Origin of the sequence: Arthrobacter russicus, assembly GCF_031454135.1 — a bacterium.
Taxonomy (GTDB): Bacteria; Actinomycetota; Actinomycetes; order Actinomycetales; family Micrococcaceae; genus Renibacterium; species Renibacterium russicum.
The window spans coordinates 1936572-2049634 of the sequence record NZ_JAVDQF010000001.1; the positions used below are offsets into that span (position 1 = coordinate 1936572).

At 65.0% G+C, this 113063-nt stretch carries 108 protein-coding genes, 1 tRNA gene and 1 pseudogene (2 of these 110 cut by a window edge); 45 read left to right on the forward strand and 65 right to left on the reverse strand.

Annotation, left to right across the window (positions count from 1 at the left end; all coding sequences use genetic code 11):
- Positions 1–23: the final stretch of a hypothetical protein gene (locus JOE69_RS09035; protein WP_309797975.1), read on the forward strand. It extends 472 nt beyond the left edge of the window; the window shows 23 of its 495 coding nt (coding positions 473–495); the start codon falls outside the window, past its left edge; its stop codon occupies positions 21–23.
- A 59-nt stretch (positions 24–82) separates the two neighbouring features.
- Here JOE69_RS09035 and JOE69_RS09040 read toward each other — a convergent pair whose 3' ends face one another.
- On the reverse strand, positions 83–1927 hold the full coding sequence (locus tag JOE69_RS09040; RefSeq protein ID WP_309797977.1) for a BCCT family transporter: 1845 nt from the start codon (positions 1925–1927) through the stop codon (positions 83–85).
- Between the two features lie 276 nt (positions 1928–2203).
- On the opposite strand from JOE69_RS09040, the gene JOE69_RS09045 reads away from it, so the two are divergent.
- The 4 genes from JOE69_RS09045 (at position 2204) to JOE69_RS09060 (ending at position 6198) form a co-directional block, all read left to right on the forward strand.
- Positions 2204–3133, forward strand: a complete 930-nt coding sequence (locus JOE69_RS09045) for a DUF8686 domain-containing protein (RefSeq protein ID WP_309797980.1) — start codon at positions 2204–2206, stop codon at positions 3131–3133.
- Positions 3130–3639 carry a methylated-DNA--[protein]-cysteine S-methyltransferase gene (locus JOE69_RS09050; protein ID WP_309797982.1) on the forward strand — a complete coding sequence of 170 codons (510 nt, stop codon included), beginning with the start codon at positions 3130–3132 and terminating at the stop codon, positions 3637–3639. The genes JOE69_RS09045 and JOE69_RS09050 overlap by 4 nt, the downstream gene beginning before the upstream one ends.
- A 131-nt stretch (positions 3640–3770) precedes the next feature.
- Complete coding sequence (locus tag JOE69_RS09055; RefSeq protein ID WP_296362778.1) at positions 3771–4676, forward strand: AurF N-oxygenase family protein; 906 nt, start codon at positions 3771–3773, stop codon at positions 4674–4676.
- 10 nt (positions 4677–4686) lie between these two features.
- Positions 4687–6198 (forward strand): FAD-dependent oxidoreductase, encoded by a 1512-nt coding sequence (locus tag JOE69_RS09060; protein ID WP_309797986.1) that lies wholly within the window; start codon positions 4687–4689, stop codon positions 6196–6198.
- Between the two features lie 80 nt (positions 6199–6278).
- On the opposite strand, the gene JOE69_RS09065 is transcribed toward JOE69_RS09060, so the two are convergent.
- The 3 genes from JOE69_RS09065 to JOE69_RS09075 are packed head-to-tail and all read right to left on the reverse strand — an operon-like array spanning position 6279 to position 9160.
- Positions 6279–7091 carry an ATP-binding cassette domain-containing protein gene (locus JOE69_RS09065; RefSeq protein WP_309797988.1) on the reverse strand — a complete coding sequence of 271 codons (813 nt, stop codon included), beginning with the start codon at positions 7089–7091 and terminating at the stop codon, positions 6279–6281.
- 12 nt (positions 7092–7103) lie between these two features.
- Positions 7104–8138, reverse strand: coding sequence for an ABC transporter permease (locus tag JOE69_RS09070; RefSeq protein WP_309797990.1), 1035 nt, complete (start codon positions 8136–8138; stop codon positions 7104–7106).
- The gene (locus JOE69_RS09075; RefSeq protein ID WP_374709691.1) at positions 8135–9160 is read right to left on the reverse strand and encodes a substrate-binding domain-containing protein; all 1026 of its coding nucleotides are present in this window, start codon (positions 9158–9160) and stop codon (positions 8135–8137) included. Before JOE69_RS09075 ends, JOE69_RS09070 begins: the two co-directional genes overlap by 4 nt.
- A 177-nt stretch (positions 9161–9337) precedes the next feature.
- Between JOE69_RS09075 and JOE69_RS09080 the strand changes: the two genes are divergently transcribed.
- Positions 9338–10324, forward strand: coding sequence for a Gfo/Idh/MocA family protein (locus JOE69_RS09080; RefSeq protein ID WP_309797992.1), 987 nt, complete (start codon positions 9338–9340; stop codon positions 10322–10324).
- A gap of 85 nt (positions 10325–10409) precedes the next feature.
- Here the strand turns inward: JOE69_RS09080 and JOE69_RS09085 are convergent, their stop codons facing one another.
- From JOE69_RS09085 to JOE69_RS09095, 3 genes are all read right to left on the reverse strand, one after another.
- Positions 10410–12224, reverse strand: a complete 1815-nt coding sequence (locus tag JOE69_RS09085; RefSeq protein WP_309797993.1) for a S53 family peptidase — start codon at positions 12222–12224, stop codon at positions 10410–10412.
- A 233-nt stretch (positions 12225–12457) separates the two neighbouring features.
- Complete coding sequence (locus tag JOE69_RS09090) at positions 12458–13981, reverse strand: M4 family metallopeptidase (RefSeq protein ID WP_309797994.1); 1524 nt, start codon at positions 13979–13981, stop codon at positions 12458–12460.
- A 517-nt stretch (positions 13982–14498) separates the two neighbouring features.
- Positions 14499–14574, reverse strand: a tRNA-Lys gene (locus JOE69_RS09095).
- A gap of 175 nt (positions 14575–14749) precedes the next feature.
- On the opposite strand from JOE69_RS09095, the gene JOE69_RS09100 reads away from it, so the two are divergent.
- From JOE69_RS09100 to JOE69_RS09110, 3 genes are all read left to right on the forward strand, one after another.
- Entirely contained in the window at positions 14750–15385 is a 636-nt protein-coding gene (locus JOE69_RS09100; RefSeq protein ID WP_309797996.1) for a hypothetical protein, read from the forward strand.
- Between the two features lie 307 nt (positions 15386–15692).
- On the forward strand, positions 15693–16310 hold the full coding sequence (locus JOE69_RS09105; RefSeq protein ID WP_309797998.1) for a DUF47 domain-containing protein: 618 nt from the start codon (positions 15693–15695) through the stop codon (positions 16308–16310).
- A gap of 11 nt (positions 16311–16321) precedes the next feature.
- Positions 16322–17332, forward strand: a complete 1011-nt coding sequence (locus tag JOE69_RS09110; RefSeq protein WP_374709744.1) for an inorganic phosphate transporter — start codon at positions 16322–16324, stop codon at positions 17330–17332.
- Positions 17333–17379: 47 nt separating this feature from the next.
- On the opposite strand, the gene pstB is transcribed toward JOE69_RS09110, so the two are convergent.
- From pstB to pstS, 4 genes are all read right to left on the reverse strand, one after another.
- Positions 17380–18159, reverse strand: coding sequence for a phosphate ABC transporter ATP-binding protein PstB (gene pstB / locus JOE69_RS09115; RefSeq protein WP_296362764.1), 780 nt, complete (start codon positions 18157–18159; stop codon positions 17380–17382).
- Between the two features lie 15 nt (positions 18160–18174).
- A complete protein-coding gene (gene pstA, locus JOE69_RS09120) occupies positions 18175–19272 on the reverse strand; it encodes a phosphate ABC transporter permease PstA (RefSeq protein WP_309798000.1) in 1098 nt (365 codons plus the stop codon).
- Positions 19269–20390, reverse strand: coding sequence for a phosphate ABC transporter permease subunit PstC (pstC, locus tag JOE69_RS09125; protein ID WP_296362760.1), 1122 nt, complete (start codon positions 20388–20390; stop codon positions 19269–19271). The genes pstA and pstC overlap by 4 nt, the downstream gene beginning before the upstream one ends.
- A gap of 106 nt (positions 20391–20496) precedes the next feature.
- Entirely contained in the window at positions 20497–21615 is a 1119-nt protein-coding gene (pstS, locus tag JOE69_RS09130; protein WP_296362758.1) for a phosphate ABC transporter substrate-binding protein PstS, read from the reverse strand.
- A 269-nt stretch (positions 21616–21884) separates the two neighbouring features.
- Here pstS and JOE69_RS09135 point away from each other — a divergent pair, with 269 nt between their 5' ends.
- The 4 genes from JOE69_RS09135 (at position 21885) to disA (ending at position 26266) form a co-directional block, all read left to right on the forward strand.
- The gene (locus tag JOE69_RS09135; RefSeq protein ID WP_309798002.1) at positions 21885–23027 is read left to right on the forward strand and encodes an FUSC family protein; all 1143 of its coding nucleotides are present in this window, start codon (positions 21885–21887) and stop codon (positions 23025–23027) included.
- A 118-nt stretch (positions 23028–23145) separates the two neighbouring features.
- On the forward strand, positions 23146–23499 hold the full coding sequence (locus JOE69_RS09140; protein WP_309798004.1) for an HIT family protein: 354 nt from the start codon (positions 23146–23148) through the stop codon (positions 23497–23499).
- Positions 23500–23638: 139 nt separating this feature from the next.
- Positions 23639–25021 carry a DNA repair protein RadA gene (gene radA, locus JOE69_RS09145; RefSeq protein ID WP_309798007.1) on the forward strand — a complete coding sequence of 461 codons (1383 nt, stop codon included), beginning with the start codon at positions 23639–23641 and terminating at the stop codon, positions 25019–25021.
- A 168-nt stretch (positions 25022–25189) separates the two neighbouring features.
- On the forward strand, positions 25190–26266 hold the full coding sequence (gene disA, locus JOE69_RS09150) for a DNA integrity scanning diadenylate cyclase DisA (protein ID WP_296362750.1): 1077 nt from the start codon (positions 25190–25192) through the stop codon (positions 26264–26266).
- 103 nt (positions 26267–26369) lie between these two features.
- Here the strand turns inward: disA and JOE69_RS09155 are convergent, their stop codons facing one another.
- Positions 26370–26987: a hypothetical protein gene (locus JOE69_RS09155; protein WP_296362749.1), complete on the reverse strand. Its 618-nt coding sequence runs from the start codon at positions 26985–26987 to the stop codon at positions 26370–26372.
- A 104-nt stretch (positions 26988–27091) separates the two neighbouring features.
- On the opposite strand from JOE69_RS09155, the gene JOE69_RS09160 reads away from it, so the two are divergent.
- On the forward strand, positions 27092–28036 hold the full coding sequence (locus JOE69_RS09160; protein ID WP_309798009.1) for an iron-sulfur binding domain-containing protein: 945 nt from the start codon (positions 27092–27094) through the stop codon (positions 28034–28036).
- A gap of 15 nt (positions 28037–28051) precedes the next feature.
- Here the strand turns inward: JOE69_RS09160 and dhaM are convergent, their stop codons facing one another.
- The 5 genes from dhaM to JOE69_RS09185 form a co-directional block, all read right to left on the reverse strand.
- Positions 28052–28741, reverse strand: a complete 690-nt coding sequence (gene dhaM, locus JOE69_RS09165) for a dihydroxyacetone kinase phosphoryl donor subunit DhaM (protein ID WP_309798012.1) — start codon at positions 28739–28741, stop codon at positions 28052–28054.
- Positions 28738–29370 (reverse strand): dihydroxyacetone kinase subunit DhaL, encoded by a 633-nt coding sequence (dhaL, locus tag JOE69_RS09170; RefSeq protein WP_309798015.1) that lies wholly within the window; start codon positions 29368–29370, stop codon positions 28738–28740. Before dhaL ends, dhaM begins: the two co-directional genes overlap by 4 nt.
- The gene (gene dhaK, locus JOE69_RS09175) at positions 29371–30372 is read right to left on the reverse strand and encodes a dihydroxyacetone kinase subunit DhaK (protein ID WP_309798017.1); all 1002 of its coding nucleotides are present in this window, start codon (positions 30370–30372) and stop codon (positions 29371–29373) included.
- Positions 30373–30438: 66 nt separating this feature from the next.
- Positions 30439–31224, reverse strand: a complete 786-nt coding sequence (locus JOE69_RS09180; RefSeq protein WP_309798019.1) for a TetR/AcrR family transcriptional regulator — start codon at positions 31222–31224, stop codon at positions 30439–30441.
- Positions 31225–31274: 50 nt separating this feature from the next.
- Entirely contained in the window at positions 31275–31784 is a 510-nt protein-coding gene (locus JOE69_RS09185; protein WP_309798022.1) for a TetR/AcrR family transcriptional regulator, read from the reverse strand.
- On the opposite strand from JOE69_RS09185, the gene JOE69_RS09190 reads away from it, so the two are divergent.
- Positions 31762–32157 carry a flavin-dependent monooxygenase gene (locus tag JOE69_RS09190; RefSeq protein WP_309798025.1) on the forward strand — a complete coding sequence of 132 codons (396 nt, stop codon included), beginning with the start codon at positions 31762–31764 and terminating at the stop codon, positions 32155–32157. The two genes, JOE69_RS09185 and JOE69_RS09190, sit on opposite strands and share 23 nt — an antisense overlap.
- 15 nt (positions 32158–32172) lie before the next feature.
- Here the strand turns inward: JOE69_RS09190 and JOE69_RS09195 are convergent, their stop codons facing one another.
- The 8 genes from JOE69_RS09195 to lysS all read right to left on the reverse strand — a co-directional run bounded on the left by JOE69_RS09195 (position 32173) and on the right by lysS (position 41780).
- A complete protein-coding gene (locus tag JOE69_RS09195) occupies positions 32173–32691 on the reverse strand; it encodes an amino-acid N-acetyltransferase (RefSeq protein ID WP_309798027.1) in 519 nt (172 codons plus the stop codon).
- Between the two features lie 61 nt (positions 32692–32752).
- On the reverse strand, positions 32753–34885 hold the full coding sequence (locus tag JOE69_RS09200) for a S9 family peptidase (protein WP_309798028.1): 2133 nt from the start codon (positions 34883–34885) through the stop codon (positions 32753–32755).
- A gap of 32 nt (positions 34886–34917) precedes the next feature.
- A complete protein-coding gene (locus JOE69_RS09205; protein ID WP_309798030.1) occupies positions 34918–35652 on the reverse strand; it encodes a TMEM175 family protein in 735 nt (244 codons plus the stop codon).
- A 44-nt stretch (positions 35653–35696) separates the two neighbouring features.
- Entirely contained in the window at positions 35697–37001 is a 1305-nt protein-coding gene (locus JOE69_RS09210; protein ID WP_309798032.1) for an alpha/beta hydrolase, read from the reverse strand.
- Between the two features lie 116 nt (positions 37002–37117).
- Complete coding sequence (locus JOE69_RS09215; protein WP_309798034.1) at positions 37118–39610, reverse strand: ATP-dependent Clp protease ATP-binding subunit; 2493 nt, start codon at positions 39608–39610, stop codon at positions 37118–37120.
- 83 nt (positions 39611–39693) lie between these two features.
- Positions 39694–40023, reverse strand: a complete 330-nt coding sequence (locus JOE69_RS09220) for a histone-like nucleoid-structuring protein Lsr2 (protein ID WP_296362726.1) — start codon at positions 40021–40023, stop codon at positions 39694–39696.
- 137 nt (positions 40024–40160) lie between these two features.
- Positions 40161–40313: a hypothetical protein gene (locus tag JOE69_RS09225; RefSeq protein WP_296362724.1), complete on the reverse strand. Its 153-nt coding sequence runs from the start codon at positions 40311–40313 to the stop codon at positions 40161–40163.
- Positions 40314–40319: 6 nt separating this feature from the next.
- Positions 40320–41780 (reverse strand): lysine--tRNA ligase, encoded by a 1461-nt coding sequence (gene lysS, locus JOE69_RS09230; RefSeq protein ID WP_309801239.1) that lies wholly within the window; start codon positions 41778–41780, stop codon positions 40320–40322.
- A gap of 123 nt (positions 41781–41903) precedes the next feature.
- Here lysS and JOE69_RS09235 point away from each other — a divergent pair, with 123 nt between their 5' ends.
- A complete protein-coding gene (locus JOE69_RS09235) occupies positions 41904–42758 on the forward strand; it encodes an alpha/beta hydrolase (protein WP_309798038.1) in 855 nt (284 codons plus the stop codon).
- Here the strand turns inward: JOE69_RS09235 and JOE69_RS09240 are convergent.
- Complete coding sequence (locus tag JOE69_RS09240; RefSeq protein ID WP_309798040.1) at positions 42748–43806, reverse strand: LacI family DNA-binding transcriptional regulator; 1059 nt, start codon at positions 43804–43806, stop codon at positions 42748–42750. The two genes, JOE69_RS09235 and JOE69_RS09240, sit on opposite strands and share 11 nt — an antisense overlap.
- Before the next feature lie 137 nt (positions 43807–43943).
- Here JOE69_RS09240 and uriH point away from each other — a divergent pair, with 137 nt between their 5' ends.
- Genes uriH through JOE69_RS09255 form a run of 3 tightly spaced genes read left to right on the forward strand, consistent with a single transcriptional unit; the run spans position 43944 to position 47232 of the window.
- A complete protein-coding gene (gene uriH / locus JOE69_RS09245) occupies positions 43944–44909 on the forward strand; it encodes a uridine-preferring nucleoside hydrolase UriH (RefSeq protein ID WP_309798042.1) in 966 nt (321 codons plus the stop codon).
- A complete protein-coding gene (uriT, locus tag JOE69_RS09250; protein WP_309798045.1) occupies positions 44906–46321 on the forward strand; it encodes a uridine transporter UriT in 1416 nt (471 codons plus the stop codon). Before uriH ends, uriT begins: the two co-directional genes overlap by 4 nt.
- Positions 46318–47232, forward strand: coding sequence for a ribokinase (locus JOE69_RS09255; protein ID WP_309798048.1), 915 nt, complete (start codon positions 46318–46320; stop codon positions 47230–47232). Before uriT ends, JOE69_RS09255 begins: the two co-directional genes overlap by 4 nt.
- A gap of 90 nt (positions 47233–47322) precedes the next feature.
- Here JOE69_RS09255 and panC read toward each other — a convergent pair whose 3' ends face one another.
- From panC to ftsH, 10 genes are all read right to left on the reverse strand, one after another.
- Positions 47323–48216, reverse strand: coding sequence for a pantoate--beta-alanine ligase (gene panC / locus JOE69_RS09260; protein WP_309798050.1), 894 nt, complete (start codon positions 48214–48216; stop codon positions 47323–47325).
- A complete protein-coding gene (locus JOE69_RS09265; protein ID WP_296362712.1) occupies positions 48217–49128 on the reverse strand; it encodes a Rossmann-like and DUF2520 domain-containing protein in 912 nt (303 codons plus the stop codon).
- A gap of 6 nt (positions 49129–49134) precedes the next feature.
- Complete coding sequence (locus JOE69_RS09270; RefSeq protein WP_309798054.1) at positions 49135–50610, reverse strand: PH domain-containing protein; 1476 nt, start codon at positions 50608–50610, stop codon at positions 49135–49137.
- On the reverse strand, positions 50607–51116 hold the full coding sequence (locus JOE69_RS09275; RefSeq protein ID WP_309798057.1) for a PH domain-containing protein: 510 nt from the start codon (positions 51114–51116) through the stop codon (positions 50607–50609). The genes JOE69_RS09270 and JOE69_RS09275 overlap by 4 nt, the downstream gene beginning before the upstream one ends.
- Positions 51117–51222: 106 nt before the next feature.
- The gene (locus tag JOE69_RS09280; protein WP_309798060.1) at positions 51223–51744 is read right to left on the reverse strand and encodes a DUF3180 domain-containing protein; all 522 of its coding nucleotides are present in this window, start codon (positions 51742–51744) and stop codon (positions 51223–51225) included.
- 81 nt (positions 51745–51825) lie between these two features.
- Positions 51826–52332, reverse strand: coding sequence for a 2-amino-4-hydroxy-6-hydroxymethyldihydropteridine diphosphokinase (gene folK / locus JOE69_RS09285; protein WP_296362704.1), 507 nt, complete (start codon positions 52330–52332; stop codon positions 51826–51828).
- Entirely contained in the window at positions 52329–52745 is a 417-nt protein-coding gene (gene folB / locus JOE69_RS09290) for a dihydroneopterin aldolase (RefSeq protein WP_309798062.1), read from the reverse strand. The genes folK and folB overlap by 4 nt, the downstream gene beginning before the upstream one ends.
- Positions 52745–53692, reverse strand: coding sequence for a dihydropteroate synthase (gene folP / locus JOE69_RS09295; RefSeq protein WP_309798065.1), 948 nt, complete (start codon positions 53690–53692; stop codon positions 52745–52747). Before folP ends, folB begins: the two co-directional genes overlap by 1 nt.
- Positions 53693–53714: 22 nt before the next feature.
- Entirely contained in the window at positions 53715–54320 is a 606-nt protein-coding gene (folE, locus tag JOE69_RS09300) for a GTP cyclohydrolase I FolE (RefSeq protein WP_309798067.1), read from the reverse strand.
- A gap of 94 nt (positions 54321–54414) precedes the next feature.
- Positions 54415–56574: an ATP-dependent zinc metalloprotease FtsH gene (ftsH, locus tag JOE69_RS09305; protein WP_309798070.1), complete on the reverse strand. Its 2160-nt coding sequence runs from the start codon at positions 56572–56574 to the stop codon at positions 54415–54417.
- 346 nt (positions 56575–56920) lie between these two features.
- Between ftsH and JOE69_RS09310 the strand changes: the two genes are divergently transcribed.
- Positions 56921–57898 (forward strand): hypothetical protein, encoded by a 978-nt coding sequence (locus JOE69_RS09310; RefSeq protein WP_309798072.1) that lies wholly within the window; start codon positions 56921–56923, stop codon positions 57896–57898.
- A gap of 122 nt (positions 57899–58020) precedes the next feature.
- Positions 58021–59280, forward strand: coding sequence for a zinc metallochaperone AztD (gene aztD / locus JOE69_RS09315; RefSeq protein WP_309798075.1), 1260 nt, complete (start codon positions 58021–58023; stop codon positions 59278–59280).
- Between the two features lie 6 nt (positions 59281–59286).
- Here aztD and hpt read toward each other — a convergent pair whose 3' ends face one another.
- From hpt to dacB, 4 genes are all read right to left on the reverse strand, one after another.
- Entirely contained in the window at positions 59287–59838 is a 552-nt protein-coding gene (hpt, locus tag JOE69_RS09320) for a hypoxanthine phosphoribosyltransferase (RefSeq protein WP_296362691.1), read from the reverse strand.
- Positions 59839–59856: 18 nt separating this feature from the next.
- Positions 59857–60945: a tRNA lysidine(34) synthetase TilS gene (gene tilS / locus JOE69_RS09325; protein ID WP_309798077.1), complete on the reverse strand. Its 1089-nt coding sequence runs from the start codon at positions 60943–60945 to the stop codon at positions 59857–59859.
- A 4-nt stretch (positions 60946–60949) separates the two neighbouring features.
- The gene (locus tag JOE69_RS09330) at positions 60950–62059 is read right to left on the reverse strand and encodes an Rv3626c family coenzyme F420 biosynthesis-associated protein (RefSeq protein WP_309798079.1); all 1110 of its coding nucleotides are present in this window, start codon (positions 62057–62059) and stop codon (positions 60950–60952) included.
- Positions 62060–62156: 97 nt separating this feature from the next.
- Positions 62157–63563 (reverse strand): D-alanyl-D-alanine carboxypeptidase/D-alanyl-D-alanine endopeptidase, encoded by a 1407-nt coding sequence (gene dacB, locus JOE69_RS09335; protein WP_309798081.1) that lies wholly within the window; start codon positions 63561–63563, stop codon positions 62157–62159.
- Between the two features lie 149 nt (positions 63564–63712).
- Between dacB and JOE69_RS09340 the strand changes: the two genes are divergently transcribed.
- Positions 63713–64198 (forward strand): inorganic diphosphatase, encoded by a 486-nt coding sequence (locus JOE69_RS09340; RefSeq protein WP_296362684.1) that lies wholly within the window; start codon positions 63713–63715, stop codon positions 64196–64198.
- A gap of 111 nt (positions 64199–64309) precedes the next feature.
- On the opposite strand, the gene JOE69_RS09345 is transcribed toward JOE69_RS09340, so the two are convergent.
- A complete protein-coding gene (locus JOE69_RS09345) occupies positions 64310–65155 on the reverse strand; it encodes an HAD family hydrolase (protein WP_309798084.1) in 846 nt (281 codons plus the stop codon).
- A gap of 229 nt (positions 65156–65384) precedes the next feature.
- Positions 65385–66665 (reverse strand): serine--tRNA ligase, encoded by a 1281-nt coding sequence (gene serS / locus JOE69_RS09350; RefSeq protein WP_309798086.1) that lies wholly within the window; start codon positions 66663–66665, stop codon positions 65385–65387.
- A gap of 200 nt (positions 66666–66865) precedes the next feature.
- Between serS and JOE69_RS09355 the strand changes: the two genes are divergently transcribed.
- Positions 66866–67963: a diacylglycerol/lipid kinase family protein gene (locus JOE69_RS09355; protein ID WP_309798088.1), complete on the forward strand. Its 1098-nt coding sequence runs from the start codon at positions 66866–66868 to the stop codon at positions 67961–67963.
- Positions 67964–67999: 36 nt separating this feature from the next.
- On the opposite strand, the gene JOE69_RS09360 is transcribed toward JOE69_RS09355, so the two are convergent.
- The 3 genes from JOE69_RS09360 to JOE69_RS09370 form a co-directional block, all read right to left on the reverse strand.
- Positions 68000–68179, reverse strand: coding sequence for a hypothetical protein (locus tag JOE69_RS09360; protein WP_309798090.1), 180 nt, complete (start codon positions 68177–68179; stop codon positions 68000–68002).
- Between the two features lie 69 nt (positions 68180–68248).
- On the reverse strand, positions 68249–69169 hold the full coding sequence (gene pheA / locus JOE69_RS09365; RefSeq protein ID WP_309798092.1) for a prephenate dehydratase: 921 nt from the start codon (positions 69167–69169) through the stop codon (positions 68249–68251).
- Positions 69170–69195: 26 nt separating this feature from the next.
- The gene (locus tag JOE69_RS09370; protein WP_309798094.1) at positions 69196–69522 is read right to left on the reverse strand and encodes a rhodanese-like domain-containing protein; all 327 of its coding nucleotides are present in this window, start codon (positions 69520–69522) and stop codon (positions 69196–69198) included.
- Between the two features lie 108 nt (positions 69523–69630).
- Here JOE69_RS09370 and JOE69_RS09375 point away from each other — a divergent pair, with 108 nt between their 5' ends.
- From JOE69_RS09375 to pgm, 3 genes are all read left to right on the forward strand, one after another.
- Complete coding sequence (locus JOE69_RS09375; protein ID WP_309798096.1) at positions 69631–70359, forward strand: Type 1 glutamine amidotransferase-like domain-containing protein; 729 nt, start codon at positions 69631–69633, stop codon at positions 70357–70359.
- Between the two features lie 73 nt (positions 70360–70432).
- Positions 70433–71902 (forward strand): peptide MFS transporter, encoded by a 1470-nt coding sequence (locus tag JOE69_RS09380; RefSeq protein ID WP_309798099.1) that lies wholly within the window; start codon positions 70433–70435, stop codon positions 71900–71902.
- Positions 71903–71957: 55 nt separating this feature from the next.
- Positions 71958–73592, forward strand: a complete 1635-nt coding sequence (gene pgm / locus JOE69_RS09385) for a phosphoglucomutase (alpha-D-glucose-1,6-bisphosphate-dependent) (RefSeq protein ID WP_309798101.1) — start codon at positions 71958–71960, stop codon at positions 73590–73592.
- Here the strand turns inward: pgm and JOE69_RS09390 are convergent.
- Together JOE69_RS09390 and JOE69_RS09395 are read right to left on the reverse strand one after the other, a co-directional pair.
- Positions 73589–74545, reverse strand: coding sequence for a cation diffusion facilitator family transporter (locus JOE69_RS09390; RefSeq protein WP_309798104.1), 957 nt, complete (start codon positions 74543–74545; stop codon positions 73589–73591). The two genes, pgm and JOE69_RS09390, sit on opposite strands and share 4 nt — an antisense overlap.
- 55 nt (positions 74546–74600) lie before the next feature.
- Complete coding sequence (locus tag JOE69_RS09395) at positions 74601–75512, reverse strand: NAD-dependent epimerase/dehydratase family protein (protein WP_309798106.1); 912 nt, start codon at positions 75510–75512, stop codon at positions 74601–74603.
- 74 nt (positions 75513–75586) lie between these two features.
- Here JOE69_RS09395 and JOE69_RS09400 point away from each other — a divergent pair, with 74 nt between their 5' ends.
- Positions 75587–76243, forward strand: a complete 657-nt coding sequence (locus tag JOE69_RS09400) for a ScbR family autoregulator-binding transcription factor (protein ID WP_309798108.1) — start codon at positions 75587–75589, stop codon at positions 76241–76243.
- Here JOE69_RS09400 and JOE69_RS09405 read toward each other — a convergent pair.
- Together JOE69_RS09405 and JOE69_RS09410 are read right to left on the reverse strand one after the other, a co-directional pair.
- A complete protein-coding gene (locus tag JOE69_RS09405; RefSeq protein WP_309798110.1) occupies positions 76221–77195 on the reverse strand; it encodes a ScbA/BarX family gamma-butyrolactone biosynthesis protein in 975 nt (324 codons plus the stop codon). The two genes, JOE69_RS09400 and JOE69_RS09405, sit on opposite strands and share 23 nt — an antisense overlap.
- A gap of 59 nt (positions 77196–77254) precedes the next feature.
- On the reverse strand, positions 77255–77839 hold the full coding sequence (locus JOE69_RS09410) for a helix-turn-helix domain-containing protein (protein ID WP_309798112.1): 585 nt from the start codon (positions 77837–77839) through the stop codon (positions 77255–77257).
- 66 nt (positions 77840–77905) lie between these two features.
- Here JOE69_RS09410 and JOE69_RS09415 point away from each other — a divergent pair, with 66 nt between their 5' ends.
- Complete coding sequence (locus tag JOE69_RS09415; RefSeq protein ID WP_309798114.1) at positions 77906–78862, forward strand: NAD(P)/FAD-dependent oxidoreductase; 957 nt, start codon at positions 77906–77908, stop codon at positions 78860–78862.
- Between the two features lie 81 nt (positions 78863–78943).
- On the opposite strand, the gene JOE69_RS09420 is transcribed toward JOE69_RS09415, so the two are convergent.
- Both JOE69_RS09420 and JOE69_RS09430 read right to left on the reverse strand, forming a co-directional pair.
- Positions 78944–79180, reverse strand: a complete 237-nt coding sequence (locus tag JOE69_RS09420) for an Lrp/AsnC ligand binding domain-containing protein (RefSeq protein WP_343876516.1) — start codon at positions 79178–79180, stop codon at positions 78944–78946.
- A 115-nt stretch (positions 79181–79295) separates the two neighbouring features.
- A pseudogene (locus JOE69_RS09430) lies at positions 79296–79502 on the reverse strand (AsnC family transcriptional regulator); the annotation flags it as partial.
- On the opposite strand from JOE69_RS09430, the gene JOE69_RS09435 reads away from it, so the two are divergent.
- The 3 genes from JOE69_RS09435 (at position 79501) to JOE69_RS09445 (ending at position 82113) form a co-directional block, all read left to right on the forward strand.
- On the forward strand, positions 79501–79920 hold the full coding sequence (locus JOE69_RS09435) for a rhodanese-like domain-containing protein (RefSeq protein ID WP_309798116.1): 420 nt from the start codon (positions 79501–79503) through the stop codon (positions 79918–79920). The pseudogene JOE69_RS09430 and the gene JOE69_RS09435 overlap by 2 nt on opposite strands.
- Positions 79921–80109: 189 nt before the next feature.
- Positions 80110–80727 (forward strand): GntR family transcriptional regulator, encoded by a 618-nt coding sequence (locus tag JOE69_RS09440; protein ID WP_309798118.1) that lies wholly within the window; start codon positions 80110–80112, stop codon positions 80725–80727.
- A 102-nt stretch (positions 80728–80829) separates the two neighbouring features.
- Positions 80830–82113 carry a uracil-xanthine permease family protein gene (locus JOE69_RS09445; protein WP_309798120.1) on the forward strand — a complete coding sequence of 428 codons (1284 nt, stop codon included), beginning with the start codon at positions 80830–80832 and terminating at the stop codon, positions 82111–82113.
- Between the two features lie 37 nt (positions 82114–82150).
- Here JOE69_RS09445 and JOE69_RS09450 read toward each other — a convergent pair whose 3' ends face one another.
- The 7 genes from JOE69_RS09450 to JOE69_RS09480 all read right to left on the reverse strand — a co-directional run bounded on the left by JOE69_RS09450 (position 82151) and on the right by JOE69_RS09480 (position 89451).
- A complete protein-coding gene (locus tag JOE69_RS09450; protein WP_309798123.1) occupies positions 82151–83515 on the reverse strand; it encodes an amino acid permease in 1365 nt (454 codons plus the stop codon).
- Between the two features lie 151 nt (positions 83516–83666).
- Entirely contained in the window at positions 83667–84791 is a 1125-nt protein-coding gene (locus JOE69_RS09455) for a glycerate kinase (RefSeq protein ID WP_309798125.1), read from the reverse strand.
- Between the two features lie 42 nt (positions 84792–84833).
- Positions 84834–85619, reverse strand: coding sequence for a glycerophosphodiester phosphodiesterase family protein (locus JOE69_RS09460; RefSeq protein WP_309798127.1), 786 nt, complete (start codon positions 85617–85619; stop codon positions 84834–84836).
- Positions 85620–85737: 118 nt separating this feature from the next.
- Complete coding sequence (locus JOE69_RS09465; protein WP_309798129.1) at positions 85738–86541, reverse strand: HAD family hydrolase; 804 nt, start codon at positions 86539–86541, stop codon at positions 85738–85740.
- 86 nt (positions 86542–86627) lie between these two features.
- Positions 86628–87158: a YbhB/YbcL family Raf kinase inhibitor-like protein gene (locus tag JOE69_RS09470; protein ID WP_309798131.1), complete on the reverse strand. Its 531-nt coding sequence runs from the start codon at positions 87156–87158 to the stop codon at positions 86628–86630.
- Positions 87159–87161: 3 nt separating this feature from the next.
- Positions 87162–88100 (reverse strand): carbohydrate kinase family protein, encoded by a 939-nt coding sequence (locus JOE69_RS09475; RefSeq protein ID WP_309798133.1) that lies wholly within the window; start codon positions 88098–88100, stop codon positions 87162–87164.
- Positions 88101–88230: 130 nt separating this feature from the next.
- A complete protein-coding gene (locus JOE69_RS09480; protein ID WP_309798135.1) occupies positions 88231–89451 on the reverse strand; it encodes a VanZ family protein in 1221 nt (406 codons plus the stop codon).
- 143 nt (positions 89452–89594) lie between these two features.
- On the opposite strand from JOE69_RS09480, the gene JOE69_RS09485 reads away from it, so the two are divergent.
- Positions 89595–90089: a hypothetical protein gene (locus JOE69_RS09485; RefSeq protein ID WP_309798137.1), complete on the forward strand. Its 495-nt coding sequence runs from the start codon at positions 89595–89597 to the stop codon at positions 90087–90089.
- Between the two features lie 14 nt (positions 90090–90103).
- Here JOE69_RS09485 and pip read toward each other — a convergent pair whose 3' ends face one another.
- On the reverse strand, positions 90104–91060 hold the full coding sequence (gene pip / locus JOE69_RS09490; RefSeq protein ID WP_309798139.1) for a prolyl aminopeptidase: 957 nt from the start codon (positions 91058–91060) through the stop codon (positions 90104–90106).
- A gap of 42 nt (positions 91061–91102) precedes the next feature.
- On the opposite strand from pip, the gene JOE69_RS09495 reads away from it, so the two are divergent.
- Positions 91103–91576, forward strand: coding sequence for a MarR family winged helix-turn-helix transcriptional regulator (locus tag JOE69_RS09495; protein ID WP_309798141.1), 474 nt, complete (start codon positions 91103–91105; stop codon positions 91574–91576).
- A 92-nt stretch (positions 91577–91668) separates the two neighbouring features.
- Here JOE69_RS09495 and JOE69_RS09500 read toward each other — a convergent pair whose 3' ends face one another.
- Positions 91669–92505, reverse strand: a complete 837-nt coding sequence (locus JOE69_RS09500; protein WP_374709692.1) for an alpha/beta hydrolase — start codon at positions 92503–92505, stop codon at positions 91669–91671.
- 56 nt (positions 92506–92561) lie between these two features.
- Between JOE69_RS09500 and JOE69_RS09505 the strand changes: the two genes are divergently transcribed.
- Together JOE69_RS09505 and JOE69_RS09510 are read left to right on the forward strand one after the other, a co-directional pair.
- Complete coding sequence (locus JOE69_RS09505; RefSeq protein ID WP_309798143.1) at positions 92562–92849, forward strand: hypothetical protein; 288 nt, start codon at positions 92562–92564, stop codon at positions 92847–92849.
- A 55-nt stretch (positions 92850–92904) separates the two neighbouring features.
- The gene (locus JOE69_RS09510; RefSeq protein ID WP_309798145.1) at positions 92905–93993 is read left to right on the forward strand and encodes a GTP pyrophosphokinase; all 1089 of its coding nucleotides are present in this window, start codon (positions 92905–92907) and stop codon (positions 93991–93993) included.
- A 67-nt stretch (positions 93994–94060) separates the two neighbouring features.
- On the opposite strand, the gene JOE69_RS09515 is transcribed toward JOE69_RS09510, so the two are convergent.
- Complete coding sequence (locus JOE69_RS09515; RefSeq protein ID WP_309798147.1) at positions 94061–95944, reverse strand: S8 family peptidase; 1884 nt, start codon at positions 95942–95944, stop codon at positions 94061–94063.
- A gap of 354 nt (positions 95945–96298) precedes the next feature.
- Between JOE69_RS09515 and JOE69_RS09520 the strand changes: the two genes are divergently transcribed.
- From JOE69_RS09520 to JOE69_RS09535, 4 genes are all read left to right on the forward strand, one after another.
- Complete coding sequence (locus JOE69_RS09520; RefSeq protein ID WP_309798149.1) at positions 96299–96994, forward strand: SOS response-associated peptidase; 696 nt, start codon at positions 96299–96301, stop codon at positions 96992–96994.
- A gap of 50 nt (positions 96995–97044) precedes the next feature.
- The gene (locus tag JOE69_RS09525) at positions 97045–98013 is read left to right on the forward strand and encodes a bile acid:sodium symporter family protein (protein WP_309798151.1); all 969 of its coding nucleotides are present in this window, start codon (positions 97045–97047) and stop codon (positions 98011–98013) included.
- A gap of 198 nt (positions 98014–98211) precedes the next feature.
- Positions 98212–98970 carry a S1 family peptidase gene (locus JOE69_RS09530; RefSeq protein ID WP_296362634.1) on the forward strand — a complete coding sequence of 253 codons (759 nt, stop codon included), beginning with the start codon at positions 98212–98214 and terminating at the stop codon, positions 98968–98970.
- 124 nt (positions 98971–99094) lie between these two features.
- Positions 99095–99544, forward strand: a complete 450-nt coding sequence (locus JOE69_RS09535) for a Dps family protein (RefSeq protein ID WP_309798156.1) — start codon at positions 99095–99097, stop codon at positions 99542–99544.
- Here JOE69_RS09535 and JOE69_RS09540 read toward each other — a convergent pair.
- Together JOE69_RS09540 and JOE69_RS09545 are read right to left on the reverse strand one after the other, a co-directional pair.
- Positions 99541–100215 (reverse strand): LysR substrate-binding domain-containing protein, encoded by a 675-nt coding sequence (locus JOE69_RS09540; protein WP_309798159.1) that lies wholly within the window; start codon positions 100213–100215, stop codon positions 99541–99543. The genes JOE69_RS09535 and JOE69_RS09540 overlap by 4 nt on opposite strands.
- Before the next feature lie 55 nt (positions 100216–100270).
- A complete protein-coding gene (locus JOE69_RS09545; protein WP_309798161.1) occupies positions 100271–100663 on the reverse strand; it encodes a VOC family protein in 393 nt (130 codons plus the stop codon).
- Between the two features lie 126 nt (positions 100664–100789).
- On the opposite strand from JOE69_RS09545, the gene imuA' reads away from it, so the two are divergent.
- The 4 genes from imuA' to JOE69_RS09565 all read left to right on the forward strand — a co-directional run bounded on the left by imuA' (position 100790) and on the right by JOE69_RS09565 (position 108144).
- The gene (imuA', locus tag JOE69_RS09550; RefSeq protein WP_309798163.1) at positions 100790–101524 is read left to right on the forward strand and encodes a DnaE2-dependent mutagenesis accessory factor ImuA'; all 735 of its coding nucleotides are present in this window, start codon (positions 100790–100792) and stop codon (positions 101522–101524) included.
- Positions 101521–103113, forward strand: coding sequence for a DNA polymerase Y family protein (locus JOE69_RS09555; RefSeq protein ID WP_309798165.1), 1593 nt, complete (start codon positions 101521–101523; stop codon positions 103111–103113). Before imuA' ends, JOE69_RS09555 begins: the two co-directional genes overlap by 4 nt.
- Before the next feature lie 38 nt (positions 103114–103151).
- A complete protein-coding gene (locus tag JOE69_RS09560; RefSeq protein WP_309798167.1) occupies positions 103152–106583 on the forward strand; it encodes an error-prone DNA polymerase in 3432 nt (1143 codons plus the stop codon).
- Between the two features lie 88 nt (positions 106584–106671).
- Positions 106672–108144 carry a mannitol dehydrogenase family protein gene (locus JOE69_RS09565; RefSeq protein WP_309798169.1) on the forward strand — a complete coding sequence of 491 codons (1473 nt, stop codon included), beginning with the start codon at positions 106672–106674 and terminating at the stop codon, positions 108142–108144.
- A 37-nt stretch (positions 108145–108181) separates the two neighbouring features.
- Here JOE69_RS09565 and xylB read toward each other — a convergent pair whose 3' ends face one another.
- Together xylB and JOE69_RS09575 are read right to left on the reverse strand one after the other, a co-directional pair.
- The gene (gene xylB / locus JOE69_RS09570) at positions 108182–109585 is read right to left on the reverse strand and encodes a xylulokinase (RefSeq protein ID WP_309798170.1); all 1404 of its coding nucleotides are present in this window, start codon (positions 109583–109585) and stop codon (positions 108182–108184) included.
- Positions 109586–109587: 2 nt separating this feature from the next.
- Positions 109588–110583, reverse strand: coding sequence for a sugar-binding transcriptional regulator (locus JOE69_RS09575; RefSeq protein WP_309798172.1), 996 nt, complete (start codon positions 110581–110583; stop codon positions 109588–109590).
- A gap of 175 nt (positions 110584–110758) precedes the next feature.
- On the opposite strand from JOE69_RS09575, the gene JOE69_RS09580 reads away from it, so the two are divergent.
- Complete coding sequence (locus JOE69_RS09580) at positions 110759–112144, forward strand: ABC transporter substrate-binding protein (protein WP_309798175.1); 1386 nt, start codon at positions 110759–110761, stop codon at positions 112142–112144.
- Positions 112141–113063 carry the 5' portion of a carbohydrate ABC transporter permease gene (locus JOE69_RS09585; RefSeq protein WP_296362616.1) on the forward strand. It continues 37 nt past the right edge of the window, so 923 of the gene's 960 nt are visible here — the first part of the coding sequence; its start codon is at positions 112141–112143; its stop codon lies off the right edge, out of view. The genes JOE69_RS09580 and JOE69_RS09585 overlap by 4 nt, the downstream gene beginning before the upstream one ends.

Here is a 113063-nt window from a genome sequence, read left to right on the forward strand (position 1 = left end):
TCCAGAAGGAACAGAAGAAGTAGTGCCGCAGCCCGGTCGGCTGAATCGACGGAGTGCCGTCGATTCAGCCGACCGGCCCCAATCAGTCCGGCTTTTTGGCCCCGGAACCATCGGGGTCAGCGACCGGTAGCACCGGCAGCTCCGAAGTGGCGAACCGTTCCGTGAACTGTGCTTCCACCGCTTCTGCGACTTGGTCGTGCAATTGGTCGGCCAAATGCTCCTCGTAATGTTCCTGCACCGAATCCTGCAATTGATCGTTCACCTGCTCGGAAACCTGCTCCGTGACGTGCGCCGTCATCTGCTCCCGCGCCAGCCGCCGCTGCGCCCTGAGCACCGCGGTGTGTTCCAGGTGGAAGGCCTTCGCGGTCGCGACGCACATCAGGATGATCACCACGCTGAACGGCAATGCGGTGAGGATCGCCGCGGTTTGGATCGCTTGCAATCCGTTCGCCATCAGGAGCGCGATCGCCACCGCCGCCGCGGAGAGCGCCCAGAAAACCCGCAACCAATTCCGCGGCTCGGTATCCCCGCCAGTGGAAATCATGCCCATCACCAAGGCCCCGGAATCTGCTGAGGTGATGAAGAAGATCGCAATCAGCATCACTGCGCCGATCACCAGCACGGTGCCCCCGGGCAAACCGCCGAGCAGGTTGAACAGCGCCCCTTCGGTATCCACCGAACCGTCCTCGCCGACCAGTCCGCCCTGGCCGAAGATCTGCCGGTAGAGCGCCGATCCGCCCATCACGGAGAACCAGAGGAAGCCCATCGCGGTGGGCACCAGGAGGACGCCTGCGACGAACTCCCGCACACTCCGGCCTTTGGAAATCCGGGCGATGAAGATCCCGACGAAGGGCGCCCAGGAGATCCACCACCCCCAGTAGAACGTGGTCCAGGCCGCTTGCCAGGCTTCGCCTTCGGCGCCGGAAAAGGCCAAGGTGTTGAAGGTCAGCCCGATCACGTTCTGCAAATAGTTGCCGATCGACTGCACGAATTCGCGCAGCAGGAACAGCGTCGGACCGGTGAACAGGACGAAGAGCATCAGCACCCCGGCGAGCACCAGATTGGTGTTGGAAAGCCACTTCATGCCTTTGCCCACGCCGGAGACCACCGAAACGATGGTGAGCGTGATGATGCACAAGATCAGGCCGATCTGGGTCATCTGGGTGGCTTGCAGGATGTTCGCCTTGTCCAGACCGGCGGAGATCTGCAAGACGCCCAGCCCCAATGAGGTGGCTACCCCGAAGAGCGTGCCGACCAGCGCGACCACATCGATCAGGTTCCCCCAACCGCCGGCGACGCGTTTGCTGCCGAGCAGCGGCTCCAGCGTCCAGCGGATCGAAATCGGCCGCCGTTTGCGGTGCACCGCATAGGCGATCGAAACGCCGACGACGACGTAAATCGCCCAGGCGTGCAGCCCCCAGTGCAAGTACGTCTGGGTCATTGCCTGCTGCGCCAACTGGATCGGGTTCCCCTCGACCCCGGGCCGCGGCGAGGCGAAGTGGTTGAGCGGCTCGGCGACCCCGAAGAACACCAGGCCGATGCCCATCCCCGCGGCGAAGAGCAGCGCGAACCAGGACATCAGCGAGAATTCCGGCTTGTCCTCGTCTTTGCCCAGCTTGATGTCGCCGTAACGGCTGAGCCCGATCCAGAGCGCGAAAACCACGAACATCGCGATCGCCGCGACGTAGTACCAACCGAACCACTTGATCACATTGCTTTGGATCAGGCTGAATACTTCGGTGGCGCTGGCCGGGAAAATGGTGGCGTAGAGCACGAAGGCCACGATGAGCGCGGCGGCCGGCCAGAATACCCAACGGGCAATCGGCAGATGACGGTGTTTTTTGCTCGGCCCGCCTTTCCCGGAGGCGGGCTTCGTCGGGTCTAACTTCGGCTGGCTGATTGTTGGTTTGCCTTCGACGGCAGACATGGCGTTCAGTCGCTCCTCATGCGCGTTTTCGCGCTCAGACGATTGCGGTCATTCCGGCCGGCCCGCGCCTGTGGAGGCAGCGCCAGCACAGAATTGTGTTCTTGAAATTCCCTCCCGCTCGCCGTTCCAACAGCGCTTGAAGGTTATTCCATTTTACATAGCTAACTTCCAGGGAAGGATTCGCGGTATTTCCGGGACCGCCGACGGAGCGCTTTCCGGCCGTGGTTTCGACCAATTCGATGCCGTGCCCGGCGGCTGCGGATATGATCTGTAACCATGGCCCAAGACACCGCCGATGCAGATTCCCCGAGCGCTGGAGCCGGGCCGAAAGCCCGGTCGAGATTGCATCCGACCGCGTTGCTCATCGCCCTCGCCATCGCGGCCCTCTATGTGCTCAGCTTGGTGTTGCAGGCCAATAGCGGCATCACCAGGAATGCCACCGAATACGTAGACCCCGGTGAAGGAAACGCATTGGTGTACCTGCAATTCACCGGAATCGACACCGAACGGCGGGTCGCTACTTTCAATGTGTCCGCGATCCAGAATCCCGATGTTGATGCGGCCAGACAGGTCGATCGGGCACTGACCCTCCAAATCGATCCAGTTCAGGGATCCGGCCGCTTCACGATTCCCGCTGGACAGACCATGGCGAACGAACAATTGCGGGTGGAGCTGGACGGAGATGCGAAGCTCTGGCCCCTCGACCGCTACAGCCAAACGATTGCCATTTCGGCGACCAGCAGCACCGGAAACGTGAATACACCACTGAAGGTACAACTTCAGGTCCTGGGCTATAGCCCGGGGTGGAAACTGGCCAATGATGCTGCAGACTTCAAGGAACTGGACCGGCTCGACCAGGTTTTCTTGGGCCAGGTGGACTCCAACACATCGGTGAGCACCATCGCCTTGGCCCGCTCCGGGAGCATTCTGCTGCTGAGCATCCTGTTGGTCCTGGTGATGGTCTCACTGCCGGTGATGGCCCTCTTCGTAGCGCTCCGGGTCCGGTCCGGGAGGCAGAAATTCCAGCCGCCGTTCACCGCCTGGTTCAGCGCCATGCTCTTCGCGATCATCCCGATCCGTTCCTTCCTGCCCGGGAATCCGCCGACCGGAGCCTGGGTGGACACCGCAGTGACCGTCTGGGCGGTGATCGGGCTGATCGTGGCATTGCTCATCTACATCCGGGCCTGGATGCTCACCGAACGATGAGCATCCGGCACGCGCTCATCGATACCGTCCTGGGCGAGATCACGCTGGTCGCTGCAGCGGACGCCTTGACCGGACTGTACTTCGAGGGCCACTGGACGCTGCCGGCCGAGCCGGCATTCGGATCCCGGATGGACGCCGCCCAGGATCCGGTCTTGGGCCCAGCCCAGCACCAACTCGACGAGTATCTGGCCGGGCAGCGGACCAGCTTCGATCTGCCCTTGGCCACCCAGGGCACCGAATTGGAAACGAAAGTCTGGGCGCTGCTCCGCGAATTGCCTTTCGGCAGCACCACGAATTACGGGCAATTGGCCGAGCAACTCGGCAACAAGCAGCTCGCCCAGGCAGTGGGCCGGGCCGTCGGCCACAACCCGATTTCGATCTTCATCGGCTGCCACCGGGTGATCGGCAGCGACGGCAGCCTCACCGGATACGCCGGCGGTCTGGCCCGGAAACAAGCGCTCCTGGAATTGGAAAATCCCGAAATCGCGGCCGGCCGGCTGTTCTGAAGCTTCTCCGGCCAGCTCTTGCGCCCGGAAAACCCCGGCTATAGGATGAAACAACTTTAGATGGTCTGTATCATCTACTGACCGGTAATACACCGACACGGACGAAGACGTCACGTCGTTAGGAGTACCTCATGGCTAGCAGCAGCACCGGAACTGAATCAAACGTTCGCGAGGACATCGCCCGGAAGCTCTTGGAGTCCTCGGCGACGCTCTCTTACGATCCGGCGCAGGAAGTCGATTGGGAGACCCCGCTGGATACCGATTTCCACGGCACCAGCCCGGAATGGAGCACCCTGTACCGCACGTCCTACTGGGACGAGATGACTCCGGAGCAGCAGCGCGCGCTCACCCGGCAGGAGGCCGCCTCGGTCGCGAGCACCGGAATCTGGTTCGAAATGATCCTGCAACAGATGATCCTCCGGGATTTCTACGCGAAAGACCCGACGGATGCCGCCTTCCAATGGGCGCTCACCGAGATCGCCGATGAATGCCGGCATTCGATCATGTTCGCCCGCGGCGCCGAAAAGCTGAAGGCTCCGGCCTACCACCCCCGGCGCGTCGTCGTCGAACTCGGCCGGGTTTTCAAGACCGTCGCGTTCGGCGAAGCCGCCTATGCGGCGATCCTGGTGGCCGAAGAAGTCCTCGATGTGATGCAACGCGACTGGATGCGCGACGACCGGGTGGTGCCATTCGTCCGGACGATCAACAACATCCACGTCGTCGAAGAGTCGCGGCACATGAAGTTCGCCCGGGAAGAAACCCTGGAGCGGCTGGAGGGCTCCAGCTGGCTCCGCCGGCAGATCAACGCGCTGGTGATTTCGATCGCCTCATACGCCATCGTCACCAGCATGGTCAGCCACAAGGTCTACGCCAATGCCGGCCTGGACACCAAACGCGCGGTGCGGGAAGCGAAGGCCAACGAGCATTACAAGTCGATGATGCGTTCGAGCTGCTCCGGACTGATGGAATTCCTCAGCTCGGCCGGTTTGCTGACCAAGGCCTCGACCTTCGTCTACAAACGCGCGAACCTGATCTGAGCCCCGGACGATGGCTTTCGCGATCACCCAGAATTGCTGCAACGACGCGTCCTGCATTGCGGCTTGCCCGGTGAACTGCATCCACCCGACTCCCGACGAGCCGGATTTCGGCAAGACCGACATGCTCTACATCGATCCGAAGAGCTGCATCGACTGCGGAGCCTGCGTCGACGCCTGCCCGGTCGACGCGATATTCCCGGTGGAGAGCTTGCTGAGCGGACCGAAAAAGCCGTATCCGGAGATCAATGCCGGCTATTTCGAAGCCAAGCCGCCCGCCGAAGCAAGCGATCCGGCACCGAATTTCCACACCTGGAATCCGCCGGTCTTCAAGCGGAGCATCCCGAGCGATTTCCCGATGCTGGACGTCGCAGTGGTGGGCACCGGCCCAGCGGGAATGTATGCGGTGGAAGATCTGCTGCTGCATACCAGTGCGCGGGTCACCTTGATCGACCGACTGCCGCTCGCCGGCGGGTTGATCCGCTACGGAGTGGCCCCGGACCATCCGGATACGAAAAAGATCGGCGAGACCTTTTCCCGTTTCTACAGCCATCCGAGGCTCCGGATGCGCTTGGGCGTCCAGATCGGCCGCGATCTCAGCGCCGCCGAACTGGCCGCGCAGCACGATGCGGTGATCTACGCGGTCGGTGCCTCCTCGGCCAAAGAGCTGGGCGTCCCCGGCGAGGACCTGCCGGGGAGCATCGCGGCGACCGACGTCGTCGCTTGGTACAACGGCCATCCCGAGGCATCGGCGACAGCCATCGACTTGTCCGGCGAGCGCATCGTCATGGTCGGCAACGGCAATGTCGCGTTGGATGTTGCCCGCGTGCTGAGCACTGATCCGGGCCGGCTGGAAAGCACCTCGATTTCGAGGTCCGCCCTGACCGGGCTGCGTTCGAGCACAGTCCGTGAAGTGCTGATTCTGGGCCGTCGCGGACCGGCCGAAGCCGCCTACACGTCGACCGAGTTGATCGCGCTCACCGAGCACGAGGACATCGACTTGGTCGTGGACGCCGCCGACCCTCGGGTCGCGGAGGAGATTGCCGCGGCGACCGGAGGCAAGGCGGCATTGCTGCGCGGCGTCCGGCAGGAACGGATCGACTTCGCCGCCGCACCGGCCGTTGGCAAACGCCGGATCGTGCTCAAATTCCACTCGGAGTCCCGGCAGATCCTCGGCCGGGAACGGGTCGAAGGGGTGGTGGTCAGCGAAGCTTCGGGCACTCGGGAGGTCCGCGCCGGGCAGGCCATCCGGGCCATCGGCTACCACGGGGTTCCGGTCCCCGGCTTGCCTTTCGACGCGTCTTCCGGCACCATTCCGAACGCCGGCGGCCGGATCACCGGCATGCCGGGCAACTATGCCGTGGGCTGGATCAAACGCGGGCCTTCCGGCGGCATCGGCGCCAACAAGACCTGTGTCCAGGAAACCATCGGCGCCTTGATCGAAGACGTGGTCTCGGGTGCCCTTCCGGTCCGCTCGCGCAGGTCCTCGATGCTGGCCGGGCTGCTGCCGCGGCTTCAGCGCTGAACCGCTGGCCCATTTTCCACACCTGGAAATGGAGCAGGAATGCTCCAGCCCAGTTTCCAGGGGCGGAAGCGGGGCTGGAATCAGTTCATCTGCTCCAGCTCATGGGCCAGCTCCGTGAGTTCCGCACCGCCGGCCATTTGGGCGGTGAGCTCAGCCACCGTGATGTCCTTCTTGGCGTAGTAGCCGATCGATTTGCCCCGCTTGAGCAACAAGAAGCGGTCCCCCACCGGGAAAGCGTGGTGCGGGTTGTGCGTGATGAACACGACGCCGAGCCCACGGTCCCGGGCCTGCAGGATGTAGCGCAGCACCACACCCGATTGCTTCACGCCGAGCGCCGCCGTCGGCTCGTCCAGAATCAGCACTTTGGCTCCGAAATGCACCGCGCGGGCGATCGCGACGCACTGCCGCTCACCGCCGGAAAGCTGACCGATCGGCTGGTCCACATCGCGCAGGTCGATGCCCATCGCAGCCAGCTCGCGCTGGGCGGTCTGTTTCATCAGAGCCACGTCGAGGCGGCGGAACGGCCCCCGGCCAACGGTCAGCTCGGAGCCCAGGAAGAAGTTCCGCCACACCGACATCAAGGGCACCACCGCCAAGTCCTGGTAGACCGTCGCGATGCCCACGTCGAGCGCTTCGCGCGGCGAACCGAAATGCCGTTCGGCCCCCATCACCCGCATGGTGCCGTCGTCGTGCCCGTGCAGCCCGGCCAGGATCTTGATCAGGCTGGACTTCCCGGCGCCGTTGTCGCCGAGCACACAGGTGACCCGGCCATTGTCCACCGCCATGGTGATGTCGCTCAGCGCGATGATGTTCCCGTACCGTTTGCCGACGCCGTCGAGCGCAATCAGGTGCGCATCGGCGTCGCTGAGCTGGTCGGTTGATTTCTCTGCCATGCCGTCGCTCCCTTATTTCCGTTCCGCGCGTCGCCTGACCACCAGGTTGACCAAGGTGGCGAGCAGCAGCATGAGGCCGAGGAAGAACTTGAACCAATCCGGGTTCCATTGCGCATACACGATGCCCTTGTTCGCCATGCCGAAGATGAAGGCGCCGATCGCCCCGCCGATCGCTGAGCCGTAGCCGCCGGTGAGCAGGCATCCGCCGATCACGGCAGCAATGATGTAGAGGAATTCATTTCCCACTCCCTCGCCGGATTGCACCGCGCCGAAGGCGAAAAGGTTGTGCATGCCCAGGATCCAGCCGCAGAATCCGACCCCCATGAACAAGCCGATCTTGGTCTTGGCCACGGGTACACCCACCGCCCGGGCCGCCGCCGCGTCGCCGCCGACCGCGAAAATCCAGTTGCCGACCCTGGTTCGCAGCAGGATCCAGGACGCCACGGCGACGAGTGCGATCCAGAAGAACACCGTGATCTGCACCTCGACTCCGGCAATCGGAACCGTCGCCGCGAAAATCGATTTGGCCAGGGCGAAGCCGTCCATGTCCGAGATCCCGGGCGAGGCGACCGAACCGCCGACCAGCCGGGTCAGCCCGAGGTTCAAGCCGGTGAGCATCAAGAAGGTCGCCAGGGTGACGATGAAGCTGGGCAGTTTGGTTTTGGTGAGGATCCAGCCGTTGAGCATCCCGATGCCCAAGGAGACCAGCAAAGCCAGGCCGACGCCGACCCAGACGTTGAACACGAAGAACCAGCTGAACAGCGAGGCGGTCAGCGCGGAGGAAATCACCGCGACACCGGTCGAGAGGTCGAATTCGCCGCCGATCATGAGCAGGGACACGCCGACCGCCATGATCCCGATGGTCGAGGCTCCGTACAGCACCGTGGCGAAGGACGCCGGTTGCAGGAATACCGGGGCCACCGCCGCGAAGAACAGGAACACCACGATGGCGCCCACCACGGAGCCGATCTCCGGCCGGCCCAAGAACTGCTGCAATCCGTTGCGCGGACGCACCCGCTCGTCTGCGGCGTTTGCCAGGGCGCTCATCGGATCCCCTCCTGGGCGAATTTCAGCACCGCATCGACATTGCCCTGGTCCACGATGGCCGGCCCGGTGAGCACCGGCTGGCCGCCGCCCATTTCGAAGCCGCCACGCAACTGCTGCCAGAAGTACTCGACGGCCAGGTACCCCTGCAACCAAGGCTGCTGATCGACGGTGAAAATGATCTTCCCGTCCTTGATCTGTTGCGCCAGATCCGCATTGAGGTCGAAGGAGGCGATTTTGGCCTTGGATCCGGTGGCCTGCACGGCGCGCAGCGCGGTCAGCGTATACGGCGCACCCAAACCGATGACCGCGTCCGCCTCAGCCGTGGCTTGGAGTTTCGAGGTGATGGTCGACGAAACCTGGGTCATGTCCGAACCTTGCACATACAGGATCTCGGTAGCCGGGATCTTGGCCTTGACCCCGGCGCAGCGTTCCTCCAGGCCGACGTTGCCCTGTTCGTGGATCACGCAGATCGGCCGGGCGTAACCGCCGTCGAGCAGCTTCTGGCCGACGGCTTCGCCGGCGATCCGGTCATCGGCACCGAAGAAGGCCCGGGCGCCGAGTTCCTTGGCCGAGGCCGCCCCGGCATTGATCGCGACCACCGGGATGTTCGCCGCCTTGGCGTTGGCCAGCACGGTCTTCATGGCGTCCGGCTTGGCCAGGGTGACCGCGATCCCGGAGACCTTCTGGTCGATCGCCTGCTGCACCAACTGGGCCTGGCCGGCGCCTTCGGGCTGCGCGGTGTAGAGCAAGTTGATGTTGTCCTTGGCCGCGGCTTCCTCGGCACCCCGACGGACGATGTCCCAGAAGGTGTCTCCCGGAGCAGAGTGCGAAATCACCGCGACGGTGATCCTCGGGGTGGTCACTCCGGAACCGGCGCCCCCGCCGGAATTGGGTTGCGGGCGGCCGCCGGTTGCGGAACAGCCAGCCAGCAAGATGCCGACCACGACCGCCAGCACCAACGCAACCGGCACCCGTGGCCGCCGGTTGCGGCCCACTCGGACCGTGACTCTTTCTGCCTGCACGACTTGCTCCTTCGGTCGTCGTCGGAGGGACCGCACCGAAGGACCCTGCACTGCGGATGCCGCCCCCGGCCCGGACTTGTTCCTGACGACCATCCTGGTGACAAAAGTCACAACTGTCAATAGAATGTCCTGACATACTGACATTATTACCATTTACCCACAGCTTCAGGAGACCCCATGCTCGTCGGCGTCATCGGATTGGGCCGGATCGGCTTGATGCATGCACAAAACCTGCTCGCCTCGCCCGGCGCCACCGAGCTGCTGCTCGCCGATGCGGTAGCCGAAACGGCGCAGCGGGCAGCCGCCCGATTGCGCGGCGGCACCCCGCTGCACCTGGACCAGCTGTTCGATTCCGCGCCGGAGGCCCTGGTGATTGCGGCGGCGACCAGCGCGCATCGGGAACTCATCGAGCGTGCGGTTTCGGCCGGGATTCCGGTTTTCTGCGAGAAACCGGTAGCCGCCAGCTCGGCCGAAGCGCTCGAGTTGGTCGCCTTCACCGAAGCGAACCAGGGGATTGTGCAGATCGGCCACCAACGCAGGTTCGACGCCGGCTACCGCGCCGCGAAAGCCGAGCTCGGCTCCGGAAAGCTCGGCTGGCTGCATTCGATCCGGGCGGTCACCGCGGACGCCCGTCCCCCGGCGCTGGAGTTCCTCGCCGGCTCGGGCGGCATCTTCCGGGACTGCAGCGTGCACGATTTCGACATCATCCGCTGGCTCACCGGGCAGGACGTCGTGGAGGTCTATGCCCGCGGCTCGAACCGGGGCGACCCCGGAATCGGCGAGGCCGGCGATGTGGACACCGGGGCCGCACTGCTGACCCTGACGGACGGGACCTTGGCCACTGTGGTCGCCACCAGGTACAACGGCGCCGGACACGACGTCCGGATGGAACTGCAGGGCAGTGCGGGCAGCGTCTGCGTAGGACTGGACGAACAGGCCGCCCTGCACTCGGCCGAACCCGGGGTGGCGTTCCCCACCGGCGTTCCGCATCCGAGCTTCATGGAACGCTTTGCCGCCGCCTACCGCAGCCAGCTGGACCACTTCCTCGCACTGGCCAGGGGCGAGGCGGAAAATCCCTGCCCGCTGGCCGAATCGGCAGCGGCTTCCCGAGTGGCCGACGCCGCCCAGGAGTCGTTGGAGCGCGGCGTCGCGGTACGGCTGTGACCGGCATCCCGTTCGGAAAACCGAAACGGCGGTGGTCCAGTGTCCGTTCGGACGTCGGACCACCGCCGTCGGGCGGTACTGCTTGCTACTTTTTGAGAATCTCGGTTCCGTACGCCGGGAAGTTCGGGCTTCCCCAGCCAGTCGCCTTGTCGTAGCCGGCGGTCACCGCATACGAGCTCGGCTTGCCGACGATGCTGTTGCTCCCCGAGGTGACGTCGTGGAAGGCCGACGGATTGTTCGCCGCGGCCTTGTAGATCGCCGGATTCAGATTGCCGAACTGCACGCTGCCGCCGCCCTGGTTGGCGACCAGGGCCAGGAACGCCGCGTTGAGCGGTGCCGCCGCACTGGTACCGGTGAACGACGTCCACGCCGCCTTGTTGGTGTCTTTGCCATTGCCGTCGTAGACCTCGGTGTACCCCGAGTACTGGTATTCGGCAGCAGCTGACGAGATGTCCGGCACCTGGCGTTTCTGCGAAGTGTTCACACCGGTTCCGGTCTGCCAGGTCGGCCGGGCGAAGAAGGTGGAAACGCCGCCCCCGCTGGCACCGCGCCAGGTGTCGCCGGATTTCACGTAGTCGTTCCAGACCGCTTCGCTCGACCAAGCACCGGTGCTCGAGTCGATGTAGAGCCGGGTGCCGCCGACGCCGGTCACGTTCGGGTCGGAGGACGGCGAATCAACGGTCAATGCGGAGTCGCTGTTGTTGGGCCAGTCGTCCGAAGCCCCGTGATCGCCGGAGGCCGAGAAGATCGTCTGGCCTTGGGCCGCGGCTTGCTTGAAGATGTTCGACAACGACGTCGCGTGGCTCTTGGTGATCTGGTTTTCCGGATTGCCCCAGCTCGAAGAAATGATCGAAGCTTTGTTGTCGGTGACGATTTGGTTGTAGAGATCGATGTCGGCCGAGTCGGTGTTCGGTGCCTGGTAGTCCAAAACCGTGGCTTTCGGCGCGATCGCATGCAGCACCTGGATGTCCAGATCGACTTCGCCTTCACCTTCGTCGTAGCCCTGCGGGCCGTCGTCGACATTGATGTCCTGCACTGCCGAGGTGGCCAAGTTGTACTGCTGGTCGTAGACATCGGCATGGCTCGAGCGGTGGCCGGAGAATTCGACCAGCGCGATGGTCTGCCCAGCCCCCTGGGCGCCGTTGGCGATCGAGGCGGTGTTGTAGCCGCTATTGAGCTCCTTGGGCGTGAACCCGCCCTTGACTCCGGTGCCCTGGTCCGTAGCACCCTTGGCTCCGACGGCGGAGGGAGCTTGCTTCGCGGCATCGGCTTCCGGCGCAGCAGGAGCCTGGCGCGAGGCCGGGCGCAAGATCTTGCCCTCGTCGGTCAGGCCGCCGACGTCGGTGATCAGTCCGGCCAGGGCCTGCGGAACCTTGACTTCGCTGTCCGCGCCGGTGAAGTCGGCCCCGGTCACTGAGTCCCGGTACTGCGAAAGGCTGGTCTTGAAGAGGTCTTGGAGCTGCGCGACGCTGCCCGACGCCGAAACGTAACGGTTCCCCGCACCGACGCGGTCAACCGACAGCCCCTTCGCGGTGAGTGCGCTGGACACTGCAGAGACCTCGGCCGGAGTCGGGGCGAAGCGGGCCGCATACTCTGCCGAAGTCAAGAAATGGCGGTACTGCGGGGAAGCCGGATCGTTGACGTTCGCCAGGAAAGCATCCAGCCCGGCCGCATTGTGCGGCGCCAGGGAAACGGTGATCTTCCGTTGCTGCTGGGCCGGCGCGGAATCCAGCCGCTGCGCATGGCCGAGCCGGGGCGAAGTGGATCCGGCAATGCCCTGCACCGAGTCCGGGGAAGCAGGAATAGCTGCAACGGCCGTTCCGGTGAAGGCCAGGACCAAAGCCGGAACGGCCAGGCCCGCCACTACCGAGCTCCGGGTGCGAGCTCCAATTTTTTTCACGATGTTTTCAACTTTCGGGAAAGAAGTGTTGCTTTGACTCCCGAAAGCTCTCACCGGATTCTGACCGTTCTCTGGATGTTTGCCAACAGTTGGTCGGAAACCGCAAAAAAAGTTGCTCAAGGCAGCCACTTATCCGCGATTCTTACTCCAGATGACAACACCCCGGACCCGAAAAGCGCCGGCTGCTTCGTGGTACGAAGCAGCCGGCGCTTAGCCGGCGATCCGGAGATCGGCTACTTGATGCCCACCGCCTTGACCGCGTTGGCCACCTGCGTGCAGTTGGCCGCCGTCGTGCCGGCGACATTGTTGGCGACATTGTTCTGGCAAGCCGTGTTCAAGGCCTTGCCCAAGGTCGCGTAGGTCGCATTGGAGGTCAGCAGCACCTGGGCTGACCAGTACAGCTGCGCCGCCTTGGCGATGCCGATTCCGCTGACCGTCTGGCCGTTGAAGGTCTGGCCGTCGGTGATCAGGAAGGCGAGCTTGTTGCCCACGCCGCTATTGGAGTGGACTCCGCCTTGGTCATTGGCATCGCTCGGATTGGCGGTGGACTTCCAATTGCTGCCCTTGTAGATCGACGGATCGCCGTAGGAACCCGGGCTCTTCATGTCGCGGATGACGCCCAGGCTGCTGCCTTCGCCGATCTTCCAGCGGTTGGCCGCAGTGTCGTCGGAGCTGCCATTGCTGAGGTCGATGAATTCGCCGAAGACGTCGGACATCGATTCGTTGATCGCGCCCGACTCTGCCGCATAAACCAAACCGTTGGTCGCCTCGGTCACGCCGTGGGTGAGTTCGTGGCCGGTGACGTCGTCAGTGGTCACCCCCTGGCCGTAGGTCATCTGGCCGTTGTACCAGAACGCGTTCGCGAACGGGCACTGGGTGCCGTTCTGGCTGTCCTTGACACAGATCCGCACAACTGCGCGCATCGCCTTGCCCAGGCCGTCGCCCTCGTCATTGCCGATCAACGAGGTCAAATCGCTGGCCTTGGTGTTCGCCGCGTAGAAGGACGACGTGTCATTGAGGAAGTTGTACACCGAATTCACATCGGCCACCGACGATGCGGCCTGACCTTCGATGCGGGTTGGCTTATTGGCCTGGGTCTTGCCGCACTTGAGCATCGCGTCGGCATTGCTGGCGTCGAGATCGACGATCTTCGAGTTCGCATCGCAGACGACCCGGTTGATGTCCTTGCGGTCGGTCCGGTCGTCCAGGATGGCGCCGCCGTTGGCAGCCACCGTGAGCACCCGGGACTCCGCGAAGCCGGTGCTGAACTTGAACTGGTAGGCCGGAACGGCAACCGAGGACTTTGCAGCCTTGCCGACCAGTACGCCGTCGAACCAAATCGCCTTCTGGTCGTTCAAAGTGACTGCAGCGGCGTCTTTGCCGACTGAAGCCACGCGGGTCGCGGTGGCCAGAGCAGCGGCCTGGCCGGCAGCCGGATCGACCGGGAAGCTACCCTTGGAGCCTCGGGTGACCGAACCGATGGCCGAAGTGATGGCCCCCTGCCCGTCGAGCAGCTGGGTCAGCGACGAGCCCAGCACCGGAACTCCGGCGATGTTCTGCGTGAAGCGTTTGATCGAGTTGGTCGAAGCCGCGTCGAGCGTGAATTCGCTGCCCGGTGCGCTGGCGAACAGGTCCTTGAGGCCGGTCGCCAGAGTGCTGGCCTGCGAGCTGCGACCGAGCGCGCTCTGCGCTGGCCGGTATGCGGACTTGAAGATGATCTGCTCGACGTTCCCCTGGCTGCTGAGTTCAGTGATCACGTTGGCTGGATCGATGCTGCCTGCCGAAGGGTCAGCGGCTTGAGCGACACCTGCGAACTGCGTTGTACACAGGAGGCCCACAGCTAAAGCTATGCCGGTTGCGGCGTAGATTTTTCTCATAAACTTTATTCCTAAGTTGGTTAAAGGATCAGTTGAGGAAAATAGCTAATTTCGCATAGTCGAACACAGCGGAAATCCGCAATATGGAAATTATTGCGGATTTCGCTTTCTGTGAATCAACTATGTATGAAGTGTGCTGTGGCTGTACTTCGGGGTCAAGAACCGTGGCAGAACTGCCAGGAAACTACCAGCTTCGGGACTTCGGACCCGGACCTGCCGGACGAACTGGACAATCCATCCAGACATCCGTTGAAATTGCGTCCCAGTGACCTCAGGTACTCAGTGGGACGGAACCGCTTTGTCCCACCCAGTAGACCGACTCAGTGGGACCGGGCCGACCGCAAAATGCCCGGCAAACCAAAAGCTCCGGTTCAGCATGCTGAACCGGAGCTTCGACTGGTGGGCCCTGAGGGGCTCGAACCCTCGACCCACGGATTAAAAGTCCGATGCTCTACCATCTGAGCTAAAGGCCCCGACCAGTCCGCAACCAGACGCTCCGGTGATCCGAAAGGTCTGACGCAAATGGACGTTAATACCTTACCCCACACCCCGCCGTCGTCGACAATCGGGATCGCCGGAAGCCTTTCGCCGGTGCGCCGGCCGAAGCACCTCCTCGACCCGGCCAGCGCACAGGAGTATCGTCAAATCATGAGCGACGACGCCCCGCGACCACACAAGCCGGTACCCATGGCGCCGATCGACTTCGCGGCCTTTGCCGGCGGAGCAGATCCGGCCAGGGTTTCCGAAGCCGCGCATTTGGCCGCACACGCTCTGGTCAACCATGGCCGGGCGAGCGACGATCCGGAGATCACCGCCCGGCTGGTCAGCCTGGCGGATCAGCAGGGCTTGGAGGTCATCGCCGAGTTGTGGGCGGAAAGCCCTGCCCGCTCCCTGCCCGGGGCGCTCTGGCGGCTCTACGCGCTGCGCGCCGCCACGCAACGCGATCCGGAACGGATTGCGGTCTATTTCCAGCAGGGCAAAGACACTGCCCAGGTATCGCACGTCGTCGCCGGCGTCGCCGAACCGCCTGGCGCCGAAGAGCTCAAAACCATGACCGACGCGATTCTTTCCGGCGCCTTCGACGGTGAGTTCGATGTCGCCTTGGAACGCACCGCCGCTTTCTGCCGGGTGATCGCGTTGGGCCAGAGCAGGGTCGCGGATGACCGGGAGTTCAGCAACGAGGAGCACGCCAGCAAGCTGACGCACAGTGCGCAGCGCTTGGTGAAAACCGCTGAAGACCTGGAACACGCGGCCGGTGCTTGGCGGCGCGGCGAGCTCGACTGAATTCACCCCGCGGCCGCGGCGCGGCGCCGCGTCCGCGTTGACAGGGCCGGGCGGAAGCGGGAGACTGATGGTGGTGTCGAACCGTGGAACCCCCGGGCTCCATTTTTTAGCCGCTTCGAGCGGCCTTACGCCGAGAGGCGCTCCCGGTTCGGCACCATTTACTTGCCCGCTCCAGCTCGGCCGGCCAAGCAACCGGAGGTAGCCCGGGAAACCCATCGCCGCGCCAGCGAGTAGGATGTTTTCAGTGCGGGCCGCGATCATCAGCTGCCCGGCAACCGCAGCAGCAGAGAAACGGCAAGGAACCTAGGTGAAGTTACGCCTCTTTCCGCAAGAACGTGCTGGGCTGAACATCCTCTCGCAGATGGCTCAGCAGCTGGTTCTCGGCGTGCACACGCTTTCCGAGATCTTCGGCGCACCGTTGAAGGAGTATCCCGCACTGGCGGCACTGATCCGGGAGCGGGAAGCCGAGTCCACGGATCTGCACTATGCGCTGCTCACCCAGATTCGCACCAGCTTCATCCATCCGCTGCCGCGCGAAGACATGTACGCGCTCTCCAGAATTCTCAATGAGGCGATGGAGAAGCTCGATGCGGCTGCCGAACTCCTGATCCTTTACAAAATCGACCGGGTGCCCAAACGCTCCTCCGAGCAGCTCGAAGTGATTGCCCGGCAGGCCGAGCTCACGGTCAACGCAATGCGCTCCTTGGACGATTTGGACGGTCTCGAGGATTACTGGTTGGAAATGCTCCGGCTGGCCAAGCGGGCGGAACGGACGCATCGGGCCTATCTGGCCGAGCTGCTCGGCGACAACCAGCCGGCCAACTACACGCGCTACCGAGATTTCGCCGACCATTTGGTGGCGATCACCAAAGACTTCCGACTATTGGCGACCAGAGTGGGCAGCATCATCGTCAAGGAGTCGTGAGCCCGGCCATGATTTCGATCGCTTTCCTGGTGCTGATCTGTTTGCTGGCTGCAGGCTTCTCCGCCCTGAACGGCCTCCGGGACGTCGCCTCTACGGTCGCCGTGGCGGTGCGCACCCGGGCACTCACCCCGACGATCGCCGTCGTACTGGCCGCGTTCTTCAACCTTCTGGGCGCCACACTCAGTGCCGGCTTCGCCCTGACCCTGCACGAACAGCTGTTCGTGCTGCGTCCCGGGGCCGAAGGGCTGTCGATGATCCTGGCCGCGCTGATCGCGGCCCTGATCTGGGGAATCCAGCAATGGTGGATCGGCTACCCGTCCTCATCGACCCACGCCCTGCTCGGCGGCATCGCCGGCGCCGCCGGTGCCGCGATGATCAAGGGCGCCCCGGGATTGGCCGGGCTGGATTCGACCCTGATCGCCTTGGTGGTGTTGCCTCTGCTGATCTCGCCGGTGATCGCCTTCGCGGTCTCCTATTTGCTGGTGTTCCCGATTGCCTGGTTCTACCGTTATGCGCAACCGAGCAATATCAACCGTCGGTTCCGGCGTGCGCAGGCCGTCGCCGCCGGCTCGGTGGCCTTCGGGCACGGGCTGCAGGACGGTTCCCGGATCGTCGCACTGCTGCTCTTCGCCCTCACCGCAGCAGGCTTCGGCGACCTGGACCAGTTGGTCTGGTGGCTCACCGCGGGCGTGGGGGTGTTCCTGACGCTGGGCACCTTGGCCGGGGGTTGGCGGATCGGCTACACTCTCTCCGACCGCTTGGTGAAGGTAGACCCGATGCGCGGCTTCGTGGCCCAGACGGTCAGTGCGGTCATGCTGCTGATCGGCAGCATCGGCCTGCATCTGCCCTTGGCGACCACGCAGCTGACCACTGCGAGCATCATCGGCGCCGGAATGAACCAGCGCTTTTCCGTGGCGAACGCGCGGCTCGTGGGCAAGATCGGCTTCGCCTGGTTCGCCACCCCGGTGGTCTGCGCAGCGATCGCCGGGGTGCTCTACCTGGCACTTTCCCCTCTGCTGTAGCGGGGAGGGGAGTTCGCGAGCGCGACACGATGGGAGGGCCCCACTCTCTATCCGAAGCGGCCTGAGACGTAATCCTCGGTGGCTTTGACCGTCGGGTTGTTGAAGATCGTGGTGGTCTCCGCATACTCGATCAGTTTGCCGGGCTTTCCGGTGCCGGCGATATTGAAGAACGCCGTCCGGTCCGAGACGCGTGCCGCCTGCTGCATGTTGTGCGTCACGATCACCACGGTGAAGTCTTCTTTGAGCTCGTTGATGAGGTCTTCGACAGCCAGCGTGGAAATCGGGTCAAGAGCCGAACAAGGCTCGTCCATGAGCAGCACTTCCGGCTCCACCGCGATCGCCCGGGCGATGCAGAGCCGCTGCTGCTGGCCACCGGAAAGCCCCATGCCCGGCTTCTCCAAACGGTCCTTGACCTCGTTCCAGAGGTTGGCGCCCTTGAGCGACTTCTCGACCAGCTCCGCGCCTTCGGACTTGGAGAGCCGCTTGTTGTTCAAACGCACTCCGGCAAGCACATTTTCCCGAATCGACATGGTGGGGAACGGGTTCGGCCGCTGGAAAACCATCCCGATCTGCCGGCGGACCGTGACCGGGTCCACGCCGACGCCGTACAGGTCGTCGCCGTCGACCAGTACCTGGCCTTTCACGTGCGCACCGGGAATTACTTCGTGCATCCGGTTCAGGGTGCGCAGGAAGGTCGATTTGCCGCAGCCCGAAGGGCCGATGAACGCGGTGACGGAGCGGGGCGCAATATCCATCGAGACGTCTTCCACCGCGAGGAAATCCCCGTAGAAGACGTTGAGGTCTTTGACCGAAACACTTTTGGACATGGTTTCCTTCCGCCGTTACCGGCTTGACTTCGGAGCGAACAGCATCGCGATCAGGCGTGCTACAAGATTGAGGATGACCACCAGGATCACCAGCAGGAGCGCAGCGCCCCAGCCTTGGTCGAGCGAGACCTGCGGGTCCGGCCCCGGGAATTTGTATCCGGTATAGGCCGCTGTGGCCAGGCTGGACATCGGCCCGTCGAACGGGTTCGAGTTGAAATTGTTGGTGAAGCTGGCCGCGATGAAGATCGGCGCGGTTTCGCCGATCACCCGGGCGATCGCCAAGGTGATGCCGGTGACGATGCCGGCGATCGCGGTCGGGATGACGACCTTGAGGATGGTGACCACTTTGGTCACGCCCAAGGCATAAGAAGCTTCACGCAGATCATTGGGCACCAGCCGGAGCATTTCTTCGCTGGAGCGCACCACGATCGGGATCATCAAAACCGAAAGCGCGACCGCGGCGGAGAGGCCGCTGAACGCCTTGGGCCCGAAGACCAGGGTGAACAGCGAGAACGCGAACAGACCGGCCACGATCGACGGGATGCCGGTCATCACATCCACCAGGAAGGTCACGGTGCGGCGGAGCCACTGGTTGGGCTGCGCGTATTCGACCAGGTAGATCGAGGTCAGCAACCCGATCGGAATGGAGAACAACGCGGCAAGACCGGTGATTTCCAGGGTGCCGACCACTGATTGCAGCACGCCCGCAGAGGTCACCAGTTCGAGCGTCTCCGGATCGATCGTGCTGTCCCCGCCGGAGGTCGTGATGAAGTTCCAATTGAGCACCTTGACGCCATTGGAAATCACCGTCCAGAGCAGCGAGACCAATGGCGTCAAGGCGATCAGGAAGAACACCACGATCAGGCCGCGGACAAAACGGTCCATCGCCTTGCGCCGATTCTCCACCGCGATGGACAGCACCGAAATCGCGATCAGGTACACGATTGCGGTAAGCACGATCAGACCCACCAGGCTGAACCCGATCAAGCCCAATACTGCTGCCGCCACCACGAGCGAGCCGAGCACCGTGTAGATGTTGATGAACCGGGGCAGTTGTCCGCTGGTCAGCCGGTTCCGGGTATTGCTCCGGGGCGCATCGGCCAAAGTGCTCATTTGCCAGCTCCTTCGGAGTTGCCGGGCTTCCCGTGCAGATCAGGGCGTTTCGCATGCACGTGGCCGTGATCGCCGTCGGGGTGGATCAACGCCACCGGAGACTCCTCGGCGGCATCTGCGCTGAGCGCATCAGCCGCAACCGCGTCTTCCTTCTTCGCCTTGGGCTTGCGGTTCACGATCATCCGGGCCAGGAAGTTCACCGCGAAGGAGATCACGAACAAGACCAAGCCGGTGCCGATCAGGGCCGAGCGGCCCAGGTCTTCGGCGATCGGGAAGTTGAGCGCGATGTTCGCCGCGACGGTCTGCGGGTTCTGCCCCTCGGTGACCACGAAGAAGGAAACGATCACCGCTGGCGAGAGGATCATCGCAATGGCCATGGTCTCGCCGAGCGCCCGGCCCAAGCCCAGCAGGATCGCGCTGACCATGCCGGAACGGGCATAGGGGAAGACCGCGAGCCGGATCATCTCCCAGCGCGTGGAGCCCAGAGCCAGTGCGGCTTCTTCATGGAGCTTGGGGGTCTGCAGGAAGATTTCCCGGGAAATCGAAGTGATGATCGGCAAGATCATCACGGCCAGTACGACGGCGGCGGTGAAGATCGATGATCCGGTGGTGGTCACTTCGCCGCCGAAGAACGGAATCCAGCCCAGATTCGCGTTGAGCCATTGTTGCAGCGGGAGCAGGAAATCGCGCATCACGAAAATGCCCCAGAGGCCGAAGACCACCGAGGGCACCGCGGCCAGCAGGTCGACGATGTAGCCGAGCGCGTTCGCGAGTTTGCGCGGGCTGTAGTGCGAGATGAACAAGGCGATCCCGATGGCCACCGGGGTAGCCAGGATCAGCGCGATCAGCGAAGCCCACACCGTGCCGAAGGCGAGCGGGCCGACATAGGACCAGAAGTTCGCGAAGCCGGCCGTGAAGTCCTTGTCCAGGCTCGGGTTGTCGGTCCAGCTCGCGGTGATCGCCGGGAGCGCACGGACGATGAGGAAGATCGCGACGCCGGCCAGGATGACCATGATCGAGACGGCGGCGACGGTGGAAAGGGATTTGAAGATCCGGTCAGCCGGACGGGCCTTCGTGGCCGCTGACCCCCCGGTGCTGGCTACGGTTGACGTGCTCACATCATGCTTTCTTGACTGCGTAGTAGTCGTACGTGCGTTCAGGCGAGTTTCAATAGCGCCAAAGGCCGGTCACCCCGCAACGGGGTGGCCGGCCTTGCGCGGACGACTAGGAAACCGTCTTGAGGGTTTCTGCGATCTTGGCGGCGAGATCAGCCGGAAGCGGCGCCGAACCGGCGTTCTTCGCAGCGATCTTCTGGCCCTGGTCGCTCGCGATGTAGCCGATGTAGGCCTTGGTCAGTTCCGCCTGCTTGGCGTCCTTGAACTTGGTGCAGACGATGTCGTAGGAGATCAGCGGGATCGGGTAGGCGTCGCCGGAAGTCAACTTGGTGTAGTCGATCTTCTGCGACAAATCGCCCTTGACCTCGCTCGGCGCAGCGGTGACGCCTGCCTCGATCGCCTTGGTCACGCCTTCGGCGCTGAATGCGACGTACTTGTCGCCGGCCTTGATCGAAGCGGACTTCAGGGTGTCGATCGCGGAGTGGTCGGCGTAGCCGATGGTGCCGTTGCCGGCCTTGACCGTGTTGACCACACCGGAGCCGCCCTGCTGGGCGGAGGAGCCGGCAATCGGCCACTTGTTGGAGACCGGGTCGGTCCAGACCGACGGGGCCACCTGGCTCAGGTAGTTGGTGAAGTTCTGCGTGGTGCCGGATCCGTCCGAGCGGGTCACCGTGGTGATCGCGGTAGCCGGCAGGGTGACGCCGGGGTTGTCGGCCTTGATCGCGGCATCGTCCCAGGTCTTGATTTCCTGCTTGAAGATCTTCGCGACGGTCTCCGAGGAGAGCTGCAGCTTGTCCACGCCTTGGAGGTTGAACACGATCGCCACGCCGTCGAGGTAAACCGGGAGGTTCACTGCGCCGCCCGGGCCGCAGACGGCCTGGACCTTGGCAGCCTGGTCCGCGTTCAGGTAAGCGTCCGAACCAGCGAAGTCGTACGATCCGGCCGTGAAGTTGGTGACGCCGCCGCCGGAGCCCTGCGACTTGTCGTAGTTGATCTTCACGTTCTTGGCCTGGGCGGTGAAGCCCGCGGTCCAAGCGGTCTGCGCGTTGGACTGGGCGCTGGAGCCGCCGGCGGTGATGGTGCCGCTGAGGCCCGAGTAATCGACCGCCGCGCTCGAGGAGCCGGCCGGAGTCGAGTTTCCGGCGCCGGAGTTGCCACCGCAAGCGGTGAGGGCGATGGCGCCCACCGCGATAACAGCCGCAACGCGACCGTAGCGAAGTACCTTCACTTGTTTTGCCCCTTCCAAGGGATCTAGCTGAACCGTCGCCCCCCATGAAGGCTGCACGTCAACTGGCTATCTGAATTCAGTGTTTTTGCAGGATTACTCCTTGAACTTAGGCGGCAGAGGTAACGGGACGTGCCGCCGGAGATGAACGGAAGGTTAACAAGATCTGGCCATTGGAATAAGCGTGCTCCGGTGTGATTGCCATCAACCGGGCGACAGGCTATGCGTCGCCGGACAGCCCTTCCGAAGTGCCGACACCATAGACTGAAGCCATGTCCGGAAAGAGCAAGGCCGTACGGCGACCGCTTCCGGCTACCGCCCGGTTCTTCGGCAGCCGGACCAGGATCGGGGCCCGGCGCAGTGCGCAATCGGTGGTCCCGGCGATTCAGATGACCATCTGCGCGGTGGGTGCTTATGCCTTCGCCGAGTTCGTGCTCGGGCACAGCGGACCGATTTTCGCTGCGACCTCCTCGCTCATCGCCCTGGGATTCTCCCGGGATCCGAGATTGCGCCGGGTATTGGAAGTGGCGATCGGCTGCACCCTGGGCATCTTGATGGGCGAGCTGATCCTCACCTGGGCGGGTGCCGGAATCTGGCAGGCAGCCGTGGTGCTTTTCGCTTCGATCATGCTGGCCCGGTTCTTGGACAACGGCGCGATCTTCGCCACCCAGCTGGGTCTCCAGTCGGTTCTGGTGGTTCTGCTGCCACTGCCCACCGGCGGACCATTGACCCGGAGCGTGGACGCCGTCGTCGGGGTGAGCTTCGCCCTGCTGATCACCCTGCTCACGCCGCGGGACCCGCGCAAAGAACCGAAACAGGACATCTGCAAACTGCTCAATGAATTGGCCGAAGTCCTGCGCGAATGCGGCGAAGCCCTGGTCAAAAGCGACTCGACCATTGCTTGGCACGCCCTGGTCCGGGCCCGCAGTTGCCAGCCGCTCGTCGACGGCATGCGGGCTTCGCTGCGTTCCTCCGGTGAAGTCGCGACGATCTCGCCGGCCTACCGGCGCTTCAAGGGCGAAATCAGTTCGTTGGAGAACTCGCTCGAGTTCATCGATCTGGCGCTGCGCAACTCCCGGGTATTCGCCCGACGGCTGACCAGCGCGATCAACAACGCCGCACTTTCCGATTCCGCGGTAGAAGGGATCAGCGAGATGCTTTCGGACACTGCGGACGCGGTGGATCTGATCGCGACCGGCCTGGCCGAACGCGACGCCACGGCGAGCGCGGTCCACTTGAACAATGCCCGTGACGAGCTCTGCTTGATCGCCAGTCTGCTGCACCCGAAATCACTCGGCGTGCAGAAACTGGAAGGCGAAACCGTCGTCATGCTGTTCCGGCCGCTCATGGTGGATCTACTCGAGGCCGCAGGCGTCGACGGCGAGGAAGCCAGAAGCCTGCTCCCGACGATCTAACGTTTTTCCGGTTTCGGATAGCATCTCGCATTTGCGTTAGCGTTATTTCGCACATCCGGCTAACGCACCTGCGGCTGGCTAACTGAAACGACGATTGGATTGTGCGAGGCTGGCTTGCATGACGGAACTCCCCGAGTGCTACACCGGCAATGATTTCTATTGCGATGTAGCGCTGCCCCGGCCCGGCAGTTTGGACCTGCTGTACGACGGCGAAGCGGTGATCGCCTTCCAGCACACCAAACCGTACTGGGAACACCACGCAGTGGTGGTGCCGAAGCGGCATATCGCTTCGCTGTTGCAGTTGTCCGGCGAGCCTGAACCGCTGGTCCGGGAGTTGCTGCAGGTGATTCAACTGGTGGCAGCCGACTTCGAGCAACGGTTCGGCGATGCCAGAGTCCTGACCAATCTGGGCCGCTACCAGGACTCCAAGCACCTGCATGTGCACATCAGCGCCGGTGCGGAACTGGGTTAGCGTGTTTCGGATAGCGTCTCGCTTTTGCGTTAGCGTTATTTCGCACATCCGGCTAACGCACCTGCGGCTGGCTAACTGAAACCGGGGAACGGGTACGTGCGGCACACCGATTGTCGGTGCGACTGGGTAGGCTCGTGGCATGGCCAAATCCACCCGAACCCCTGCTCCCGGATTCAAATGCGCGGAGTGCGGTTGGACCACCGCGAAGTGGGTGGGCCGGTGCGGCGAATGCCAGGCCTGGGGCACTGTGGAAGAAGTCGGCGTCACGGTGGCCCGGACCACGGCGGCAAGCAGCGTTGCGGTCCCGGCCACGAAGATCGCGGATGTGGATGCGACCACCGCCGCCTATTTGACCACCGGGGTGGCCGAACTGGACCGGGTGCTCGGCGGCGGCGTCGTGCCGGGCGCCGTGGTACTGCTCGCCGGCGAGCCCGGTGTGGGCAAATCCACGCTGCTCCTGGATGTGGCCGCGAAATTCGCCCGCGGGGCACGCGACGTGCTCTATTTGACCGGCGAAGAATCCGCGGCCCAAGTGAAACTCCGCGCCGAACGCATCGGGGCGATTGCCGATTCGCTCTATCTGGCCGCGGAAAGCGATCTCGGCGCAGCCTTGGGCCAAGTCGAAAAGGTGCAGCCGAAGCTGCTGATCGTCGACTCGGTGCAGACCTTCAGCAGCGCCATGGTGGAAGGCTCCGCCGGCGGCGTGACCCAGGTCCGCGAGGTGGCCGCCTCGCTCATCGCGGCCGCGAAACGGCTCAATATGACCACGGTGCTGGTAGGGCATGTGACCAAGGACGGCTCGATCGCCGGGCCCCGTCTGCTGGAACACCTGGTAGACGTGGTGTGCCAGTTCGAAGGCGAACGGCATTCCCGGCTCCGCTTGCTGCGCGCGGTGAAGAACCGCTATGGCCCCACCGATGAAGTGGGTTGCTTCGACTTGAGCGAACAAGGCATCGAAGGGCTTGCCGACCCGAGCGGGCTCTTCGTTTCGCGGACCAAGGACCCGGTCTCCGGAACCTGCATCACAGTGGCGTTGGAAGGCAAACGTCCGCTCGTCGCCGAAGTGCAATCCTTGCTGGCGACCAGTTCGACGTCGCAGCCCCGGCGGGCGACCAGCGGCCTGGACTCGTCCCGGGTCTCGATGCTGCTGGCGGTCCTGCAACAGCGGGCCGGCGCGAATCTGGCGAATGAAGATTCCTACGTGGCCACGGTCGGCGGCGTGCGGCTCACCGAACCGGCCACCGATTTGGCGATCGCACTGGCCATCGCCTCGGCCAAATCGGGGATTGCTTTGCCGGCCCGGTTGATCGCTTTCGGCGAAGTCGGCCTGGCCGGCGAAGTGCGGCCGGTGCCCGGCATCAACCAGCGGATCCACGAAGCCCACCGCCTGGGCTTCAGCCACGCAGTGGTCCCCGGCAGCCCGAACGGCCCCGGCCCGATTCCGACCGGCTTCTCGGTCCGGGAAGTCCACCAGCTCAGCGACGCCTTGGAATTGCTCTTTCCGGTGCCTGCCGGAAACTGAAGCCCCGGAATCGGCAACCGCAATGCCGTCTCTCCCGATCTCGCCGCAGTATCCCACTAGTATGGGCTGTGATGTTCTAGTGTTCGCAACGATGCCCGGTTTGGACTCTGATCCCAGCCGGCCGGTTTGGAGTGCACCGTCGCGCCAAACCCCAGGAGAGGATGTGCCGTGGTCCGCAGCCCCGAGGAATCATTGCGGGCAACCTTGGCGAGGGTTGCCCCGGGAACCCAGCTGCGCGACGGCCTGGAACGCATCCTGCGGGGTCGCACCGGCGCATTGATTGTGCTCGGTTACGACAAAACCATCGAATCGTTGTGCTCCGGCGGCTTCGAAATCGACATCGACTTCGCTGCCACCAGGCTGCGCGAACTGGCCAAAATGGACGGCGCCATCGTCTGCGACAAGGACGCGGCGAAGATTCTCCGCGCCGCGGTGCAATTGGTGCCGGATCCGACCATCGAGACCCAGGAGTCCGGTACCCGGCACCGCACCGCGGAACGCGTCGCGATCCAAACCGGGGTTCCGGTGATCTCGGTCAGCCAATCGATGCAAATCATCGCGCTTTACGTCGGCGGATTGCGGCACGTGCTGGAAGGCTCGGAAAAGGTTCTCGCCCGGGCCAATCAGGCCCTGGCCACCCTGGAACGCTACCGGGCGCGCCTGGACCAGGTCACCTCCTCACTGTCCGCCCTGGAAATCGAAGCAGTGGTGACCGTCCGCGACGTCGCGGTCACCTTGCAACGCCAGGAAATGGTTCGGCGGATCTCCGAAGAAATCGCCCAGTATGTCCTGGAACTCGGCGTCGACGGGCGACTCCTGTCGCTGCAACTCGAAGAACTCACCGTGGGCCGCGGGCCGGGCAGCGAAATGGTGATCCGTGATTATTCGCACATCGAGAGCAGCCAGGAAGAGATCGATATTGCGCTTGCCGGCCTGCAGGACATCAGCGCCACCGAGTTGATCGATCTGGGCCGGATCGCCGGAATCGTCGGATTGATGGAGAGCGGGAATTCGCTGGACTCGGTGATCCACCCCCGGGGCTACCGTCTGCTTTCCGGTTTCAAGGCCGTGCCGCGCGCGGTCGCCGACCGGTTGGTGGAACATTTCGACGGTCTGCAGAACTTGATGGCCGCGACCATCGAAGAACTCATGGCAGTAGAAGGCATCGGCGAACAGCGTGCCCGGACGGTCCGCGAAGGACTCTCCAGGATCGCCGAAGCCAGCTTGCTGGACCGTTTCCTCTGACTCCCCCGCCGAGTGGCCAGGTCTGCAGCCAAAACCACGGCCATACCCTGCAGATCTGGCCACTCGGCGAGGCAATGACGTGACGTAATGACGTAATACCGGCTCAGGGGTTGAGCGTGAATACCTGCTTGGGGCTCACGAGCTTTCCGAGTGTCGCGGTCAAGGTGTAGGTACCCGGTCCGGGTTTCGCAGCGATTGGCGTGCAACCTTCCACGGTCCGGTTGAGCTGCCACGGGAAGTTGGCCTTCTCCGACGCGCCGGGCGCGATGCTCTTCACCAGGTCGGCAGCGCCTTCCTGGCAATCCTTCGACGAGAAGATCCGATCGCTGCCGCTCATCACCAGGAAGTCCATCTGGCTGGTCCCGACGTTGACATCGCAGGCCACCGTGCCGCCATTGCTGACGGTGAGCGTGAACACCGGCGTCTTGCCGGCCGGATAGCTCGGCGCATCGGTTGCCGCAGCGACGGTGATCTTGCTCTGGTCGCAGACCGGCGTGCTGGGCGTCTGCGGCACCGGGCTGACGGATCCGCTGCCGGCCGCGGCGGACTCGGAGCTCGAAGCATTGCCCGAAGCGGGCTTGCTACCCGGCTTGAGCACCGAAACGATGATCACCACGAGCAGGATCAGCACGGCCAAGGCCGCAATGCCGACGACCAGCCTCCTCCGGCGGTAAACCCCCGGAGATGCTTGCCTCCGTTTTCCTCCGCCTTGCCCTGCCATGCGCACCAGCCTACGGAAGATCAGCCCGGCAGCAGCGATCCCACGCCGCAGCGGAGCCAAATCACAGGCAACGCCGAGCCGCGCCAACTGTTAGCTTTGATGCTGTGCAACTCCCGCAAACCACCAGCCACGTGCAGCACCGGATCATCGATTGGTTCAGCACGAATGCCCGGGACCTGCCTTGGCGGTCCGCCGACCGGACGCCCTGGGGCGTGTTGGTCAGCGAGGTGATGTTGCAGCAGACACCGGTGGTCCGGGTGCTCCCGGTCTGGCAGGAATGGCTGCGCCGGTGGCCGCGGCCATCCGATCTGGCCGCCGAACCCAGCGGCGAAGCGGTCCGGGCCTGGGGCCGGTTGGGTTACCCGCGCCGGGCTTTGCGGCTGCATGCCGCGGCAACCCGGATCAGCTCGGAGTTCGACGACGCGGTCCCGGCTACGGTGGCTGAACTCAAATCGTTGCCCGGCATCGGCGACTACACCGCGGCGGCAGTCGCGGCATTCGCCTTCGGAGTCCGGTCCACCGTGGTGGACACCAATGTCCGCCGGGTCGAAGCCCGGCTGTTCAGCGGCACCGCGCTGCCCGCGCCGAGTCTCAATGCCGCCGAAATGCAGTTGGCCGAGGCTTTGCTGCCGCTGGACCGGGAAACGTCGGTGTCCTGGAACGCGGCGTCGATGGAACTGGGCGCGCTGCTGTGCACGGCGCGATCGCCGAAGTGCGCCGCCTGCCCGGTACGCACGGACTGCGCCTGGCTTGCCGCCGGCGAACCCGAACCGACCTACCAGCCGAAAGGGCAGCCTTGGGCCGGAACCGACCGGCAACTCCGCGGGGCCGTCATGGCGGTGCTCCGGCAGGCCGAACATCCGGTGCCGCGCAGCCTGTTCTTCACCCCCGCCGTCGGCCTGGACGGGCCGGCCGAAGACGGCGACCCGCCGTTGCAGCGTCTGCACGCACTGGCCAGCGACTCCACCCGGCTGGAACGGATCCTGGCGGATCTGGTCCATGACGGCCTCGCCGAATCCAGCGCTGCCGGGCTCAAGCTGCCCGGTTGAGCCGGCCCGGCCGACTCAGATTTCGCCGAACCCGTTTGCCACCTCGGTGCGGACCAAATCCACGGCCCGCTGCGCATCCGGGCCACTGGCCACGATGTGCAGTTCGGTGCCCTGGGCCGCACCGAGCGTCATCAGCATCATCACGGACTGCCCGTCCACGCCGTTGATCTCGATCTCCACGTTCATCGCGCCCAAGGCCGCCGCCAGGGTGGCGGCAGGGCGGGCGTGCAAACCCATCGGGTTCAGCAGCACCGCATCGGCACGGATCGTGCGATCGCTGCCGGATGCGGCCGGCGCGGGTTCGGCTCCGGGCGGTGCGATGCCCAATGCGCTGCCGGTCAGCGCGGTTTCGGCGGCCGCACGGACGGCCGGCAGCCCGGCGCCGGCTTGGGCCGCCACCGCGGCGGCCACCGCGCCTTCCACCAGCGGAGCGTCCGCCAGTTGCACGCCGGCCGGCCCGCCGGCCAGGTCCAGCGCTGCCTCCGCGGTCATGACGGCGGAACCCAGATCGGTCAGGATCAGCATTCCGGAATCCCCGGCTGTCGCGATCGCCGCACCGATCTTGCCCAATGAGGTGCCCAAGCCGCCATCGTCCATGCCTCCGGCGGCGAGAATCGTGACGTCCGGGGCCATCTGGCCAGCGAGTTCCACCACGCCATCGGCCAATTTGGCGCTGTGCGAAACGATCAGCAGTGCGACCCTCATGCGGCCTCCCTCGCGGATTCCGCAGCGGCGCGGAGAATCAATGCGGTCGACTGGGCTCCGGGGTCGCGGTGCCCCGCGCTTCGTTCGCCCAAATAGCTGGCCCGGCCTTTCCGGGCGACCATCGGTTCGGTGTCCCGAGCGCCGGCTTCGGCGGCCGCCGAGGCCGCGGCGAGCAGCTCTTCCGGCGCCAGGCCGTTTTCCACTGCTTCATCAGCGGCTTCCACCGCCGGGGTCCAGGCGTCGATCATGGTTTTGTCGCCGGCATCGGCTTTGCCCCGGGCCACGATCCCGTCCCGGGCCGCGGTCAGCATCGCCGCGAGGCGCGCGGAGTCCAAGACCGCTGAATCGCCGACGGCGGTGGCGGCCCGCAGGAAGGCGGTTCCGTAAAGCGGGCCGGCAGCCCCGCCGACCACCGACATCAAGGTCATCGCCACCATTTTGAAAACTTCGCCGGGGTTGGCGAAATCACCGTCCAGCTTTTCGACCACCGCGCCGAAGCCACGGTCCAGATTCTCCCCGTGGTCGCCGTCGCCGATCACCCGATCCAACTCGATCAGCCCAGCTCGGTGTTCGTGCACGGAATCGGCGGCCGCCCGAATCCAGGACACGGCCCATTGCACATCAAGCATCTACATTCCCCATCTCAACACCGCGGTATGCACCGGGGCATCCCACAGTTCGGTCATTTCGGCATCCAGGCGCAGCACGGTGATCGAGCAACCCTGCATTTCGAGCGCAGTGACATAGCTGCCCACCAATGAACGGCTCACCGTGACGCCGCGTTCCGCCAGCACCGCGGCAGCCCGGCGGTAGACGATGTAGAGCTCGCTCAATGGCGTGCCGCCCATCCCGTTGACGAAAAGCAGTGCGTTCTCCAGCGGCGCTCCGGCGCCGAAGTCGGACAGCACCGCCTCGAGCAGCCGATCAGCGATGCCGTCGGCCGAGTCCATGGCGATCCGGTGCCGGCCGGGCTCGCCGTGGATGCCGATGCCGATTTCGATTTCGTCCTCGGCCAACTCGAAACTGGGCACTCCGGCGTGCGGAACGGTACAGGCGGAAAGCGCCACACCCATGCTGCGCACATTGTCGACGACGCGTTGCGCCACGGCGGCGACCGCATCCAGAGCGTCGCCGCGCTCCGCCGCCGCTCCGGCGATCTTTTCGACCAGCACCGTGCCGGCGACGCCGCGTCTGCCGGCGGTGTAGAGCGAGTCTTCGACCGCGACGTCGTCATTGACCAGGACCGTGCGCACGTCGACGCCGCCGGCCTGCACCAGTTCCGCCGCAGTTTCGAAATTGAGCACATCACCGGTGTAGTTCTTCACGATCTGCAACACCCCGGCACCGGAATCGGCTGCCTGCAGCGCCGGGATGATGCCATCCGGCGTCGGCGAGGTGAAAACCGGCCCGGGCACTGCGGCATCGAGCATCCCGAGACCGACGAAACCCGCGTGCAACGGTTCGTGGCCGGATCCGCCGCCGGAAACCAGGCCTACTTTTCCGGCCTTCGGGATCGCCCGGCTGACGAACCAGGGATTGCGGTGGACCTGCACCAGATCGGCATGCGCCAGCCCGAAGCCGTCGACCGACTCAGCCACTACGTTCTTCGGATCATTGATCAGTTTTTTCATGACTGCCTCCCAGGCTTCCTTGCCGAACGGGTGTGATTATCAGCCTATTTCATCCGAAGGCGTAGTTCATCGCGACGCAGCTGCTTCGATCCTGCCGGCCACCCCGTCCAGCACGAGTTCCAAGGCGAACTCGAAGTGCTCGTGCGCCGTCGCCGTCGAGTCGTCGGCACTGAATTCGCCGGCCCGGAGCAATGGCAGCAGTTGCGGGAATTCACCCGCTGGCAGCAAGTCTGTCATCGCCTGCTCGAACCGGGCGCCGGCGTCGTCTGCGGCACTCGGGCCCTGTCCGATGTCGCGGCTCAGCCGGGCATTGGCCAACGAGATCGAGCTCAGGGTGAGCGCGGTGTGCAATTTCTGCTCCCCGTTGAGCGGAGTGCCGGCGAGCGCCTGCAAACATGCCTCGAGCCAGCGCATTTGGTAGTACGTCATCGGTGCCCCACCGATCGGGATGTCCACCAGCCAGGGCCGATGCAACACCGAGTCGTAGATGCCCCACGCCCAGACCCGGCACTTCGCGCGCCAACCCGCCGCTTCGGCCAGGCGCTCCGGAACCGGGCCGAACCCGGCATCCAGCATCAGGATCAGCAAATCGTCTTTGGACTTGAGATAGCGGTACAGGCTCATTGCGGTGAAGCCCAGACGGTCCGCGACACTCTTCATCGACACCGCGGAAAGCCCGCCTTCGTCGGCCACGGACATTGCGGCTTCGACGATCTTGGGCACGCTCATTCCGGGCTTCGGCCCCCGGGAGCCGGAAGGGCTGAGCCCCCAGGACAGCGCGACTCCGGCCGGCAGCGCTTCGAGCAACGGCTGCACGCCGGCCGCGCCAGTGGTCGGTTCTTCGATTCCCATTCGGCTCCCCATAGGTGCTGCTTCGTCATTCCCCATCCTAAGTCCGCGGCTCAACGGCTCAATACGGCCACCAAGAACCCCAGTTGCGGACGGAGTTCTTCTAGCTGTTCGGGCCGCCGGCCGGGGACCGTGCTCATGTGGATCAACAAACCATCGAGGTAATCCGTCAGGATCTCCGCCGACCGCCTCGGGGCGGTCGCACCCAACTGGCCGAACACGGCATCGGCACCATCCAGCAATCGCAGGTGGACCCCTTGCAGTTGGTCCGCCAGACCCGGCTCGTTCGCCAGATTGGCCAGCAGCGCCAATCTGGCGAGGACCAGCGGAGAGGCGGCGCCCAGCGCCAGCTCGATGAACTCAAGCAGTGCGTCGACCAGGCCTTCGGGGGTCCGCGGCAACTCGGACAGTTCCAGCTCTTGCCGGTCGCGTTCTTCCAAGCGGGCCACGACCGCAGCCAACAACTCGCGTTTGGTCCGGTGGTAGTTCGAGGTAGTGCCCTCCGGCAGCCTTTTCGGCATCACCCCGCGGGAGGCAGGTTTGACCAACTGGTTCGCTTGCATCGCGTTGCCGCAGTCCCGGATCGATGCGCTCCTTTCGGATTCCACGCCGGAGCAACGCCGGGCCTTGCTGGCGGAGAACTTCGGGCACTGGCACCGGGATGTGCAACGCGTCCTGGACGCCGGGCGGGACCGCGAATTCTTGTTCCACCAACTCGAAGTGCTGGCGCCGCTGGGCAGCTTCGTCAACGGAAGGACGGCGCTGATCGGCGATGCGGCGCATGCGATGGCGCCGTTCCTGGGCCGCGGTGCCTGCGAAGCCATCCTGGACGGGGAGGCCATGGGCCGGATCGCGATGGCCAGGCACGGCTTGCCGCTGCGCAATGCCGCGCTCCGAAGCGCCTCCGCACTGACTCGACGGAGATCACGAAGCTGAAAGCCGGACCGGCGGTCAGAGCGCTTTGATCATCCGGGTGTTGCCCAGCGTATTGGGTTTGACCCGGGCCAGGTCCAGGAACTCGGCGACGCCTTCATCGTGCGAGCGCAGCAATTCCGAATACACCTCCGGGCTCACCGCACTTTGGTCGGGCATCACGTCGAAACCGTGCTTGCGGAAAAAATCCACTTCGAAGGTCAGGCAGAACACCCGGCTGACACCCAATGCCCGGGCCCGGGCCAGCAGTTCTTCGACCAGCGCATGGCCCACGCCTTTGCCCAGCCACTCCGGAGCCGCAGCCAAGGTCCGGATTTCCGCGAGGTCTTCCCACATCACATGCAGCGCCCCGCAGCCGATCACCGCGGAGCCGACCTCGTCGACCGCGACCGCCATCTCCTGGATGCCTTCGAAATAGGCCACCGTCTCCTTCGACACCAGCACCCGCTGTTCGGCGAGCGGCGCAATCAAGGACTTGATCGCGGGCACATCGCCGGTCCGTGCCGCCCGCAGCGAGAAGGCGTTCGTAGTGTTCACCCGCCAAGTCTAGTCAGCCGTGCTTCCCCGCCGCGCAATCCGGCGGGGAAGCACGGAGGGATCACAGGCCGAGCTCTTTGACCACGGCGACTTCCTGGCCCAGCACGTGTTCGGCCAGGAACGATTCGACCACTGAGTACCAGACCCGGGCATGCTGCGGCTTGAGGATCCAGTGGTTCTCGTCCGGGAAATACAGGAAGCGGTGCGCCGTTTTCCCTTCGGCATCGGTGGCCAACGCCGATTTGGCCAACAATTCGTACCAGAGCCGCAGACCCTCGCCGATCGGCACCCGGTAATCCTTATCGCCGTGGATCACCAGAACCGGACTCACGATCTCCGTGACGGAGCTGTGCGGCGAATTCTCGGCGCCCATCTGCTGGTTCATTTCCCGCCGCCAGTAGGAGGCGACGTCGGTGGTGTTGCTGAAGCCGTCCAGCTCCCACAGGCTTGCGTGCGTGACGATGGCCTTGAAACGGTCGGTGTGGCCCGCCACCCAGTTCGCCATGTAGCCGCCGAACGATCCGCCCATTGCGGCGGTGCGCGCTGCATCGATGTCCGGCCGGGCCACCACCGCGTCGGTGATCGCCATCAGGTCGGTGAACGGCTCGGCGCCCCAGCGGCCCCAGCCGCGCTGGATGAAGTCCTGACCGTAACCGGTGGAAAGCGCCGGATCCGGCAACAGCACGGCATAGCCCCGGGCGGCCATGATCATCGGGTTCCAACGCCAAGTCCAAGCATTCCACGAGCCCAACGGCCCGCCATGGATCCAGAGCAGCAAGGGGTTAACGCGAGGGGCCCCGGGCGGCGAAGCCGGCTGGGGAGCGTTCTCCCCAGGCAGGGGTTTTTCGGCATTGGTCGGCAGGACCAGCCAAGCACGCACCGTCGAACCGTCCGCCGCCGTCGTGCTGACCTCCTCGATCCTGCCGGGCAGTTCCGGCCGCGCCACCGGCGAGCGCAGCGCTAGGGTCTCACCGTTCGCGACGTCGATGCGCACCGGTTCGGCCGGGAAGGCATAGGAACTGCGCAGCGCGTAGAGCACTGAACCGTCCGGGGCGGCCAAGACGTTGGTGTAGGCCGCATCGTCCTGGGTCAATCGGCGCACCGCACCCGATTCGCTGTCGATCAAGAAGACCGGCGAACGGCCGTTCTCGTCCGCGACGACCACGACGGTCCGACCGTCCGGCAGCCAGGCCTGCGGCGTTCCCCAACGGTCCCACTCGGCGGCCAGCTGCTCGATCCGGCCGGTCGCCAGGTCCAAGATCCACATCGTCATGGTCGGTGCCTGCTCCGGAGTGCTGCGGCTCTCTTTCACCACTACGGCATGTGATCCGTCCGGGCTGATCGGGCCGGGGAAGAAGTCGCCGTCGGCGGCTTCCAAGACCACTGAACGGGTGCCGTCGGCCAGTTCGATCCGCTCCAGGCGATAGCTCAGATCGGCCTTCGCCCCGGGACGCAAAACGCTGGTCAGGGCGAAGGAACCGTCCGGGCTGATTTCGGTGTGCGCCTCCAAGAGCCCGACGCCGATGTCCTGGGTCACCGCGCGCAGCACCGAGGCAGCCTCGGATCCGGCGCTGGCCGGCGAGCCAGACCCGGCAGCGCCCGGCTCCACCACGAAAAGCTGGGTGCGATCAGGCCCGAGGTCCTGGTCCCAGAAACGCACCGGGTAACCCGAGTGCAAGATCGCCGAGACTTTGCGGTCTTTGCGCGCCTTCCGGAGCTCCTCGTCCGCAGCCTCGTCCGCCGCGCCCGGAAGGACCCCGGCGGTCACCAGCACCACCTCGGACGTGGGGCTCGCGATGAAGCCCTGCACGCCTCCTATCCGGGAATGCACCACCCGGGCTTCACCTCCGGCTGCTGGCAGTTCCCAGAGCGCGTTGACCGGCTCGTCGTCCTCGGAATCCGGGTCCGGCCGGGCAGAGGTGAAGAGCAATCGTCCGGCTTTGTCGAAAGCCGCCGAACTTTCGCCTTTGGCGCTGCGGGTCAGCCGGTGCGCCGCAGCTGAACCGGCCGGATCGATCTCCCACAAAGCATTGCGGTATCCGGTCTTTTTGCCGTCCAGCGTGGCCACGGTGGTGACCAGCCGCTGTCCGTCGGCGCTCAAGGTCAATCCGGACAAACGCGGAATGGCCAGATAGTGATCCAGGTCGTGGAAAGGGGTTTCGGGCACAGCGGCTCCGCTGTCTTCAGAAGTCATGCCTCCGGTCTACCACACCCCGGCAATGCCGACTAGGCCTTGGCGGCATCGTCTTCGGCCTGGAATCTGGCGGTCTCCGCGCGGACGAAATTGCGCTTGGACAAATGGCCGAAGATGATCGACGCCGGGCTGATCACGATCCAGAAATACATCGCCGCGACCGGACTCACGAAGGCGATCGGAATCGACAACAAGAACACCACGGCCACCGGGAGGGTCGAGCTGAGCGTATACCGGTACAGCGCGTCGGAGACCCCCGGATCGAGCAGACCGGCGGTTTCGGCATAGCGCCAAAGGCCGCCCAACAGGAAAAAGATCGCGCATGTGGTGCCGGCATAGATCGCGATCGGCCACGGTGACGACCCCGGCGCCTCGAAGAGCATGCTGGTGGGCACTGGAAGGAAGACCACCATCATCAACAGGGCCAAGTTGATGAGCTGGAGTTTGGAATCATAGGAGGCGATTCCTTTGAACCGCCGGTGATGGGTCAGCCAGGTGTTGCCCACCAGGAAAAAGGAAAGCACAAAGCCCACGAAGGCGGGCAGCTTCGCCAGCAGCACGGCTTGCACGCTCTCCGCCGTCGCATGCTCTGGGAACTCCACCCGCAGGTCCAGAGCCAGCAAAGTCATGGCGATCGCGAACACCGCGTCGGAGAAGAAAACCGTCCGTTCGGTGTTGGGCCCGTGCCGCAGCGAATTCGCGGAAGCTTCGATCCGTTGCTGGAGGTCTTGGCCGTCCGCTTTGTCTGGATTGCTCGGTTCAGTCACGGACCGAGCTTACTTCGCGGTGCCGCCGAAGCCGCGGAGAAAACTCAGCGAACGCCGTATTGCTGCATCAACCAATCGAGGTTGTTGACCACACCCGGTTTCCACACCGACCAGGTGTGCCCGCCGGGCAGCGTCTGCAGCGTCACTTGGGCGCCGGCTGCTTTGAGCGCCCGGTAAACCTCTTCGCCCTGCGGCCGGTACGCGGAGTCGTTTCCACCCACGACGATGATCCCTTTGCTCGTGGGCAATTTCGTGGTCTTCAGCACGTCCAAGGGGTTGACCTTGGCGAAGGCAGCGGCATCGCCGCCGAAGTAGGTTTTGATGATCGCCGGATCCCCGCCGGCGATGGTCGGCCCGCGCTCCCCTGAGACATCGATGAAGGTCGGATAGGCCTGGGGGAAGGTCACTCCCATTTGGAATGCGCAGGTACCGCCGAAGGAGAATCCGCCGATCGCGAACTGCTGGGCCGAGCCCAAGCCCAATTTGAAGGTTTCCCGGACGAAGTTCGGCACGTCGACGGCCAAGAAGGTGCCTCCCTTGCCGAGCTTGGAATCCATGCACATGGGCCAATTCGCAGCAGACTGGGCCGAAACGTCGGGCATCACGACCAGGGGCGCGATGCCTTTGTTGGCTGCGGCGTAAGCATCCAGGGCCTGTGCGATCCGCCCCCCGGTGAGCCAGTCCTGCGAGCCTCCGGGATTCCCGTGAATCAGCACCAGGACCGGAACGTTCGCCGGCTTGGCAACCAGGTAGGCGGGTGGGAGATAAACGAAATTGTCCCCGGACGGCACCCCGGAGACCGTGCTCGGAATCGCCATCTTGATGACTTTGCCGTTGGCCGGCATATCCGCCGGCGGATTCCAATCGCTGAGCTTGACCGTGGGCGTCTGCGCGGTGAGCTGACCGCCCTGGTCCGGCGGTGGCGTGGTCACGGTTTCGATCCGCACCCCGTTGTCGCCCCAGAGGCTGCCCAGGGTCGGGTAGTAACCGAACACCTGGTTGATCTGCAACGCCACCGCGAGCACCACCAGCAAACCCGCCAAAGGCGCCAGGGCGCGGACGAACCACCGCTTGTTGCGGAGCATTTTCGGCACAACCAGCGAAATCGCGGTCACCGCGACGCCGACGAAGAAATAGATCCGCCAGTCCAGCGGCGCACCCCAGGGGTTGATCACGTCGTCGATCAGGAATTTCGCCCCGAACCCCACCAACAGTCCGGCGCCGAAGGACACCGGCACCGCCAGGGCGAGGTGCTTCCGGGGACCGACGACCAACCAGGCCAGAGCCAGTAAGCCCAGAATGGGCAGCAGCACAGCGAGGACCCCGGTGGTCAGTCCGATTCCGGCCATCTAGTGCGCTCCTTATTGGTCACCACACAGCGCATCCCCAGCGCGGGCGGTACATGTCATTTGTACCTGCCTGCGCTGGGGATGCGTTGTGCGTAACCAGTTCCCGTGGTTGTGAATCAGGCTACCGGCGCGATTTCCGGAACCCTCGGCTTGGCGTTGCCGGCGAAAGTGAAGGTCGCTTCGTCGCCTTCGCCTTCGACATCCACCAACACGATCTCGCCGGGCTTCAGCTCGCCGAAGAGGATCTTCTCGGAGAGCTGGTCTTCGACCTCGCGCTGGATGGTGCGGCGCAGCGGCCGGGCACCCATCGCCGGATCGTAGCCACGGGTGGCCAGCAAGTTCCGGGCCGCGGTGGTCAGCTCGATGCCCATGTCCTTCTCCTTGAGCCGGTTCTCCAGTTTGGCCAGCTCCAAGTCGACGATCTCGATGATCTCCTCCTGGGTCAGCTGCGGGAACACCACCACATCGTCGACGCGGTTCAAGAACTCCGGGCGGAAGTGCTGCTTGAGTTCCTCGGTGACCCGGGCCCGCATCCGGTTGTAGCCGGTTTGCGTGTCCGTGCCGGACTGGAAACCAGTCGCCACGCTCTTCGAGATGTCCCGGGTGCCCAGGTTCGTGGTCATGATGATGATCGTGTTCTTGAAGTCCACTACCCGGCCCTGCGAATCGGTCAACCGGCCGTCTTCGAGGATCTGCAGCAGCGAGTTGAACAAGTCGGCGTGCGCCTTTTCGACCTCGTCGAACAAGACCACGGAGAACGGCCGACGCCGGACCTTTTCAGTCAGCTGGCCGCCTTCTTCGTAGCCCACGTATCCGGGAGGCGCCCCGAACAGCCGGGAAACCGTGTGCTTCTCCGAGTACTCGGACATGTCCAAGGTGATCAGGGCATCTTCTTCACCGAACAGGAATTCGGCGAGCGCCTTGGCCAACTCGGTCTTGCCGACGCCGGTCGGGCCGGCGAAGATGAACGATCCACCCGGGCGTTTCGGGTTTTTGAGGCCCGCCCGGGTCCGCCGGATCGCCCGGGAAATCGACTTGATCGCTTCGTCCTGGCCGACGACCCGCTTGTGCAGCTCGTCTTCCATCTTGAGCAGCCGGCTGGATTCCTCTTCAGTCAGCTTGAACACCGGAATTCCGGTCGAATTGGCCAACACCTCGGCGATGAGTTCTTCATCCACCTCGGAAACGCTGTCCAAGCCGCCGGTACGCCAAGCCCGGTCCTTGTCGGCGCGCTCGGTGATTAGCTTCTGTTCGGTGTCGCGCAGCGCGGCAGCACCTTCGAAGTCCTGCGCATCGATCGCGGCTTCCTTCTGGGCTTTGACCGAGGCGATCTCCTCGTCCATGGCCTTGAGCTCCGGCGGAGCGGTCATCCGGCGGATCCGCAAGCGCGCGCCGGCTTCGTCGATCAAGTCGATCGCCTTGTCCGGCAGGAAGCGGTCCGAAATGTAACGTTGCGCCAACGTGGCCGCGGACGCCAGTGCGCCGTCGGTGATGGACACCCGGTGATGGGCTTCGTAGCGGTCCCGCAAGCCCTTCAGGATTTCGATCGCGTGCGCCACCGAGGGTTCTTTGACCTGGATCGGCTGGAAGCGCCGCTCCAAAGCAGCATCCTTTTCGATGTGCTTGCGGTACTCGTCGAGCGTGGTCGCCCCGATGGTCTGCAATTCGCCGCGGGCCAGCATCGGCTTCAGGATCGAGGCCGCATCGATCGCACCCTCGGCCGCACCGGCACCGACCAGCGTGTGGATTTCATCGATGAACAAGATGATGTCGCCCCGGGTCCGGATTTCTTTGAGCACTTTCTTGAGCCGCTCTTCGAAGTCGCCGCGGTACCGGGAACCGGCCACCAACGAGCCCAAATCCAAGGTGTACAACTGCTTGTCTTTGATGGTCTCCGGCACGTCCCCACGCACGATCGCCTGCGCGAGGCCTTCGACGACGGCGGTCTTGCCGACGCCCGGCTCGCCGATCAGTACCGGGTTGTTCTTGGTGCGCCGGGAGAGGATCTGCATGACGCGTTCCATCTCGTGCTCACGGCCGATGACCGGGTCGAGTTTGTTCTCCCGGGCCAGCTGGGTCAGATTGCGGCCGAACTGGTCAAGCACCACTGAGCCGGCCGGCGTGCCTTCTTGCTGGCCCTGGCCGACTCCGGCGGTTGCGGTTTCTTTGCCCTGGTACCCGGAAAGAAGTTGGATGACTTGCTGACGCACCCGGCTCAAATCCGCGCCGAGCTTGACCAGCACCTGGGCCGCGACGCCTTCGCCTTCGCGGATCAAGCCGAGCAGAATGTGCTCAGTCCCGATGTAGTTGTGGCCAAGCTGCAGGGCCTCGCGGAGCGAGTACTCGAGCACCTTCTTGGCCCGCGGCGTGAAGGGGATGTGGCCACTGGGCGCTTGCTGGCCCTGGCCGATGATCTCCTGCACCTGCTCGCGTACTGCATCGAGGGAAATGCCCAGCGATTCCAATGCCTTCGCGGCAATGCCTTCGCCCTCGTGAATGAGACCGAGCAATACGTGCTCGGTACCGATGTAGTTGTGATTGAGCATGCGGGCCTCTTCTTGGGCCAGCACGACCACCCGACGGGCTCTGTCTGTAAATCTTTCGAACATTGCGCCACACTCCCTAGCTACTGCGTACTTTGATGCTACGCAGATTCCCGGGAGTGCGGGGCAATGTTCGCCACAGGGAAAACTCAGCCGTTGGCTTTGCGGTACGCCTCGACGATATCGGCCTGGATCCGACCCCGCTCGCTGACCTTGTGGCCGTTGTCGCGGGCCCACTGCCGGATCTGTGCGACGTCGTTGTTACGGGCCGCTACCGCCTGGCGGCCGGCACGCGGTCCGCGGCCCGCATTCTTGCGGGCAACCGAGATAAACGGCTGAAGCGCATCGCGCAATTGCAGTACATGTGGTGCGGAAAGATCAATTTCATAGCTGATGCCGTCCAAGCCGAAGCGGACAGTTTCATCGGCGGTGCCACCGTCGAGATCATCAACTAAAACAATGTTTACCCTCTGTGCCATGGAAGAACCCCTGATGCAAATCAAAATTTAGACGAGTGAAGCGTTGGACAACTAAATTATGCAGACTAATGCCGTCATCGTCAAAATTGTTCGCTGACTATTTCCTGTGAATACTAAAAACATTCCAATTAGAATGTTTAGCTGATTCCGGAATTCCTGTCGTCGGCTTCCTTTTCGGCGCGCGCCAACGCCTCACGTTCAGCGCGATCGGCATTGAAGATCGCTTTCATCGCGAAGAAGAAAACCAGCCCTACGCCGAGCGACGGAACAATTACTGCTACGTATTCCACGAAAAGTCAGCCCCTTTGGGTATCCGGTTTGAGCAACGGGAAAAGAATCGATTCCCGGATGCCGACGCCGGTGAAGAGCATAACCAGCCGGTCGATGCCCAACCCGATTCCGCCCATCGGCGGGGCACCGTATTCGAGAGCGCGTAAGAAATCTTCATCTAGCTGCATCGCCTCAGGATCTCCGCCGGCGGCCAGCAGGGATTGCTCGGTGAACCGCTCCCGCTGGATGACCGGGTCGATGAGTTCGGAGAATGCGGTGCCCCGTTCCATGCCGCCGATGATCAGATCCCAGGCCTCGATCAAGCCCGGCTCGCTCCGGTGCGGCCGAGCCAACGGCTGAGCGGAAGGCGGATAGTCGAAAACGAAGGTCGGTTGCAGCAACTTCGGTTCGACCAATTCGCCGAAGAGCTCGATGACCAACTTCTCCGCATCCCATGCCGGGTCGACTTTGACGCCGTGTTCGGCAGCGATCGAACGCAAATCCACGGCCTCGGTTTCCGGGGTGATCCGCCGGCCGACAGCCTCGGAAAGCCCGGGGTACACGCCCAGCCATTGCCATTCGCCGGCCAAGTCGATCACGCCATCCGGCGTCTCGATTCGCCGCCGCCCGACGGCATCGGCACAGTTCAAGATGATTTTTTTCATCCGCTCGGCCATGACGAATTGGTCCGCATAGGCCTCGTAGCATTCGAGCATGGTGAATTCCGGACTGTGCGTCGAATCGACGCCTTCATTGCGGAAAATTCGACCCATTTCATAGACCCGGTCTATTCCACCGACCACGGCACGCTTGAGGTAGAGCTCGAGCGCGATCCGGAGCGTCATTTTCTGATCGAATGCGTTGATGTGGGTTTCAAACGGACGGGCATGGGCACCGCCGTGGACCAACTGGAGCACTGGCCCTTCGACTTCCACATATTCGAGGGAATTCAGGGTTTCCCGAACCGATCGCGTGATTGCCGCCCGAGTTCGCACCATCTGCCGCGCTTCATCGCGGACCATGAGATCGACATAGCGTTGCCGGACCCGATTCTCTTCGTTCAAATCGGCATGCAACACCGGCAAAGGTCGAATTGCTTTGGAAACCATTTGCCAGGAATCGGCCAGCACCGAGAGCTCGCCGCGTTTCGACGAAATGACCTCGCCGTGCAAGAAGACATGATCGCCGAGGTCGGCCAGGGCTTTCCAGTCGGCCAAGGCGGCTTCGCCGACGTTCGCCAAACTCAGCATGCCCTGCAACCGCGCGCCGCTGCCCTCTTGCAGCGTGACGAAACACAGCTTTCCGGTGTTCCGGACGAAAACCACGCGACCTGAGATGCCGACGATTTCGCCACTGGCCTCGTCCGCCTGGAGATGGCCGAACTTTTCCCGGACTTCTGCCAGGCTGTGGGTTCGGGGCACCCCCACCGGATAGGCTTCCAAGCCGCGGGCCAGAAGACTGGCGCGTTTGTCCAGCCGGATCTGCATCTGCTCGGATACATCGGTGCTCTGCGGGCTTTTTTCATCGGTCACGAATATTGATTTTACCGTGGCTGCCCGCCTCCGCTGACCGGCACGGCGGAAAAGCCGGCAACACGGTAGGTTCGTAGCATGCGCGAAAGCACCTTGCAGACCGACGACGGCGGCCATCTGGCCTTGTACAGCTATGGCACCGAAGACGCTCCAGGCGGGCAGCGCGTCGTCGTGGTGGGCGGCGCCTTCCTGACCGCATTGATCTACCGGCCGTTCGCCATCGCGTTCGCGAAGACCCTGGGCGAAGGCTGGGCCGTGGACGTGTACGACCGGCGCGGCCGGGGCGGTTCCAGCGAACAACCCGAGGACTATTCGATCCGCACGGAAATTTCGGACCTGGCGTTGGTGCTGCGGGAGACCCGGGCGAAGAACATCCTGGGGCACAGCCTGGGCTGCTCGGTCGCGCTCAATTCGGTGCAGGAATTCGTCGGCTCCGAGCTGGAGCCGGAAAAACTCGCGCTCTACGATCCCGCAATCAACATCGACAACAGCCTGGACATGTCCTGGTTCGAATCATTCGAAAACGATGTGGCTGCCGGCCGCATTTCGCATGCCTGGGCGAAATTCAAGCGCGGATTCAACGCCACCGGCCCGTTGACCCGGGTCCCCGAGCCGATCCTGGCCGGGCTGCTGGCATTGGTGGCCCCGACCAGGGCGGCCCGGGCAGTCAAAACCCTGCTGCCCACCGCGGTCGGCGAATTGAAGGCCGGGATGCTCGAAGCCGAAAAGGCCGAAGACTTCAGCAAGCTGCCGGCCGGCACCCAGTTCCTGGTGGGCGCGAAAAGCCCGGAGTACTTCCACGAAACCGCCAAGCGGCTGCATGCGGCGATCCCCGGCAGCGGCTTTGCGCTTTCGCCTAAAATGGTGCATGGCTCGATTCCGGCGGCAGCCCGGGAACTCCTGGACGAACTCACCGACTACTTCAGGTCCTGAGCCCGGTGGATTCGCGGATCACCAATTCGGTGGCCAGGTTGATCAACGTGCACGCCGGCGCACGTCCGGCCAACAGCGTCTTGAGCTGATTTCCCGCGGCTTCGCCCAAAGCAGCTGCCGGAAGCCGCACTGTGGTCAGGCCCGGATCGCTCGAGCCGGCGAACGCCAGATCATCGAACCCGGTCACCGCGAGCGCGCCGGGCACCGCCAAGCCGAGCTTCCGGGCAGCCTGCAGCACGCCGAAGGCCTGGGTGTCGGTGGCACAGGCCACCGCGGTCACACCCGCGGCGGCCAGCTGCGGCCACGCCGCGGCGAAGGCTTCCGCCGCGGCGCCCAGATCGATCGTGGTGCTGGGAATCGCGCCGTCCAGCACGCGGATCCCCAGCTGCTCCGCAGTCACTCGGAAAGCCCGACGCCGGGCTTGGAACGTCTGGGTTCCGGTGACCGAATCCAAATAGGCCACAGTCCGGTGCCCGCAGGCTGCCAGGTGGCCGGCGAGCTCGGCGGCACCGGCCTCGACGTCGAAATTGACCCGTGGCGCGGTCCCGCCCGAACCAGGCGCATCCAACAAGACCAGTGGGCCGGTGGCCGCCAATTCGGCCAAGAACTGTTCGCTCGGCGCATCCACCAACAGACCGGCCGGCCGGAGCGCGAGGAGCTTGCGAACATCCCGCACCGCCGGGAACCGGCCATTCCCGGTGACCGAAAGCAACAGTTGGTAGTCCGGACCGATCGCCGCACGGATCCCGGTGATCACTTGCGAATAGAACGCGTTCGAAATGTCCGGGGCAATCAGGATCACGAAATTCCCGGCTCCGGTGGCCAGCGAACTGCCCGCACTGTCGACGACGTATCCCAATTCGGAGATCGCTTCGGCCACCCGGGCCACGATCTCCGCCGACACCCGGCCGGAGGTTTTCCCATTGGCCACCAGCGAAACCGTCGCGGTGGACACCCCGGCCTTCGCTGCGACCTCGGCAGCCGTGACCCGGGGCGCCCGGGCGGGCGGTGTCGGGGCCTTGCCCGGACCGGACTGCGGAGAAACCATAGAGCGATGGTAGCCCGGATCATCGGTTCGGACCGGACCCGGACGATCGGTAGTTAAGCGTTTGACGCCCGACTCCCGCGAGTGCGAGACTACCCAAGAACACCGAAGAAGATGTGGAAAGAGCGTGAGCCGCGGCAATGCCCCCAGTAGCCGAATCCAAGACCGTGAAGAAGATCATCCTGGACTGCGATCCCGGGCATGACGACGCCGTCGCCTTGTTGCTCGCACACGGAAACCCGGAGATCGAGCTGCTTGCCGTGACCACGGTAGTGGGCAACCAGACTTTGCCGAAGGTGACCCGGAACGCCCTTGCCGTGGCTGCCGTGGCCGGAATCACCGGGGTCCCTTTCGCGGCCGGTTGCACCCGCCCGCTGATCCGGGACATCCAGGTCGCCCCGGACATCCACGGCGAGTCCGGTCTGGACGGACCGCTGCTTCCCGAACCGGAGATCGAGCTCGACGCCCGGCACGCGGTCGATCTGATCATCGAAACCGTGCTCGCGCACGAGCCGGGGACCATAACCCTAGTGCCGACCGGCGGATTGACCAATATCGCGATGGCCGCCCGCAAAGCCCCGGAAATCATCGGACGGGTGAAAGAAGTCGTCTTGATGGGCGGCGGTTACCATGTGGGCAATTTCAGCGCGGTGGCCGAATTCAACATCGCGATCGATCCGGAAGCCGCACATATCGTGTTCAACGCCGGTTGGCCGGTGGTCATGGTGGGCTTGGACTTGACCCATCAGGCGCTGGCCACCGCAGAAGTGGCCGCGCAGATCGCCGCCGTAGGCACCGCGCCGGCCCGGTTCGTCGGCGAACTGCTGGAGTTCTTCGGGCAGGCCTACAAAGACGTGCAGGGGTTCGAGGCGCCACCGGTGCACGACCCTTGCGCGGTGGCCTACGTGATCGATCCGAGCATCGTGAAGACCCGCAGAACCCCGGTCGACATCGAGCTGGCGGGCGGCCTCACCCGCGGCATGACCGTGGCTGATTTCCGAATGCCTGCCCCGGAGGACTGCCGCACATCGGTCGCCGTGGAATTGGACCACGGCAGGTTCTGGGCGCTCGTTGTCGACGCGCTGGAACGGATCGGCGAGCGATGAGCACACCGACGAACCCGGCAAGACGCCCGGTGGCCACCTTGATGGTGGCCTTGCTCACCGCCTGCGTCGCGTTCCAGCTCAATGCCAGCATGCTCAGCCCGGCGCTGCTGAGCATGGGTCAGGAACTGAAGGCCGACCAGTCCGTGATCGGTCTGAGCCAGACCTCGTTCTTCACCGCGGCCGCGGTATTTTCTCTGTTCCTGCCCCGGCTGAGCGATATCGTCGGCCGGCGCAGGATCCTGGTCGTGATGATGGTCTTGATGGGTCTCGGCTCCGTGGTCAGCGCCTTGGCCCCTGATGTCAGCTGGCTTTTCGTCGGACGGATCATCCAAGGCGTGAGTGGCCCGACCGTGCCGCTCTGCCTGATCATGCTGCGCAGCGAAGTCAAGGACGCAAAATCCTACGGCACCTTGCTCGGTGTGATCACCGCGGTCAACGGCGGCGTGGCCGGCGTGGATTCGTTCGTGGGCGGATTCATGGTGGAGCACTTCGGCTTCCGCAGCATCTTCTGGCTGATGGTGGTGCTTGCCGCGGTGGCCGTGCTGCTGGTCCGCACCCTGACCCCGGAATCCCGGCCCGGGGCAGGCACCCGGATGGACTGGGTGGGCGTCTTCTTCATCGTGGTCGCCGTGGGAGCACTGCTCACCGCACTCAACGAGGCCGCCAAACTGGCCGGCGCCTTCGACATCGGGACGCTCAGCTTCGCGCTGCTCCTTTTGCTCCTGGCACTGGCCGGGTTCGCCGGGTTCTGGTTCACCGAGAAGCGCTCCAGCCACCCGATGGTGGAGATCCGGCATTTGCGCCAACGCGCCACCTGGGCGCCGCTGCTCACTACGACCCTGACCATGACCGGGATTTTCGCGATCATCAACGGCATCGTGCCGGCCTACGTGCAAGCTACCGGCCCGGGCTTCGGCGTCGGACCGACCGAAATGTCACTGTTGATCCTGACCCCTTACGCTTTGCTCGGCTGGCTCGTCGGCCCGTTCAGCGGCCGGCTGGCTCCGGTCTTCGGCTACACCAGAGTATTGCGGATCGGCTTGGCCGGAAGCCTGTTGGCCTTGGCCCTGATCGGCTTCTTCGGACTCAACAGCCTGCCCTTGATGGTCGCCGGAACCGCACTGCTAGGCATCGCCTATGCCGGTTGCGTGAATATCATGCTCAATGGCCTGGGCGTGTTGCTCTCGCCCGCAGGAAACCCCGGATTCCTCCCCGGCATGAATGCCGGAGCCTTCAACCTCGGTGCCGGACTGAGCTTCCTGGTGATGCCCACGCTGTTGGTCAGTCTGGCACCGGTAGGCGGCGGTGCGGCATACTTCGCAGTGGTGCTGATCGGGATCGCGACCACCGCCGTCGCACTGGCCACATCGTTCCTGATCCCGAAACCCGTCGCAGCCGAGGTGTCCGCATGAAACCCAGCAAGAAAATCGTCGTCGTCGGTTCACTCAATGCCGACCTGACGATTTACTGCGAACGGCTGCCGCAACCCGGGGAAACCATCCACGGAACCGACTTCAGGGTGCTGCCGGGTGGGAAAAGCGCGAATCAGGCAGTGGCCGCCGGCCGGTTGGGCGCCGAGGTGGCCCTGATCGGCGCGATCGGCGACGATCCGAACGGACAGATGCTGCGCGAGTCCGTGAGCGCCGCCGGGGTCGACGTCAGCAGTTTGCGCATCGTCCCGGAGCCCACCGGAGTGGCAGTGATCTCGGTGGACCGGCAGGGTGAGAACAGCATCATCATTTCGGCCGGCGCCAACGGGGTGCTCCGGCCGGAGGATCTGCCGGCCGCAGCCTTCGAAGACGCCGCGGTGCTCTGCCTCTGCTTGGAGGTTCCGATGGAATCCGTGCTCGCGGCGGCCCGGGCCGGGCGACAAGCCGGGGCGACCGTGCTGCTCAACCTTTCGCCGTACGGACCGGTGCCCGAAGAGCTCCTGCAATTGACCGATGTGCTGCTGGTCAACGCGCACGAGGCTGCGGACCTGCTCGGCGCGGACCCGAGGCACGATTGGGATGCGGCACGCTCCGGTTTCCAGGCCCGCGGCATCCCCAGGGTCCTGGTCACGCTCGGCGGCGACGGCGCGGTGGTGCTCGATTCGACGGGCCCCCAGCCGGTGGTCGAAATCGATGCGTACCGGGTTTCGCCGATCGATACCACCGGCGCCGGCGACGCCTTCACCGGCGCGGCCGCTTTCCGGCTGGCCGATTCCGCCACGCTGCAGGATGCCGCACAGTTCGCCTCGGTGGCCGCGGCATTGGCGACCACCCGCAAGGGCGCGCAAGCGTCCTATCCGGATGCGGCCGAGGTCAACGCAGCACTGGCGTAATCCCAGTCGCCGCACGCCGCAGCATGCCGCTGATTTTGGTTGGCGCCGCGGAAATTTCCCCGGCTTCAGCCAAATTCGGCGGCCTACGGCTCAACCGGCGACCAGCGGCATATTGTCGATCAGCCGGACCGCTCCCACTTTGGCTGCGAGCACGGCCAATGCGGAGCCTTGGAACGGGCTGTCCCGGCAGTTTTCGGCAAGCGGTTCAAAGCTCTTCGGGTCGATCACCTCGAAATAGTCCAAATCCACGCCGGGCACACTGCGCACCAGATCCACTGCGGATTCCAGGTCCAGGGGCTCCCGGCGCTGCGCCCGGCCGACCAGCTCGCGGAGCGCCCGGGAAAGCACCAGGGACGCCTCCCGCTCCGGCGCGGAGAGGAACCGGTTCCGGCTGGAAAGCGCCAATCCGTCCGCGGCCCGGACCGTCGGCACCGGGACGATTTCCACCGGGAAGTTCAAGTCCGAAACCATCCGCTGCACCAAGGCCAACTGCTGTGCGTCCTTCTGCCCGAAATAGGCCCGGTAGCCGGCGCGGACCGTCGGCTGTGCCGCATGCAGGAGTTTCGAGACCACGGTGAGCGCCCCGTCGAAGTGGCCCGGCCGCGAAGCCCCTTCGAAGACCTCGCCCAAGGAACCGGCGGACACCCGGACCATCGGGGCTCCGTCCGGGTACATCTCCTCCGCCGAAGGCGCGAACACCAGGTCCACGCCCACGGATTCGAGCAGCTCGACGTCCGATTCCAGAGTCCGCGGATACCGTTCCAGGTCTTTCGCGTCCCCGAATTGCAACGGATTCACGAAAATCGAAACCACCGTAGCGGTCTCCGCCGCCACCGAAGTGGCCGCGAGCTCGGCGTGGCCGGCATGCAATGCGCCCATCGTCGGCACCAAGCCGAACGACGCTTGCCGGTCCGGAACATCGGCCAACAGTCGGGCACTTGCCGCACGCAGATCCGCTATGCTGCGGACCACGGTAATGGCCACTTATTCCTCCACTGAATCATCGTCATGCGCGGCCAGAGCCGCCTGGATCCGGCTCAATTGCGCAATCGTGAGCTTGCCCCGCTCCACAGCGCGCGCCGCGGTGATCCCCGCCATCGCGCGATAGGCGTCGAGCACCTCCGCAGAACTCTCCTGCAACGCGTCGACGTGCGCCCGGACAGTTCCGGCGTCGCCGCGGACCACGGGTCCGGTCAAAGCATTCTCGCCCGAACTCAGCGCATTCTCCAAAGCGGCCCGGAGCAATGGGCCGAGCATCCGTTCCGGATGTTCCACCCCGATGCTGCCCAGCAGCTCGGCTGATTGCGCTACCAGGGTGGCCAGGTGGTTCGCCCCGTGCGCCAGTGCCGCATGGTAGAGCGCCCGGTCGGCCTCCGCGATCGGCACCGGTTCCGCACCCATTTCCACCACCAGCGCCTGGGCGATCGGCAACATCGCGACGTCGGCGGTGACGCCGAAACTCGAATCCGGCAAGCGTGCCAAATCCAGACTGTGCCCGGTGAAGGTCATGGCCGGGTGGATCGCCAGCGGAATCGCCCCGGCGGCCCGCGCCGGTGCCAATACGCCGACGCCGAAACGGCCCGAGGTGTGCGCCACCAGCTGGCCGGCCTGCCAGGCGTCCACCGCGGCCAGTCCGGCCACGAGCGGCTGCAGGGCATCGTCCGGAACCGCCAGCAGCACGAGTTCCGCGCGCTCCACGATGTCCGGGATCTCCAGAATCGGAACCTGAGGGAGCAGCAGCTCGGCCCGGTCCCGGGAAGCTTCGGATACCGCGGACACCCCGACGACGGCGTGCCCGGCGGCGCGCAGGGCCGCACCGAGCACCGCGCCGACCTTTCCCGCACCGATCACGCCCACGCCCAGTCGTCCCGGCTTTCCCGATCGTTCGCTGGTCAATGTCGCTCAGTCATTTCCGCTCGGCTTTTCTGCTTGGTCATCCTGGCTTTGCATCCAACGTTCCGGTCGGGCCAGCCGTCGCGCTTTGGCGGCTCGGGCGGCTTGTGCCAAAAAGAGCTCGCGCGCTGTCGCCAAGTCCATATGGTGCACCACCGGCTTGACCGGCCCCGGGGTAGAGTGCAGCTCGAAATCCGCCAGGCCGAGCAGCCGTTGCACCGGGCCTTGGTTCAACTGCAAAGATTGGGTCCGCTCATGCGGAACCACTTGCAGATTCCGGAAGAATACGCCGTGCCGGCACAGCAAGGCTGTCTCGGTGGCCCGGAAAGCGTTGCGCCGCCAAGCGATCGGGTCGACCCAGCGGGCCCTGCCGGGCGAATGCCGGAACCCGCCGGCGGTGCCGGTGCCGCGCAGCGCGGCGGTGAACACATCGTGCGGATCCGGCACACCGGGATCGGCGAAAATCAGACCCAGCACCGCGAACACGTCTTGGAGATTGCCCACCGGCAGGAGCGTGCTGCGGTTTTCGTGTTGCGAATCCCCGTAGCCGGCGACATTGAGGTGGATCCGGTACCAGCCGAAAATCCGCCACACCGGCCCCTGGCTGATGCCCACGGCCTGCACCCGGCCGGGCGGGATGGTCTGCGCCCGGGTTTCCAGCAGCCCGTAGTGCAGGCGCACGCCGTCCGGCGAGGTCGCGATCCGGAAATTGAAGTCTTTCGAGAAGCGCTGCCAATAACCGCCGCCCAGCGCCAGCAGAACCGGCAGCAGGCCGAACAGGGCGCCCCACCAGCCCAAGCTGGCGAGCACCACCAAACCTGCGGCCACCAGCAGCAGGACCAAGGTAAGTTCCGAAGCCACAATCGAGCCCAGGATCCGAGCCGGCGGAATCTGCAGCACTTGCTGTTCCGGTGCCTCTTCAACCGCAGTGGGGTTCTCCGGATCTACCCTGACCCCCGCAGCACGGGCCAGGATCGCTGCCCGCAACCGCTTGGCCTCGTCGAGCTTGAGGAAGGACAGCTTCATGGCGGACTTGCCGGAATCCGCGACTTCGAACTTCAGTTCGGCCAAACCGAAAATCCGGGCCAGCAGCGGCTGCACCACGTCGATCGCCTGCACCCGGTCGATCCGGGCCTGCCGCTGCTGCCGGAAAATGAACCCGGAATTGATCCGCACATGGTCATCGGTGACCTGATAGCGGGTGAAGTACCAACTGAGCACGAAGGCGACGCCGAACACCAGGACAGCGCCCCCCACGACGAGCGCCACGATCCACCAGGGGATTCCGGCCCCACCGGCGCGGCCCGAAATGCCTTCTTGGAACAGTTGCTCAAAGAAGCTGCGGCCGAAGATCACCGCGACCGCGACCACGGCCAACCAGCCCCGGATCGCGGGAGAGGCCGGGTGCACGCGGTGCCAATCGCTCGCGCTGTCGGTATGGAATCCCGGCTGTGGCACCGCAGGGGCAGCGAGCGGATCGGTCACAGCCCCGCCAATTTCGACTCGCCGAGTGCCGAAAGCTGCTCCCGCAGACGGGCTGCCTCTTCAGTCGGCAAGCCTTCGATCAAGGCATTCGTGCCAGGTGAGGCGGTGTGCAGCTTCAGCGTGGCCAAGCCCAAGGCCCGCTCCAGAGGCCCGACTCCGACGTCGACGTACTGCATCCGCCCATAAGGCACCACGAGGACCCTTTGGAAGAAAAGACCGCGGCGGATCAACAAATCGTCGTCGCGTTCCGCGAACCCGATCGCCCGGACTTGGCGCGGCACCAGCAGCAGTCGCCAGATCCGCACCGCGAAAGCCGCCAGCAGCAAAAGCCAGGCGAGCCAGATCGGGAACCCGGGCCACCAGCCGATCGCCTGGAAGAGCAGTGGAATCGCGAAAATGGCCATGACCAGCACGGTGCCCAGACCCTCGCGGAGCAAACGCAGCAACACCAGTTTCGGTGATACCCGCAACCACTGGATCCCTGTCGGATCGATCGGTTCCCGCATGTCCCGCTCCTTCAAAAGTGCCGTGCTCCGGCCTGTTGCATCGTGTCTGGAAAATCGAGTGGTGCCGGGCCAACGCGCCGACCCCGCTAGTGCCGCAGCCGCCGGTTCAGCGGGCGAACTCTTCGCCCCCGGCGCCCTCTTCACCCGGGCGCCGTTCTTTGGCCGCCGGATTGCCGTCGTCCGGTGGAATCCGGCAGAACCGCTCCACTACCAAACCGACCACGACCATCGCAGCGGAGCCGCCGATCAATACCAACGGCAAAGTCAGCACCCCGGCGCCGGCCCCATAGGCGATTGCGACCATGGCGTCCACCGCGACCCCGGCGTGCCAGCCCAACAACAAGGCACCAGCATAAGCACTGGCTTGGGCCAGCACTAGGGTCCGGGCGGCCAAAATCGGGTTGAGCTCCCGGTCCCGTTTGCCGTCCCGCCACCGGCGCACCCGCAAACCCAACACCAAAACGATCACGATGACCAGTCCCAGGGTGACCAAGGCGCTGTAGGGCAAGGCCGGCGTCGGCAAGCTGAACCGGTTGGTGAGCACCGTGGCCGACCAGCCTGCGGCAGCAGCGATCACGGCGATCACGGCGAGCCACAAGGGCCGGATAGTACGGAGCTGGGACTTCATGGCTTCCTCGGCTTGGAATCGGCAAAGCTATTGCATCAACGGTATCAATCCGGCCGGCTCGGCCCGGTCAACCGGCTTGGTTCACCCGGCATACCCGTCGAAGTCCTCGACGTCGTCCAAATCGCGGGCAGCGCCGGCCAGATCCCGGACCGGCATTCCGGACAGGGTGGCGTGCGGGTTCATCAAAAGCCACGGGACCAGCACGAAAGCACGCTCCGCGGCCCTGGGGTGCGGCAGGGTCAGTTCCGGATCGTCCTGCTGCAGATCGCCGTACACGATGATGTCCACGTCCAAGGTCCGCGGGCCCCATCGGACGACCCGCTCCCGGTGGTGTCTGGCCTCGACCGCTTGGCAGTGCGCCAGCAGCTCAACCGCAGACAATTCGGTTTCGACCTCCATCACCATGTTCAGGTAAGGAGGCTGGTCCGGCGGACCGCCGACCGCCTGGGTCTGCACCACCGGGGAGACGTCGCACAACCGCACCTGGGGATGTTCGACCAGGTCGGCCACGGCACTGGCCAGGGTTCCGGCCCGCTCGCCGAGGTTGGAGCCCAATGCGAGGATCGCGCGGACCGGCAATCCGCTCATCCCTGTTCCCGGTAAACCGTGACCGAGACATCTCCGAAGGGCACCTGGATCGGAGCTTTCGGCTTGTGCACCGTGATCTCCACTGCGGCGACCGGGAAGCCGGCCAGCAATTTCTGCGCGGTGCGCTCCGCCAAGGTCTCGATCAGGTCGAAGGGCTCGCCGGTGATCATCGCTTTGATCGCCTCGGCCACCTCGGCATAATTCGCAGTCTGGTCCAATTCGTCATTGGCCGACGCCGGCCGGACGTCGGTGAAGAGCACTGCGTCGACGATGAACGGTTGCCCGTCGCTCTTTTCGCGTTCGAACACCCCGTGGTGGCCGATCGCGGTCACTCCACTGAGCGTGATCCGGTCCGGTCGGGCCAAGGGCGAATCTCGGACCGCAGCGGAATCCGCCGCCTGTTCTGCCGCCACTAGCCCTGGCTTCCATCGCTGCTGCGGACCGCCGGGGCTGCTGCGGCGCGGACTCGGGCCGCCACTTTCGCAGCATGCAGATTGCCCACCACATCATGCACTCGGATGCCCCACACGCCCTTGCCCGCGGCAATCGCGGTGGTGGCGATGGTGGCGTGGTCCCGTTCGGTCGGTGCCGCCGCCTTGCCCGCGGTGCTCAGCAACGAACCCAGGAAACGCTTGCGGGAGGTGCCCACCAGTACCCGGTGCCCGAGCTTCCCGAGTTGCTCCAGGTTCGCCAGCAATTCCCAATTCTGGTCCGCGGTCTTGGAAAAGCCCAGACCGGGGTCCACGATCAGCTGCTCCGGCTGAACCCCGGCCGAATAGAAGACCTGCAGTGCAGCACCGAGCTCGGCGACCACGTCATCGATCAGATTCGCATAACGGATCAGCGAATCCATGATCTTGGCATCACCACGACGATGCATCAAAACGTAAGGCGCCTTGCGCTCGGCGACCAAGGCCACCATTTCCGGGGTCACGCTCATGCCGGAGATGTCGTTGATGATCGCCGCACCGGCGTCGAGCGCTTTGGCCGCAGTCTCGGCGTGCCGGGTGTCCACGCTGACCAGGGCGCCGGCTTTGACCATGGCTTCGATGACCGGCATGATCCGCTCCTGCTCGGTGGCCGGATCGACCTCATCGGCTCCGGGACGGGTTGATTCGCCGCCGATGTCGATCACATCGGCTCCGGCGTAGAACATCCGCAGCCCGTGCGCGATCGCGGTATCCAAGGAATTGTAGGAACCGCCGTCGCTGAACGAATCCGGAGTCACATTGAGGATGCCGAAGACCACGGCACGGTCCGTGGGCAACTTGTCGAAGCTGGCCGGTTTGCGCGGCGAGCGCAGCGTCGGCAGTGGTGATGTGGCCGGTCCGGTTCCGGGGGCGGCAGCGAGGGAGTCCATAATTACCTTCTGTTGGATTGCGTCATTTGCCCAGAATCAAGCTCATGGCTTCAGCGCGGGTTGCCGGTTCGTGCAGGATGCCGCGCACTGCCGAAGTCACCGTTTTGGCTCCGGGCTTGCGGACGCCGCGCATCGACATGCACATGTGTTCGCATTCGACCACGACGATCGCTCCGCGGGGCTTGAGGTGCTCCACGAGCGCATCCACGATCTGCGTGGTCAGCCGCTCCTGGACTTGCGGGCGTTTCGCGAAAACGTCGACCAGCCGGGCGAGCTTGCTCAGGCCCGTGACTTTCCCTTCCGCGGAGGGGATGTAGCCCACGTGCGCGGATCCGTGGAAGGGCACCAGATGGTGCTCACAGGTCGAGTAGAACGGAATGTCCTTGACCAGCACCAATTCCTGGTGCGAAATGTCGAAAGTCCGGGACAGGACCTGTGCCGGGTCCTGGTTCAACCCGGAAAAGACTTCGGCGTATGCCCGGGCCACCCGTTGCGGGGTTTCCGCCAGCCCGCTGCGGTCCGGATCTTCGCCGATCGCGATCAGGATCTCCCGCACCGCGGCCTCGATCCGTGGCAGATCCACGCTCGACTCGGCAGGCGGTTTCGCTTCTTCGTCGACATCACACACGAGAGAGATCCTATCTGGAATCATCGGCACTTCGTTCCGCGGTTACGCCCGGTCCGTTGGCCTGGGCTTGTATATCCGGGCCACCGGCAAGCCTTCAGCGCTCCTCTGCCGGAGCTCCGCCGTCGTGCTGCTGGCCGTTCGGACCGGAGTCATGCTGATTCGACTGCCCACCGGGGTTCGTGCCGCCAGAAGCGCCGCCGGCCGAACCCCCACCGGGGTTCCCCAGGCTGCCGCCGGTTGCCCCACCCGGCGCATCCGCGGGCCCCGGAAGGTTGGCCGAGGCCAACTGCTCCTGCGGAGTCAAGGTGTCCGGATCCGGATCACCGGCTGCCGCGGCGTCCCGGCGCTCCTTGGCGGAGACCACCGGGGGGATGTCGGAAACCGGGCGGCTGTCCGCCGAGAGCCAGACGTCGCGCAGCTCGCGCTTGCGGATGTCATGGAAGATTTCGGCGATTTCGGCTTGGTTCAAGGTCTCGCGTTCCAGCAATTCCAGGGCCAGCCGGTCCAGCACATCCCGATTTTCGATCAGCACCGCGTAAGCCTCGTCATGGGCTTCTTCGATCAGCCTGCGGACTTCCTCGTCGATCATCGCGGCGACCGCTTCGGAGTAATCCCGGTCCCGGCCCGCGTCGCGGCCCATGAAGGGCTCACCGCTGCCGGTGCCGAGTTTGACCGCACCGATGCGTTCGCTCATGCCGTATTCGGTCACCATCCGGCGCGCGGTTCCGGTCGCCTTCTCGATGTCGTTCGAAGCCCCGGTCGACGGATCGTGGAAAACGATCTCCTCGGCGACCCGTCCGCCCATCGCGTAGGACATCTGGTCCAGGAGCTCATTGCGGGTGACCGAGTATTTGTCGTCTTCCGGCACCACCATGGTGTAGCCCAGCGCACGGCCGCGCGGCAGGATGGTGATCTTGGTGACCGGAGCCGAATAGCGCAATGCCGCGGCGACCAGGGCGTGTCCGCCTTCGTGGTAGGCGGTGATCTTCCGCTCGCGCTCCTTCATCACCCGGGTGCGCTTCTGCGGGCCGGCCATCACCCGGTCGATGGCTTCGTCCAACGCTCGGTCGTCGATCAGCTGGGCATTGGAGCGTGCGGTCAGCAGCGCGGCCTCGTTGAGCACGTTCGCCAGATCCGCGCCGGTATACCCGGGGGTCTTCTTGGCCACCGCATGCAGGTCGATGCCCGGCGCCATCGGCTTGCCCTTGGCATGCACGTGCAGGATCTGTTCCCGGCCGATCCGGTCCGGCGCTTCGACTGGAATCTGCCGATCGAAGCGGCCGGGACGCAGCAGCGCCGGGTCCAGTACATCGGGCCGGTTGGTCGCCGCGATCAAGATCACATTGGTCTTGACGTCGAAGCCGTCCATTTCGACCAGGAGCTGGTTGAGCGTCTGCTCGCGTTCGTCGTTGCCGCCGCCGATCCCGGCACCACGGTGCCGCCCGACGGCGTCGATCTCGTCGACGAAGATGATCGCCGGCGAGTTCGCCTTGGCCTGCTCGAAGAGATCGCGGACCCGGCTGGCACCGACGCCGACGAACATTTCCACGAAGTCCGAGCCGGAGATCGAATAGAACGGCACGCCGGCCTCGCCGGCCACCGCGCGGGCGAGCAGGGTCTTGCCGGTTCCGGGCGGTCCGTAAAGCAGCACGCCCTTGGGGATCTTCGCGCCGACCGCCTGGAATTTCTGCGGTTCGCGCAGGAACTCCTTGATCTCGTGGAGCTCCTCGACCGCCTCATCGGCACCGGCGACGTCGGCGAAGGTGACCTGCGGATTGTCTTTGGAAATCAGCTTGGCCTTGGACTTGCCGAATTGCATCACTTTCGAGCCGCCGCCCTGCATGCGGGAAAGCAGGAACCAGAAGATCGCGCCGAGGATCAGGATCGGGACGATGAGCTGCAGGAATCCGACGAAGAAGTTGTTCTGCACCGGCTGATCATCGTAATCGGCAACTTTGGCGTCATTGAGCGCGGTGATCACGGCTTGCTCGCGGGCGTCCACGACATAGAACTGGACATTCTTGCCCAGATTCTGGTTGTTTTTGGAGAAGTCTTCCTTGAGCACCAAATCGACGCGGCCCTCGGCATAGACCTTGGCCGACTGGACTTTGCCGCCGCTGATCAAGGCCATGCCGTCAGAGGTGCCCACCCGGGCAGAACCGCCGACGCCGAGCAGGGAGAATCCGATCGCTCCGATCGCGACCACGATGATGATCCAGACGATCGGACCTTTGAGGATTTTCTTGATGTCCATGTACTCCGGGGAGTGACCCCGTCCTTCCTGCTGCGTTCTTCGGCGAACCGGGTCCGTCCTTGATCTGGAATGGGCCCCATCTAGCTATACACCGTCCGCAGACATTCACGCACAACGGGCCGGCTAAGTTCCCCTCCAGGCCGCAATGTTCCCTCTCAGCAGAACGACTATTCCCGTGCGGCGGCGGCTTCCCGACCGTCGACGCCTTCGAAATTGGCTCAAGCCGGGGAAGTATCCGTGGCGTCAGCCAATTTCGACGGCGATCCCATCGCGCACCATCAAGCACTTATCCACAACTGCCGCCCAGGGCCTGGCGCGAATCGGATCCCGATGGCAGCGTCAAACCATGGACAAGCCGGTCATCTTCTACGCATCCGACGCTGCCCGCGTGGACCGAGACCCGGCCAGGTTGGCGTTTCTGGCGCAGCGCGGAGCGCTGGTCCGGATCCGGCACGGGGCCTATCTTCCGGCAGAGACCTGGACGTCGTTGAACGAATCGGAAAAATACGGGCTGCGCGCCGAAGCGCTGAGCAGGTTCACCGCATCGGCCCCGGTGTTCTGCCGCCAGTCCGCAGCAATGCTCTGGGGACTGCCGTTGATCAGGGTGCCGGAAAAGCTGCACATCGTCAACGCCTCGCCGGGACACGGCCGTTCACGTCGCGGGATCATGGCGCACTACGGCCCACTTTGCGGCCGTGAAACCAGCATTTCCGAGTTCCGACTGACCGACAAGGCCCGAACCGCGGTGGAACTCTGCGCGCAACTGCCCTTCGCCGAAGCCCTGGGCGTCATGGACGCCGCACTGCGCGCCGAGCGGGACTCGTTTGCCGCCGGCTGGTCGGAATGGGCGCGGACCAGTCCACGCGGACCCGCCGTCGCTCGTCCGACGCTGGAAACCCTGGCCCTGGCCTTGCCCACTCAGGCCGCCCGGCGCAGGGTGCTGAAGGTGCTTGCGCTCGCCTCGGAATACGCGGAGTCATTGGGCGAGTCGATCAGCCGGGCGCAGCTGCACCTGGCGGGGTTTCCGGCACCGTGTTTGCAGCAAGCGTTCACACTTCCCGACGGGCGTCAGGTGCGGAGCGATTTCTTCTGGCGCGAGTTCCACCTGGTAGGCGAATTCGGCGGCAAGGAAAAGTACTTTCGCGGCGATTGGGCCAATGGCCAAACTCCCGGCGAGCGTGTGTACGCCGAAAAGCTCCGGGAAGATGGCTTGCGCGCACTCGGACTCCGGGTGGTCCGTTGGACCTGGGCGGATGCGATCAATCCCGCTCGGCTTCGCCGCTGCCTATTGGAGTCCGGGCTGCCGCTACAGCGCACCAACTGACGCCGCCGATTTTGGTCGACGCCTGCTAAATTTCCCCGGCTTCGGCCAAAATCGGCGGCGCTGGAAGCCAGTAAAATCAACACTACTGCGAATCATTCTTATTTAGGGCTACACTGGTCGGCATGCACCCTCATCGCGCTTTCATCGCCCTTGCCCCGTTTGCCGCTGGTTTGGCCCTGTTGACCGGCTGCGGAGCGCCACCGCAAGCAGCACCCACGATCACCGGCCATGAAAACGTCAAACCGGCAAACGCCAAGGAACAGGCCGGGCCTGCGCCCCGATTGGTGTTGACCACCGACCAGGGCCTGCTCACACTGGATGCCAAAACCCTGCAACCGGTCGCCGAACCGGTTCCGCTCGAAGGCTTCATCCGGGTCAATCCGGCCGGCGACGGACGCCACGTTCTGGTTTCCACCGAACGCGGGTTCGAAGCGTTCGACGCCGGCAGCTGGGAATTCCCGCACGGCGACCATTCGCACTTCTACACCGTGCCGCCGAGACTCACCGGCGCAGTCTTCCCCGCAGAGCACCCCGGCCACGTGGTCAGCCACGGGAAAACTGCCCTGTTCGCAGACGGCACCGGTGAAATCACGGTCTTCGACCCCGCCGATCTGGATCCCGGTTCGGCGGCCAACGGCCAGCCGGCATCCACCAAGACGCGCACCCCGGAGCCGCATCACGGAGTAGCCGTGCCACTGCCGGACGGCGGCCTGCTCAGCACCCGGAGCAACGGCAAGGAGCGGGTCGGCGTCACCATCCACGGCCAGAACGGCGGCGAGACCACGAGCGCGGAGAACTGCCCGGGAACCCACGGCGAGGCAGTCGCCGGCAATGGCGCCGTCGTCGTCGGCTGCAGCGACGGAGCGCTCGTCTACCACGGCGGCAAACTCAGCAAGGTGCAAGCACCGGACGCCTACGGCCGGATCGGCAACCAGTCCGGCAGCAGCAACTCGCCGATCGTCCTGGGCGATTACAAAGTGGACCGGGCCGCGAAGCTGGAGCGGCCTACCCGGGTCAGCTTGATCGACACCCGTGATTCGAGCCTGAAACACGTGGATTTGGGCACCAGCTACTCATTCCGTTCCCTGGGCCGCGGGCCGGCCGGTGAGGCTTTGGTCCTGGGCACTGACGGCCGGCTCCACGTGATCGATCCGGAAACCGGAACGGTGCAGCACCGGATCCAGGTCACCCCGGCCTGGACCGAACCCGAGGTTTGGCAGGAGGCCCGGCCCGCTTTGTACGTCGACGGTGCGACCGCCTATGTCAGCGATCCTGGCACGCGGAAGATCCACGCCGTGGATCTGGCAGCCGGCCAGGTGGCGAAAACCGCTGGCCTTCCGGCCGCGCCGAACGAACTGACCGGGATCAGCGGCCGGAAATAACCGCTGCTACTCGTAGACGTGCGGAGCCAGGGTGCCGACGAAGTCCAGGTTGCGGTACTTCTCGGCGAAGTCCAGCCCATAGCCGACCACGAATTCGTTCGGGATGTCGAAGCCGACGTATTCGACGTCGATTTCGACCTTGGCGGCATCCGGCTTGCGCAGCAGCGTGCAGATCTCCACCGAGGCCGGACCGCGGGAAATCAAATTCGCGCGCAACCAGGACAGGGTCAGCCCGGAGTCGATGATGTCTTCGACGATCAGCACGTGCTTGCCCATCAAATCGGTTTCCAGATCCTTCAGGATCCGCACTACGCCGGAGGACTGGGTGCCCGACCCATAGGAGGAAACCGCCATCCAATCCATGGTCACGTGGCTGTGCAGCGCCCTGGCCAGGTCTGCCATGATCATCACCGCGCCCTTGAGCACGCCGACCAGGAGCACGTCCCGGCCCGCATAATCCGCATCGATCTGCGCAGCGAGTTCGGTCACCCGGCTCTGAATCTGCTCTTTGGTATAGAGGACGTGCTTGAGGTCCGCTTCGACGTCGCGTGAATCCACCCGATGCTCCTGACTGGGTTAGGTTTCTTGGGACTGGGAGAGTCTTTTCAAGACTAGTTTCCCATAGCTTGGGCCGGAGTTTCGCGCCTGCCGGTATGCGCTCACTTTGCCGGCCAGCTGCACCGGGCCCGCCGAACCCTGCCTGCGCAGCAACGACTCGGCCGCACGCAGACGCTCGAAGCTCGGTTGCGCTCCGCCGAGTTCGACGACGGCGCGCGCCAGGACCCGGTGCCGCAACGCCGTCGGCAACGCGTTCAGCTCAGCCTCCGCGAGCAGTACCCGGTCGGCGCCGACTTCGGCGATCCGGGTAAATTCCCGGCCGGCCAACTGGTCGAGGAAATCCGCGTCCTGGGCCAGGATGCTCGCCGACCGGTAAAGCGACTGGGCGATTCCCGGGCCGAGCTCGGCCTCCAGGAACGGCAACACCCGATGCCGGATCCGGGACCGGGTGAAACCCGGATCGTCGTTGCTGGGGTCGTGCCACGGCTCCAGCCCCTCGACCGCGCAGATCTCCAGGGTCTCCTCGCGTCGCAAGGGCAGGAAAGGGCGCAGCAACAGCGCACCGGCGAACTCGCGGCTGGCCGGCATCCCGCTCAGCGAGCGGGTGCCCGAGCCCCGGGCCAGCCCGAGCATCACCTGTTCCGCTTGGTCGTCGAGCGTGTGCCCGAGCAGCACCGCCCGAGCGCGGTGTTCGACGGCAGCCGCCGCCAAGGCGTCGTAACGCGCTTTGCGCGCCGAATCTTCCGGCCCGCCACTACCCGGGACGACCCGCACGGTCCGGACCTCCACCGGTGCCAAGCCGAGCTGTCGGAGCGCATCCGCAGTCTGCCGGGCCACTTCGCCGCTGCCTTCCTGCAGCCCGTGGTCCACGACCACGGCACCCACCCGGAAAGCCTTCCGATGTTGGAAGAACGCCGCGACTGCGGCCAATGCCAACGAGTCCGGCCCTCCGCTGCAGGCCACCAGCACCAGGTCCGACGGCGCCAATTCCGGCAGGCTCTCGCGCAGGATGCCGCGCGCCTTGCCGACTACCGGGCGGAGCCGCCGCCGCGGCCCGGCGAAACCGGGCCGCGCGGAAACCGGGCCGATCGAATCCGCGTCCGCCACCCCGCTACAGACCCATCCGTCGGACCCAATCGGCCGGAGCGTGGATCTCCGCTTCGGTGGGCAGATGGTCCGCGGATTCCCAGACCGCGTTGAACCCGGCCATGCCTACTTGGTCGACGACCGCTCGGACGAAGCGTGCGCCATCGGTGTACTGGCGCATTTTGGCATTGAGGCCCAGCAGGTTGCGGATGAACTTCTCCACGGCGCTCCGGTCTTTGCCGCGGGCATTGAACCGCTGCCGGATGGTCTTCACCGTGGGCACGATCGAAGCATCCACCGCGTCCATCACCACATTCGCGTGGCCTTCCAGCAAACTCATCACCGCGGTCAGATGCGAGAGCGCCGCCTTTTCCGCCGGGTCTTGGAGCAACTCCATCAGGCCGCCGGGCTTGTTCGGCCCGGCCGGTTCGGCCGGAGTCCTCCCGGCACTGCGGACCGCTGCGGAAACCCGCTCGCCCAAGGAGTCGATATTGCCCAGCAGCAGCCCGCTGAGCTTGTCCACCTCCTGCAGCATGTGGTCCCGGAGCCAGGGCGCGGCCGCGAATTGCACCCGGTGCGTCTGTTCGTGGAGGCAGACCCACAATCTGAAATCGCCCGGCTCCACGCCCAGCTCGCGTTCCACCGAAATGATGTTCGGAGCCACCAGCAGCAATCGGCCGGCCGGCGGAATCTGCGAACCGGCGGCCAGCGCGGCGAACGGATCGTACTGGCCCAGGACCTTGGACGAAAGGAAGGCCAGGATTCCGCCCAGCTGAGCCCCGGTCACCGTTCCGCTGATCGCCCGGGCCGTCGGCCGCAGCGCATTTTGGCCGCGCGCTTTGTCTTCCAAGTTCGCCAGGGTACCGGCCAGCATCACCGAAAAGCTCTGCGTGTTCGCCTTCGCCCAGGAAGCCCGGTCCACGATCAGCACCTGCGAGTCACGCAGATCTGCAGCCGCGTCCAAACCGGTGATCTGGTGCACGTGCGGCACTGCCCGGTCCGCCATCCGGCGCAGATCGGCTACCGCGGCGCCGATCTCATTGCTGCTGAGCGTTGGCCCGGGCGCCGCGAGTTTGGCCGCGGTGCTGGCCGCGAGCTCCCAATTGATCAAGTTCTGCTTCTCGAGTGCGCTCACCCGACCATCTCACCACAGATCGCTGTGGCGGACCCGTGCCAGTCCGCAAATATCGCCGCCAGCCGAAGTTTGCCCCGGCCGGCTCGACGGCGATCGTTCAGCGGCAGCCGCAACCGGCAAGCGTCGCCGCCGCCTGGTCCAATAACGGCTGGGCAACCGCGCTGCCGCCGCTGAAGTTGTTGCCCATGAAAGAAAAGACCAGTAGCCGGCCATCGGCGTCGAGCACGAAGCCGGAGAGGGTTTTGACCACATTGAGCGTTCCGGTCTTCGCCCGGACCAGACCCGATCCCGCAGCGGTTTCGGCGGTGTCGTAGCGGGATTCGAGCGTGCCGCTCAATCCGGCCACCGGGAAGCCGTCGATCGCCCTGCGGATATTGGCGTCGTCGCCGGTCACGATGAGCTTCACCAGCTGTGCGAATTGCGCGGCACTGACCTGGTTCGCCATGGCGAGGCCGCTGCTGTCAGCCAGGGTGAGCCCGGTGACGTCGACGCCCAAAGACTTCACGGTCGCCAAGGTGACCGCGGTCGCGTCTGCCGAGCTGCCGGGCCGCTGCTGCCCGGTGGCGGCGAGTCTGGCCAGCACCTCAGCCAGGAAGTTGTCGGAGTTCTGCAACATGTAGGCCACTTGCTCGGCCACCGTCGCCGACGCCACGGCGGCCAGCTGCTCGGTCGCGGCCGGATCGCCCGCGGCAACCCGGCCCACTGCGCCCTGCACCGGCACGCCGAGCTTGCCCAGGATCGAGGCGAAGAGCTGGGCCGCCGCCAACGCGCTGTCTTGCGGCCGGCTGCCGCCCTTGAGATCGGGCATCGCGGAATTGGTCGCCAACGGGAACACCGGGGCGATTTCCCCGGCCGTGACGTCTCCGGTATCCCATTCCGGATTCAGCGCCGCACCGGTGAACACCGAATCGTCCAGCAGCAAGCGCACGCCGCCGCTGGCGGAGCCGCCCAATGCCGCCACGGTCTGTTGCGCCAGGCTGGTCAGGCCGGCATGGCCGTTGACCGCGCCTGGTGCGGAGTCGCCGGCGCCCAGCAGCACGTCGCCGCCGGCCCGCAACACCAAGGTGCCGGGCTCTGAACCGCGCAGCACCGAAGTCTGCAATCTGGTGTCCGCACCGAGGTTCTTGAGCGCGCTGACCGCGGTGAAGAGCTTCAGGTTCGACGCCGGGACTGCTGCCGCCGTCGCCCTGCGGTCGTAGAGCACGGCGCCGGTCGCGGCGTCGAGCACCTGGCCGGTCAGGCTCCCGGCGTCCGAGGCCAGGATCGGGTTCAACAGCGCCGCGAGCCGGGCCGGGTCCGGCTGCGCGGCGTCGGCCTTGGGACTGGCCGCGACACCCATCGGAGCCAACGAGGCCGGCGGCAGTTGCGCGGCGGGAATCACCGGAGCCGGCGGGCTGGGCGGGGCGATGAACGCCGGCGCCGCGTTGATGGCCGCCGGGACTGCGAGCGCGGCCAATGCCAAGGCCAGCAGTCCAGCTTGCAGGGCGCGGGCCGTTCGGCGCATCGGCTGGTCTCTCCTGTGCTTCCAGATCGGACCGTTCGCGGGCCGTTCTAATTCTTTCCGGCGGCTCGTGCGCCTATATCCTCATAGTAGACGGAGCCTCTGGCTCCTTTGGAATCGTCAGATTCACCAACCGTTTTGGAGGAACACCCATGAAGCACGACGTCACGATCGAGATTCCGCGCGGCTCGCGGGTCAAATACGAAGTGGACCACGAGACCGGGCAGATCCGGCTGGACCGCATCCTGTTCACCTCGATGCAGTACCCCACGCACTATGGTTTCTTCGACAACACCTTGGGCGAGGATGGCGACCCCTTGGACGCCTTGGTCTTGCTGCAGGAGTACGATCTGCACCCCGGCGTGGTGCTGGAAGCCCGGCCGATCGCAGTCTTCAACATGACCGACGACGGCGGCGGCGACGCCAAGGTGCTCTGTGTGCTGGACGATCCGCGGTATGCGCACATCCAGGAATTGGCCGACGTCGAAGCCTCCCTGGTGCAGGAAATCGAACACTTCTTCACGCATTACAAGGACCTGGAGCCCGGCAAATGGGTCAAGGCCGAAGGCTGGGCGGACAAAGCTGCCGCCGAAGCCGAGTTGGCAGCCTCGATCAAGCGGTTCGCGGAGAACCACTGACCCCTCGTAGCACTTCCGCCGCCCGTCTGATCACGGGTTTCAGTGGTCAGGGCCGTCCCTGCCCACTGAAACTTCCGATTGGACGGGCGGCGTGCTTTGGGCTCAGCTGCGCTAGGCCAGGATGCTGCGCAACACCCGCGCCGCGCCGTCGTCGTACACCGAGGCGGTGATTTCGCTCGCCGCGTCCTGGACGCCTTGCGGAGCCTGGCCCATGGCCACTCCACGATGCGCCCAGCGCAGCATTTCAACGTCGTTGAAGCCATCGCCGACGGCGACCGTCGAGCTGGCGTCCAAGCGCAAATCGGCACGGAGCTTTTCCAAAGCCGAGGCCTTGGTGACCCCGGCGGCGGCGATATCCAACCAGGCCGACCAACCGACCGAATAGGTCACCCCGTGCAAACCGATGCCCTGCACCGCGGCTTCGAATTCCGCGAGCGGCACCTCTTGGCTGTGCACCACCACCCGGACCGCCCGGGCGTCCAGGAGTTCTTCGAAATCCACACTGCGGGCCCGGATGCCGAAGCTGGCATCCTGGAAGCTGCTGGTGGAGAGGAATTCCCCGTCGGCCGCCTCGACCGCATACATTGCTGCCGGCAAGGTGCTGCGCAGCGCGGTCAGTGCGTCCCTGGGCGAAAAGGTCTCTTTGTGGACCACCTCGAATCCACCAGGCAGCGACGGGTCCAAGCGGACCGTGACGCCGCCGTTGCAGCAGACCCCGAAACCGGTTTGCAATCCGATCCGTTCGATCACCGGCAGCGTCGCCTGGAGCGATCGTCCGGTAGCGATGATCACCTGGTGCCCGGCATCGACCACTGCGCGGGCGGCCTCGCGGACCTCATCGGTCATCGCGCCGTCGTGATCAACCAGAGTGCCGTCGACGTCGAGCGCGATCAATTTCTGTTCCTTATTTCTCCGGTCATCGTTGCCGGAGACTGAATATTCAGTCATGGTTTCCATGATTACAGTGAAACAGATTGCGCGGAGACCGCCTAGGACGCAGCGCACAGAAGCCGTGAACTACAGGTGAATATTCACAGGCCCATCCCCAGTGTGAATGTTAACCTTGCCGCTTCAACTGCGCCCAAAACCGTTACTTTATGGACACCAGCTCGCCGCCTGTCTACCTTTAGCGGATGATAAGCCAGGTTCTACTTTAATAAAGTAGCGGTTTTGAGCAGGAGCGGCCTCAGACCAGCTCGAACGTTTCCAAGCCGCCGAGGTAGGGGCGGAGCCTTTCCGGGACCGTGACCGTGCCGTCGGCATTTTGATGGTTCTCCAAAATCGCCACGATCCAACGCGTAGTTGCCAGGGTTCCGTTCAGGGTGGCCACCGGCCTGGTGCCTTTGGCGTCGACGCCGGGGATCCGCTCCCGGATATTGAGCCGGCGCGCCTGGAAACCCGTGCAATTCGAGGTCGAGGTCAATTCGCGGTACTGGCCCTGACTCGGAATCCAGGCTTCGCAGTCGAATTTGCGCGCCGCGGAAAGCCCCAAATCTCCGGCGGCGGTATCGATCACCCGATACGGCACCCCGAGGTTCGCCAGCATTTCCTCTTCCCAGGCCAGCAGCCTCGCGTGTTCCGCTTCGGCTTCGTCCAAGGTGGTGTACACGAACATCTCGAGCTTGTTGAACTGGTGTACCCGAATGATGCCCCGGGTGTCCTTGCCGGCCGAACCGGCCTCGCGGCGGTAGCAGGATGACCAACCGGCATAACGCAGCGGCCCCTTCGACAGGTCGATGATCTCATCGCCGTGGTAACCGGCCAGAGCCACCTCCGAGGTGCCGACCAGGTAGAGATCGTCCTTTTCCAGGCGGTAGATCTCGTCATCGTGCTTGACATCGAATCCGGTCCCCGCCATGGTCTCCGGGCGGACCAGGGTCGGCGTGATCATCGGAATGAAGCCATACCGCAGAGCCTGATCGAGCGCCATGTTCATGAGCGCGATTTCAAGCCTGGCCACCGGGCCTTTGAGGAAACTGAACCGGGCACCGGAGACCTTCGCGCCACGCTCCATGTCGATGCCGCCGATCAACTCGCCGACCTCCAGATGATCCCGGGGTTCGAACCCGGCCGCCGAAAAATCCCGCGGCTCGCCCACCGTTTTGACCAGCTCGAAGTCGGCCTCGCCGCCAGTGGGCACGCCGTCGATGATCAGGTTCGGGAACGCCCTCAGCAGTTCGTCCAGCTCGGCCTGCGCCGCGTCGGCCGCCGCTGCAGCGGTTTTGACCTGACCGGCGAGCTCCTTGACCTGGCCGAGCAACTCCTGCTTCGCTTCGCCCTTGGCCGCGGCGACCTTTTTCCCGAAGGCATTCTGTTCGGCCCGCAAGGCCTCAAAGGAGGTGATCGCGTGCTTCCGGGACTGGTCCGCGGAAATGATCGAGTCCACCAGGGATTCCTTGTCGCCGCGCGCACGCTGGCTGGCTCGGTAGACATCCGGATTCTCACAAAGGTCTTTGACATCGATCATGAAGCTAAGCCTATAACCCGAGGGCCCCGAGCCTCGCTTGCGAGGCTTGGGAGGGTTATCGGCGCTATAACCCGAGGGCCCCGAGCCTCGCTTGCGAGGCAAGGGAGTGGCTGTGGACTTGCGAGGCACCCGGGACTAATTCGGCCGTCGCACGTTAATCAGGCAGCACAGCAGTTGGCACGGACTATTGTAGGAAGACTATGACTCCCGCACTCTGGATCACACTGATCGCCGTCGGCGCAGTGGTCCTTTCCATCGCAAGCTGGTGGGGGGTCCGGAAGTTGGGCCGGAAGCACAACCGGAGCGCGGTCGGCGAACCGGCACAGCCCGGACCGTCCGGACCGCAGAAGGTCGCCGTGGTTTTGAACCCGGTCAAGGCCCAGGCGAACCAGGCCAGGTCGGCGATCCGGGCCGCGATCGCCGACGCCGGCTGGCCGGAGCCGCTGTTTTTGGAAACCACGGTTGCAGATCCCGGCTATGCGCAAACCCGGCAAGCCCTGAACTGGGGGGCCGACGTCGTGGTGGTCGGCGGCGGAGACGGGACCGTGCGGGTGGTCGCGGAGGTCCTCAAACACACTCCGGTGGCGATGGGTTTGGTCCCGTTGGGCACCGGGAACCTGCTGGCCCGGAACCTCGACCTGGACATCAACAACGTCGACGCCAATGTCCGCACCGCTTTGTTCGGCTACCAACGCCGGGTGGACACCGCGACCATGGAACTGGAGAACTCGGTCTCCGGAGCACACTCGACGCACACCTTCTTGGTGATCGCCGGCATCGGCATGGACGCCGAAGTGGTCGGCGACACCAATGACGGTTTGAAGAAGTCGGTCGGCTGGCTCGCCTACAGCGAAGCCGGGGTGCGGCACCTCCCTGGGCGACGGAAAAAAGTCGCGGTCGCGCTCGACGACGCCCCCAGCCAGCAGCGCAAAGTCCGCTCGGTGCTGTTCGCCAATTGCGGACTGCTGCCGGGCGGCATCGATTTCATCCCCGGCGCGCTCATCGACGACGGGATCCTGGACGTCGTCGTGATCAGCCCGCGCAGCGCGCTGGGCTGGATCGCGATGATGGGCAAAGTGCTGTTCAAGCACAATCGCAAGCTGCCGGTGATCGACTTCTACCGCGCCGAAACCATCGTGCTGCGCACTGCGGTGCCGGAAGAGACCCAGCTCGACGGCGACCCGGCGGGCAAAGCCACCAAGGTCACCGTCGCCGTCGAAAAACGCGCGCTCACCGTCCGGGTGAACCCGGATCACGCCCCAGAAGAACACGGCCGTTGGGCTGCCCGGGCTTCCTGACCGGCAGCCGGACCGACCGGCTGAAACGCTCCGGAGCTAGTCGGCGTCCGCTTCCGGTTGCGCCTGCTGCCGGATCAAAGCTTCCTCTTCATTGAACCGCAAGTCGTTGGCCTCATCGCCGAGGTCGCCGACCGCGTCGTAGTCCAGCTCCGGATCATAAACCGCGTCCGGATTGACGATGGTGCCGTCGGCATTGCTATCGACGTTCTCAGTCATGCTTCCTCCTGTTGACTCGACCACTTGCAGGAAAGCATAGACGCCCGGCCCGGGATCTGCCCGCATTGCCTATTCCGCGAGCAACCCGTCGAACCAGCGCTGCGCCTGGTCGAAGACCCGGTCGGTGGTGTGCGCCGGAATCTCCGGAACTTGCGCGTCCGCTCGGGGATACGAACCCATGAACCGGATCTGCGGACTGATCCGGTGCAGGGCACGCAGCGCCTCGGCCATCCTGGCCTCGGCGATGTGCCCGTCGGCATCGATGCTGAAGAAGTAGTGGCCCAGGAACTGACCGGTCGGCCGGGACTCGATCCGGCTCAAGTTGACGCCCCGGGTGGCGAATTGGTCCAGGATTTCCATCAAGGCGCCCGGCCGGTCCTCGGGCAGCGGAATCGCCACGGTGGTTTTGTCCGCGCCAGTGGCTTCTGGCAGTGCTCCCGGCCTGGCGACCAGGACGAATCGGGTCACCGCGCCGGAATTGTCTTCGATGTTCTCGGCCAGGATCGCCAAGCCGAGCCGCTCGGCGACCGGTCGGGCACAAATTGCCGCTTGGTAGTCCGGGGCCCCGGAAACCAGGGCATGGGCAGCTGCTCCGGTCGACGTCACCGGAATATATTCTGCATTAGGAATATTTCGGTCGGCCCAGATCCGGGTTTGCGCCCAGGCATGCGGATGGGTGCCCACCCGGACCACCGAGCCGAGGTCCACGCCGGGCTGCGCCGCGAGCACAAAACTCACCGGCACGATTACCTCGCGGATGATCCGGAGCGCTTGGCCGCTGGCGATCGCATCGAGCGTCGCCGAAACTCCGCCTTCGACCGAATTCTCAATCGGGAGCATTGCTGCATCGCATTCACCGGACCGCACCTTCGCCAAGGCAGCCGCGGCATTCACCGATGGCACCCGCACAGCCTCGGCAGCACCAGGCACCTTGAGCAGCGCCATTTCGGTGAAGGTGCCCTCCGGCCCCAAGAATGTGTAGGTATCCATGCTTATATTCCTCTCGGAGAATGCAACTAACGCACCTGCGGGGCCCGGCCGTTTTCCGAGACCATGGGTTTGTCCGCATCCTGCCAGGCACCCATGCCGCCGATGACGTTGAGCGCGGAATAGCCTTGCGCGTTGAGCCACTGCACCGCTCGGAAAGACCGGCCACCGCTGCGGCAGATCACGTAAAGATCCTCGTCCGGATCGAGCTCTTCGAACCGGAGCGGCAGCTCGTCGAGCGGAATGTGCACTGCGCCCGCGATGTGCCCCTCTTCCCATTCGTAGGCTTCGCGTACGTCCAGGATCTTCGTACCGGCGGCCAGCTCTTCGACTGAAACGCTGTCGATGTCGCTCATCGGGGCATCGTCCTTCCGTTGCTTTCCTTGCCTGCTGCACTGTCTGCGCCTCAGCTTATAGTGAGATCAATCGGGCGGTAGAACCGTTGCGGAGCAAGGGAGTAACAGATGGCGGCCAGCGAACCCACGATCCTCGCCACCTCGGGCGGCTACCGGCCCGGCGCGCGCACCGAGCTGGAATTCGCACCCCTGGTGCACCACGGCGTCGAGCTCTCCGGCGTGGCCGGCCGGGCACCCAGGGTGACCCACCTCGGCACCGCTTCGGGGGATCAGCGCTGGTTCGCCGCGCAGCTGGCCGACGCCGCCCGGGTGGCGGGCTTCGAGCTGACCAACCTGAACCTCTTCGGCATGCCGAACGTGCCCGACATCGAGGCGCATCTGCTGGCCCAGGATCTGGTGTGGGTAGGCGGCGGCTCGGTGGTGAATCTGCTCGCAGTCTGGCGGGCGCACGGTCTGGACCAGATTTTCCGCCGGGTCTGGCAAGCCGGCGTCGTACTGGGCGGAGTTTCTGCCGGTTCGATCTGCTGGTTCCAAGGCGGCACCACCGATTCGTTCGGCCCGGAGCTGCGCGGTGTGGGCAACGGCTTGGCCCTGCTCCCCTACGGCAACGGCGTGCATTACGATTCGGAGGCCCGGCGACGGCCCTTGGTCCATGCCTTGGTGGCCGCCGGCGAGTTGCCGGAGACGCATTGTTCGGACGACGGCGTCGGCCTGGTCTATCGCGGCACCAGCTTGGTGGAGGCGGTCGCCGAGCGTGCGGGGAAGGGCGGCTACATCGTGCGGAAGGTCGCTGATTCCGTCGAGGAAACACGAATCGAGCCGCGGTTTCTCAGCTGATTTGAAGCCGAGTGCCCGATCGGATACCGCGGCCAATATGACAGGCTCCTGACAGAGTGCAAAAATAGAGCAAGTGAGCATCAACACAAACCACGCCGTCACGCCTGAGAAACCAGCTGGCCGCACCTTCTTCGGCCAGCCGTTCCCGCTTTTCAACCTGTTCAGCATTGAACTGTGGGAACGCTTCTCCTACTACGGCATGCAAGCGATCCTTGCCTTCTACATCTACTTCTCGGTGACCGACGGCGGGCTCGGCATCGACAAGATCACGGCCACCGGCCTGGTCGGTTCCTATGGCGGCGTGGTCTACCTGTCCACCATCCTCGGCGCCTGGGTGGCCGACCGGATCCTGGGTTCGGAACGGGTCCTCTTCTTCTCCGGCGGCTTGATCATGGCCGGCCACATCGCCCTCGCCTTGATCCCCGGCGCACTGGGACTCGGCATCGGCTTGCTCCTGGTCGCCGTCGGCTCCGGCGGGTTGAAGGCCAACGCCAGTTCGATCGTCGGTGCGCTGTACAGCGAAAAAGACGAACGCCGCGATGCCGGCTTCTCGATTTTCTACATGGGCATCAACGCGGGCGGTTTCATCGGCCCGCTGGTCACCGGTTGGCTGATGAACGACTACGGATTCCACTGGGGCTTCGGAGCCGCCGCAGTGGGCATGGCGCTCGGCCTGACCCAATACGCACTGACCCGCAAATCGCTTCCGGACGAGGCCCGCGCGGTGCCCAACCCACTGCCCCGGAAGCAATTCCCGATGGTCTTCGGGATCGGCGCTGCCGCCGTCGTGGCGATCGCGGTCGCGGTGCTCTTGGGCTGGATCACGGCACAGAACCTCAAATGGGTGGTCGTCGGAGTGGTCGTGGCCGCCACCATCGCCTATTTCAGCGTGATCCTGGGCAGCCGAAAGGTGTCCGGGCTGGAACGCAGCCGGGTCTACTCGTTCATCCCGCTGTTCCTCGCAAGCACCGCATTCTGGTCGCTCTTCCAGCAGCAGTTCACGGTCTTGCCGATCTACGCGGACCAGCGGCTGGACCGCAACCTCTTCGGTTGGGAAATGCCGGCCGCCTGGGTGCAGTCGATCAACCCGATCTTCATCATCGTCTTCGCCGGGGTGTTCGCGGCGCTGTGGACCAAGCTGGGCAGCCGGCAGCCGAGCACGCCGATCAAGTTCTCCCTGGCCTTGGTCGTGATGGGCGGAGCCTTCCTCTGCTTCCTTCCGCTGACCACCACTGCGTCGGTGCCGCTGCTGGCGCTGGCCGGAATCCTCTTCCTGTTCACCATGGCGGAACTGTTGATCTCCCCGGTAGGGCTTTCGCTGGCGACCAAACTGGCGCCGAAAGCCTTCCACACGCAAATGGTGGCGCTGTTTTTCCTTTCGCTCTCCCTGGGCACCACGCTTTCCGGAGTGCTGGCCGGTTATTACAACACCGAAAACGAGCTGCCGTACTTCCTCACCATCGGCGGCGTCGCGATCCTGCTGGGCATCGCGCTGGCAGCCTCGACCAAACCGGTCCGGAAGCTGATGGCCGGAGTGCCTTGAGCGGATGCCCCGGCTGGTTGATGCCGGCTGCGGCGCACTCTGGCATGCTTAGAGCATGGCTAGCCGCGCGGGTACTGTTGCCCTCCCCACCGACTTGGTCGACCTGACCGACCTGCTCGATGCTTATTACGACGAAAAACCGGATCCGGCGAACCCGGACCAACGGGTGGTCTTCGGCACTTCCGGGCACCGCGGAAGCAGCCTGAAGACTTCGTTCAACGAGGACCACATCCTGGCTACCAGCCAGGCGATCGTCGAATACCGGCGCAGCCAGGGCATCGCCGGACCGCTGTTCCTGGCCAAGGACACGCATGCGCTGTCCGAGCCGGCCCAGAACTCCGCGCTCGAGGTCTTGGTCGGCAACGGGGTCCAAGTGCTGATCGACGCCCGGCACGGGTTCACCCCGACCCCAGCGTTGAGCCACGCCGTGCTGAGCTACAACCACGGCCCGGTAACGCACCCGGACCAGGCGGACGGCATCGTGGTCACGCCTTCGCACAATCCGCCCGGCGACGGTGGATTCAAGTACAACCCGCCGCATGGCGGACCCGCGGACAGCGATGCCACCACGTGGATCGCCAACCGTGCCAACCAGCTGTTGGAGAACCGGCTCGACGGCGTGAAGCGGGTTCCGCTGACCACCGCACTGAACCAAGCCGGCAGCTTCGACTTCCTCTCCAGCTATGTCGACGTGCTCCCCGAAGTCTTGGATCTGGATGCGATCCGGGCTGCCGGGGTGCGGATCGGGGCCGACCCGATGGGCGGCGCTTCGGTGGATTACTGGGGCGAGATCAGCGAACGGCACCACTTGGACTTGACCGTGGTCAACCCGACCATCGACCCGCAATGGGCGTTCATGACCCTGGACTGGGACGAGAAGATCCGGATGGACTGCTCTTCGCCGTTTGCGATGGCTTCGTTGATCAGCAAGGCTGCGGATTTCGACATCGCCACCGGCAATGACGCCGACGCCGACCGGCACGGCATCGTGACCCCGGACGCCGGCCTGATGAACCCCAACCACTTCCTGGCCGTCGCGATCCAATACCTCTACACGCACCGGAAACAATGGCCCGCCGATGCCGGTGTGGGGAAGACCCTGGTCTCCTCTTCGATCATCGACCGGGTGGCCGCGGAACTGGGCCGGAAGCTCATCGAGGTGCCAGTGGGCTTCAAATGGTTCGTGCCCGGCCTGCTTTCCGGCTCCGGCGTCTTCGGCGGCGAAGAATCGGCCGGGGCGTCTTTCGTCCGGCGCAACGGCAAGGTCTGGACCACGGACAAGGACGGGATCCTGCTGGCCTTGCTGGCTTCCGAGATCGCCGCGGTCACCGGCGCCTCGCCCTCGCAGCACTATGCCCGGCTGACCGAGAAGTTCGGTGCGCCGTCGTACGCACGGGTGGACGCGGCAGCGAGCCGGGAGCAGAAGGCGAAGCTCGGCCGGCTGGCCGCCTCCGACGTCGTCGCCACCGAACTGGCCGGTGAGCCGATCACCGCCAAACTCACCGAAGCGCCCGGCAACGGCGCGCCGATCGGCGGGCTCAAGGTTACCACCGCGAACGCTTGGTTCGCGGCACGCCCGTCCGGCACCGAGGACGTCTACAAGATCTACGCCGAATCCTTCAAGGGCGACGCGCACCTCCAGCTGGTCCAGGCAGAGGCGAAGGCCCTGGTCGACGGCGTCATCGGCTAGGCGTGCACGCCTGATTCGTGTTCCGTGTGCTTGGCCGGCTCCAACTGGAAGGTGGAGTGTTCGATGCTGACGTCGAAATGCCCGGCGACGCATTGCTGCAATTGATCCAACATCTGCGGCGCATGGCCGTCGTGGAAACATTCCTCTTCCACCACGATGTGCGCGGTCAGCACCGGGAGCCCGGTGGCGATCTGGGTCACGTGCAAGTCGTGCACTTCGAGCACGTGCGGCACCCCCAACAAGTGATCCCGCAGCTGCGCGACGTCGAGGCCCTTGGGCGTTGATTCGAGCAGCACGTTGATGGTCTCCCAGAGCAGTTTCACGGTGCGCGGCAAGATCAGCATGCCGATCAGCATCGCGACCAAGGCGTCCGCCTGAACCCAGCCGGTGGTGCTGATGATGATCGCCGCGACGATCACGGCAACCGAACCGAGCGCGTCGTTGAGCACCTCAAGGAATGCCGCCCGCATATTGAAATTGGCTTTGCGCCCGGTGGCCAGCACCAGCAAGGAGACGACATTGCCCAACAGGCCGATCACCCCGAAGACGATCATTTCATTGCTCGCGACATAGCTGGGGTTGATCAACCGGTCAATACCCTCGATCAGCACGAACAGCCCCACGCCCAACAACAACGCGGCTTGTGCGGTGGCCGCCAGCACTTCGGCCCGGGCGAATCCCCAACTCCGCTTGTCCGAAGTCGGCTTGCCCGCCAGCCAAGCCGCGATCAGCGCCATCACCAACCCGCCGGCATCGGTGAGCACATGGGCGGAGTCGAAAAGCAAGGCCAAAGACCCCGTGATGATCGAGCCGATCACTTGGAAGACGAAGACCGCCAAAGTGATGCCGAGCGCGATGGCGATCCTGGTCCGGTGCACACCGGCACCGTGGTTATGCCCGGCGGAGCCGTGGCTGTGCGCCTGGGTTCCGTGCTGGTGGCCGTGTTCCGTCATAGCAGCATCGTAGTGCGTGGCGCTGGGTCCGGATTTCACCGGTTCCGTGACCGGATCAAGTCCCGATCCGGCTGCGGTACCAGGCACGCGTGGCCGGCTCCGCCAACGAAAACGACGACGGCGGCAACCCGGAGCGATTCCAGAGCGGTGCCGCATCGAGCCAGCCGTCGACGCCGATCATGCTGACCTGGTGCCGGCTGAACCCGGCGTCGCCGAGCAGCTCCTGCGCCCGCGGCAGCGAAACCGAGCCCGACAAGCCCAGTGGACCGATCTGCGACTCGATCTGCGCCACGAGTTCGGACAATCGCACCGGTTCGGGAGCGGCTGCATGGAAGATGCCGCCGATCGGGCCTTCGGCCAGCGCCAGAGCCGCCACCAACCGGCCCAGCTCGACCGAGCTGATCAGCGAAAGCCGCGCGCTGCCATGCTCGATTTGGCTGCCCAGCCTCCGGAAAAGCTTCACCACGCCCGGGATGAACCACCGGTCCGCCGGACCGTACACCAGATAAGGGCGCAGCACGGTGCCGCCGGCGTCGAGCACCATCTGATCCGCGATCGAGCGGTGGCGGCTAATCATCGACTCCGGGTTCGCCGACTGGTCCAGAACGCCGATTCCCCGGTGCGGGCCCGAGCCGTAGACCGCTGCCGTGCTCATCTGGAGGCACCGGCTGACCCCTGCCCGGGCTGCGGCGTCCAGGAGGTTGGCGGTGCCCTGGAGGTACAGCCGCTCCGCCGCCTCGGGGTCCGATCCCAGGTAGGACGTGGCGTTCACCACAATTTCGATTCCATCCATGGCCTCTTGTAAGCTGGCCGGGTGGTTCAAGTCGCCGATGAATTGTGAATCGTCGGACCCTGCCGACCGATTCCGCAATAGCACCCGGGGCTCCGGGGTCGTGGACGCAGACCATGCGGCCAGGATCTGACGACCGATGAAACCGGTAGAACCGATCAGCAGAATCCTCGTCATGAACGCGGGTCTCCTCGGTAAGCGAACGGGTGCGGACTTCGCTATCCCAGCCTAATTGAACGGAAATTCATACCATGCAAGAAAGGGCGCTGGCCACCCGCTCGCTGATTCTGCTCGGCGCGGCCCGGGTATTCAACCAGTTCGGCTTCAACGGATCCAACCTCGCCTTGGCCGCGGAAGAAGCCAAGGTGACCAAGGGCGCCGTGTATTTCCACTTTTCCTCGAAACTGGAACTGGCAAAAGCCGTGATTGCCGAGCAGCACCGGTTGGTGCAGGAGAAAATCGCCGAAAACAACCGGGATGAACAACGCGCGCTGGCCGTCATGATCGCCAGCTGCCAGGAATTCGCGAATCTGCTGCAAACCGACACCGTGGTCAAAGCCGGCATCCGGTTGACCTTCGAGGGCCCGACTTTCGGCCTCGACGTCGCGGGCCCCTACATCGACTGGATTGCGGACATGACCCAGCTTGCCCTCACCGCGAAGGAGCAGGGCGACATCAATCCCGACGTCGACGCCAAGGCCTTCGCGATGTTCCTGGTCGGTTCCTTCACCGGCGTGCAAATGGTTTCGGAAATCATTTCCGACCGCCGTGAACTCAGCAAAGAGATCAAGAACATGTGGTGGTCGATCGGCAATACGGTCTTTTCCGAAAAGGCCCGCAGCGACGCACGGATCAGCACACTGATCGAGGGTCCGCTCGAACCGCTCACGCCTCCGGAAATGGCGTGACCACAGGATCCGGAAACTCCAGGATGAGCTGAATCCGGGCCCGGACGGTGCTGTGCACCAGCACCTCCACCGACCACGGTTGCATCCGGGGCCGGCCCTGGCCGGCATCGGTCGGCACCGCCAAAAACCGCACCGGATCCCAGAGTTCGATCGGCTGCTCGAAAGTACCGCCCATCGCGACAATCCGGCTGCGGTCGAACCCGGCCGCACGTTGCGCCGCCTGTTGCGCCGCGACGAAAAGCAGCATGCCGGGCACATGGTCCAGCGGGTGGTCGAAAAAGACCGGATGGTGGGTATCCACCACCAAGAACGGCACCGGGCTGGAATCGTCCAGGACGGTGTTTCGCTCCGGCTGCGACGGCACCCGGGGAAGCGCCGGCCGGGGCTCGGCAGCCGCGCGCAGACTCCGCGCATTCCGGCGCAATCGCCGATAGACCCGCGGTGCGACCAGTTGCGCCACGGAACTGCCACGAGCCACCAGCTCACCGCCGACGTAAAAGGCGCTGGCCGCGTCCAGCCTGCTCAGCAGGCCATTGCGGAAGCGGACCTCGGTCGAGACCACGACCACCACATTGGTGCTGGCAGTCTCCCGCCAACCGGCTTCGGGAACCAGTTCGAGGGACATCTCCGAAAGCAGGAATTTCTGCTCGAACGGCACCTTGAGGTACCGGTGCGCGATGCAGATGGAAATCTGCCGAATCGTTTCGGCCACCAAGTGGCCGTCGTAATATCCCGCGTATCCGTCGTAAAGCAGGTGCCACCTGGGCCATTGCACGCCGATCCCGAAGCGGTCCCGGCCGAGCCGGGTGGAATCGGTGAGGAAGACCTCGCTGAGCGAATGCCGATGGACCAAGCGGCGATCGACGGTCCGCTCGAAGCTGATCGAAGACGCCGCCCGACCGACGTCGGGAATTTCGGGGAAGGTATCTTCCTGAGCGATTGGCTGATCCACAGTTGACCCAGTATAGAGCCCAAATTAACCCCGTGGAATACGGCCCAACCGGCCGGAAATCACGGGGATCTGGGCTCGGAACCGGTCCGTACATGCATCCGTTCGCCCTGCAGGCCGAACAGGCTCAGGAATTCAACGGCTTCCGTTCCGGCCCGGCCGAACCAATGCGGCACTCTGGTATCGAACTCCGCGGCCTCGCCGGGGTGCAGGACCAAGTCCTGTTCGCCGAGAACCAACCGGAGCCGGCCGTTGAGCACGTACATCCAATCGAAGCCCTCATGACTGCGCGGATCCGGGACCTGCGACTCGGAGCCGGCCGGCAGCACGTGCTTATAGGCCTGGATACCGCCGGGGTTCCGGGTCAACGGCACAATCGTGGCGCCGTGGCGTTTGATCGGTTTGAGGTGGATCCGCGGATCCCCAGTGGCCGGTGCGCCGACCAGGTCGTCCAACGGCACCGCGTACGCCCTGGCCAACGGCAAGAGCAACTCCAGGTTGGGCCGCCGCTGCCCCGACTCCAATCGGGAAAGCGTGCTGAGCGAAATCCCGGTGCTCGCTGCGACCTGGGTCAAGGTCAGTTTTCGATACTCGCGGAGATTCCGCAACCGCGGTCCCACTGAAGCCAGTAACTCATCGGTTTCCATGACCCAATCTTGCCATAACAGCAAAAAAGTTTGCCAATCGTTTATCCCGTGGGACAAGCTGGCGAGATGCAAAAACACTATGACGCAATCATCATCGGCGGTGGCGCCGCAGGCCTGAGCGCCGCCCTGACACTCTCCCGCGCCCGTCGGAAAGTATTGCTCGTCGACGCCGGTGAGCCGCGCAATGCGCCGGCCTCAGGGGTCCACGGCCTGCTCGGCAACGAAGGCATCGCGCCGGCCGAGCTGTACCGGATCGGCCGGAACGAGGTCACCGGCTACGGCGGCACGGTCCGGCCGGGCCGGGTGCAATCCGTTCAGCAGGAACCTTCCGGCGGATTCAGCGCGACGCTTGCGGATGGAACGGCGGCCGCCGCGCGCCGGATCATCCTGGCGGTCGGCCTGGTGGACGAATTGCCGGAAATCCCCGGACTCCGCGAGCACTGGGGCCGTGCCGTGCTGCATTGCCCGTATTGCCACGGCTGGGAAGTCCGGGACCAACAGATCGGGATCATCGGCACCGGACCGTTCTCGGTGCACCAGGCGCTGCTCTTCCGGCAATGGAGCAGCAGCGTGACTTTGTTCCTCAACGATGCCGTCGAACCGGGCGAGGACCAGTTCGACCAGCTCTCCGCGCGCGGGGTTTCAGTGGTGGACGGCGCGGTGCAACAGGTGGACAGCGAGGCCGGCCGGCTCACCGGCGTCCGGATCGACGGGCGCCACCACGCCAGCGAGGCACTCGTCGTCGGGCCCAAATTCCGGGCCAGGGCCGAGCTGGCCAAGCAGCTCGGGCTGGTCCCGGTCGAGCATCCGGCCGGAATCGGCGAATATTTCGAATCCGATCCGGACGGTTCCACTGTGGTTCCCGGAGTCTGGTTGGCTGGAAACGTGCGGAACCCGATGGGCCAGGTAGGTCTGTCCATGGCCGAAGGAGTGCTCGCCGGTGCTTCGGTGAACAACAGTTTGATGCTCGAAGACGTGGCCGACGCCGTAGCCAGCGCGAAAGAACTTGCCAGTTGGGCTTAGCCGGCAGACCCAGGCAAGCGGGAAGGACTCGGCGGCTGAATTCCGCTGATCCGGCGGAATCGCAGCAGCGAGTCCGTCAGGTCAGGCCGGGGTGAGATGCCGCGAGGGGACTGGACTGGAGTAGACCACGCTAGTGGTGATACCGCCCAGCGTGGCCAGGCGCCCTGCGCTCCGTTCAAGGTCGGCCATGGATCGGGCGTGGACTTTGATCATGAAGCAGTCGACGCCGGTGACATGGTGGGCTTCCACGATCTCCGGCGTCGTATCGACAAGATCGTGGAATGGCCGGTAGTTTCCGGAGGGATAGGCCAGTCGCACGAACGCGGCAACCGGGTAGCCGAGGGCTTCCGGATCGACGGTGGCGGAAAAAGCCGGTGATGATGCCGCCTTCGGTCAGCCGTCGCACACGTTCCCCGGTCGCGCTGGCCGACAAATTGATCGCCCGCGCGAGCTGCGCGGTGCTCATTCGCCCATCACGCTGCAGCTCGTCAATGATCGCTCGGTCAGTGGCATCAAGATCCAATAATTGCTTCAACGGCATACGGGCCATATTTATTAACGTCCGTTCAACGGCAAATGGACCCGCATTGCGTCGGAACGCCCTTCCAGAGCCCGGACTCTGCCGCTTGACTTGAAGCATGCAAACTTCGATCACCGGGGCGGACTTTTTCGCTGCGAAACTGGCCTTCCAAACCGACCCTTCCGATCTCGCCGCCGACCGGGCGAATGGCAAGGTGCCGCTGCTGCTCGATGTCAGATCGGAGCCGGCTTGGCGTCAAGGGCGGATCCCCGGGGCAATACATCTGCCGATTGCCGATCTTGCTGCCCGGGCCGCCGAGGTCGTTCCGGACAAAGCGGCCGCGATCGTTGTCTATTGTTGGGGCCCCGGCTGCAATGGGAGCACCCGGGGCGCCTTGATCCTGGCTTCACTCGGATATCCGCGGGTGCGCGAACTGATCGGCGGTTTCGAGTATTGGGCACGTGAAGGTCTGCTGGTGATCAGCGATGATGGCCGCGCACGCCAGGCACCCGACCCGCTCACGGCGCCGATTTTATGAGCCGCACCGTCAGCTGACGGCCTCCTCGAGCGACGTTCGCGGTATTTTTCAACCATCCTCGCTGTCTCGCGATGCACTAGATTGAAAGCCGAAGGTCGGGAAGGAGAACCATGGAGCCGGAGGTCGATTTCGCCGTGCTTTTTGCCCGCAAAAAACCGGAAATCCGGCGAACTGGCACCGGCGAGATGGTTGCCGAAGTGCTCCGGCAGCGAATTTCCGAAGGCGACCTCCCCCCCCCCCCCGGGGACCCAACTGGCTGAGGAGTCCCTCGCGGACTCGCTCCAAGTTTCCCGCAATTCGCTGCGCGAGGCCTTCCGGCTGCTCGCGCACGAACGGCTGATCAACCACGAATTGCACCGCGGGGTCTTCGTCCGCCGGCTGGACCGCGACGACGTGCTGCAGGTTTACACCGCGCGGATATTCATCGAAGTCGCCGCGGTCGCCAACTGCCCGGCCGGGGCAGCCGAATTGCGCGCGGCCCTGGCCGCCGTCGAACAGGCAGAACTGCTGGCCCGGGAAGGCCGCTGGATGGAAGTCGCCACCTGCAATCTCGCCTTCCACCAATCCCTGGTCGACAGCGTCGGCAGCAGACGGGTCTCCGAAGTGATGCGGCAGCTGCTCGCCGAAGTCCGGCTGGCGTTCCATTCGATGGCTGATTCGCGGAATTTCCTGGAGCCCTACATCCCCAGGAACCGGCAGATCGTCCAGCTGCTTTCGGACGGCGAGGCAGAGCAGGCCGCGACGCTGATGCGGGCCTACCTCACGGACAGCCGGGAGCAGCTCTACGAAGCACTCGGCTTGCGCTGATCCGGCAGCAGCGTCCGGGAATGGCAGACGCCTGCTCGAACCGGGCGTTGCGGTTAGTCTTAGCTGAAACCCCTGTACGGCCTTCTTCCATCGGAGACTTTCATGAGCGAAACCGGCCTCGGCTGGCGCATCCACGGCAACGGCAAGACCATCGAACCCGGCGGAGTCGTCGCCCCCGATGAACGGCTGAGCTGGCCCCGGACCATCGGGATCGGCTTGCAGCACGTCGTGGCGATGTTCGGCGCCACCTTCCTGGTGCCGATCATCACCGGCATGCCGCCGGCCACCACGCTCTTCTTTTCCGGCATCGGCACGATCCTGTTCTTGCTGCTCACCCGAGGCAAGGTGCCCAGCTATCTGGGTTCGAGTTTCGCTTTCATCGCCCCGATCATGGCCTCGCAAAGCCAATTCGGCGTCGCCGGGGCGCTGGGCGGGGTGGTGATGGCCGGCGTCGTGCTGTTCCTGGTCGGCGCTCTGGTGCAACGCTTCGGTGCCGCCTGGATCAACCGCTTGATGCCCCCCGCGGTGACCGGGACCATTGTCGCGCTGATCGGTTTGAACCTCGCGCCGTCGGCCAAGGACAACTTCGACCGGGCACCGCTCACCGCGTTGGTCACGCTCGTGGTGATCATCCTGGTCTCCGTGCTGTTCCGCGGCATCCTGGGCCGCTTGTCGATCCTGGTGGGCGTCGTCGTCGGCTATCTGGTGGCGGTCGTCCAAGGCGAAGTGGATTTCTCCGCAATCGATGCGCAGGCCTGGATCGGACTGCCGCACTTCCAGTTCCCGACCTTCAATATCGCGGTGGCCGGGCTGTTCATTCCGGTGGTCCTGGTACTGATCGCGGAGAATGTGGGACACGTGAAGTCGGTGGCTTTGATGACCGGGCACAACCTGGACCCGATGGCCGGCCGGGCACTGATGGCCGACGGCCTGGCCACCACGCTGGCCGGCTTCGGCGGCGGCTCCGGCACCACGACCTACGCGGAGAACATCGGCGTGATGGCCGCGACCAAAGTGTATTCGACCGCGGCCTACTGGGTCGCCGCGGCGACCGCCCTGCTGCTGAGCTTCTCGCCGAAGTTCGGCGCGCTGATCGCGACGGTTCCGCCCGGTGTGCTCGGCGGCGCGGCCACGATGCTGTACGGCATGATCGGCGTGCTGGGCGTGCGGATCTGGGTGCAGAACAAAGTCGACTTCGGCAACCCGATCAACCTGACCACCGCCGCGGTGGCCCTGATCATCGGGATCGCGAACTACACCTGGACGATCGGTGATCTGCAATTCGCCGGGATCGCGCTGGGCACCGCAGCGGCCCTGGCGATCTATCACGGCATGCATGGGCTGACCAAGCTGCGAGCCTCTTTCGCCTCCCGCACCGAGCGTTGACTTGTGTCGGTTATCCGCGCCGCTTACCCGCCACAAGTCAACGCTCGGCGGAGGTACGTTGCCGGAACACCCCGACGCCGATGATCACCAGGGCGAGCGCGCCGGAAAGCAGCAACTCCTGCCGGGTGCTGTCGATGAAGGCCATCCCGACGATGAGCCCGATGATCGCCGAGATCGTGGCCCAAGTCAGGTACGGGAAGAGCCACATTTTCAACGGCAGATCCCGCGCCGCGGCGCCCATCCGCTTCCGCAGCACCAATTGCGAGGCGGCGATCACCAACCAGACGAAAAGCGCGATCGCTCCGGAAGTGTTCACCAGGAACAAGAAGACGGTGTCCGGGTAGAGGTAGTTCAACGCAACCGTGATGAAGCCGACCACGGTCGAGGCCAAAACCGCGGAACGGGGTACCCCGCTGCGCTCGATCCGGCGCAACGCCTTTGGTGCATCACCGCGCCGGGCCAAGGAAAACATCATCCGGCTGGCGGTGTACAGGCCGGAGTTCAAGCAAGACAGCACGGAGACCAGCACCACGACGTCCATGATCGTACCGGCGCCCGGAATCCCGTACCGCTCCATCACCGCGACATAGGGGCTCTTCGCGACGCTGGCATCGTTCCAGGGCAAGAGCATGACCACGATCGCAATGGAACCGAGGTAGAAGACCAGAATCCGCCACACCGTGGAGCGGACCGCCTTCTTCACCGCAGTTGCCGGGTCCGCCGACTCCCCGGCCGCGATCGTCGCGATCTCTGCGCCGAAAAATGAGAACACCACGACCAGGATGCCGGCCAGCACGGCACCCGGACCATTCGGCAGGAACCCGCCCCGGCCGATGAGGTTGTCCAGTCCGGGTGCCGGCACGCCGGGCAGCAAACCGCAGATCGCCAAGACGCCCAGGATCAGGAAGACCACGATCGCGGCCACTTTGATCGAGGCGAACCAGAATTCGAACTCGCCGAAGGACTTCACCGAGAACACGTTCGTCGCGGTCAGCAGCACCATCAAGATCAACGCCCAGGCCCACTGATCCACCCCGGGCACCCAACGGTGCACGATCGCCGCGCCCGCGGTGGCTTCGATGCCGAGCACGATGATCCAGAACCAGGCATAGAGCCAGCCGATGCTGAACCCCGCCCAGCGGCCGAGCGCCTTGTCCGCGTATGCGGAGAATGATCCGGTCTCCGGATTCGCGGCGGCCATTTCGCCGAGCATCCGCATCACCAGGATCACCACCAGCCCAGCCGCGGCATAGGCCAGCAGGACTCCGGGCCCGGCCTGCCGAATCGCGGCACCGGAGCCGACGAACAGGCCGGCGCCGATCACGCCGGCGATCGCGATCATCGAAAGGTGCCGCGGTTTGAGGGTTTTGGCCAGCTGGCCGTTCGGTGCGGGGACGTTCATCGGGTTACTCCTGGGGACAACGGGTCGCAATCAGCACCCCACCCTACTCCGGCAACATGCCGGTTTCCCCAACTCGAGTGGTCAGATCTGCAGCTCAAAACGGACCTGTAACCTGCAGATCTGGCCACTCGGCGGAAGACGTGGACCGGAGTCAGATCCCGTTGAGCGCCTCGGCAGTGGCCAGGGCCAGATAGCGCGCCGGCTCGGCCAACGCGGCATCCGCGCCGCGTGCGACCTCGACCAGCGACGCTGCAGCCACCACGCCCAGCGCCGTCAGTTCCTCGAATCCCACGCTGATCTGCCCCGCCACGAGCACCACCGGAACGCCGGCCTGCTGGGCTTTCCGGGCCACCGCCACGGGGGTTTTGCCGGCCAGCGACTGCGCGTCCACGCTGCCTTCTCCGGTCAACAGCAAATCCGCTGCCGCGAGTTTGGCGTCCAGGCCGACCAACTCGCCGACCAGTTGCGCGCCGGGTTCGATCCGCACCGAACCGATCTGCCGGCCGGCGAAGGCCAAGAACGACGCCGGGAAGCCGCCGGCCGCACCGGCGCCGGCGACATTCACATCGGCGCCGGCTTCTTGCCGCAGCAATGAAGCGAGATTGCGCAGGCCGACGTCCAAGAGTTCCACGCCGGCCCCGTCGGCACCCTTCTGCGACGCGAAAACGTGTGCTGCGCCGTCCGGACCGCTCAACGGATTGTCCACGTCCACCGCGAGCCGGATCTGCACCGACGCCAAGCGCGGATCCAATCCGCTGGCATCGATCGCCACGGCATCGGCCAACGGCCCGCCGCCCAACGGCAGCAACGTGCCGTGCCGGTCCAAAAGCTGCAGGCCCAATGCGCGCAGGGCCCCGGTACCGCCGTCGGTCATCGCGCTGCCGCCAAGCCCGAGCACGATCTCGGTGGCACCGCCGTCGAGCGCCGCGGCAATCAATTGACCGCAACCGTAGCTGTGCGCACGCAAGGCGTTTTCCGGATTCTGCTCAGCCAGCAGGAAGCCGCTCGCCTGAGCGGTTTCGATCACCGCGGTAGTCCCGTTGAGCGCCCACACCGCTCCGGTCGGTTTCAGGATCGGGCCCACCACCGCGGTCAACCGTTCCTCGAACCCGGCCTCGACTGCGGCCGCCACGGTGCCCTCGCCGCCGTCGGCCATCGGAAGCAATTGGACTTGGGCGTCCGGATACACCCGGAGCACGCCTTCGGCCATCGCCTGCGCGGCTTCGAGCGCGCTGAGGGTTCCTTTGAATTTGTCCGGGGCTATCAACACCTGCATCCCCCCATCCTGCCACCCGGGCCAGGGCGCAGTGCCACAGACTCAGTGCCAGTAGCCGCGTTCGTGCATCACCTCGGCGAGCAGATCGGCCCGGTCGGTCATCACGCCGTCCACCCCGAGATCGAACAGCCGATGCATCTCCGGCTTGTCGTTGATCGTCCAAACGTGCAGTTTCAGGCCGAGCAGATGCGCTCGGTGCACCGATTTCCGGGTCACCACGGGCAGGATTCCGGCGCGCACCGGCACCTGCAGGCAATCGACGTCGTGCAGCAGGCGCTTGAGCCAGCGACGCGGCGTCCAGGCGGAAAACAGCACGAAGGCCGCGATCGACCACATGCCGCCGGAGGATGCGGTGCGCTTGCGCAACCGGGAAAGCACCGAACGGCGGCGGGCATCGGAAAACGACGCCACGCAGATCCGATCATGCAGCGAAAAACGCTCGATGATTTCCACCAACGGAGCGACCCCGGCGGAATCTTTGACGTCGAAGTTGATCTTGGTCTCCGGGAACTCGGCGACGAGCTGTTCGAAACTGGGAATCGGTTCCGCGCCGCCGATCCGCAATCGGGAGAGCTCGGCTAAAGTGTGTTCGGAAATCTTGCCGCTGCCATCGGTGGCCCGGTCCAGGGTCTCATCGTGGAAGACCATCAGCACCCCGTCCGAGCTGGTGCGCAAATCGGTTTCCAGGTAGTCGAAGCCGAGTTCGACGGCGGCCCGAAAGGCCTGCAACGAGTTCTCCACTGCACTGCCGGGCGGCGAGAAGCCGCGGTGCGCAAACGCCAGGGGCACTGCGGAATCCAAATAGGGCAACGGCTCTGCTGGGCTCACGCGGCTAGCGTATCAAGGCCGTCGAATTGCCGCGCTTCCGAAGCAACGCGCCTCGGTTATTGGACGACGCCGGGGATATTTCGGCGGCATCAGCCAAAATCGGCGGCGTCGAATATCCCTACTGCCCGACCAGCAACCGCTCGATGACCTGGGCCACCCCGTCCTCGTCGATTCCGGGCGCGACCAGATCGGTGACCGCGAGCGCTGCTTCATGGCCGCTGGCCATCGCATAGCCCCGACCGGCCCAGGCCAACATTTCGACGTCGTTCGGCATGTCCCCGAAAGCGACCACGCCGGCAGCTCCGATGCCTCTGGCGGCCGCGAACTCGCTCAGCGTGGCGGCCTTGTTCACGCCGACCTTGGACATTTCCAGCAGCGCGATGTCCGGCGCCGAATGCGTCGCGTCCACCCACTGCGCGGCGGCTGGCCGTACCCGGGCCAGGAACTCGTCCGAGCTGCCTTCGGACGTCTTCGCCAGCAGCTTCAAAACCCCGCGTTCCTGCTGCAGCGATTCGGACAGGAATTTCGGCTCGATCGCTTTGAGCGCCTCCGGCGCGGTCTCGGTCAGGAACCCCGGCTCGATGAAAAGCCCCTCGATGGTCTCGGCGGCGAAGGCGGCCGAAGGCACCACCGCCTTGATCGCCGCACGGGCGGCGAGCACGTCCGCGATGGACAGGCACTTGGTGCTGAGCACTTCTTCCCGGGCCAGGTCGTAGACCAGGGCGCCATTGGAACAGATCACGGTGCCGATGTGCCCGACTTGGTCGCGCAACGGATCCAGCCAACGCGGCGGGCGGCCGGTGACGAATACGACCTCGATGCCCGCGGTGAGCGCGGATTGGAACGCGGCCACGGTGCGCTGGCTGATTTTCCCGTTGTGGCCGAGGATGGTTCCGTCGATGTCGCTCGCGATCAATTGCATGACTTCAGGTTATCGGTGCCCGGGGACTTTCAGCGCCGCCCTCGACCGGGCCGGTGGTCGCGGAGTTTCATCCGGGCCCTTCGCGGCTATTGCGAGTAAGTGCCCGTGATCCGGGCCCGGGCGATCCCGTGGCCGAAGATGTTGAAGCCCAAGTAGGCGCAGGACCCTTCGGCTGGAACCTCGAGGGTCTCCACGTCCAAGGCGTGCACCACCAACATGTACCGGTGCGGGCCGTGCCCGGCGGGCGGTGCGGCACCCACATAACCGGGCATCCCGGCGTCGTTCTTCAAGGTCACCGCAGCTTCCGGCAGCGCGGCCGACGACGGCGAGCCGGCGCCGGCCGGCAGCGAGGTCACCGAGGCCGGGAGGTTGAAGACCGCCCAATGCCAGAATCCGCTCGCGGTCGGCGCATCCGGATCGAACACGGTGACCGCGAAGCTCTTCGTCGCAGCCGGGAAACCCGACCAGCTCAGCTGCGGCGATTCATCGGAGCCACCGGCGGCCATCACCCCGGAAACCTGGGCCTGCGGCAATCGCCCGCCGTCCTGGAACGACTCGCTGCTCAGTTCGAAGCCGGGCAATCCGGGCAAGTCCGCGTACGGGTCATAACTGGTCATGATTCACCTTCCATCGTTGCTGAGTTCGGCCTTGCTCGGCGGGTTCGCACCCGCTCGGGAGACGGTGATCGCCGCAGCCCGGGCGGAGTATTCCAAGATCTCGCCGAGCAGTTCCACGGAGAGCCTCCGCAATTGGTCCCGGCGTTGGCCGCCGTCGAGTTCCCGGTCCACCAGGGCGGACAGCAAGGCGGCCATGAATGAGTCCCCAGCGCCCACGGTGTCGGCAACCCGGACTTCGGGCGCGGCGACTGCGGTCTCGCCGGCGGCAACCGCAGCCCAGGGACCGGCCCCGCCCCGGGTCACCACCACCAGGGAAGGCCCGTTGGACCAGGAACCGCTGGCCGATCCGAGCCAGGCCCGCGCCGCGTCCAGGGGATCCAGCTCCGGGTACAACCAGGCCAGGTCTTCGTCGGAAGCCTTGACCACGTCGGCGAGCCGGACGAAAGCTTCGGCCTGCGTCCGAGCATGCGCCAGGTCCGTGATGATGCTCGGCCGGCAATTCGGGTCATAGGAAATCGTGGCGTGCCCGCGGGCCGCCAATACCGCGCGGTGTACGGCATCCGCACCGGGTTCGAGCATCGCGGCGATCGAACCGGTGTGCAGCAGGGTGCTGCCTTGAAGCTGCTCCGCCGGGATCTCCGGAAGCTGCCAGGTCAGCTCGAACTCATAGCTGGCGGCCCCGGTTCCATCGATCCGGGCTCGGGCGACGCTGGTGGGCCATTGGTCGGCACCCAGCGGAAGCAGCACCGAATTCCCGTGCAGATGCGCCGCGACCAGCGAGCCGTATTCGTCCCGGCCGTAGCGGCCCAGGAACTGTACCGGATGACCCAATCGGGCCAAGCCGACCGCCACGTTCATCGGGCTGCCGCCCACATGCGGTTCCGGTTCCGCACCGGGGCGCAGCACCTCGTCGATCAACGCTTCACCGATGACTGTCAGCATGCTGCAACTCTATCTTTTGCGCCGACCGGGGTGCACGGTTGATCGCCGAATCGGCAGAAAACACCCACCGCTGACAGCCGACAGCTCGCCGGAACCCCGGACGGGCGCGTCGAACCCGGCCGGGCGATGCTCAATCGGACGGTTCCGCCGGGCGGCCCTGCGCGGCATCCGGTTGCCGAGTGCTCCGGGCATCGGCCAGTTCAGTCCCGCTGAGCGCGTAGGACAAGCCCCGGTTGCCCCGGCTGAACGGCACCAAGACCAAGGAAAGCCCGAGCACCAGGACGATCAGTAGCTGGAGCGGCCCGATCCACGGCGAATCCGCGAAGAGCGCGGTCAGCACCGCGCCGGCGGTCAGCAGACCCCCACCCAGGCTCGCCCTCCACAGCCTGCGCAGCAGCGGAGCACGCGGTCCGGCAGGGCCGAGCCAGACGATCCGCTGGCCCAGCGAGGCCCCGGAACCGAAGCAAGCGGGCAGGTAGAACACCAGCAGCCCGGCCAGGATGAAGCCTTCCGCGGCCACCGGGGAGCCCGGCCCGCCCGGTTGCAGCAGGCCGGTGATGATCGACGAGTCCAGCCGTCCGGGCGCCGCGAAGCCGGCCAACCAGATCGACAGCGCAGTCGCAGCGATGATCAAATAAGCCAGCACCAGGAACAATGCCCCGTCCAGGACCATCCCGAACCAGCGGCGACGGCTGGTCACCGGACGCGGCAGGTTCCGGCCGGCCGCGAGGCCGTCCCGGCTGGGCATCCACCACAGCAGCAACGGGGCGAGCAGGGCGCCGAGCAACGCACCGAGCGTGTTCATCAGCAGATCATCGACGTCGGCCAACCGGTAAGCGCACTCGTACACACCCCAGATCCCGGTGTACTGGGTCGCTTCGATGGTCAACGAGACCAGGAAACCGCTGGCGACGGCGACCAGGAACCCGCGGGAGAAGTAGCGCCGCATGATGATCCCCCACGGGACGAAAAGCAGCACGTTGAAAACGACCTGGAGCGCGTAGAAGTTGCTCAGGATGCCCCATGGCGGCCCGCCGGAGAGCTCGCGCCCGACTACCTCGAGAAAATGGAACGGAACCAGCTGCGGAGTTTTGTCCGGGAGCCGACTGCACCACCCCGGAGAAGTTTGCGGCAACGGCAGCATCGTGTAGGAGACCAAAGCCGCCCCGTAAACGCCCACTGCGGCGGCGCCGACTACCCGGGCCGGGCTGGGCCGGCCGAACCTGCGGTATTGCCAGACCAGGATCGGGATGAAGCAGAGCACGAAGGCCAGCCCGCCGATCAGCAAGGCCACGCCACCCGACCAGATCCAAAAGCCCACCGTGCATCCCCCGTCTGCTGCGGCCGTCATGTCCGCACGGTTCCTGATGCTAGTCACTGCGGGCGGCGCGGCCCAAACTCCTGCGGAAGATCCGCCCCGCGGAGGACCCGTTGGCGGACCGGTTCAACCCATGGGCCGATGTTCCCGGCCGGCCGGCGTGCCATAGTGCTGGGATGAGTGTCTTTCCCGTGCCCGGAAGCCCAGTTCCGGAGCGGCAGCCGGCGAATCGCTGGTTGTCCACCACGATCATCGGCGCGGTGCTGGCCACCGGTGCGGTGTCCATCGTGGCCGGCGCGGTGTTCCTGAGCAAGCAGACCGCCAATACCTGGGCGATAACGTATGAAGTCACGGTCACCGGCCCCACGGATGATCGGCTCAGCTCGATCAGTTATGCCGCCGCACCCGCCCGCGGCGAAGACTCCGCCGACGTCAGCGAGGCCGAAGTCCGGACCGATCCCGCGGCCGGCCCCGGGGTTCCGGCGAGCTGGACCACGGAGGTCCAGATCACCGCGCAGAAGCGCGCCGGAATCACCGCGACTGCGCAGCCGGGCAGCACCGCCAGCTGCCGGATCCTCTTGGACGCGTCGCGGGAACTGGCCCGGCAGACCGGGAGCCCGGGCGGCACAGTCAGCTGCTCCGTGGACACGCCGGCGTTTCCCGAGAAATGAATCCGAAGCCATGATCAGAGCTCAGCGAACCGTTCCGCTGCTGCCAGAATGAGTTCCGAGGTCTTCGAACTTCCCCGGTGGCCGGCCTCCGGGACCAGATGCAATTCCGCCCCGGGCCAGGCCCGGGCCAGCAACCAGGGCACGTCCGCCGGGCCGCTGATGTCCAAACGGCCATGGATCAACACTCCCGGGATGCCGGCGAGCCGGGGTGCGCCGTCGAGCAGCTGCTCGTCGCCGAGCCAAGCCGCATGATGGAAGTAGTGGGTGACCAGGCGGGCGAAGAGCATCCGGAAATCCGGATCTTCGAACCGCTCGTATGGCTCCGCTCCTGGCTCCAGGGACAATAAGGCGTCTTCCCAACGGCACCAGTCCCGGGCGGCTTTGCGCTGGATCACCGGATCGCCGCTTTCGTGCAGCAACCGGTAATAGGCCGCGACCAAGTCGCCGTCGCGTTCTGCCTCCGGAACCCCGGCCCGGAAAGCGTGCCATTCCTCCGGCAGAAACCGGCCGGCCTCGTGCGCCAGCCAATGCACGTCGGAACGCCGGGTCATGGTGACCGAGACCAGGATCATCGCCCGCACCCGTTCCGGGTAGCCCTGGGCGTAGGCGAGAGCCAAGGTGACGCCCCAGGAGCCGCCCCACAGCACCCATTGGTCCACGCCGAGCAACTCACGCAATTGCTCCAGGTCCGCGATCAGCTTCTCGGTGGTGTTGTTGCCCAGGTCGAGGGACGGATCGCTGGCCAGCGGCCGGCTGCGGCCGCAGTTGCGCTGGTCCAACTGCACGATCCGGTATTTCTCCGGATCCCAGTTCCGCCGGCCGCCGGGGGTGCTTCCGGAACCGGGGCCGCCATGCAGCACCAGAACGGGCCTGCCCTCCGGGTTGCCGCTGACTTCCCAATAGATCCGGTTCCCGTCGCCGGTGTCCATCATGCCGGCGTCGTACGGTTCGATGTCCGGGTAACGTTCCATGGGCTCTCCTGATAACTGTAACAGTGCTGTTATAGTTTAGGCATGGAGTCCGCAGATCTCATAGGCACTCGGCTCAAACAAGTCCAAGACCTGCTCGACGGCGGGCTGGCGGAGCTGTATTCAGACCTGGGCCTGCCGGGCTTCCGGCCACGCTACACCCCGGTGCTGAAAGTATTGGAGGCCCGGGACGGCCAGCCGATCCGGGATTTGGCAACGGCCGTCGGGGTGAGCCATTCGGCGATGAGCCAGACCGTCGCCCAGCTGTTGCGCGACGGCCTGGTCCGCAGCGAGAAAGGCACCGATGCCCGGTCCCGGATCGTGCGGCTGACTCCGGCCGCCTGGGAAATCATGCCGGTTCTGGAACGGGAATGGCGGATGACCTCGATTCTGGCTCGGGAACTCGAGGCGGAGATGAGCGTGCCGTTGAGCCGGGTGCTGGACGAAGTTCTGGCCTTGCTGGACGCCAAGCCCTACCGCGAGCGGGCAGCAGCAGCGCTGGCTCGAATCGAATCATAAGGCGGCACTTGGGCGCAGTTGAGCAGGGTCAGCAGACGAAACACCCTGCTCAACTGCGCCCAAGTCAGTCGGAAAGCGGCACGACCGAATGATTAGCGAAGCGCTGCCAGAGTCAGCTCGCGGCACTTCGCCCAGGCGGGCGTCGTAACATCGATCAGCGCGAAGTGGTCCCCGGGCACTGCGATGAGTTCGGCAGGATCGCCGGCCGCCTGCGCTGCCGCCGCGTAATCCATGGACAATTGCGGCGGCACGGTGTCATCGGCTTCCCCATAGACCGCGTACACCGGCAGCCCCAGCGGCAGCTGCTGCATCGGGTCGGCCAGCCGGTAGCGTTCGTCATCGGGCGAGCCGCCCAGCAGGTTGCGCACCGCGCCGTCGCTCAAGTTCAATTCCCTGGCGGCTTTCAGGTCCAGCAGGCCGGATTGGCTCACCACGGCGGTTACCGGCACTTTCGGCGCGGCGCCCGGGGCCCGCCCCGGCAGCTTCCCGCGTCCAGCCGCCCAAACCGCCAGGTGGCCGCCCGCCGAATGGCCCACGAGCACCACTCGCGAGGTGTCCACGCCGAGCTCGCCCAGTTTGTCGATTCCGGCCGAAACGTCGTCGAAAGTCTGCGGCCAGCCGCCGCCGTTCCCGGCCCTGCGGTATTCCAGGTTCCACACCGTGACGCCGTGCGCCGCCAGATCAGCGGCCAGGGGACGGCCCAATTCAGCACCGTACCGGGCCCGCCAGTACCCCCCGTGGATCACCACCGCGACGCCGGCGCGCTGCCCGGCCCCCTCGGGCGACGACAACTCGCCGTATTGGCTGGCATCCTCGCCATAACTGATTTTCCACATTCCGGACTCCTTTGCCGAGGGGCTTCCCGCGGCGCAGCCGCCGGCCGCGAGCAGCCCGGCCGAAGCCAGGAAGATCCGCCGGGATACCGTCATCGTGAAGCCCTCACGGCACTGATCCTAATCGCCGGGCCCGGTGTTAGGCTCCGAAGATGGAATTCCGGGTGCTCTCGGAGCGCGATTTGACCGGCTACGACCTGCCGGACTTCGAACCTTTCCTCCCGGCTGAGACGAACACCATCCGTCGCCTGTACGCTGAGGGCAAAGTGCGCAGCATCTGGCTGCGCGGGGATGTTCGCGGGGCCTGCTTCACGCTGGAAGCCCCGGATGCGGCAGCCGCACAGGATATCGTCGATTCGCTGCCGTTGGCGAAAGCCGGGATGTCCCGGTTCCAGCTCATTCCGCTGCAGCCTTACGGCGGTTTTGCACAAGAACACTGAGCGGCCGGATTCCGTCCCCGGCCAGTGCTAGGCTCCGACTGAAAGGGGATCAGTGATGACCAACCATTGGGATCGGCTCGACGAGCACTTGCAACTCTCGGTTGCCGCGAACGTCGCCGAATACGAGCGGGTCCGGCCTGCGCTCGAAGCCGTCACTGCGGATGTCGAGGCGCGGATCCGGGCGATGTTCGACGACGCCGAAGTGAAGCCGCTTTTCGTCTCCAGCCGCACCAAGACGGTTGAATCCTTCCGGGAAAAGGCTTCCCGGGTTTTGGAAGCCGACGGGGAGCAAACCCTGCAGTTCCCGGACCCGTTGCGGAACCTGATCGATGTGGTCGGGGTCCGGGTGATCACCACCTTGCCTAGCGAGAATGCCACCGCAGCCAATCTGATCAAGCGGCAGCGAGCGGTCTTCGATTGCCGCGGCGACCGGGAAAAGGACATCGGCTCGATCGAATCGGGCACCTACGGCTATTCGAGCCGGCATCTGATCCTGCGCACCATCCAGAATGACGCGGTGCGGGCCTATCAGGAAGCCCTGGACCCGAATGCGAAGCCCAACGGCAGCTACCTCTTCGAATGCCAGATCCGCACGGTCTTCGCCCATGCTTGGAGCGAAATCGAGCATGACATCCGGTTCAAAGCCGAGGATCGGCGTGCCTGGAGCCCTTATTTCGACCGCCAGTTCACCGCCACCGCAGCCATGCTGGAAACCGTTGAAAGCACTTTTTCCGAACTGCACGACCGCTACGAAACGGTCACCAGCTTCTGGGACGAGGACGGCGAAGGCGCGCTGCCGCTCAGCCCGGAACGGATCAAGGAAATCTGGCAGACGCTGCTGCCGCACGTGGACCGCAAGTCCGACGACGATTGGGGCTGGGCGGCCGAACTCCTGGCCGCGCACGGGCTGAACCGCACGGTCGACTTGGCTGCACTGCTGCAATCCGAATCGATTTCGCATGTGCGCACCGCGCTGGACCACCGTTACTCCCCGGGGCCGGACCGGCTGCTCGACGACCTGCTGCTCTGGCGCTACGGCCCGGCGCACATCGAACTCACTGCCGCCGAAGACGAAGGCCGGCGGGAAAGCCTGCAGCGGCGGTCGCGGCAGATGCAGAGCTACCGGAATACCGCCGGTCAGTGACCACCGGGCTGAGCCGGTGGCCGGATGGGAACCCCGCCCGACCACCGGCTCAGTCCTGGCCGTCCGGCTACTGCTCCGCGGCCGCTTGGGCAGCTTCCGCATCGGCGGCGGCTTGCGCCCTGGCCAATCCCACCAGCAAATCGGCCTGGATCAACCCGGAACCGACCCGGCTTGCGGCATAACCGGCGTCCGCCGGAGTGGTCGCATTCCCGGAAGTGATCCAGGTCTTGATCTGCGCCGGAGTCGCCGTCGGGTAGGCCGTCAAAGCCAGCGCGATCGCGCCGGCGGTCGCCGGTGCGGCAGCGCTGGTCCCGTAGAAGGCGCTGAACCCGCTCACCGTGGTGGCCACCCCGTCGGGGGCCATCACATCCGGCTTGTTGATCACTTCGGGGTTCGCCAAAGCAGCACCGTCCTGGTCGAAGTAGTGGGTCACCGGACCACGCGAACTGAAAGACTCCGGAACGGTCGGCGTGGACCAGTCGGAAGCCGCTGCGGCGATCACTCCGCTGACCGAGGAGACTCCGGCATTGACCGTGATCGCGTTGCCGAACCCGGCCACGAAATCCTTGTTCGACCGCAAGCGCAACAACGCTGGCACCGGAGTTCCACGCTTATGCGTGATCTGCGCATAGACGTCCACCGGGCGGCCGGTGTTGTTCGCGTAGCCGGCACCCTCTTGCGGGATCCCGGAGGTCACATTGTTGTCATCGCTGACCGAGGTCGTCGCCAAAGGCACGCCTTTGGCGTTCACCAGGCGCAGACCCAGATCGCTCTGCGCTGCACCCCAGGCCTCTTTCCATTGCAGGTCGTAGTACGCCGAGCCGCCGTCCGGAACCGTCGCGATCTTCTTGGTGGTCACGCCGTTGCCGAAGTCTTCGAGTTCCGGGTTCACCGGGTGCGCCGGATCTTTTTCCGGCTTGTTCGGGTCCGCGACGAATGCCGGCGCGGTTTCGAAAGCGGAATTTCCGCCCCGATTGCCGGCCGAGGCCACATAGACCACGCCGGCACTGATCGCGTTCTTCGCTGCAATGGCACTGGCACCGTCTTGGTAAACCGGATCAGTGATGCTGTAGATATCATCCGCGATCACCTTCACACCGGCGTTGCGCAGCCGGTTGATCGCGGCGGCTTTGCCACCGTTCGAGGTCGAAGAAAACGCCATCTGGGTGATGCCCGGCGCCTCATCGTAGATGATCTGCGCCATCGCCTGGCCTTCATCGGTGCCGTTGGCCGGGCCTTCGTTCAGAATATTCACCGTGGCCGGCAAATCTCCCGACCCCTGTGCTGCTTCGAGCCCGGAAACGGTTTTCTTCTTCCCCGGATTGTCCGGGTCATCCACCTGGACGGTTTTGCGGTTGAAGGAATCCGAAATGACCCCCACATAGACGCCCGCGCCGTTCGCCGATACCGGCTGGGCCTCCGTGGTGGCCCGGGCTTCCGGCCCCTTGACCACGGCATCGCCCTGCGAGTCCACAGCGCCGACGTCGGTGGACTGGCCCCAGTTGGCGGGCGCGACCCTGCGCACGCCGGAGACTGCGGCGATCGCCGCGAGTTGCTGCGCGGTGGCGGTGGTCCGGATCGACGGCAATGGGCCGTCCGCAACCAGCTCCAGGTCGCCCAGGCCGAGTTTGCGCAGGCTCTGCGCGGCGTTCTGCAGCCTTCCCGGCGAAACCGAGATCTCGACCGGGACCCCGCCGTCGGCCTCGATGACCTTCGAGTTGCTGCCCAACTGCGCCCGGACATCTGCGGCGAGCGGGGACAAAGGCGACTTGGCGGCCGAAGAAACCGCGGCCAACGCCGTCGACAGGGCCGGGCTGGCGGCGCTCTCCGCGGCGAGCGCATTGGGTGTCGCATCGGCGGCGCTGGCCGCTCCGGCCCCCACACCGAGGCTTGCCGCGGACATCAGGGAAACCAAGAAAAGCGTTGCGGCCTTTCCGTGCAAATGATTCATTGCGTTCCTTCAAGGAGGTTCCGGGCCGCGTTCGGCTCAAGCCGGGCCGCGGCTGGGTGGTTGGGTGGAGCAAACGCCTCCGGTTGAGCGCGTTGCAGAGATTCGATTTCATGAAACTGAAAATCTCCTGGACGCCGGACCGGATCTGAGCAGAAGTTCTTATGCTCGTTAGCGGGCAGTCGATTGCCCGCTGGAAAATTCACTGAACCGGTTAAGTCAAGCATTAGAAATGCTGTTGAATCTCCTCGCCAAACGACGAAATATGACTCCGGTCACACTTCGCGGATCGAGGCTTCCGGGCATTTCCGCACCGGCTCCGTTCCGGAATCCTGAGCCGAGGGGCATACTGGGCAGATGTGCGGAAGATATGCCATCGACGCCGAAGTGAACGACATGATCATCGAGTTCGTGCTCGCCACCGGACAATCCCCGCACGATTGGCGCCCGGGCTGGCAGGCCGAACAGGTCTTCCGACCCACCGACCCGGTACCGATCCTGATCGAGACGCTCGTGGACCGCAAAGATCCCGAAGGCCCCACGCAACGCCGGGCCGAGGCCGCGCAGTGGTGGCTCACGCCGTCGTTCGCCAAAGAGCTGCGCGGAAAACACCCGACCTTCAACGCGCGCAGCGAAACGGTCACCGAACTGGCCTCCTACCGCGGACCGGTGAAACGGCAGCGCGCAGTGCTGCCGGCCCGCGGATACTTCGAAACCCAGACCGAGGGGAAGACCAAAACCCCGCATTTCGTGCAAGCGCCGGAAGGCCCGCTCTTTTTCGCCGGGCTCTATTCCTGGTGGGCGGACCCGAGGAAACCCGAAACCGATCCGGAACGCTGGCATTTGACCACCACGATCCTGACCCGGCCCGCGATCGGCGACGTCGCGCAGATCCATCCGCGCACCCCGCTCTGCCTTCCGGCCGACTGGATCGAGGAATGGATCGACCCGAAGCAGCTGGGAACCGCTGAATTCGTCGCCAGTGCGCTTGCCGCCTCGGATCCGGTGGTCCGCGGGCTGCGCTTCGGGCCGGCCCCGGCCAACCGGGCGTAACCTTCGGCCCGGGAGCGGCAATCGCCGCGGATCAGTGAAAACATAGGCGAATGCCTGAAGCAACGACCGCCCCGAATGCCGAAGTCCGCGAACAACGCCGCGCCCGGATCGCGGTGACGGTCTTCCCGCTGCTGGTCGTCCTGGCCGGAGTGCTCGGGTTCCTGCTCCCGGGCGCTTTCACCCCGATCGCGCCGGCGGTGCCCTATCTGCTCGGTGCGGTGATGTTCTGCATGGGGCTGACCCTGACCCCGCCGGACTTCGCCTCGGTGGTCCGCCGGCCCTGGGCGGTGGCACTCGGCCTGGTGGCGCATTACGTGATCATGCCCGGTGCCGGCTGGCTGATCGCCACGGTACTGCAGTTGGACCCGATGCTGGCTGCCGGGGTGATCCTGGTCGGCTGCGCGCCGAGCGGCACCGCCTCGAACGTGATGGCCTACCTGGCCAAAGGCGATGTCGCATTGTCGGTGGCGGTGGCCACGGTCTCCACCTTGGTGGCACCGCTGGTCACCCCGGCCCTGATGCTGCTGCTCGCCGGCTCGTTCCTGAACATCAACGCCGGCTCAATGATGCTGGACATTGCGATCACGGTGCTCTTGCCGGTGATCGCCGGGCTGCTCGTGCGGCTCTTCCTGAAGCGGTTCGTCGCCGCAGTCCTGCCGGCCCTGCCCTGGCTTTCCGCCTTGGTGATCTCGCTCATCGTGGCGGTCGTGGTGGCCGGCAGTGCAGCGAAACTGGCCAGCGCCGCAGCCGTGGTTTTCCTCGCCGTCGTGCTGCACAACGGCTTCGGCCTGAGCCTGGGCTACCTGGCCGGCAAACTCGGCGGCCTGGACGCCAAGGCCCGCCGGGCCCTGGCCTTCGAAGTCGGCATGCAGAACTCAGGGTTGGCCTCGGCCTTGGCCACCGCGCATTTCTCTCCACTGGCCGCACTGCCGGCCGCCGTGTTCTCGGTCTGGCACAACGTTTCCGGAGCCGTCGTGGCGGCCTTCATGGCCCGGCGGCCGCTACCGGACACGCACTGACCCCAAGCCCGGGGTTCGCCGGATGCACAGGTTTCCGGATGCACAGGCCAATCCAGGTTGCAGTCAGGGAAAACCCAGTCATCTTCCAGAGTTTTTGGATCTGGTTGAAAGGGTTAGAGTCCACCCATTAGCCCTGGAACCGGCCATGGGGAAGCAGAGTTGCTGTGCCATCGCCGGTTCCTCAGCGAAGGAATCATTGTGAACATCAAACGCCTGCTCGCCGGCACCGCGCTGGCCGCAACCCTTCTCGTCCCCGTGGGCGCCGCCCACGCCGCGCCGGTCACCGACGGCGGCACGGTTTCCCCGCGGATCGGCGGTGGAGCCTACGTCGACATCTCGGCCGCCCCCTATGCCGCCCAGATCTCGTTCGACAGCACCGGGACCGACATCCGCTGCACCGGAAGCCAGATCTCCGCCGAGTGGGTGATCACCGCGAAACACTGCAACAGTTCGTCCTTGAAGTCAGTCCGCTTCGATGCGACAAACCAAGGCTCCGGCGGCACCGTGCGCACGGTGGCCGCCCGCTACCCTTCGCCGACGAACAACGACGTGCTGCTGCTCAAGCTCTCCTCGGCGCACGTGGGCACATACATCGGGCTCGCCAGCAGCTTCCCGGCGACCGGGAGCGCCGCCAAGGTCTTCGGCTGGGGCGATGAAACCGAAGGCGCGAACACCGGATCGCCGCAGTTGAAGACTGCCGATGTGAAAGTCCTGGGCAAAGGCAAAGACACCTACAACGGCGTGAGCGTGACCACCCAATCGCAGAGCGGGCACACGCTCAGCGGGGATTCCGGCGGGCCGCTGGTGGTCAATGGGAAATTGGTCGGCGTGCTCTCCACCTCGAGCATCCTGCCGAAACCGAACCCTTCGGATTTCACCCGTTACCGCAATGACCACGCCTCGATCTCGGAAAACCTGAGCTGGATCACCAAGACCTCGGGCGTCGCGGGATCCTAAGCGGCAGTTGCGGGTCTGCCGGCGGTGCGATCGGCCGCATCGCCGGCGGATCGGGTTGAACCTGTCGGCGCTCGGGCATACTCTCGAAGGGCAAGAACCTCTCCGAGCGAAAAGGAGCATCCGCATGCAAGCCTCTGAAACCCTGAGTGCGAACCTGCAAACCGTCCTCGTCGATCTGATCGAACTGCACCTCCAGGGAAAACAAGCCCACTGGAACATCGTCGGCAAGAACTTCCGCGATCTGCACCTGCAACTCGATGAGGTCATCGCCGAAGCGCGTGAATTCTCCGACACTATCGCGGAACGGATGCGTGCCCTGCACGCGGTCCCGGACGGCCGGACGGCCACGGTTGCCGCGAGCACCTCGCTGCCCGCCTTCCCGTCTGGGCTGGTGGATACCAGCAAGGCGGTGGACTTGGTGGTCGAGCGTTTGGACGCCGTCGCGGCGACCGTGCGCCGGGTGCACGACGCCGTCGATGCTGAAGACCCCACCTCGGCAGACCTGTTGCATGCGATCACAGAGAAGGTCGAGCAATACGCCTGGATGGTCGGCGCTGAAAATATGAGCGCTTAACGGCGTTTGCCCGGCCGGCGTCGGGCTTGGTTCTGCGGTTTACGCTTGGCTGCCGTCGAAGACTGCCTGGCTGGCGGCTTGCGCGCCGGCTGCTTCGGAACCGGCACCGCTTGGGCGTCCCGGGAGCTGTTCGCGGTCCGGCCACGCACGATCCCGATGAATTCCTCGAGTTCGGGCTCCTCGCGTTCTTGCCGCCAGGCGATGCCCACCGGGTACTCCGGAGCATCGGTGACCGGACGGAACCGGAGTTCCTTGCGGTTGAAATGCCGCGCTTCGGACTGCGGCAAGAGATAGAGGCCGACGCCGGCAGCCACCAGATCGAGCAACGCTTCGGTGCCGCTGTGCCCCGGGACGCTGCTTGCATCGAGCATGGTCTCCTCGGCCAGGTCCGCGAGCAGCAACTCGTCGAAAACCGTCGCCGCATGGTCTTTGGGCGCGATCACCACCGCGGTTTCGAGGTAGAGCGGGATCAGGTGGAGCCCGTCTTTGAACCCGGGCAGATCCGCCGGCGGGCGCACGAAACACAGATCCGCCCGACCGTCGAACAGCACCTCGCGCTGCTCTTCGACGCGCACCGGAACCGCTTCGATCGGCGTCCGGGGATGCCGCTCGACCCAGCGCCGGAACCATTTGTCCGGGCTGACTCCGGGGACGAAAGCGACGCGCAGCATCTTGCCAGCCTAATGCCTCCGGGTTGCAACCTAACCTAGGCCGGACCAGCGGGCCTCAGAGCTCGCAGAGGCAGACGACGTGCCCATCGGCATCGCGGAGCACCGCCATCCGCTCCCCCCAGGGCTGTGCCGCCGGCGGGTCGATGACTGCGCCGCCGAGCGCAATCCAACGCCGCACCACGGCGTCCAGTCCGGTTATCCCGAAGCCGATCGACACCGCGGCGTCGCTGGCCGCACTCGGCCGCTGGTGGAGCAGCAACTCCACCCCGTCGCCGGTTTCCAACCAGACGAAATCCCCGGACCGGCGGCGCACCGGGAGTCCCAATAGATCGCGGTAGAAAACCAGTGCCGGGTCCAGCCGGGCAACCGAGACGATCAAACGTGCGATGCCGGCCGGCCGGGTGCTGGCTGCCGGAGTGCCCGGCGGCTCATCAGGCAATGCGTCCATGGCGACCATTCTGTTGCAATTGACAGGTATCTGTCAATTGCATTTCTGTCAGTACGGCCTGCTGGAATGGAAGATCTACCGGTCATCCCGATTGACTTATTAGAAAATATATTCGAACATGGATTCATGACCTCGATAGCACGTTCGGAGTATTTTCCCGGTACGACACGCCGGGACAACACGCTATCCGTCGTGCCGCAGATCCATGATTTGCGCACCAAGATCAAACAGCTGGAAAAGTCCGGACTCGGCAGCCGTTTGCTTCCCACCTACCCGGCGCTCGGCCGGCTGCTCCCCCACGGGGGCTTGCAGCGCGGAGCCACCTACAGCGTTGCCGAATCCAGCACCCTGGCAATGGCGATGCTGGCCGGGCCTTCGGCCGCGGGAGCTTGGTGCGCCGTACTCGGAATGCCGGAATTCGGCATCGAAGCAGCAGCCCAGCTGGGCATCGATTTGGCCCGGCTGGTCCTGGTCCCCGAACCCGGGGACCAATGGCTCACGGTCTCCGCAGCCCTGGTCGACGTCGTCGGAGTACTCCTGCTCCGCGCCCCCGGCTCGGTTTCCAGCAGCCAAGCCGCGCGGCTCTCCGCCCGGATCAGGCAACGCGGATGCGTCGTGGTCGCCATGCGGGCTTGGCCACAGGCCGAGGCGGAACTGCGCCTCGGCGAAGAACGCTGGGACGGGCTCGGCGAAGGCTACGGAGTGCTGAACGGACGGGCCATGGCCGTGTCGGCCCATTGGCGCAGCGGGCAGGTCCGGCAGGGCGAGCTGCGAATCAACGCAGACCGCAACCCGGCCGACCGGCCCGATCAGCCTGCGGCGCCGGAACAGCTCGAGTTGCAAACTGCGGTGAACGCATGATCGACGCGACCCGGGCCATGGTGCTCCAGTTTCCGGACTGGTCGGCTGCCGCCGCGGTCAACGAATACGGTGCCGAGCCCGCCGGTCCGATTGCCCTGATCCATCAAGGACAAGTTTTCGCTTGCTCCGCAGCCGCCCGCAGCTCCGGCGTGAAGACCGGCCTGCGATTGCGCGAAGCCCAGTCCCGATGCCCGGCGCTGCAGGTCTTCCCCTACGACCCAGTGGTGGACAAACGGGCGTTCGAGCCCATCATCGCCGCGGTGGAGCAGATCATGCCCGGTGTGCAGTTGCTCGATCCCGGCAGCTGCGCGATACGCGCCAAAGGGCCGGCCCGCTATTTCGGCAGTGAGCACCACGCGGCCGAGGTGCTTTTGCGCAGTGTGGAAGCCCTCGCCGCAGCATCCGGAAGAATCGGCATCGCGGATGGCATTTTCGCCGCAGAACAGGCCGCCCGGCGCACCGACCGGGTACGCATCATCCAGCCCGGCGCCTCGGCGCAATTCCTGGCCAGCATCAGTCTCGACGCCTTGCAGCAACCCGCGCTGACCATCCTGCTGGAGAATCTGGGTCTGAAGACCTTGGGGGACTTCGCCGCACTGGCTCCGCTGAACGTGCGCAACCGCTTCGGGCCCGACGGCGCCCAGGCACACCTGTTGGCCCGCGGCCTCGACCCGCGCGGCGTGGTGCCACGTGCCCCGGCGGTCCGCCTGGACGTCGCACTCGACTTCGAACCACCGCTGGAGCGTGTGGACCAGGTGGCGTTCGCGTTCAAGACTTCGGCCGAGCGCTTCATCGACGGACTCACCGAAGCCGGCTTGGTCTGCACTGAGCTACGGGTACAGGTGCACGACGACTCCGGCGGACATGCCGAGCGGGTGTGGAAGCACCCCCGGTTTTTCGATGCCGACGACGTTCTGGACCGGGTCCGCTGGCAGCTCCAGGGCGATGCCGGCCACGCCCCTGGCAAACAGCAGTTCGGTTCCGGAATCAGCAGCCTCCGGATCAGCCCGGAGAAAACGGACAGCATCAGCCACCATGGCCAGGGGCTCTGGGGGAACGGACCGGAGGAACAAGTCCACCATGGCCTCTCCCGGGTCCAGAGCATGCTCGGCCACGGTGCGGTGCTCACTGCGGCGCTCACCGGCGGCCGGATGCTGGCCCGGCGCAGGGTGCTCATCCCCTGGGGCGATTCACCCGAAAAGCCCTTGTCCGAACTGGCCGCAGACCACCGCAAACCCTGGCCGGGCGCGCTTCCCGGCCCGGCACCGGCGACCTTGTTCCGCGAGCCGCCCGAAGTCCAGGTGGCAGATCGGCACAATGCGGCAATCCAGGTCGATGAACGCCTGCAACTTTCTGCCGAACCTGCGTTCTTCACGCCTCCGGCAACGGACGCCGCGGAGTTCGAAAGCAAGCTCTCCGGCGTACCCCGGCTGGTCAAGGCCTGGGCCGGTCCTTGGCCGGTCCACGAACGTTGGTGGGAGCCCGCCGGCGAATGCCTGTACCGTTTCCAAGTCCTGGACAGCGCGAACGCGGCGTGGTTGCTCCTGCTCAAAGACGGCCGGTGGTCTGCGGAGGCCCGTTATGACTGAAGCGCCGAGCCCCGCAGCGGATACCGCGAGGACCTGCCATGGGCTGGCATAACCCGCCCATGCACTGGGCCGACTTCAACCGGGCGCTCTCCGGCAAAGCCGGCCCGGAACCGGAGGCGAAACCCCGGATCGACGATTCGCCCACCAGTCGGAAACGCGAACGGCCGGCATCCGCACCAGTACCGCCGCCGGCCGGACCGGTCGCGCCTTACGCCGAGTTGCACGCGCATTCGAACTTCAGCTTCCTGGACGGAGCTTCCACACCCCGGGCACTGGTCCGGGAAGCCGCCAGGCTCGGGCTGCACGGCCTCGCGTTGACCGATCACGACGGCTTCTACGGCGCCGCCCAGCTGGCCGAGGCAGCAGAGGATTACCCGGAGTTGCGCACCGTTTATGGAGCCGAGCTGTCGCTCGGACTGAGCAAACCGCAGAATGGCGAGGCCGATCCGGAAGGCGACCATTTGCTGATCCTGGCCCGCGGCACCTCCGGTTACCATCGGCTTTCCGGCGCGATCACGCAGGGCCAGCTGGCCCACGGCGCGGAAAAAGGCCGCCCGGTCTACGACCTCGAAGCGCTTGCCGGCCAAGCCGGCGGCGACTGGTTCGTGCTCACCGGCTGCCGCAAGGGCGCAGTCCGGCGCGCGCTTGCCGAAGATTTGCGCAACGACGACGATGGCCGGGCCGCACAACGCGAGCTGGGCCGGCTCGCCGACCTCTTCGGCCAAGACCGGGTTCTGGTCGAACTCTACGACCACGGCAACCCGCAGGACAGCGGGCACAACGACCTCTTGGACCGGCTTGCCAGCCGGAATGGTTTCGCCACGATCGCCAGCAACAACGTGCATTACGCGACTCCCGCAGAACACCGGGTAGCCGCAGCACTCGCCGCGGTCCGGGCCCGCCGTTCGCTCGCCGACATGGACGGCTGGCTGCCGGCCGGGCCGCAGGCATTCCTGCGCAGCGGCGCTGAGATGGCGCAACGCTTCGCCCGGTTCCCGGGCGCCGTCGGGCACACCGTGGAATTGGCCGACGAACTGGCCTTCCCGCTGATCAAAGCCAAACCCCGGCTGCCGAAACTCCCCTTGCCGGACGGGCATACCCAGATGAGCCACCTGCGCGAAGAAACCTGGAAAGGCGCCGCCCTCCGGTATCCGGAATTGACCGAAAAACAGCGAACCCGGATCGAAAAAGAACTCGACGTGATCGAGCAGAAAGACTTCCCGGGCTACTTCCTGATCGTCAAAGAGCTCGTGGATTTCGCCAGGGAAAAAGGAATCCTCTGCCAGGGCCGGGGCTCGGCAGCCAGCTCCGCGGTCTGTTACGTGCTGGGCATCACCGCGATCGACCCGATTTTCTACGATTTGCCGTTCGAGCGCTTTTTGAACGTGACCCGGGACGAAGAGCCGGATATCGACGTCGATTTCGACGCCCGACGCCGCGAAGAAGTGATCCAACACGTCTACGACACCTACGGCCGGCGCAATGCCGCCCTGGTCAGCAATGTGGTCAGCTATCGGCCGAAGTTCGCGGTCCGGGACATGGCCAAAGCCCTGGGCTACTCCCCGGGCCAGCAGGACGCCTGGTCGAAACAGCTGGAAAACCCCTACGGCCAACTGCCCGGAGCCAAACCGGAGAACGACATTCCGGCCGAAGTGATGGATCTGGCCGAGCAGATTTCGAAATTCCCGCGGCACCTGGGCATCCACCCCGGCGGCATGGTGCTCACCGATCAGCCGGTCAGCGAAATCTGTCCGATCGAAAATGCCCGGATGGACAAACGCACGGTCCTGCAATGGGACAAGGACGATTGCGCCTATATGGGCCTGGTGAAGTTCGACCTGCTCGGCCTGGGCATGCTCGCCGCCCTGCAGTACTGCTTCGAGATGGTCAAAGAATCCTGCGGCGAAGAGTGGACCTTGGCGACTCTGCCGAAAGAGGAACCCGCGGTCTACGACCAGCTCTGCCTGGCCGATTCGATCGGCGTCTTCCAAGTGGAAAGCCGGGCCCAAATCGGCATGCTGCCTCGGCTCAAACCGCGTGAGTTCTACGACCTGGTGGTCGAAGTGGCCCTGGTCCGGCCCGGGCCGATCCAGGGCGGAGCGGTACATCCTTATATGCGCCGCCGAGCCGGAACCGAAGCAGAAACCTATGCCCATCCCAATTTGGTTCCGGTGCTCAAGCGCACCCTCGGGGTGCCGGTTTTCCAGGAACAGCTCATGCAGATGGCGGTTGCCGTGGGGAACTGCGATGCCCAGGACGCCGATCTGCTGCGCCGGGCCATGGGTTCGAAACGCGGTGAGGAGAAGATCGAATCGATCCGGGAGAAACTCTTCGCCGGGATGGCGAAGAACGGCATCGACCCGGAAACCGCACGGGGGATCTACGGCCAGATTTCCGCTTTCGCCAGTTTCGGCTTCGCGGAAAGCCATGCGCTCAGCTTCGCTTTGCTGGTCTATGCGAGCGCCTGGCTGCGATTGCATTACCCGGCGGCCTTCCTGGCGGCCTTGTTGCGCGCCCAGCCGATGGGCTTCTACTCCGCCCGGACCCTGGTGGAAGACGCCCAGCGGCACGGCGTTGAAGTCCGCGAACCGGATGTGCTGCGCTCCGGGGCGGACGCCATGCTGGAGCCGAAGGATCCAGCTGCTCAGCCGCAGCCCCGGGCAGCGTCCGGACTGGGGTCCTGTCTGCGCGAAAAGCATGACAAAGTCGAGGATTTCGACCCGGGAACGGACTTCGATTTCGCCGCCCATCGCCGGGATCCCGGCTTCGTGGTGCGACTGGGCTTGACCAGCATCAAAGCGATCGGCAAAGAGCTGGCCGAACGGATCGTGGCCGAACGCGAATCCGGCGGAGACTTCTTGGACTTGGCGGATTTGGCCCGCAGGGTGGAACCGACCGCGGCGCAATTGGAAGCACTCGCGACGGCGGGCGCCCTCGAACCATTGGCCGAAGGCCGCCGCGCCGCACTCTGGGAAGCCGGACCTGCGGCGGCGGAGCGGCAAGACCAATTGCCGGGGACTGCTGCGAACTACCAGGCGCCGATGCTGCCGGCGTTCTCCGAATGGGACAAACTCGTCGCCGATCTGAACAGCACCGGGATTTCGCCGGGCGACCACCCGATGGGCCATCTGCGTCCGGCGTTGAACCGACGAGGAGTGTTGCGTTCCAACGAACTCAAAACTGCGGAGCCCGGCCGGCGAGTCCTGGTCGGCGGAGTGGTCACCCACCGGCAACGGCCCTCGACCGCGAACAACATCACGTTCATCAACCTGGAAGACGAAACCGGGCTGGTCAATGTAGTCTGCTCGCAAGGCGCCTGGAAGCGCTTCCGCCGGATCGTCCGGGAATCCGAGGGCTTGCTGGTCCGCGGCATCCTGGAACGTTCGCCCGAGGGGGTAGTGAATCTCTTGGCGGATCATTTCGAGCCCTTGGAGCTGATGGTTCCGATGAAATCGCGGGATTTCCAATAGCCGTCCACCGCCTGCACATTTGATAAATCTTCAGTGCTCATATGATACGGTTTGTGAAAACTGACCCTTCACGCCAAGGACGGCCGCCATGGTGAACCTGAATTCTGCCGCACTGGCAGACCTCCCCCCAGCACTGGCAGTACCGGAATACGACCGTTCCGCCTTGCGCACCGGCATCGTGCATTTCGGCGTGGGCGGCTTCCACCGGGCGCACCAGGCAATGTACCTGGACCGGCTGATGAACCGCGGCGAGGCCCTGGATTGGGCGATCTGCGGAGTCGGCGTGCTGCCGCACGATGCCAAGATGGCCCAAGTCATGAAAGACCAGGACTGCCTCTACACCTTGTTGCTGAAGAATCCGGACGGCACGCGCGAGGCCCGGGTCATCGGCTCGATCACCGAATACTTGTTCGCCCCGGAAGACCCGGAAAAAGTCCTGGCGAAACTCGCCTCACCGGAAATCCGAATCGTCTCGCTCACCGTGACCGAGGGGGGCTACAACTTCCACCACGTCACCGGGGAGTTCGACGCGGAGAACCCGGATGTGCAGCACGACCTGCAGCCCGGGGCCCTGCCGAAAACCACTTTCGGCTTCGTCGTCGCGGCTTTGGCACGCCGCCGGGAACTCGGCATCGGGCCTTTCACCGTGATGTCCTGCGACAACATCCAAGGCAACGGCGACGTGGCCCGAAAGATGTTCACCGCTTTCGCCGAATTGAAAGACCCGGAACTGGCCGCCTGGATGCGGGCGGAAGTGCCCTTCCCCAATTCGATGGTGGACCGGATCACCCCGGTGACCACGGACGAAGACCGGACCGCGATCACTGCGGATTTCGGCATCACCGACGAATGGCCGGTGGTTTGCGAACCTTTCGAACAATGGGTGCTCGAAGACCACTTCGCCGACGGCCGCCCGCCGCTGCAGGACGCCGGCGTGCAACTGGTGGACGACGTCGAGCCCTATGAACTGATGAAACTGCGCTTGCTCAACGCCAGCCATCAGGCGATCGGTTACCTCGGCTACCTCGCCGGGTACCGGTACGCGCACGAAGTATGCCAGGATCCCGAATTCGTCGAGTTCTTGACCGGGTACATGGACCGCGAAGCCACACCGACGCTTTCCCCGGTGCCCGGGATCGACCTGCCCGCGTACAAGCGCACCCTGATCAGCCGCTTCTCCAACGAATACGTCCGGGACACCCTGGCCAGGTTGTGCGCGGAAAGCTCGGACCGGATCCCCAAATGGCTGGTGCCGGTGATTCGGATCAACCTGGCCCGGGGCGGCGACATCGAACGCAGCGCGGCGGTTGTGGCTGCCTGGGCCAGGTACGCCGAAGGCCTCGACGAACAGGGAGCACCGATCGAGGTCGTGGATGCGCTCAAGGACCGGCTGATGTCCGCTGCCGCCCGGCAACGGGAAGAGAAATTGGCTTTCCTCAGCGATCGTGAGGTTTTCGGCGACTTGGTGGACGACGCGCGGTTCGTCGCCGCGTACCGCACCGCGCTGGACAGCCTGCACGAACACGGCGCCCGGGCCACGGTACGGAGCCTGCTGGGCTGAACGCCGACCCGCGGTCAGGGTGCGAGGTGGCGCAGGGTCACACCCCGTAGCTTGCCTTGCGTGCTTCCGCATAGCGGCCGCGCAGTTCGGGACCCCACTCGCCGGAAGGCTCGAACCGCTCTTCGATCCGACGCTGCCACACCGGCAACTCACCGGTTGCCGCCCAAACCGCTTGTTTGGCAGCACCCAGGGCGACATATTCCGCCGGAGCCGGGACTTCCACCGGAACGCCCAGTACCGGGGCCGCAGCCTGGCGCAACGCCTTCGACTTGGCACCGCCACCGATCAGCAGCACCCGACGCACCGGAATTCCTCCGGCTTTGATCCGGGCCACCCCGTCCGCGAGCGAATTGAGCACCCCGAGCACCGAGGCCCGGGCCAGGTTCTCCGCGGTCATCGAAGCCCGACTCAGCCCGAGCAGGGTCCCGCGCGCTTCCGGCAGGTTCGGCGTCCGCTCGCCATCCAGGTAGGGCAGCAGCAGCATGCCGTCGGCATCCGCAGCGCCGGCCAATGCCAGCTCATCGAGCTCGGCCAGGGAAACCCGCAACAGCTTCGCGGCAGCGCTCATGATCCGTGCGGAATTGATCATCGCCAACAACGGCAGATACTGCCCGGTGGCATCGGCGAAACCGGCGATCTGCCCGGACGGATCGATCGGCGGCGTTGCCGCACTGGTGAACACGGTTCCCGACGTGCCCACCGAAACCACCACATCGCCCGGTTCGATGCCCAAGCCGAGCGCCGCAGCCGCGTTGTCGCCGGCACCGGCGCCGAGCACCGCGGTCGGCAAGCCCCACTCGTCGATCAAGCGGCCGGCCGACTGGTCTGGCCGGAGCACCTCGGGCAGGTCGGGTACCGCGCCGAAGAAGCGCTGCAGGTATTCCGGCAGATAGGAATTGCTGACCGGGCTGAAATAGCCGGTGCCGGAAGCATCGCTGCGGTCCGTGCTGAAGCTTCCGGCCAACTGCAGGTTGAGCCAATCGTGCGGCAAGCAGACGCGTCGCACCTGCGACGCCGATTCCGGGTGCCGCTCGGCCAGCCAGGCGAGCTTGGTGAGCGTGAACGAAGGCACCGGAACCACCTGCGCAGTTTCCGCCCAAACCTGCGCGCCGAGCTCGGCCACCATCCGCGCCGATTGCGGTGCGCTGCGGGTGTCGTTCCACAGCAGCGCATCGAAGACCGGACGGTTCCCCCGGTCCAGCGCCACCATTCCGTGTTGCTGCGCCGCCGCCGAAACGCCCAGCACCGATTTCCCGGCATCGGTCACCCGGGCCTGCACCCAGGCCTCACGCAACGCTTCGGTCCATACTCGCGGATCGACCACGGTACCGTCCGGGTGCGCGGCGCTGCCCTGGCTGAGCACCCGCCCGTCGGCCGCGTCCACGGTGAGCACTTTGCAGGACTGGGTCGAGGAATCGATGCCGACCGCGATCTGCGCCATGTTCAGCCCGCCCCGCCGGACAGCCCGGCCCGATCCGGATGCCCCGGCTCCTCGGCCGCATTGGCCCCGCTGGAAAGCGCCGCGGCGAGTTCCTCGTCGGCGACCAGCGTACTGACGATCCCGGCGGCGATCGCGGCCCGCACAGCCGCCGCCCGGGCCGCACCCTGCGCCACCGCGATGACCGCGGGCGTCCGCTTGAGTTGGGCCAGCGTCACCGCCAGAACCCGGCCCTCCAGCTCCGAGCGCACCGACTCGCCGCGGGCGTCGACCAGCCGACCGGAACATTCCGCCACTGCGCCGGCGGCGATCCCGGCTTGCCGCACCAGGTTGTCCACCCGGTCCCAGACCGTGGAAAGCCCGGGGCTCCAGGCACCGATGGCAATCGCTGCGAGATCCAGCGAGTCGGCTTTGGTCAACGCCGTGGAAATTTCAGGTTGCTGCCGCAGCCCGGCCGCAGTTTGCGCACTGTCCACGACCAACGGCGCCCACAATGGCCAGACCTGCCCTTCGGATACCCGGCCCAAGCGCTGGATGAGTTCCAGCGGGTTCGAGTTGCCGGTTCCGGGCAACGCCCCGGCCAATTGGACGACGTCGCATTTGGGCAGCCGCGTGACATGCCGGGCCGCAACGTCCAGTGTGCGCGACCAGGAAACGCCGACCGTCATCCCGGACCGCGTCGCCGCCATCAATTCCGCGGCAACCGCCTGGGCCAACAGATCCCGCTGCAACACCTCATCGTTGTGCGAACGCACCACCACCACCCGGGTGATGCCCAGGCGTTCGGCGAGCCGCGCCGGATCCACGGCTCCCGCCGAGCCCGGGAAGCGCACTTCGATCCGCACGATCCCTTCTTCCCGGGCTTCGTCGAGGTACCTGGCCACCTGGAACCGGGAGATCCCGTAGCGCTGCGCAATGTCCACCTTGGACAGGTTGTCCAGGTAGTACTCCTTGCCGATCAGCGCTAAAAGCTCTTCGTGGTCTGGCTGGATGGCGGTCATGGCTTCCTCTGACGCGGGCGTGGAAGGTGCGACTACTGGATCGTCGCACCGAAATCGCGAATATTTCGGACGAATGAGCAGCAGGTCTTGCTCAAATGAGTATATATGACTAAAGTCACTTAACAAATGAGCTTCAGTGAATACTCATTTGAGCAAGTACAGGGAAGGTAGCCCAATGAAGTTCTCCCCCCGCCCGGCAGCGCAACGCCGTCGCGCCCCCGGCAAGCTCAAGGCCGCGGCAGCCGCCTTGGCAGTCCTCGCGTTGGCCTTGACCGGCTGTTCTGCGAGCGCGGGCGGGAAGACCGACATTGTGGTGGCAATCGTCGCCAATCCCCAGATGAACGATGCGATCTCACTGCAGGACGACTTCCGCAAGGCCTATCCGGACGTGAACGTGAAGTTCGTTTCGCTGCCGGAAAACGAGGCCCGGGCAAAAATCACCGCCTCGGTGGCAACCGGCGGCGGCGAGTTCGACGTCGTGATGATCTCGAACTACGAAACCGAAATGTGGGCCAAAAACGGCTGGATCAGCAACCTCCAGCCTTACGCGGACAAGACTCCGGGCTATGACCCGGATGATTTCATCCCCACGATCAAGGACGCGCTGAGCTACCAGGACAACCTCTACTCGGTCCCGTTCTACGGCGAGTCCTCCTTCGTGGCCTACCGCAAGGACCTCTTCGACAAAGCCGGACTGACCATGCCGGCCAATCCCACCTGGGACGACATCAAAGTGTTCGCGGCGAAGCTCGACGACAAGAAAAACGACTTCGCCGGCGTCTGCCTGCGTGGGCTGGCCGGATGGGGCGAGGTGATGGCGCCCCTGGACACCATGATCAACACTTACGGCGGCCAGTGGTTCGATCAGGATTGGAACGCCAAGCTCGATTCCCCGCAGGTGAAATCCGCAGTCAACGACTACGTTTCACTGCTGAACGCCTACGGACAACCGGGCGCGGCGACCAGCGGTTACGGCGACTGCATCACCCGGTACAGCCAGGGCAAGGCCGCCATGTGGTACGACGCCACAGCCATGGTGTCCTCGGTGGAGGACCCGAAGTCCTCCAAAGTCGCCGGGCAGACCGCTTACGCCCCGGCTCCGGTCAAGAACACCGCTTCCGCTGGCTGGCTGTACAGCTGGTCGCTGGCAATCCCGAACACTTCGAAAAACAAAGACGCCGCCTGGGACTTCATCTCCTGGATGACGAACAAGGACTACATCAAACTGGTCGGCAACCGGATCGGCTGGGAACGGGTGCCGCCAGGCAGCCGTCTGTCCACCTACCAGATTCCGGAATATGCGAAAGTCGCCCAAGCCTACGCAGCACCCACACTCAATGCGATGAACAACGCCTCGCAGGAAAACTCCATGGTGCAGCAAGTGCCCTACCCCGGTCTCCAGTTCGTGGGGATTCCGGAATTCCAGGACCTGGGCACCCAGGTCGCGCAACAGATCTCCGCCGCGATCGCCGGCCAGAAGAGCGTCGAAGACGCCCTGGAACAGGCTCAGCAATACGCCCAAGTGGTCGGCGAGTCCTACCAAACAGGAGTTGGAAAATGACGACGGCGGTCAGGGACCGGTCCGCACGGCACGGCGCGGCCCGAGCAGGCAAACCGGACGAGTCCGGCTTCGAGTATTCCAAAGCCGAAGCCTGGCGGCGGCGGGCGCCCTTGCTGCCGGCTCTGGTGTTCACCATCGTGGTCACCCAGATCCCGTTCCTGCTGACCATTTGGTATTCGCTGCGCAACTGGAACCTGCTCCGCCCGGACAGCGATCAGTTCGTCTTCCTGAAGAACTACGCCGACATCTTTTTGAACTCGACCTTCCGCGGCGCCGCGTTCAACTCGATCCTGATCACCCTGGGCTGCGTCTTCGTCGCAATGATCCTGGGCATCTTCTTGGCGATCCTGCTGGACCGCAGCTTCCGCGGCCGTTCCGTCGTCCGAACCTTGCTGATCACCCCGTTCCTGATCATGCCGGCGGCCTCGGCCACACTGTGGAGCGTCTCGATGCTCAACCCGAGCTTCGGCCTGGTCAACTGGGTCACCTCCCTGGTCGGCATTCCGGCGGTTGACTGGACGTCGAAATACCCGGTGGTATCGATCCTGATCGCCCTGGTCTGGCAGTGGACGCCGTTCATGATGCTCCTGGTGCTCGCCGGCTTGCAGGCGCAGCCGAAAGACGTGCTCGAGGCCGCCCAGATCGACGGTGCCGGCTGGTGGAAGACGTTCGCCTTCGTGACCTTGCCGCAGTTGCGCCGCTACATCGAACTCGGCGTGCTGCTCGGCGCGATCTACGTGGTCAACACCTTCGACCAGATCTATCTGATGACCGCCGGGGGTCCGGGCACAGCCAGTGCCAATCTGCCTTTCTACATCTATCAGCGGGCCTTCCTCGGCTTCGACATCGGCCAGTCCGCAGCCATGGGCGTCGTGACCGTGATCGCCACAATCGTCATCGCAACCTTCGCCCTGCGACT

Excerpts from the sequence above, each read along its gene's own strand:
- JOE69_RS09040 (WP_309797977.1), bottom strand. The coding sequence starts at position 1,927 with ATGTCTGCCGTCGAAGGCAAACCAACAATCAGCCAGCCGAAGTTAGAC.
- JOE69_RS09045 (WP_309797980.1), top strand. The coding sequence starts at position 2,204 with ATGGCCCAAGACACCGCCGATGCAGATTCCCCGAGCGCTGGAGCCGGG.
- JOE69_RS09050 (WP_309797982.1), top strand. The coding sequence starts at position 3,130 with ATGAGCATCCGGCACGCGCTCATCGATACCGTCCTGGGCGAGATCACG.
- JOE69_RS09055 (WP_296362778.1), top strand. The coding sequence starts at position 3,771 with ATGGCTAGCAGCAGCACCGGAACTGAATCAAACGTTCGCGAGGACATC.
- JOE69_RS09060 (WP_309797986.1), top strand. The coding sequence starts at position 4,687 with ATGGCTTTCGCGATCACCCAGAATTGCTGCAACGACGCGTCCTGCATT.
- JOE69_RS09065 (WP_309797988.1), bottom strand. The coding sequence starts at position 7,091 with ATGGCAGAGAAATCAACCGACCAGCTCAGCGACGCCGATGCGCACCTG.
- JOE69_RS09070 (WP_309797990.1), bottom strand. The coding sequence starts at position 8,138 with ATGAGCGCCCTGGCAAACGCCGCAGACGAGCGGGTGCGTCCGCGCAAC.
- JOE69_RS09080 (WP_309797992.1), top strand. The coding sequence starts at position 9,338 with ATGCTCGTCGGCGTCATCGGATTGGGCCGGATCGGCTTGATGCATGCA.
- JOE69_RS09100 (WP_309797996.1), top strand. The coding sequence starts at position 14,750 with ATGAGCGACGACGCCCCGCGACCACACAAGCCGGTACCCATGGCGCCG.
- pstB (WP_296362764.1), bottom strand. The coding sequence starts at position 18,159 with ATGTCCAAAAGTGTTTCGGTCAAAGACCTCAACGTCTTCTACGGGGAT.
- pstA (WP_309798000.1), bottom strand. The coding sequence starts at position 19,272 with ATGAGCACTTTGGCCGATGCGCCCCGGAGCAATACCCGGAACCGGCTG.
- JOE69_RS09135 (WP_309798002.1), top strand. The coding sequence starts at position 21,885 with ATGTCCGGAAAGAGCAAGGCCGTACGGCGACCGCTTCCGGCTACCGCC.
- JOE69_RS09140 (WP_309798004.1), top strand. The coding sequence starts at position 23,146 with ATGACGGAACTCCCCGAGTGCTACACCGGCAATGATTTCTATTGCGAT.
- radA (WP_309798007.1), top strand. The coding sequence starts at position 23,639 with ATGGCCAAATCCACCCGAACCCCTGCTCCCGGATTCAAATGCGCGGAG.
- JOE69_RS09155 (WP_296362749.1), bottom strand. The coding sequence starts at position 26,987 with ATGGCAGGGCAAGGCGGAGGAAAACGGAGGCAAGCATCTCCGGGGGTT.
- dhaM (WP_309798012.1), bottom strand. The coding sequence starts at position 28,741 with ATGAGGGTCGCACTGCTGATCGTTTCGCACAGCGCCAAATTGGCCGAT.
- dhaL (WP_309798015.1), bottom strand. The coding sequence starts at position 29,370 with ATGCTTGATGTGCAATGGGCCGTGTCCTGGATTCGGGCGGCCGCCGAT.
- dhaK (WP_309798017.1), bottom strand. The coding sequence starts at position 30,372 with ATGAAAAAACTGATCAATGATCCGAAGAACGTAGTGGCTGAGTCGGTC.
- JOE69_RS09180 (WP_309798019.1), bottom strand. The coding sequence starts at position 31,224 with ATGGGAATCGAAGAACCGACCACTGGCGCGGCCGGCGTGCAGCCGTTG.
- JOE69_RS09185 (WP_309798022.1), bottom strand. The coding sequence starts at position 31,784 with ATGCAAGCGAACCAGTTGGTCAAACCTGCCTCCCGCGGGGTGATGCCG.
- JOE69_RS09200 (WP_309798028.1), bottom strand. The coding sequence starts at position 34,885 with ATGACTTCTGAAGACAGCGGAGCCGCTGTGCCCGAAACCCCTTTCCAC.
- JOE69_RS09210 (WP_309798032.1), bottom strand. The coding sequence starts at position 37,001 with ATGGCCGGAATCGGACTGACCACCGGGGTCCTCGCTGTGCTGCTGCCC.
- JOE69_RS09215 (WP_309798034.1), bottom strand. The coding sequence starts at position 39,610 with ATGTTCGAAAGATTTACAGACAGAGCCCGTCGGGTGGTCGTGCTGGCC.
- JOE69_RS09220 (WP_296362726.1), bottom strand. The coding sequence starts at position 40,023 with ATGGCACAGAGGGTAAACATTGTTTTAGTTGATGATCTCGACGGTGGC.
- lysS (WP_309801239.1), bottom strand. The coding sequence starts at position 41,780 with ATGCAGATCCGGCTGGACAAACGCGCCAGTCTTCTGGCCCGCGGCTTG.
- JOE69_RS09235 (WP_309798038.1), top strand. The coding sequence starts at position 41,904 with ATGCGCGAAAGCACCTTGCAGACCGACGACGGCGGCCATCTGGCCTTG.
- JOE69_RS09240 (WP_309798040.1), bottom strand. The coding sequence starts at position 43,806 with ATGGTTTCTCCGCAGTCCGGTCCGGGCAAGGCCCCGACACCGCCCGCC.
- uriH (WP_309798042.1), top strand. The coding sequence starts at position 43,944 with ATGCCCCCAGTAGCCGAATCCAAGACCGTGAAGAAGATCATCCTGGAC.
- uriT (WP_309798045.1), top strand. The coding sequence starts at position 44,906 with ATGAGCACACCGACGAACCCGGCAAGACGCCCGGTGGCCACCTTGATG.
- JOE69_RS09255 (WP_309798048.1), top strand. The coding sequence starts at position 46,318 with ATGAAACCCAGCAAGAAAATCGTCGTCGTCGGTTCACTCAATGCCGAC.
- JOE69_RS09275 (WP_309798057.1), bottom strand. The coding sequence starts at position 51,116 with ATGCGGGAACCGATCGATCCGACAGGGATCCAGTGGTTGCGGGTATCA.
- JOE69_RS09280 (WP_309798060.1), bottom strand. The coding sequence starts at position 51,744 with ATGAAGTCCCAGCTCCGTACTATCCGGCCCTTGTGGCTCGCCGTGATC.
- folK (WP_296362704.1), bottom strand. The coding sequence starts at position 52,332 with ATGAGCGGATTGCCGGTCCGCGCGATCCTCGCATTGGGCTCCAACCTC.
- folP (WP_309798065.1), bottom strand. The coding sequence starts at position 53,692 with ATGGACTCCCTCGCTGCCGCCCCCGGAACCGGACCGGCCACATCACCA.
- ftsH (WP_309798070.1), bottom strand. The coding sequence starts at position 56,574 with ATGGACATCAAGAAAATCCTCAAAGGTCCGATCGTCTGGATCATCATC.
- JOE69_RS09310 (WP_309798072.1), top strand. The coding sequence starts at position 56,921 with ATGGACAAGCCGGTCATCTTCTACGCATCCGACGCTGCCCGCGTGGAC.
- aztD (WP_309798075.1), top strand. The coding sequence starts at position 58,021 with ATGCACCCTCATCGCGCTTTCATCGCCCTTGCCCCGTTTGCCGCTGGT.
- dacB (WP_309798081.1), bottom strand. The coding sequence starts at position 63,563 with ATGCGCCGAACGGCCCGCGCCCTGCAAGCTGGACTGCTGGCCTTGGCA.
- JOE69_RS09340 (WP_296362684.1), top strand. The coding sequence starts at position 63,713 with ATGAAGCACGACGTCACGATCGAGATTCCGCGCGGCTCGCGGGTCAAA.
- JOE69_RS09345 (WP_309798084.1), bottom strand. The coding sequence starts at position 65,155 with ATGGAAACCATGACTGAATATTCAGTCTCCGGCAACGATGACCGGAGA.
- serS (WP_309798086.1), bottom strand. The coding sequence starts at position 66,665 with ATGATCGATGTCAAAGACCTTTGTGAGAATCCGGATGTCTACCGAGCC.
- JOE69_RS09355 (WP_309798088.1), top strand. The coding sequence starts at position 66,866 with ATGACTCCCGCACTCTGGATCACACTGATCGCCGTCGGCGCAGTGGTC.
- JOE69_RS09360 (WP_309798090.1), bottom strand. The coding sequence starts at position 68,179 with ATGACTGAGAACGTCGATAGCAATGCCGACGGCACCATCGTCAATCCG.
- pheA (WP_309798092.1), bottom strand. The coding sequence starts at position 69,169 with ATGGATACCTACACATTCTTGGGGCCGGAGGGCACCTTCACCGAAATG.
- JOE69_RS09370 (WP_309798094.1), bottom strand. The coding sequence starts at position 69,522 with ATGAGCGACATCGACAGCGTTTCAGTCGAAGAGCTGGCCGCCGGTACG.
- JOE69_RS09375 (WP_309798096.1), top strand. The coding sequence starts at position 69,631 with ATGGCGGCCAGCGAACCCACGATCCTCGCCACCTCGGGCGGCTACCGG.
- pgm (WP_309798101.1), top strand. The coding sequence starts at position 71,958 with ATGGCTAGCCGCGCGGGTACTGTTGCCCTCCCCACCGACTTGGTCGAC.
- JOE69_RS09390 (WP_309798104.1), bottom strand. The coding sequence starts at position 74,545 with ATGACGGAACACGGCCACCAGCACGGAACCCAGGCGCACAGCCACGGC.
- JOE69_RS09395 (WP_309798106.1), bottom strand. The coding sequence starts at position 75,512 with ATGACGAGGATTCTGCTGATCGGTTCTACCGGTTTCATCGGTCGTCAG.
- JOE69_RS09400 (WP_309798108.1), top strand. The coding sequence starts at position 75,587 with ATGCAAGAAAGGGCGCTGGCCACCCGCTCGCTGATTCTGCTCGGCGCG.
- JOE69_RS09410 (WP_309798112.1), bottom strand. The coding sequence starts at position 77,839 with ATGGAAACCGATGAGTTACTGGCTTCAGTGGGACCGCGGTTGCGGAAT.
- JOE69_RS09415 (WP_309798114.1), top strand. The coding sequence starts at position 77,906 with ATGCAAAAACACTATGACGCAATCATCATCGGCGGTGGCGCCGCAGGC.
- JOE69_RS09435 (WP_309798116.1), top strand. The coding sequence starts at position 79,501 with ATGCAAACTTCGATCACCGGGGCGGACTTTTTCGCTGCGAAACTGGCC.
- JOE69_RS09445 (WP_309798120.1), top strand. The coding sequence starts at position 80,830 with ATGAGCGAAACCGGCCTCGGCTGGCGCATCCACGGCAACGGCAAGACC.
- JOE69_RS09450 (WP_309798123.1), bottom strand. The coding sequence starts at position 83,515 with ATGAACGTCCCCGCACCGAACGGCCAGCTGGCCAAAACCCTCAAACCG.
- JOE69_RS09455 (WP_309798125.1), bottom strand. The coding sequence starts at position 84,791 with ATGCAGGTGTTGATAGCCCCGGACAAATTCAAAGGAACCCTCAGCGCG.
- JOE69_RS09465 (WP_309798129.1), bottom strand. The coding sequence starts at position 86,541 with ATGCAATTGATCGCGAGCGACATCGACGGAACCATCCTCGGCCACAAC.
- JOE69_RS09470 (WP_309798131.1), bottom strand. The coding sequence starts at position 87,158 with ATGACCAGTTATGACCCGTACGCGGACTTGCCCGGATTGCCCGGCTTC.
- JOE69_RS09475 (WP_309798133.1), bottom strand. The coding sequence starts at position 88,100 with ATGCTGACAGTCATCGGTGAAGCGTTGATCGACGAGGTGCTGCGCCCC.
- JOE69_RS09480 (WP_309798135.1), bottom strand. The coding sequence starts at position 89,451 with ATGACGGCCGCAGCAGACGGGGGATGCACGGTGGGCTTTTGGATCTGG.
- JOE69_RS09485 (WP_309798137.1), top strand. The coding sequence starts at position 89,595 with ATGAGTGTCTTTCCCGTGCCCGGAAGCCCAGTTCCGGAGCGGCAGCCG.
- pip (WP_309798139.1), bottom strand. The coding sequence starts at position 91,060 with ATGGAACGTTACCCGGACATCGAACCGTACGACGCCGGCATGATGGAC.
- JOE69_RS09495 (WP_309798141.1), top strand. The coding sequence starts at position 91,103 with ATGGAGTCCGCAGATCTCATAGGCACTCGGCTCAAACAAGTCCAAGAC.
- JOE69_RS09500 (WP_374709692.1), bottom strand. The coding sequence starts at position 92,505 with ATGACGGTATCCCGGCGGATCTTCCTGGCTTCGGCCGGGCTGCTCGCG.
- JOE69_RS09505 (WP_309798143.1), top strand. The coding sequence starts at position 92,562 with ATGGAATTCCGGGTGCTCTCGGAGCGCGATTTGACCGGCTACGACCTG.
- JOE69_RS09510 (WP_309798145.1), top strand. The coding sequence starts at position 92,905 with ATGACCAACCATTGGGATCGGCTCGACGAGCACTTGCAACTCTCGGTT.
- JOE69_RS09515 (WP_309798147.1), bottom strand. The coding sequence starts at position 95,944 with ATGAATCATTTGCACGGAAAGGCCGCAACGCTTTTCTTGGTTTCCCTG.
- JOE69_RS09520 (WP_309798149.1), top strand. The coding sequence starts at position 96,299 with ATGTGCGGAAGATATGCCATCGACGCCGAAGTGAACGACATGATCATC.
- JOE69_RS09525 (WP_309798151.1), top strand. The coding sequence starts at position 97,045 with ATGCCTGAAGCAACGACCGCCCCGAATGCCGAAGTCCGCGAACAACGC.
- JOE69_RS09535 (WP_309798156.1), top strand. The coding sequence starts at position 99,095 with ATGCAAGCCTCTGAAACCCTGAGTGCGAACCTGCAAACCGTCCTCGTC.
- JOE69_RS09540 (WP_309798159.1), bottom strand. The coding sequence starts at position 100,215 with ATGCTGCGCGTCGCTTTCGTCCCCGGAGTCAGCCCGGACAAATGGTTC.
- JOE69_RS09545 (WP_309798161.1), bottom strand. The coding sequence starts at position 100,663 with ATGGACGCATTGCCTGATGAGCCGCCGGGCACTCCGGCAGCCAGCACC.
- imuA' (WP_309798163.1), top strand. The coding sequence starts at position 100,790 with ATGACCTCGATAGCACGTTCGGAGTATTTTCCCGGTACGACACGCCGG.
- JOE69_RS09555 (WP_309798165.1), top strand. The coding sequence starts at position 101,521 with ATGATCGACGCGACCCGGGCCATGGTGCTCCAGTTTCCGGACTGGTCG.
- JOE69_RS09560 (WP_309798167.1), top strand. The coding sequence starts at position 103,152 with ATGGGCTGGCATAACCCGCCCATGCACTGGGCCGACTTCAACCGGGCG.
- JOE69_RS09565 (WP_309798169.1), top strand. The coding sequence starts at position 106,672 with ATGGTGAACCTGAATTCTGCCGCACTGGCAGACCTCCCCCCAGCACTG.
- xylB (WP_309798170.1), bottom strand. The coding sequence starts at position 109,585 with ATGGCGCAGATCGCGGTCGGCATCGATTCCTCGACCCAGTCCTGCAAA.
- JOE69_RS09575 (WP_309798172.1), bottom strand. The coding sequence starts at position 110,583 with ATGACCGCCATCCAGCCAGACCACGAAGAGCTTTTAGCGCTGATCGGC.
- JOE69_RS09580 (WP_309798175.1), top strand. The coding sequence starts at position 110,759 with ATGAAGTTCTCCCCCCGCCCGGCAGCGCAACGCCGTCGCGCCCCCGGC.